Here is a 115,343-nt window from a genome sequence, read left to right on the forward strand (position 1 = left end):
GTCATCAATGGCGTGTTTAATGGCTCACCTCGTACGTTTGTGAGAGAGCTACATCAATACCGTGTCGCGGATAAGGAATGCGACAGGGTATCGAGAACGCTTAGCCGTGCAGTTATCAGCAATCACTGATTTTCCATCTCCCCTGGGGTGCAGGTGTGTGTTGAAGCTCTTCACGCGCAGCCGTCAACCAGTCCGCGCAGATTTCGGGCTAGAAGTTATCAATCGCGTTGCACATTGACACCTTCCCCGCTGGCTGCGGTTGGACCATGGCCCACTGCTTGCCGCCCGCCTCCAATTCAACCAGCTGGAACGAACAGTCCGCCGACATGGTGGCCTGCACCATGTAGTCCACGCCAGGCTGAGGTACGAAGGTCATGGCCTTGGCACACTGCCGGGAATATTGCAGGCGCCCCAGATAATGGAGTGTGATCGGCTTGTTCGCCGGTACCAGCAGCTCTGACGAAACCGAACCTGCCAACGAATAGATCGGTCCGGGAATGCCGAGGTTTTCGCCGTTGTGGTCGGGGAAGCCGGGTTTCGCCGACGCCATCACCCCCGCGCCGGGCACGTTCCAGTCGAGACAGTCACGCCCCGGCACGGCGCGCACCAGGCCGTCGGTGAGCAGGCGGATACGGGCAGTCTCGCCGCCCTGCGGGGGCACATAGCCGGTGGACAGCGAACGCACGTTCGCCACTTGGCCGCAGCCGCCGAGCGTTAGCAGCACGGCGGGGATTACAAGCAACAGTCTCATCAGGTATCGACTCGCAGGGGGAAGTTAAGGCTGGCGGCAGTTCTGGTTGACCGACAGGTGTGGCGCCGGCTCATAGCTCACGCGCTGCAAACCATCGGCGTCCTGGAACAGGAAGTACTTGACGCGACAGTCCTTGAACATCGCTGAGTAACCCTCCGCCCGGAAGCCTTGGCCGTCGACCTGTTTGGTCACGGTATTGTTGCGGCTGACCACCGCGAGCACCTTCTGATAGCTGTCGCCCATGTCTACCCCAGGCTCGCCGGTGATCGCGGCCGAGGAGGCACAACCGCCCAGCGCTGTTACCGCCAGAGCCAATGCGGCGCCATACAGTCCATTGCGTAGATTGTTCATTCCGTGTGTCCTTTGGGTGATGGGTTAACGGCGGCCGTCGCACACCGGCGATTCGCCAATGCGGCCGAGCTTGCACATGTCGAGGTTATCTTTGCGCTTGAAGCCTGCGTCTTTCATGCAATAGAAATTCATTAACCTCACATCGATTGGCGACCTGTCTCCTGCGCCATCAACATTGGTATATCCGCACGCACGCATCGCAGCAATGATCCCGGTCTGGGATACGCCCTCCTTGTACCATTTTGTGTAATCCGGAGCCGGCGGTTGAAAGCCCCTTCCCGTGCAGCCAACCAGTAACACAGCGCAAAAACTCAGTAACAGGCTCTTCGTGAGCATGGCGTTCCTCCTCATGGTTTTCATCGCCAGACAGCTCAACTCCCTGGTAGCGCAGGCAGCATACAGGGAACTTTCGTTCTGCAAATGCCTCTACACAGTCCTTCTTCAGGCTATTCAGGGATCGAATGAAAACTTCTTTGGCGTTTCCATTAGCAATCACTTTCGCTCTGGTCTTGACCGGCTGCAGCAGCCGCCAGGCGGGTGATCTTACTTCAGGACCGGTTGTTCCACTGGCCATGAATGACCATCAAGCCAGCGTGACTTTCCGGACTATAGGCGGCGAGGGTGATCGTCCTGTCAGTTACATGTACGGCGATGCCACTACTGGATTAGTGAGCGCGGGTGAGCGGGTTTATGACTCTGCTTACTTCAAGCGCGTACCGGCTTACCTGAAGAAAATCGCCGGTGGTACTGACAGCATCAGTAAGCTGGTCGAAGCGGATAAACCGGTATCCGTGAAAGGGGAGGTCAAGGACAAACCGTTTACCTTTAACGGTATTCCCATGCCTACGCCGTTCGACAAGGAGCAGCCTGCTGCGCAGCAATTCACGCCGCACGCCAAGAAGAATTACCTGGTTGAAACCGTGATCGCCGACACGTGGGTCATGAACGTGTACGAAGTCTCGGCAACGGGTGAACGCAAAACCATTGGCGCTCCCAAAAAGGATGCCGGCACAAACTGACTGCGCAGGCATCCTGTAGAGGCAAAGGCTTATTTATAGGGTTTAGACCGTTTAACCGGTTTGTTTTAAATAAGGCGGTCAACATTTTCGGGTATTGACCGCCTTTTTTGTGGGCTGTAACACGTTGCAATTGTCCTGAATAATTGGATCCATGTTTACACTTCAGGCGCTCTTTAGGTCATAGAGACTTCTGTTTCATTTTCTCGATTTAAGCACATTTTCGGCGCCAATTATTTGAACTCCCTAGTTGCTCAAAAAGCAATTGGGCTTAGTTCGATTGATTCATACGGGCTATTAAATTGTCAGCCATAAGTAATACAGCGACCCACTAAAACAAGTAGTTAGGAGCGCTATTATCTGTGCTGTCAAAATACTGACAATCGCAGCCAGTTGCATTCTTCCTATAAGTCGGTGATTCATCATGATCAAGATCATGGCCTTCTTGTTAATAGGAGTTGTTACTGCAGGATGCAATGGATTCGTGAAGCCCGACTTGTCGGGGCCTGTTAATGACTCGTACTTTGCGGTCTTTTCAGGCTTTCCCATGCCGTTTATGTACATGGCCTCGGCCGTGCAATGGAATGAGGATTACGCCGTCACGACAGCGCACACTCCGTTTATCCCCAATGTTGCCTACCGTTGTAGCACCCATTGCGATTTGGTCTTTATCAAGCACAAAGCAAGCGGCCACTATCCATCCTGGCGGGCACCGCGTGTGGGTGAACGTATCACCGCGGTGGGGTTGAGCCCTTATCTGGTGACCACCACGGGCCAAGGCAAGGTGTATCAAACGCCCTTCCGCAATACCGAAGAACATAGCGGTGATCTTTATGCCATCCACGATGCCCCGCTGGTCAAGGGGATGTCGGGCGGGCCGGTTATCGGCAGTGACGGCAATATTGTCGGGATTAATGCCGGTTTTTACTCGACCACATTGAACGATGTGATCACTCAGTCCGGTTTGAAAGGGGCTGAGCGGGTCAGCATTTTTATCCCTTATTCGATCATTCGGCGCGAGTGGCTGATGCTGCAGGCGCAACTGGATGGCCCGCGTGGTTCGAAGTATGCAGCGAAGTGATTGTTGGCAAGATCAAGAGCCCCTCTCCCGGAGGGAAGGGGGACTGAAGGCAAAAAAAGATCTGTGCAGCGCCACAAACCGGCGCCCTCTCCCTCTGTGAGAGGGCTGGGGTGAGGGTGCTTTTGACTCTAGCGCCTCGCCACATCCGAAAAGTAAAACTTGTCCAGGGTATGCCGCGACTCGGTGTACTCGAACTGGCGCCCATCCTGTAAAAATGTCTGGTTACTCACCACGATCACATGGCTCTGACCGTCCAGGTCCAGATGCTGTTGATCATCCTTGCTGCGCGGCACCGCTTCAATGGTGCGCTGGGCATAGCTGATCTGCAGGTTCAGGGTTTGCTCGATGTAGGCATAAATCGAGTGCTGGGCAATCTCTTGATTCAGCCCCGGAATCAGATCGCTCACAAAATGGTTGATGTCCAGAATCACCCGTTTGCCATCTATGCGGCGTACCCGTTTGATTCGGGTGATGAGGCTGCCTGCTTGCACATCGAACTTCTCGCACAACGCGCCCTCAAGGGCAAATTGCGTGAATTCCACCACGTCCGTGCTGACGTTATCGCCCAGCCGCGGGTAGGTTTCCTGGAAACTGACAATGCCACCCAACTGAAACTCGATCGGGCTGGATGACAGCACGAAAGTGCCTTTGCCATGGATCTTTTGCGCAAAGCCGCGCTCCTGAAGCTGTTCGATGGCCTTGCGCACGGTGCCACGGCTGGCCTCATAACTGGCCATCAACTCGGCTTCGGACGGCAGGCGGGCGCCTCGGGCCAGGCGTTCAGTGGTGATGCTGGCAAGCAGATCGGTGTAGATCTGATTGTATTTAGTCATGGCGAGGGCTCTATGCCGTTGGGGCTCAGGGCCCGAACCTTAAGGGCAGGGGATAGGCAGTGCAAGTACTGGCGCCAGGGCGACAGGTAAAAAAACTCAAACTCGTCTGTACCAGTTGTTGCTTTAACTCGTACAGACGAGTATTTTTCGTTTCTGCGTGCTGCCACAACGACGCTCCATAATAAAAATTCAAGCGGAAGACAACGCATGAGCCACGACTATTCCAAGATCGCCAGCGAACTGCTGCACAGCCTCGGTGGCGCTGACAACGTTGAGCAGGCCGCCCATTGCGTGACTCGCTTGCGTCTGGCGCTCAAGGACCCAAGCCGGGTCGACAGCGCAACCCTCAACCAGATCGATCTGGTGAAAGGCTCCTTCTTCACCGGCGGGCTGTATCAAGTCGTGATCGGCCCCGGCGAAGTTGAAAAGGTCTATGCCGCCTTGCGCGAGCAGACCGGCCTGGCCGCTGCCACCATTGCCGACGTCAAGCAAAAGGGCGCCGACAAGGCCAACGCCATGCAGCGTCTGGTGCGAGTGTTCTCCGATGTGTTTATGCCCATCCTGCCCGCGCTGATCATTGCCGGCCTGTTGATGGGTGTTAACAACCTGCTCGGCGCCAAAGGCATGTTCATAGCCGATAAAACCCTGCTCGATGCCTATCCGTCCCTGGACGGCGTGTGGAGCTTGATCAACCTGATGGCCAATACGTCTTTTGTGTTCCTGCCTGCTTTGGTGGGCTGGTCGGCGGCCAAGCGTTTTGGTGGCAGCGAAATTCTCGGCATCGTACTGGGCCTGATGCTGGTACACCCCGACCTGCTCAATGCCTGGAACTACGGCAAGGCCGTGGCCGGGCTTGACGGGCAAAGCCTGCCTTACTTCGACATCCTGGGCGTGTTCCAGATCGAGAAGGTGGGTTACCAGGGGCAAATCCTGCCGATCCTGATGGCCGCTTATGTCATGAGCGTGATCGAGAAATGGCTGCGGGCGCGGGTGCCCAATGCCATTCAATTGCTGGTTGTGCCCATCACCACCATCGTCATCACGGGTGTGCTGGCGCTGGCAATCATTGGCCCGGTGACGCGCCACCTCGGGATTCTGATTACCGAAGGCGTGGTCATGCTGTTTGACCTGGCGCCCGTGCTCGGCGGGATGATTTTCGGCCTGCTGTACGCACCGCTGGTGATCACCGGCATGCACCACATGTTCCTGGCCGTTGACCTGCAACTGATCGCCACCCAGGGCGGAACGTTTATCTGGCCGATGATCGTGATGTCCAATCTGGCCCAGGGCAGCGCCGCGCTCGGAGTGTTTTACATGAGCCGTAATGTGCGTGAACGCAGCATGGCCTCCACCTCTGCTGTTTCTGCGTATTTCGGGATCACTGAGCCCGCCATGTTCGGGATCAACCTGCGCTACAAATTTCCGTTCTACGCGGCCCTGATCGGCTCGGCGCTGGGCAGTATTTTCCTGTCGCTGAACAAGGTCCAGGCTTCGGCAATTGGCGTCGGCGGCTTGCCGGGCTTTATCTCGATCATCCCGCAGTACATCCCGATGTTTGTGATCGGCATGCTGGTGGCCATTGTCGTGCCGTTTGTCCTGACCTGCGCCCTGAGCCTGAAAATCATTCGTCCCGGTTATCGCGTCGCCTGATCGATCACCCACCGTTTTTAAGGAACCCCCCATGCAAGACTGGCAGCGTTCGGTGATCTATCAGATCTACCCAAAAAGCTTTTACAGCCACGCGGGCAACGCGACCGGCGACTTGCTGGGGGTGGTCGACAAACTCGACTACCTCCAATGGTTGGGTGTTGACTACCTGTGGCTGACGCCTTTTCTGCGCTCGCCCCAGCGTGACAACGGCTATGACATCAGCGACTACTACGCCATCGATCCGAGCTACGGCACCATGGCTGATTGCGAGTTACTGATCAGCGAGGCCAGCGCCCGGGGCATCAAGCTGATGCTCGATATCGTGGTCAATCACACCTCCATCGAGCACGAGTGGTTTCAGCAGGCGCGCAGCAGCCTCGACAACCCGTACCGCGACTTTTACATCTGGCGTGATCAACCCAATAACTGGGAGTCCAAGTTCGGTGGTTCGGCCTGGGAATACGAGGCGCAAACCGGCCAGTACTTCCTGCATCTGTTTGACCATACCCAGGCTGACCTCAATTGGGATAACCCCAAGGTGCGAGCTGAAGTGTACAAACTGATGGGCTTTTGGCGGGACAAGGGCGTGGGCGGCTTTCGTCTGGACGTGATCAACCTGATCTCCAAACCGGCGCATTTCCCGGAAGACAGCAGCGACGGGCGCCGCTTCTACACCGACGGCCCCAGCGTGCACGAGTACCTGCAGGAGATGCACCGCGAAGTGTTCGAGGGTCACGATCTGGTCAGCGTCGGCGAGATGTCGTCCACCAGCCTTGAGCACTGCATCCGCTATTCACGCCCGGACAGCAAAGAACTGTCGATGACCTTCAACTTTCATCACCTGAAAGTCGATTACCCGAACATGCAGAAGTGGGTACGGGCTGATTTCGATTTTCAACAGCTCAAGGGCATCCTCTCGGACTGGCAAGTCGGCATGCAGGCGGGCGGGGGGTGGAATGCCTTGTTCTGGTGTAACCATGACCAGCCCCGTGTGGTCTCGCGTTTTGGCGATGACGGTGAGCACCGCGTGGTCTCGGCCAAGATGCTCGCCACTGCGCTGCACTTTCTTCAAGGCACGCCGTATGTGTATCAGGGCGAAGAGATTGGCATGACCAACCCGGGGTTCGAACATATTGAGCAGTACGGTGATGTCGAAACCCTGAACATCTACCGCCTCAAGCGTGAAGCAGGCGCGTCCCATGATGAATGCATGGCCGCGATCAAGCAGAAGTCGCGGGACAACAGCCGCACACCGATGCAATGGGATCACCAGGCGAATGCCGGTTTCAGCAGTGCCGAGCCGTGGATCGGTATCCCCGGCAACGCTCAACTCATCAACGTTGAAGATCAGCTCAATGATCCGGCCTCGGTGCTGCATCACTATCGGCACTTGATCGCCTTGCGCCGCGATGAGCCGCTGATTCAACACGGTGAGTATCGCCAGTTGTTGCCAGAGCACTCCCGGGTGTGGGCGTATTTGCGCCAGGGGGACGGTGAAAGCTTGCTGGTGATCAACAACTTCTACGGCGCCCCGTGTGACATCGAACTGCCAGAAGGGGTAATCGATACAGGCATGACGCAACGCCTGCTGATCAGTAACTACGACGATTGTCCGGTGCGTACGCACACTGTGCATGTGCGCCCGTACGAGTCCTTTGTCCTGCACCTGAAGTAACCCTCTGTGGGAGCGAGCCTGCTCGCGAACAAGGCTACCTGGCCTTCGCGAGCAGGCTCGCTCCCACAGAAGTCACTAGCGTTTTACCCATAACAATAAAAAGGTCGTTCCATGAAATCTTCACTCAACCACAGCATTTGCATCGCCAGCCTGTGCCTGCTGGCACCGCTTTCAGCCAGTGCCCTGGAATTTGCCGGATACCTGCGAAGTGGTGTGGGCAACTCACTCAATGGCGGCAAGCAATCGTGCTTCAAACTGCCCGGTGCCGAGGCCAAATACCGGCTGGGCAACGAATGTGAGCAGTACGCCGAGCTTGAACTGCGCCAGGACGTGTACAGCTTCGACGACGGCTCGGTGCTGAGCGTCGATGGCATGGCTTCGTTGTACAACCAATACGACCGACAACTGACCTTTCAAGGCGACAACGGATCGGCTCGCCTGCCGCAGTTGTACGCGCAGTGGTCCAACCTGCCGAGCCTCAACGGTGGCTCGCTGTGGGCCGGGCGACGCTACTACAAGCGTAACGACATCCATATTTCCGACTTCTACTACTGGAACCAGAGCGCCACGGGTGCCGGGATCGAGGACGTGTTGATCGGGGGCCTCAGATACAGCTACGCCCTGTCGCGCAAAGACAACCTCTACCAGGAAAACTACGTGACCCGTCACGACTTCAACGTGGCCGGTTTCAATACCAATCCGGGCGGCGAACTGGAGTTTGGTCTCAGTTACCTGGACAAGCCCGAGCGTACTGATGCCCATAGCGGCTGGGCCATTACTGCGCAGCATGTGCAAAGTGAATTCCTGGGCGGCAAGAACAAACTTGCCGTGCAATATGGCGAAGGCTCCGGCACCGGGCTGGGTTACACCGGTGACTATCGTCTCGATAACAGCAGCAAGCGATACCGGATTGTCGAGTTTTTCGACTGGCAACTGACGCCGCGTTTCGGTGGACAGATCGAGGCGGTGTACCAGAAGGATTTTCGCCCTGACGGTGGCAATCAGGAGTGGCTATCCCTGGGCGTGCGCCCGGCCTACGCGATCACCGAACAGTTCAAATTGGTAACCGAACTGGGGCACGATCAAGTCAAGGCAGCGGACGGCACGCGCAAGCTGAGCAAGTTCACCTTCGCACCCACCTGGTCACCTAAGGGGCCGGGCTTTTGGACACGTCCTGAAGTGCGTTTGTACTACACCTATGCAAGCTGGAACGCTGCCGCACAACGCGCAGCCAATGAGTTGGACGCCGGTTCAGCCTTGTCCGATACCGGTTCATTCGGCACGGCACGGCATGGCTCAAACGCAGGCTTGCAAGTCGAGTACTGGTGGAAATAAGCGGGCTGTCGGAGCTCGTGCTCCATCGGCATTTAACCGAATCAACTGCAGGTGAAGTCATGGTCACATCCCAACAACTGGAATTGCTGGCGCCCCTGTCGGGTGTGCTGATGGCGCTGGAGAACGTGCCCGATCCGGTGTTTGCCAGCCGCCTGATTGGCGACGGTCTGTGTATCGATCCAACGTCGCAGGTGCTCTGCGCGCCGCTGGCCGGGGTGATCAGCAACCTGCAGCACACCGGGCACGCTGTGAGCATCACGGGCGACAACGGCGTTCAGGTATTGCTGCACATCGGGCTCGATACGGTGAGCCTGGGCGGTAAAGGTTTCACCCCGTTGGTTGAGGAGGGCCAGCAGGTGACGGCGGGGCAGGCGCTGATTGAGTTCGACGCGGACTTTATCGCGCTGCATGCCCGCAGCCTGTTGACCCTGATGCTGGTGGTGAGCGGCGAAAGCATTGCCCCGAGGGGCTTGGTGAGCGAGCTGGTTGAAAGCGGGGAGCCGGTGTTGTGCGTGCAGATGGCTCAGGCTGAGGCAGTGACAGAAGATCTGGCCACGGCTGCACAACGTTCAGCGCCACAAGACTTGCCGAATGCCAACGGCCTGCATGCTCGCCCGGCAGCGGTCTTCGCCCAGGCCGCGAAAGGCTTTGCGTCAAGCATCCATCTGCATAAGCAGGACGAGAGCGCCAATGCCAAGTCGCTGATCGCGATCATGGCCTTGCAGACGGTTCATGGTGACAGTGTGTATCTTAGCGCTGCGGGTGCTGATGCCGATCAAGCCCTTAAGGTGTTGTCCGAACTGCTGGCGTCCGGTTGCGGCGAAACGGTTAGGGCCGTCACCGTCGAGCCATCGCCCGTTGTTACATCTGAACCGGTTGCAACCGATGTGTTGCGCGGGGTGTGCGCATCACCGGGTTCGGCCTTCGGTCATGTGGTTCAGCTCAACGAACGCGCGCTGCACATCACGGAGTTTGCGTCCCATGCTCAGACCGAGAGCGACCATTTAAAGCAGGGCCTGGCCGATGCCAACGCTGCGCTGCAAATGCTGTGTGACAACGCTGCGGGCAAGGCTCAGGCCGAGATTTTCAAGGCCCATCAAGAGTTGCTTCAGGACCCGGGCTTGCTGGAGCAGGCCTATGCGCTGATCGAGCAGGGCAAGAGCGCAGCATTCGCCTGGCAAAGCGCCACGCAGGCCACCTCGACACTGTTCAAAAGTCTGGGCAGTCACTTGCTGGCCGAGCGTGCGCTGGATCTGGAGGACGTCGGCCAGCGGGTTCTCAAGTTGATGCTGGGCGTGCAGGACAGCGCGCTGGAGTTACCCAACCACGCCATTCTGATTGCCGAACAACTGACCCCATCACAGACTGCCTCGCTGGATACCCGCAAAGTGGCGGGTTTTGCCACCGTCGGTGGAGGCGCCACCAGCCATGTTGCGATTTTGGCCCGGGCACTGGGCTTGCCGGCGATGTGCGCAATGTCGCACCCGGTGCTGGCGCTGGCCAATGGTACGCCCGTCGTGCTCGATGCTGATCGGGCAGAGCTGCTCCTGAACCCGGCCCCTGAACGCATCCAGCAACTCACTCTTCAGCGTGCCCGGCAGCACGAGCGCCAGCAGCGGGACCTGCAGCAGGCGGCTTTGGCGGCCTGCACCCTGGACGGGCGGCATGTTGAAGTCAGTGCCAATATCGCGTCCCTGGCTGAAGCCGAGCAAGCAGTGGTCCTCGGCGCGCAAGGCGTGGGCTTGTTGCGCTCCGAATTTTTGTATCTGGAGCGCAACAGCGCTCCAAGCCACGAGGAGCAGGTGTCCACCTACAGTGCTATCGCGCGTATCGTGGGGGCTGAGCACAACCTGGTGGTACGCACGCTGGATGTGGGGGGCGACAAACCTCTGGCTTACGTACCGATGGAGCACGAAGCCAATCCGTTCTTGGGCATGCGCGGGATTCGCCTGTGCCTGGAACGTCCTCAATTGCTGCGTGAGCAGTTCAGCGCGATTCTGGCCAGTGCCGACCTGACCCGCTTGCACATCATGCTGCCCATGGTTACCCAATTGTCTGAGTTGCGCCTGGCCCGCCAATTACTGGAAGAACAGGCCCAGGCGTTGGGGATCACCACACTGCCCAAGCTTGGGATCATGATCGAAGTGCCGGCGGCTGCCCTGATGGCGGATTTATTTGCGCCGCTGGTCGACTTTTTCTCCATCGGCACCAACGACCTGACCCAGTACACCTTGGCGATGGATCGTGATCATCCGCGTCTGGCCAGCCAGGCGGACAGCTTGCACCCGGCGGTATTGCGTCTGATCGCCACCACGGTCAAGGCCGCCCATGCTCATGGCAAATGGGTTGGCGTGTGCGGTGCGCTGGCCTCCGAGACGCTGGCGGTGCCGGTGTTGCTGGGGCTGGGGGTTGATGAATTGTCAGTAAGCGTGCCGTTGATACCGACGATCAAGGCCCGGGTCCGCGAGCTTGATTTTTCGGCGTGCCAGACCCTGGCGCAGCACGTGCTGGGGCTCGAAAGTGCCGAGCAGGTGCGAGCCTCATTGCAGCCGCTGGTGCAGCCCATGACCGAGTTGGAGTACTGAACATGTTCGATAAATGGCATCAGGCATTCTGGAAGGCACTGACCCCGGACCTTGTGGCGGATGAGCCCGCCAGAGCGGCAACGACACTGGACGACCCTGTATTGGCGGCCCTGGGGGGCGCCAGCAACGTCAAGTCCGAGCAGCGCGTGGCGTTGACCCGTATCCGCGTCGAGCTTGAGGATGTCACCCGCATGGACCCGCAGGCGCTACGCAAGGCGGGTGTGCCGGGCGTCATGACTCTGTCGGGTGGTGTGGTGCATTTGGTGGTGGGGTTGTAAACCCGGGGCCCGCTCCCACAGGGTGTGTGTTTGCCTGCCAACTGTGACCCTTCGCCACCCCGCCCTTACTGTTTCGCAATTGCAGGTGTATCGTATTCGCCTTTTGCGGGCGTCACGTCCGCGCTGGCTACGAGAGGTAGTTGAATCCATGTCCTTTACCCGTCGACAAATACTCGGTGGTTTGGCCGGCCTGGTAGTGGTGGGTGTTGGCGCAGGAGGCGCTTCGCGTTACTGGCTGGGCAAGGTGGCCGCAGAAAATGCAGGTCACGATTACGAGCTGATTTCCGCTCCACTGGATGTCGAACTGGTGCCGGGTCATCAGACCCAGGCCTGGGCCTTTGGCCCTTCGGCGCCCGGTACCGAGCTGCGTGTGCGTCAGGGGGAGTGGCTGCGGGTGCGCTTTATCAACCACCTGCCGGTCGCGACCACCATTCATTGGCATGGCATCCGCCTGCCGCTGGAAATGGACGGCGTACCCTATGTCTCGCAATTGCCGGTACTGCCCGGTGAATATTTCGATTACAAATTCCGCGTGCCGGATGCGGGCAGCTTTTGGTATCACCCGCACGTCAACAGCAGTGAAGAGCTGGGGCGTGGCCTGGTCGGGCCGCTGATCGTTGAAGAGCGCGAGCCTACCGGTTTCAAGCACGAACGTACCCTGAGCATCAAAAACTGGCATGTGGATGAAGAGGGTGGCTTCTTGCCGTTCAGCATCACCCGCGAAGCGGCGCGTGGCGGTACAGCCGGTCGACTGTCGACGATCAACGGCAGCCATGTGCCGACCATTGAGTTGCCAGCCGGGCAGATCACCCGGGTGCGGATCCTCAATCTCGACAACACGCTGACCTATCGCCTGAATATCCCCGGCGTGGAAGCCAGGATCTACGCGCTGGACGGCAACCCCATCGAGCCGAGGCCGTTGGGCAAGGATTACTGGCTGGGGCCGGGCATGCGCATTTGCCTGGCGATCAAGGCTCCGGCTGTGGGGGAGGAGCTGTCCTTGCGTGACGGTCCGGTACGCTTGGGCACCTTGCGCTCGGTAGCCGGCAATGATGCGCCGAGCGAATGGCCGCCTGCATTGCCTGCCAACCCGATTGCCGAGCCCGACGTTGCCAGCGCCGAGAAGATCAACTTCAACTTTGAGTGGGTCGGTTCGGTGTCCGAGGATCTTGGCCCTGATCAGCCGCCAAGCTTGTGGCAGATCAATGGCATTGCCTGGGACATCAAGGACAAGACCTGCGCTGACCGCCCCATTGCCAAGCTCAAATTGGGCCAGAGCTACATTTTTGAGCTCAAGAACATGACCCAGTACCAGCACCCGATCCATTTGCACGGCATGAGCTTCAAGGTGCTGGCGTCCAACCGCAAAAAGATCATTCCGTACTTCACCGACACTTACCTGTTGGGCAAAAACGAGCGTGCCCGGGTGGCGCTGGTGGCGGATAATCCCGGCGTGTGGATGTTCCACTGCCATGTGATTGACCACATGGAAACCGGCCTGATGGCCGCTATTGAGGTTTCCTGATGCGACAAGGGCGTCAACCCCAGATCATCGACCGCAGCCGCGATCAAGACTTTATGCGCGAAGCGCTGGCCCTGGCGGCTCAGGGTGCAGCGCTGGGTGAAGTGCCGGTGGGCGCGGTTGTGGTGCAGAACGGTGAGATCATCGGTCGCGGCTTCAATTGCCCGATCAGCGGCAGCGACCCCAGCGCCCATGCCGAGATGGTTGCCATCCGCGCGGCGGCGACAGCAGTCAGCAACTATCGGTTACCGGGCAGCACGCTCTACGTCACGTTGGAACCGTGCAGCATGTGCGCAGGGCTGATCGTTCATTCCAGGGTGGCGCGGGTGGTTTACGGCGCGCTGGAGCCCAAGGCCGGGATTGTGCAAAGTCAGGGTCAGTTTTTCACCCAGGGCTTTCTCAATCACCGTGTCCTGTTCGAAGGCGGGGTGCTGGCTGAAGAGTGCGGGGCGGTTCTGAGCGAGTTCTTCAAGGCCAGACGAGCCAAACCGACGTTGTAGCCGCTGCCGGGCAGCTACTTCAACTTCACCCGCAGAACTCGAGCCTTGCAGGGATTATTGTGGGAGCGAGCCTGCTCGCGATGCAGACGACGCGGTTTATCCGAATGATCGCGGTGATCCCTTCGCGAGCGGGCTCGCTCCCACTTCAACTTTGGCGCCCTGAAGAGTCGAACTTGCAGGGATTATTGTGGGAGCGAGCCTGCTCGCGATGCAGGCAACGCGGTTTATCCGAACGATCGCGGTGATGCCTTCCCACAGGGGAGGGGGGAGGTACCGGTATTGCTTACTTCCTCGCGACTATCACCGCCCGCATCGGTGCCGGCAGGCCTTCGATGGTTTTGCTGTGGTCGTTGGGGTCAAGGTAGTCGCTCAGTGACTGGAATTTCATCCACTCGGTTGCGCGCTGTTCTTCGACCGTGGTGACGCTGACGTCCACACAGCGCACGTCGCTGAAACCCGCGCGGCGCAACCAGCGTTCAAGTGCCGGGATCGAAGGCAGAAACCACACGTTGCGCATCTGTGCGTAGCGGTCTTCCGGCACCAGCACCTGATTCACATCACCTTCAATCACCAGGGTTTCCAGCACCAGTTCGCCGCCTTTGACCAGGCAGTCTTTCAAGGCCAGCAAATGCTCGATGGGTGAGCGACGGTGGTAGAACACACCCATGGAAAACACGGTGTCGAAGCCTTCCAGGTTGGCCGGCAGGTCTTCGAACGGGAAGGGCAGGTGCCACGCGGCTTCTTGCTGCAAGAACCGTTGCACGGCCTGGAACTGGCAGAAGAACAGCCAGTTGGGGTCCACCCCGATCACGCTATGAGCACCGGCGCCAAGCATGCGCCACATGTAGTAACCATTGCCGCAGCCCACATCGAGGATGCGCTTGTGCTTAAGGTCGATGTGCGGTGCCACTCGTGACCATTTCCAGTCCGAGTGCCATTCGGTATCAACGTGCACCCCAAACAGGTCGAACGGGCCTTTGCGCCACGGCGACAGGCCCATGAGTGCCTTGCGCATCTGCACACGGGTTTCGTCGTCGCACTCGGTGTCCAGGGTCAGGCCATTGAGCAGATCGATTGTGCTCGGTTTGACGTTGGGCAACGCATCCAGCGCGCTTTGCCAGCGCTCCAGATCGCCGTGGCCTTTCTCCATTTTGACGTCGAGCTGGGCCTGCAGGGTGTTGGCCCATTCAGCCAGTGGAGTGCCGGCCAGACGCCGGGCTAGTGGGGACAGATCAATCATGGCAAGGCAATCAACGAGGCAAAGTTAAGACACTGGAACCACGGCACGACTTTCGAGAACCCGGCGGCCAGCAGGCGTTCGCGGTGTTCTTCGAGGCTGTCGGGCTTCATGACGTTTTCGATGGCGCTGCGCTTTTGCGCAATCTCCAGATCGCTGTAGCCATTGGCGCGTTTGAAGGCAACGTGCAGGTCGGTCAGCAGCGCGTGCTCTTGGGGATCACTGAAGCGCAGTTTTTCCGAGAGGATCAAGGCGCCGCCGGGCAGCAACGACTGTCGAATCCGCCCAAGCAGTGCCAGACGCTCATCCGGGGCTATAAATTGCAGGGTGAAGTTCAGCGCAACCACTGACGCGGGCTCAAACTCCAGGGCCAGTATGTCGCCCTCGATCACGTCAACCGGCAACAACTCCTGGAACATCGAGTTCTGCCCGTTGAGGTATTCGCGACAGCGCTCGACCATCGCCGCCGAGTTGTCTACTGCAATGACCTTGCACCCTTCAGTACGCACATGTCGGCGCAGCGCCTGGGTCACTGCACCCAGCGAGCTGCCCAAGTCGTACAGGACGCTGTTGGGCTGGGCAAACTGTGCCGCGAGTACGCCGAGGTTTTCGACAATGGTCGGGTAGCCGGGCACCGAGCGCTTGATCATGTCCGGGAACACCCGCACCACGTCTTCGTTGAAGGCGAAGTCCGGCACCTGGGCCAGGGGCTGGGCGAAAATACGGTCGGGTTCTTTGCTCACGGCGGTTCCGGCGATGGGAAATTTTAAAGGGGCGGCATTTTAGCCAAGTTAGCGCCGGGATGCGCGCTCTGTCTGATAAACCGTTCAGCGTCTGCTCTGAGAAAACACCGAGGCGCCAATACCCCACTGGCCGAGCCAGTAAGTGAGAATGATCAGGTAGGGCGCTGCGCTGAAAGGATGCACGAAACGGTCGATTCCGATCAGGCTGTCCGAGACCACGAACGCCACCGCGCCTGCGGCTGCCAGCCAGGCCGAACGCGTGGGTACGCAGGTGCCAAGGCGGGCGAGGGCACGCCACAACATGGCGCTGATGGCCAGGGCGTAGACGCTCACCGGGATCAGCAAGTCGCCAAGGCCGCTTGAGGCCATCACGCTCAATAAACTGCCGCCGGCAAGCAGCGACAGCCCCAAAGGCAGCCAGGCCGGGCGACGGCAATCCACCAGGTAGGCCTTGAGGTAGGCCAGATGGGCGAGCAGAAATGCGCCAAGGCCAAATACAAAAAGGTCTTTAGGCCATGCCAGCAGAATGTCACCCAACAGGGAAAACAGCAGGCCGATACTGATCCAGCGACGAAAGGGGCTGGCCGGGGCATCCTGGAGCCAGCCGAGGAGCATCAGCACGGGCACCGGTTTGCTCAGCAAGCACAGTAGCGTGGCCTGCGTGCTCAAACCGAAGAGGTAAGTGCCCGCGGCGATCACCGCCAGAATCAGCCACCCCATATCAATTCACCGTGATTGCGCAATCGAATACCTGTGCGGGCTCGGCTTCGGGTTCCCAAGGTTGCTGCGAGGTCAGGCGCAGACGCCCGCTGCCTGGGGCAAACACCTGGAAGCGCCAGGTCGATAGCCCGCCGCTGCCCAGTAACTGGCCATTGTCACTGCTGGTATAGACCTCCGGGCCCAGGCTACGCAGTACGCCGCCCGCGGAGTCCTGAATGGCCCAGCGGTAACCGGTGGTGGGATTGCTGGGTAGCGAGACAATCAGATGCTGCCCTACGTGCAGTTGCTGGGGGCAGTCACTTTGTTCTTCGACGGTTACGTTGTGTGCAGGCTGTTGAGCGCAGGCCGCCAGCAGGCTGAGGCCAAGCACAGGGATAAGGCGTGCATAAAGCATTGAAGGCTCCGGTCAGACAAACACAGTGGCTCAGCATAACCCATGATAGGGGCTGCGCCATTTGTCGGCTGCCGATCAGAGACTGGCGTGGGGCGGGCTGATGGTGAAATCGCCACACATTTCGAGGCTGTTGCCGTTGTGGTCCAGGCCTTCCATTGTGAACAGCCGTGCGCTGTAGCAACTCTCGACCACACTCAGGTGCAAGGACCCTACGTCAGCCTGGTTCAAGTGATAAACAGGGTGCCCATCGACCTCAATGCATTCGATGTAGGTCATCGATTTGATGGGGCCGTGCTCGTCTCTTTTGAACAGATAAATGCCTGACTGGATATTGATGTCCAGGGTCAGGGTAACAGCGCGATAGCGGGTTGAACCGAAGTCATCGAACTCACCCGTGATGACAATTTTCTTTTGGCTGCTGGCAAATGTCATTTCCTGGGCAGTAAAAGCCGGGCGGTCGAGCAGCTCAGCCTTGAGCTCACCTCGGGTTCTAGGATTGAAAACCTTTTGCCCTGGTTCTTTCAGCCTGAGGACATCCGGGTTCTCATACACGGGATGATGAAGTGGCATAGTCGATACCAGCATTATTTTTGTGAGATTGGGCTCTATTAACGATGGAAAATGTACAGGTGTCTACTGTCAGAAGTGACAGTAGACGTGTCTAGAATAGATCTCACCGACCTGTTGCAGGCCAAAAAATGTGGGAGCGGGCTTGCTCGCGATGGTCATAGCCCGGTTTGCCTGACAAACCGTGCTGCCTGCATCGCGAGCAAGCCCGCTCCCACCCAAGTCAGTCAGCTACAAAAACAGTCTTTAAAACAACACTTTGGCGACATCGGTAAAGCGTTTGGCGAAGTGCACGGTAATCCCTTCTTTCAAGTAATCAGGCAGTTCTTCGAAGTGACCGCGGTTCGGTTCGGGCAGGATCAGTTCGTTGATTTTTTGTCTGCGCGCCGCAATTACTTTTTCACGTACACCGCCGATCGGCAAAACATGCCCGGTCAGGGTCAACTCGCCGGTCATGGCGATGCCTTTTTTCGGTGGCTGATTGCGCGCCAGTGACAGCAGGGCGCTGGCCATGGTTACACCTGCACTTGGGCCGTCTTTTGGCGTGGCGCCTTCAGGCACGTGCAAATGCACAAATGCCTCATCGAAAAACTTGGGGTCTCCGCCAAACTGTTTCAGGTTGGAGCTGATATAGCTGTAGGCGATTTCGGCAGACTCTTTCATTACCTCGCCCAGTTGCCCGGTCAGCTTGAAGCCGCGATTGAGGGTGTGTATGCGTGTTGCCTCAATGGGCAATGTCGCGCCACCCATGCTGGTCCAGGCCAGGCCTGTGATCACGCCGGTTCCGCTGATCACTTGCTCGTTACGGAACACCGGCATGCCCAGTGATGCTTCGAGGTCCTTGGGACCGATCTTGATCACTGCGTTCGGATCTTCCAGCAACTTGACCACGGCCTTGCGCACCAGTTTGCCCAGTTGTTTTTCAAGCTGGCGCACCCCGGCTTCGCGGGCATAACCGTCGATCACTGCGCGCAGGGCGCTGTCGCTGATGCTCAGGCTGTTTTTGGACACGCCTGCCTTCTCCAGCTGTTTTGGCCACAGGTGACGCTTGGCGATCGCGACCTTTTCTTCAGTGATGTAACCCGAGAGGCGAATGACTTCCATGCGGTCGAGCAAGGGGCCAGGGATCGAGTCCAGGGTGTTGGCAGTACAGACAAACAGCACTTTGGACAGGTCCAGACGCAGATCCAGGTAATGATCGAGGAAATCGACGTTCTGTTCAGGGTCCAGGGTTTCGAGCAAGGCAGACGCCGGGTCGCCCTGGAAGCTCTGCCCCATCTTGTCGATCTCGTCGAGCATGATGACCGGGTTCATTACCTCCACATCCTTGAGCGCCTGCACCAGCTTGCCCGGCTGGGCGCCAATGTAGGTGCGGCGATGGCCCTTGATCTCGGCCTCATCACGCATGCCGCCGACGCTGAAGCGGTAGAACGGTCGGCCCAGGGATTCTGCAATCGACTTGCCGACACTGGTTTTACCCACGCCCGGCGGGCCCACCAGCAACACAATCGAGCCGCTCACCGAGCCTTTGTAAGCGCCTACCGCGAGGAATTCGAGAATCCGGTTTTTAATGTCATCCAGGCCGGCATGGTGGGCATCAAGCACTTTGCGTGCGTGCTTGAGGTCGAGCTTGTCCTGGCCGAACACGCCCCACGGTACTGACGATGCCCAGTCCAGGTAGTTGCGGGTGACAGCGTATTCCGGCGACCCGGTTTCCAGGATCGACAGCTTGTTGAGTTCTTCATCGATGCGTTTTTGCGCCTGGGCTGGCAGTGTCTTGCCTTCAAGTCGCTGTTTGAATTGCTCGATATCGGCGCTGCGATCATCTTTGGTCAGCCCCAACTCCTGCTGGATCACCTTGAGCTGTTCTTTAAGGAAGAATTCGCGCTGATGTTCGCCGATCTTGAGGTTAACTTCGGCAGAAATCTCTTTTTGCAGCCGCGCGACTTCGACTTCCTTGCGCAGCATGGGCAGTACTTTCTCCATGCGTTTGAGCATGGGCACGCAATCGAGTACTTGCTGCAGCTCGTTGCCCGTGGCGGAGGTCAGTGCCGCCGCGAAGTCGGTGAGCGGCGACGGATCGTTGGGGCTGAAGCGGTTGAGGTAGTTTTTCAGCTCTTCGCTGTACAGCGGGTTGAGGGGCAACAGTTCTTTGATCGCATTGATCAGTGCCATGCCGTAAGCCTTGACCTCGTCGGAGGGGACTTTGGGCTGTTGCGGGTATTCGACCTCCACCAGATACGGCGGACGGTGATGTTTGAGCCATGTACTGATGCGCACGCGGGTCAGGCCCTGGGCCACGAATTGCAACTTGCCGTTTTCGCGGCTGGCGTGATGAACCTTCACCAGCGTCCCGTATTCCGGAAGGCTTTTGGTGTCGAAATGTCGAGGATCCTCAGGCGGCGTATCGACGAAAAACAGCGCCAGAGAATGATGAGGCGACTTGCTGACCAATTCGAGGGTTTCGGCCCAAGGCTCTTCATTAACGATGACCGGCAGAACTTGTGCCGGGAAGAACGGGCGATTGTGGATCGGGATGATGTACACCTTGTCCGGCAGGTTTTGCTCAGGCAACGCCAGCTCAGTCCCGCCAGAGTGGGGTTGGTGTTCGGATTCGGAGTGTTCTACATCGGTGTACTCAGTGGTGTTATCCGGAAATTCTTGCTGGTCGCTCATGGGGCACCTGCGCAATTGGGTATGGGTGTTAGATGGGGCGCGGTGCAAGTGGTTTCAATGGTGAACAGATTTTCATGGTCAATTGGCTTGTAGCCGCTGAGGAGCGAAGCGAGGCTGCGACGGGTTGCGTAGCGACCCTGTTTGAAGGTCCTTCGGCCCTTATCGCAGCCTGCGGCAGCGGTTACACGTTTTACTCAGGCCTTGGACATCAGTCATTTCGTACGACGCTTCGCCTTCATTTTCGTGAAGCATCCAAGAAACTCTCGATCCGTTTTAGGGAGTCAGCGTGATCTATGATTAGCCCTTCGTTCGCTCGGGTTGAAGGCGCTGAGCCCCCGTACCCCAGCGGCCAGCAGCAGGCAGATGGCGGCTAGATAAAGTGGGTTTTGAACATTTAGCAAACTGACAGTCACTCCTGCGAAGGCAGCTACCAACTGATGTATGAAGCCGCACAGCGCCATTGAATACGGTCCGCTGACAGGGGAGTGATCACTGGCTTGAGACAAGCTGATGGGGTAGCTGATGGCTTGGCAGAAAACGATTAAACAGTACGGCAACCAGAGTAGTGCTGCACACGTTGGGCTGGTAATCACGGCCAGTAACATCACGAGACTGGCAACAACCATAAGGCCGGTAGCGATGGCACTTAACTGCGATTGCCCGCGGATTAATACATGGCGATTGACGGTCAATGACCCCAGCAAGTAAGCCAGGCTCATGGCCCAACCCAATACGCCGTAATCGCTGGCCGACCACCTGTAAGTAGTTTGGAAAATGGATGGGGCAGCAGTGTTGAAACCAATGATGATTGCGTAACCCAGCCCTCCAATCAATGCGCAGCGCAGGAAGGGCGCATGACGAACGATTGTCAGGTAATGTCCCCAGCAAACGGCTGCGTAAGGTGTCTGTCGAACATTCGATAACCCACAATGAACAAGTCCAGCGAGAAGGGTGGCTGCAAGGGTCAGGCACCAGAAAATAACGGGCCAGCCAAAAGTGCTCATTAATATCGCCCCTGCGTATTGCCCAATCCCCAGTGAGACAACAAACGCTATGGATAACCAGGAAAGTACTTTGGCGAGTTGATCTCCCTTGAAGTGTTGCGCCACCAGGGAACGAGCCATTACCGACATCCCGCTGGCACCGAGCCCTTGCACGAAACGCAGGGACATAAACGTCTCGATCTGTTCACACACGGCCAGCAGGGCGCTACCCAAGCTGAACATCAATAACGACCCTATCAAGACCGGTTTGATCCCCCATGTGGCCCCCCACTTGCCCCATAGCAGCATCGGAACGGCCATGCCCCCCAGATACACAGGCAACGACAAAGACGTCAGGCTTTGAGTGGCGCTCAGTGATTGGGCAATAGACGGGAGCGCGGGCAAGTACATCATCATGCCCAGTTGCGCCAGGAACACCGCCATGCAGGCTATTACGGTTAATAAGCGCATGTGTGAATGAGGCATCAGTATCACTCGTAATGAAGTCGATGGCGGCTGAAGGTGTTGAAGAGTGGTGAACTCTAGTGTGGGTGGGTTAAATCGGACCAGGCAAGGTGTTGGCTTGCCAGTATCCCTGTATTAAGTTGCAAAATTTTATTATCAATTCAGCGTTCATATCTGCACGCAATGTTATTCGTATAGCAGACTGATGTTTGGCTACAACCGGGAAAAATACGGCAGCCGTAAAAAATCCATGATCAGCAAGATAGGAGGCTGCTTGAGTCGCTACTTCGGCCTCGCCACAGTGAATAAGTCGAATGGCTGTGAAGCTTCCTTGTTGTTTTGTTTTAATCAGGCTGTCGAACAGTTGTATGTTCGTGTGTAATTTGTTCTGCAGGAGGTTCAATTCATCAGTTTGGTGCAGCAGAATTGATGCTCGACCAGCTCCAATGGCCGCACTGTTTAAACTTTGTGACCAATTACTGGGACCGCCGTAGCGTAGGGTTTTTTGTTTGTGTTCAATATTTCCGAATATCACGACACCCCCGCTGGCACCAAAAGACTTTGCGAGGGATGCAACAATTATTGATTGGTCGTCCAATGTAGTCAGGTTGGATCTTACATGGCCTACACCGAGTCTACCTGTCGTCGATAACGAGTGAGAGTCATCCATGTAAATGAACATGCCGTACCGGTCTTTCAGGTATTGTATTTCTTCAATATTTGCGACGCCGCCCATGCTGTAGACACCATCGGCAATGTAGGCGACGAGTCGGTTTTTTTTGCACACGTCCTCTAAATAATTCATGTCGTTATGTGGGCAAGTCAGAATTTCTGTTTCATCTGCGCATGCTGCTTTTAAATGGTTCATTGAGTAGTGAGCGCTTTTGTCAAAGCACATGAGCGGAGCAGTATTGTTGGTGAACGTGCCAGATGCCAGCAAGGGGAGCACGCCTGCGCTTGCTGCGCTGCAAGAAAGTGTTGTCAGACAGTGTGCGGAAAAGAGAGCTGAAAGCTCCTGCTCATACAGTTCAAGAATATTGAGCTTGCAGCGGTTTTTAGAGTTCGGAATGCGCAAGGATCCGGTGCTTGTCAACGCGTCGATAGCACCTTTCAATAATGCGGGGTGGTAGTCAAGCCCAAGGTAAGAAGTGGTACAGAAATGATGGAAAAGTCGGTTGTGTTGATCTTTTAAATAGTTGGTGCTTTCTATTGTAACGTCAAGGTTTGAGATTTTCTCCAGTTCAGCAATTTTCCAGTGTGCATCTGCAGTGGATATCATTTTTTTGTAGTTGCTGAATTTGTTTTTTTGAACGTGTTCGTTGAGCATTTTCTTACTCCTTGGGTTATAGATGCTTTATCCAAGGGGCTATTTTTACTTTTGGTAATCAGTGTGTCTGTGGGAGGGAGGAACTTTTATTGTAAGAGGTTGCTGTTCATTATGGAGAAGCAGCCTACGAGGTTAAACTTTGCATAAGGTTGTTGGTGGGTGGTTTATTTTTGTTCTGAGAGAATGTTTTAAATCACAGGCATCATGTCTGTCCGGCATGCAGGGTATAAATCTACCCACAAAAAAAGGCGGCTATCTCTCGATAGCCGCCTTTCTCAAAACCCGCTGAAAAACTTACTCAGCCAGTTTAAACGCCATGACATAGTCACCTTTCTTGGTGCCCAGGCCGCCATGACCGCCCGCCATGACCAGCACGTATTGGGTGCCGTCCTTGCCGGTGTAGGTCATTGGTGTGGTCTGGCCGCCAGCAGGCAGGCGACCTTCCCACAGTAGCTTGCCGTTGCTTACATCGTAAGCACGCAGGTACTGGTCAAGGGTACCGCTCAGGAAGGCCACGCCACCCGCGGTGGTGAATGTGCCACCCAGGCTTGGAACGCCCATCGACAGCGGGATCGGAACCGGCGAGCTGTCACGCACGGTGCCGTTCTTGTGTTTCCAGATCAGGTTGTTGTTGGTCAGGTCGACCGCAGCAACATAACCCCACGCCGGTGCCTGGCAAGGCAGGCCGAGTGGCGACAGCAGGGGCTCCAGGATCACGCCGTAAGGCGAACCTTTGTTCGGTTGAACGCCGGAAGTTTCGCCTTTGCGCGGGCCCATTGCAGCCACGTCGGCCTGCGGTACCAGCTTGGAGGTGAACGCCATGTAGCTCGGGTTCAGGAATGCGATCTGGCGAACCGGGTCAACCGAGATGCCGCCCCAGTCGAACACGCCGAAGTTGCCTGGATAAACAATCGAACCTTGCAGCGATGGCGGGGTGTACATGCCGTCGTAACGCAGGGATTTGAACTGGATCCGGCACAGCATCTGGTCAAACGGGGTCACACCCCACATGTCACGCTCGGTCAGGACCGGCGGGATCATGTTCAGGTCCGAACGAGGCTGAGTCGGTGCAGTGTGGTCGCCTTCTACAGCGCCGCCCGGGGCAGGGATTTCGTTGATCGGCACAATGGCTTCGCCAGTGCGACGGTCAAGAACGTAGATGCTGCCTTGCTTGGTGGAAGCCAGCAGAGCCGGTTTCACGCCATCAGCGGTTTTAAGGTCCATCAGAGTCGGTTGACCACCCACGTCCATGTCCCACAGGTCATGGTGAGTGAGCGGACGATACCAGCGGACTTTACCGGTGTTGATGTCCAGGGCAGTTATGCCAGCAGCATAGCGCTCGGAATCTTCGGTGCGGTCGCCGCCGTATTGGTCTGGCGTCTGGTTGCCCATCGGCAGGTACAGCATGCCGAGGTCTTCGTCGACAGCGAACATCGACCACATGTTAGGCGAGTTGCGGGTGTAGGTTTCGCCTTCAGCAATCGGTGTGGTTTTTTCCGGGTTGCCGCTGTCCCAGTTCCAGACCAGCTTGCCGGTACGTACGTCGTACGCACGGATTACGCCAGATGGCTCGTCAGTGGAGATGTTGTCGGTCACGTGGCCGCCAATCACAACCAGATCTTTGGTCACGGCAGGTGGCGAAGTGGAGTAGTAGCCACCGGGTGCAAAATTACCGATGTTGTGACGCAGATCGACCGAACCGTTCACACCGAAGTCTTCACACACTTTACCGGTGTCGGCATTCAGTGCGATCAGGCGGGTGTCCGCAGTCGGCAGGAACAGGCGACGTGGGCACGAGTTGCTCGAAGTAGCAGCAGCAGGCTCGGCAGGGCTTTGCTCAGTGCTGACTTTGGCGTAGGCGTTTTCGTCGTGATAAGTCACGCCGCGGCAGGTCATGTGTGCCCAGCCTTTGAAGTTTTCAGCGTTCTGAGTGCTGATCTTCGGGTCGTAGCGCCAGATTTCCTTGCCGGTGTCCGGATCAAGGGCAATCACCTGGCTGTGCGGAGTACACACATACAGCATGCCGTTGACTTTCAGCGGGGTGTTCTCGGCAGTTGTTTCACCGGGATCGCCTTCACCTGGAATGTCACCGGTGCGGAATGTCCAGGCTGGAACCAGCTTGTGGGCATTTTGCGGGGTGATTTCTTTCAGCGGCGAGTAACGGTCACCATAGGCGGTACGACCGTAAGACTGCCAGTCACCATCCGGCATGGCCGGTGCAGTGTTGGTCATGCCTGGAACGGCTTCACGGTCCAGTTGACCTTTGACTTCACCGGGACTGGTGAACTGGCTGGCCAGTGCAGCCAGGCCTGCCAATACCACTGCAACGCTCAGCGCGCCGGTAGCAACAGGTGCGGACTGGCCGCGCAGTACCGGACGACGGAACCATGGCAGCAGCAGCACGATACCGATGGCGAACCATACGGCCAGACGTGGGACCAATTGCCACCAGTCCAGGCCGACTTCCATCAGTGCCCATACGGTGCTGGCGAACAATACCAGCGCGTACAGGGTCAGTGCCGCACGGCGCCCGGCAATCAGCAGCGCGCCCGACAAGCCAAAACCGATACCGGCCAGCAGGTAGTACCACGACCCGCCCAGCGTGACCAGTTTGATACCCCCGGCCAACATGGCCAGGCCCATTAGCAGCAGCAAGATACCGAGAAGGCTCGGTAGCAGGCGGCTTCGACTGAAAGCACCATCAGTGCTCATAGTGTGGTTCTCCGTTACGTTAGAGGTGTTCCAGCGAGGGCGTGTCTTCAAGGGACGAACCGACGCGGGAGTGAATCAGCTAAATAGGTTGTTGATCGCAACCTTCAAGGTTGCCGTTGCAGTCCGCTCGTCAGAACGAACTTTGAATTTTCAGACCGCCAATCAGCGCGTCATCCAGCTGGCTGACGCCACCCGGGTGGCGGATGTATTGCAGGTTCGGTCGAATGGTCAGCCAATGAGTTACGTGCACGCCGTAGTACAGTTCGGCGCTGTATTCAGTGTCCTGAGGCGGCAGGTAATCGGGATTGTCGAAATCGTAGATGGCGCGGGCCTGATTGGTGGCCTGGGCGTTCTTGCGATAAGCCGGGTTGACGTGAACCCGTGCCATGGCAAAGCCGATGTCATCCTTGGGCCGCGCATCGAATACGCCTTTGTAGACGACGCCCGCCTGAACATAGTTGTCCACGGCGTTGGTTTTCTTGTCGTGCAGGGTGGCATTGGCGAACACACTCAAGCCCCTCGACTGATCGCTGGCGCGGGTAGTGAGCTGCTGTTGCACACCCAGCCACATCCCATGTTTGCTCGAACTGCTGCGATACGCTTCACCCGTCAAGGCGGCAGGCTGGCCGTTGGAATCTTTGTAAGCATCTGTTGCTTTGGCATTACTGTAGTAGTAACCCGCTCGATATTCCCCTGGCAGGCCATTAATTTTTGGCGTCCACACCAGTTCAATCGGCAGCACTGCGCCTTGAGTACCACTCCCGCTGAGTTTGAATCCGTTGCCGCGATCCAGGTTCGACGGGTTTTGCTCATAGGCGCCGACCTGTGCGTACAGCTCCGGCGTCAGGTGATATTTGACCCGCAGTGCCCACTGGCTGACGGGCCAGTTGTACCAAATGCTGCCAGCCCAGTTACCCACCTGCGAGCCGCAGAACGCCAGGTTCTGGAAGTCGCACGGGAAGCTGTTGAAGTCTTCGCCCTGACCAAAGCGGCCGACCTTGATGTCGAGCTTCTGATCAAAGAACTTCTGCTGGTACCACATCTGCGTCAGGCGAGTGGTTTGACCGCGACCCCAGACTTCCTGGGCCGAGGTGAAACCGCCCACGCGTGGATCGTTGATGCGATCGTTGCTGATGTTGTTACCGCTGCGATGGGTAATCGTCAGTTGAAACTCGGCGTCGTCCCAGCCCAGGATCTTCTGCAGGTCCAGGTGTGTGCCCAGGCCGAACTGGTCGCTGTAACGCGCCGTGCGGTCATGATCGTAGCCGCCATGCAGGTTCGAGCCCACTTCGCCCACGTAGTCGAGAGAGAAGGCATAGCCCTGTTTTTCCAGTTCGCTGCGGGTGCCGCCCCAATCGCCGAGCATCCACTTGGAGTCGGAGTCAAAGGCGGGTGCTGCCTGCACGCAAGTAGCCAGGCCCAGAGCGGTGATACCGCCGATCAATGCCAGGGCTTTTTGCCCGGCAACAGGAAGCAGCGCGCTGTGTTTGCGCATATTCAGGAGTGTGGACATAAGTCGAGATGCGAGTCTTTATAGGTATGGCTGTGGCTGTGGGTAGCGCTGTCTTCAGAGGCAGGGCTTGCACTTCAGATTTAAGGGAGAATGAATCGTTTCAGCCCTTTATGTGGAAATGATAAGGCCCTGATACGTTTTGAAACAGCACTTTAAGTGACATGGATCATTTCGGATTTGGTAACAGTGTGCTGCGACGGTTCGTCTCAGAGGCTTTTTGCCTCACGTTCGGTGCTGTTGGCAGGTAATCCCGACCTGGGAGGGTGTTGAATAAATAGTGCCAGATTGCGGTTTTAACCTGGCCTCACAGGTCGTGCAGTGACTGCAAACGCCGGGAGGGGAGGGCGAGAGCTGTGGGAGCGAGCCTGCTCGCGAAGACCATTCGCGAGCAGGCTCGCTCCCACAGTGGAAGTCGCTTTGCAGTCGCGACGAGGGCCCCCCGCACTCTTCACCCAGCACCTCGCCTGCGAACAGGACACGGTGATTGAGAACGCCCCGGGTAAAAAACTGCCCCTGACTGTGCACAATCCCGGTCTTGGGCTCATGCGGCGAAGCAGTAAGCAATGTTGGCAAGGCCAGTTTTTTTGGGGCGGGTTGTAGGAGCCCCTTGCTTAGAACGTGGTGCGCAGGCCGACCTCGATACCGCGCCCGGGGGCGGGTGCGATATCACGCAAAATCGAGCTGGCATAACGCACGGTCTGGTTGGTCAAGTTGTCGCCCTTGACGAATGCCAGCCACTGACTGCTGCCTACATCGAAGTGATACCCGGCGCTGGCGCCCAAGGTGGTGTAGCCGTCCGTGCCCGATTCATTGTCCGGTACGCGGCCCTGATTGCTGGCGTGCTCAATGTCGACTCGTGCTTGCCAGCGATCCAGCTCCCATAGCAGACCACTGCTCAACCGTAACGGGGCAATGCGGGGTAACGCTTCGCCGGTGTCGAGGTTGGTGGCCCGTGTGTAGTCACCTGACAGCTCAAGGGCAAATTTGCCGTAAGCGCTTTCTCCAAGCTTCCAGTGATCCTTGGCTTCGAAGCCAGTGAATCGTGCCCGCACCCCGGAATAGGTGTACTCCGGAATCCCGTCGGCGTCGGGTTCGCCTTCGTCGTTCAGTGTACGACCTGTGCCCAACAGGCCTATGTAATTGGAGAAGTGGCTGTAGAACACGCCAACGCTGCCTTTGTGGGTGCCATTGTCAAAACGCAGCGCCAGATCACTGGACACGGCTTTTTCTTTCGACAGGTTGGCGTTGCCCACTTCATAGGTGCCGGTGGCGACGTGAGCGCCATTGGCGTAAAGCTCGTAGAACGTGGGGGCGCGTTCGGTGTAGCCCAGGGTGGCGGCCAGCGACCAGATCGGAGTAAGGGTGAACACTGCGCCTGAAGACAGGCTGCCTGCGGTAAAACTTTTGGAGCTGTCGGCCGCAGAAAAGCGCTCATTACCCTTGGCATCCGGGTCGACCACGGTACGCTCCAGGCGCCCGCCGAGGCTGAGTTTCAGTCGCTCGGTAGCTTGCAGCTCTTCGAGAATAAACAGCGCGCCGCTGTTGGTATCGGTCTGCGGCACGAAGGCTTCTTCGCCCAGGGCCGAGAACTCGTTGCGATTGACCTGTGCGCCGACCACCCCTTCCAGCGGGCCGATCGGCACATGGCGGGCTTCGACGCGGGCTTCGTAGCCCTTGTTCTTGAACGTGGTACCGACTTCGCCGCCTTCGATTTCGCGGTGTTCGTAATCGGTGTAGCCGGCATCCAGTTTCAGCGAGCTGAAAGGGCCCTGCAGGTTGCGTATCTCGGAGGCGAACGCGTAGTGATCCTGTTTCATGCGGATGCGTACGTCTTGTTCGGCCGGTGAGCCGTAATTGGCGTCATACGTGCTGTAGGACAGGCCTGCGTAACCGTCGTCCCACGTGTAGGAACCGCCCACTGCACCGCCGTCCTGGCGTCCATTGCTGTTGCCTAAACGGCCTTTCTTTTCGACACCGTCTTCGCTTTCAGGGGCGTGACGGCTACGGGCATAGCCCGGGATTTTCAGGTCATTGAATTCGCGGGCGTTGGCATCCAGGTGCAGGGCGAAGGTGCCATCACCCGCTTCCAGTTTGCCGGCACTGCTGCGGGTAGTGGCTGCGCCGCCGTAGCGCAGTTCGCCGGCGCCGTGAATGCCTTCGATGGCTTCGGTAGGGATGCGGTTATCGAAGGTGTTGACCACGCCGCCGATGGCATTGCCGCCGTACAACAAGGCCGCCGGGCCGCGCACGATTTCGATGCGCTCAACGTTGACCGGGTCCAGCGGCACCGCGTGATCGTAAGACAGTGACGAGGCATCCAGGGCACCGACGCCGTTGCGCAGGATGCGGATACGGTCGCCATCCAGCCCGCGAATGATCGGACGGCTGGCGCCCGGGCCGAAGTAGGAAGAAGACACGCCGGGCTGTTTATTGAGGGTTTCGCCCAAGCTACCTTGCTGTTGCAGGGTCAGGTCATCGCCTTCAAGCACCGTTGTGGGTGAGGCCAGTTGGCTGTTACCCAGCGGGTTGCCAGTAATGACTTGCGGTTGCAGTTCGAGGGCATAGGCCGGGGAGGCGAGCAGCAATGCGGTCGCGAGCGGTGTCAGGTGAAGGCGTCGCAGTTGACGCGGGAAGGCAGGGGAGGGCATTGCAAGTTCCTTGGCAAGGTGACGAAAGAAAGCGGCGCTGAGCGCTCTTTGAACTGAACGTTATAGTTACAATATAACATCACTTTAATGGTGTCCAAGCGGAACTTTCATTTGGGTGCCGGGTCACGGCTAGACTTGCTCCGTACCGAATGCACTTCCCCCTGAGCAGGTGCTCGGCTAAGGTGCGCGGCTTTCTCTCAATTGCTTTAAAGGCCCGGCATGACTGAATCCAACAACAACCCTTTGCACGGCGTGACGCTGGAACAGATCCTCACTGCGCTCGTGGCGCATTACGAGTGGGAAGGGCTGGCCGAGCGTATTGATATTCGTTGCTTCAAGAGCGACCCGAGCATCAAGTCGAGCCTGACGTTCTTGCGTAAAACACCGTGGGCGCGGGAAAAGGTCGAGAAGCTGTATGTGAAATATGCTCGTACCAAGCGCGAAATTTGATCGGCGCATGAGTGACGGGTCACGCAAGCTTTGCACCGTGATGGCAATCCTGGGCTGGAGCGGTCTGGCCATTCAGCTAGAGCTGGTGCTGTTCGCCCGCTGGATGAGCGGAGCGAACGTAGTGGGCGGGCTGGTGAGCTACTTCAGCTTTTTTACCATTTTGACCAACACCCTGGCCGCCTGCGTGTTGACCTGTGCAGCAGGCACTCGCACCTCAAAGGGCAGGACGTTTTTTTTGCAGCCGTGGGTCAGTAGCGGCATCGCGGTCAGCATTATCGTGGTGGGGGCGGCCTACAGCCTGTTGCTGCGCCAGCTCTGGCAGCCCGAAGGCTTGCAATGGCTGGCCAATGAAATATTGCATGACGTGATGCCGGTACTGTTTGCGTTGTACTGGTGGTTTTGCGTGCCGAAGGGAGGGTTGCGGGTCAGTCATATCGGGGTCTGGATGCTGTATCCGGTGCTGTACTTCACCTACATCCTGTTACGCGGACACCTGCTGGGTGTGTACCCGTATCCGTTTATCGATGTCGAGAAATTGGGCTACGGGCAAGCGTTTATCAATGCAGGCGGGATTCTGGCAGGATTTGTTGCGGTCGCGCTGGCGGTGGTGGCAGTGGACCGTTACAGGGGGCAACGGGCCTGATCCCGTCCTGGAATTTGTGGGAGCGGGCTTGCTCGCGATAGCATCAAGGCGCGTCAGACAAACCCCATTGCTAGCATCGCGAGCAAGCCCGCTCCCACCGGGTTTTGCCATGAGTCTTACTCTTCAGCACTACCTTCCAGGCGCCAATACCCCACGGCCTTGACGAACTCTTCATTCAAACCGTGGGTGTCGAGGAGTACCCGGCGAACCTTGCGCGACAGTGCGCTTTCGGTCGCAACCCAGGTGTAGAGCTCACCAGCAGGAATCCTTAGACCGGCCACCGTCTTGAGCAAATCGTGCTCTGGCGCATCGCGATGTACCCACATCACTTCAATCGATGCCGCACTTTGCAAAGACTGTTGCTCAAGGGCGTTTTCCACCTCGACCACCACTAACGCGCGGCGATTGGCCGGCAGTTCTTCCAGTCGACGGGCGATGGCCGGCAGTGCGGTTTCGTCACCGATCAGCAGGTAGCTGTCGAAAATGTCCGGCACTATCATCGAGCCTCTTGGGCCGCCGATGTGCAGGTGCTGTCCTGGCTCGGCTTGAGCCGCCCAGGTGGCAGCAGGGCCGTCACCATGCAGCACAAAGTCGATGTCCAGCTCAAAAGTCTTCACGTCATAGCGACGCGGAGTGTAGTCCCGCATCGCAGGCATGGCGCTGCCTTTCAGGCCGGCACTCAACTCCATATTTTCCAGCATCGCCCGTTCTTCGGCGGTTTGCGGGAAAAAAAGCTTTACGTGATCGTCGCTGCCCAGACTGATGAACCCCGCCAATTCAGGACCGCCCAGGGTAATGCGGCGCATGCGCGGGGTCAGGTCGACGACCCGCAACACTTCAAGTTTGCGACGTTTGATTTCATGCATGACCCGGTGAATGGTCTGGGGATTCTCGGCATTCATTCAGCGTTCTCCTGCGCAGGCTGGGCAGTAACAGGGCCATCGACGATGGCTTTGGCGGTGTTGTTGAGTAAATCGCGTACCCGCAGGATTTCTTCCGGGCTCCAGCGACCATGGTGCATCTGCAAGGCATGGCGCAGGTTGTGCACGGCCTCATGAATTTCAGCGGGACGATCATGGCCGCGCAAGGAGCGCTTGCTGACATCGATGCGCATGCGCACGCCATCCAGGGCAATGGCTTGGTCGCTCAGTGACTGGCGACCAAGGTCGGTCACGCAGTAGCGTTTTTTCCCGCCCTCAGCGTCGCCCTGAATCATTTCGCTTTCTTCCAGGAACGTCAGGGTGGGGTAAATCACGCCCGGGCTTGGGCTGTACGCACCGTCGAATAAGCCTTCGATCTGGCGGATAAGGTCGTAGCCGTGGCAAGGCTGTTCAGCGATCAGTGCCAGCAGCAGTAATTTCAAATCGCCTGGGGCGAATACACGGGGGCCGCGTCCGCCGCGCTCGCGGCCGGTACGCTTCTCAAAACCGTCTTGACCCGCGCCATGTTCGCGGTGGTGGGGATGATGTTCGCTCATTTTCTCTTCGTCCTCTCGTTAAGTTAGATACAACTTAAGATATATCTTAAGAAATGTAAAAACTCAGACGACGAACGGTAATGATTCTCAATGGATGGCGCGGATCCTTGTAGCAGCTGCCTCGTTCCTTCGGCAGCTGCTACAGGTCAGTTTTCGCGATTTGTGCTGGCCCCGGCGCCAGGCACAAGGTGTGGGTACCCGGTTGCAGGTAGGGCGTGAGGATCGGTGCCATGCCTTTGAGCACTTGTACCGGCAGTGCGGAGGTGAATTTGAAGGCTTCGGCCGAGCGACCCGGAACGAACGCGGTCAGGGTGCCGAAGTGATGCTCCCCGATATAAAACACGAACGTGGCGGTGCGGTTGATCGATTTGGAACTGAGAATTCGTCCACCCGCGCCCATGCTTTCGATGCGGTTATCGCCCGTGCCGGTCTTGCCGCCCATGGCCAGTGGTGAGCCATCGTCGAGTTTGAAACTACCCGAGACCCGGCGCGCAGTCCCGGCATCCACCACTTGCGACAGGGCTTCGCGCAGGGCCGTGGCCACTTCGCTGGGCATCACCCGTACACCTTTGTCGGGGTCGTTGACCAGGCGGGTTTCGTAGGGGGTATCTGCGGCGAAATTCAGGGTATCGATACGCAACACCGGTAAACGGACGCCATCGTTAAGGATGATGCCCATGAGCTCGGAGAGCGCTGCCGGCCGATCACCGGAGCTGCCCAGTGCGGTGGCGAGCGAAGGCACCAGATGGTCGAACGGGTAGCCGACTTTTTGCCAGCGTTGATGGATGTCCAGAAACGCTTCGATTTCCAGCATGGTGCGGATGCGGCTGTCACGGGCGCTCTTGTGTCGGCTTTTAAACAGCCAACTGTAAACTTCCTGACGCTCATGTTCGCTGGCGCCTACTGCCTGCTGGAACGTGGCCTGCGGATTATTCAGCAAATACCCCAGCAACCACAGATCCAACGGATGGACTTTAGCTATGTAGCCTTGATCGGGCAGGTTGTAGGCCCCGGGGCCGTAGCTTTCATACAGCTTGGTCAGCCGCTCATCAGTGATTTTGTCGCTGCTCAAATGCGAGCGCACAAAGCGGTTAAAGGTGGTCTGGTCTGAGTTCGGGAACAGATAACGGTGCACTGCCGACATTCGGATGGCAGTGGGATGCATGCTGTCCAGGAAGGTGTCGAGGCGGGCCTTGGAGTCTTTGCCCCGGTATTTTTTCCAGAACTTGAGCATAAAAGTCGTGCCTTCCCGATCGGCGAAGCGGCTCAGATACTCCTGGCGAAGCGGGTTGCGGTCGTCCCGGAGCAGTTCGACGTTATTGCTGGGGGACTGAAAGCTGGTGTAGCGCACCACGTCGCGCATCAGGCGAACAAAAGGCAGGTTGATCGACTCACGTATTGAATCGCGCAGCGTTGCCGTGCGGTTGTTGTCCTGGCTGCGGAAGTTGTGGAAGCGATGCATGCCACCGCCGGTGAAGAAACCTTCGCCCGGGTTGGCGGAGTATTGCCGGTTGAGCGCGGCATCGAGCATGGGCGCCAGCGTTGCGCCGGGATTCTCGATCAGGTAACCCAGCGCCCAGCGGGTCAGTGGATCTTGATCGGTTAGCGGGATTTTTTTCAGCGTGGCACTGGGCTGGCTGGCGTAGCGATCATGTAGCTCGGCGATGATTTGCAGGTAGGTGGTCAGGACCCGCAGTTTGGCCGTTGAACCCAGCTCCAGCTTGCTCCCTTCATTGATGTCGAAGGGCTGGTCGGTGCTGTCGGTTTGCACCCGTGCCCGGGCACCGTCCGGTGTGAGTTCGAACAAGGTAAAGCTGTAGCGCACTTGCGCGGTACTGGTGGGGGTTAGCAGGTAGGGCCCCAGCAGGCCGATTTTTCCGGCAAAGGCGGGGTCTGCCAGTTGGCGCAGATACTCACTGACCTGGCGCTGCAAGTCGCCTTGCAGCGTACTGGTGGCAGACAGGTCAAGACGGTCCAGGTCATACAGTGGGCGCTTGAGCAGCACTGAAAGGCGGCTGCGGGCCACGCTGATGCCCTTGTTGGTTTCGTTCGGTTGCATCGTCGGCGCCAGGGCCCAATCCCGGTAGGTCACTTGACTGGCCAGCGCGGCGGCAGTGAGTGCCGGATCAATCACATTGTTTTGTGCCAGCAGGCGAAGATGGCTGTCGGTCAGTTGCGCCAGCTCGTCACGGCCTCGAGCCAGATAGTGCGAAGGTCTGCGCTGGGCGATCATCAAAGACAGCACTTCGCGCAATGCCAACCCTTTCTGCGCCAGGCTTTTCGGGTCAGTGGCGGTACTGGCCAGTATCTGGTTGACCTGATTGAAGTCTGCGCCGTACCACACCCGCAAACCTTCGGCCATGCCGTGGACTTCGCCGTGCCCGGGCACGGCCGACAGTGGCACGCTGTTGAGGTAGTCGCGCACCACCTTTTGCCGGGCCGGCAGCGTCTGCGGACCGTCCTGATAGGCTCGCACGCTGGCCGAGACCATCTGACGCAGTTTCTCGCTGCCCGACAACGTCAGTCCATCGGGTGAATGGCGATATTTTTCAAGCTGGGTGGCCAGGGTGCTGCCACCTGCGGACTGCCCCGGCAGATGGAGCATTTTGGCCACTTGCGAATAAGCGGCCATGGCAAATCGCGGCCAGTCCACGGCAGGGTTCGCTTGCGGCTGCGCAGGATCAAGCAGGTCGCGGTTTTCGATAAACAGCAAACTGTGAACCACCAGCGGGGGAATGCTCGCAAAGCTTGAGTACAACTGCTGCGGGTAGTTGTACTGATACAGGGCGCTACCCGCACAATCGGTGATCGAGAGTCCTGTCTGAATTTTTTCCGGATAGGGTACGAAAAATCCTTTCTCGCTGTAGCCCAGTAACTCTGGCGAAAAGCGGCTTTGTTGAGTGATTACGTAGTCACGTTTTAGCAGGCGTGGAAGGAAGTCGCCTAATGCGCTGTAGCCTAAACGCTTGTCGAAAGGCCCATCCCCAGGATATTGAATCGCGTCGGACGGCCCCGCATGCATCGAATAGCTCAATGAGGCGGCAAAGCGGCTGAATTCACGGGCTTGCAGCTTGGAACTGCGCACCTCCTGTGCAATGGCAAATCCCAGTACAACCAGTCCTGCCAACACCACTAGGCCGAACACGAGCCATCCATAGCGCTTGGGTTCAGGCGAGGGTGGCGGGGGTGCAGCATTGTCCATTGCTGCTGATGGCACCGCCGTTTTTCTGGAGCTTGAGTTCCACAGTACGCCCATAGTCGACAGTTCCAGGTACGCATATTGGTTGCGCTTGGTTGAAGCGTAGACGCTGACGGATACGGGTGAAAAATTTGTAGGGTTAATCTGATAATCCTGTCGCCTAAGAGGAGAAGACTCGTGGTGAAACAAGCGTCCCACGTGACGCAAAGCGAAGGAATAGAGCCCTTGCTAGTGCTAAATACGTTCTGTGTAGGGGAATGACTGTGCACCAACCCTGTGCAATACTCGCCGCCGATCTCAGTAGGGCATTTCCCTTCTGGTCTAACGGCCTACAAAGCCCGGGCTGATCAGGAGGTTGGACAGGTGACCCGCCCGTCTTTTCGAGCGCTCTATTGATGCATATCCAATAACAATATGAGGTTGTATTTTTATGCCAGTCGGCAACCACCCGCCCCACGGTGAAACCGTTCAAGGCGGCCCCCTCAAACGCGAACTGGGCGAGCGCCACATTCGCTTGATGGCGCTTGGCGCCTGTATCGGCGTAGGCCTGTTTCTGGGCTCGGCCAAAGCCATTGAAATGGCCGGTCCGGCCATCATGCTGTCCTACATCATCGGTGGCCTGGCCATTCTGGTGATCATGCGTGCACTCGGCGAAATGGCCGTACACAACCCTGTGGCCGGCTCGTTCAGCCGCTACGCCCAAGACTACCTGGGCCCACTGGCCGGCTTTCTGACCGGCTGGAACTACTGGTTCCTGTGGCTGGTGACCTGTGTCGCTGAAATCACTGCCGTGGCGGTGTACATGGGCGTCTGGTTCCCCGATGTACCACGCTGGATCTGGGCCCTGGCGGCGCTGATCAGCATGGGCTCGATCAACCTGATCGCGGTGAAGGCGTTCGGTGAATTCGAGTTCTGGTTTGCCCTGATCAAGATCGTCACCATCATCGCGATGGTCTTCGGTGGTATTGGCATCATCGCGTTCGGCTTTGGCAACAACGGCGTTGCGCTGGGTATTTCGAACCTCTGGACCCACGGCGGCTTTTTGCCCAATGGCATCCAGGGTGTGTTGATGTCCCTGCAAATGGTGATGTTCGCTTACCTGGGCGTCGAGATGATCGGCCTGACTGCCGGTGAAGCCAAGAACCCGCAAAAAACCATCCCGAGTGCGATTGGCTCGGTGTTCTGGCGCATCCTGCTGTTCTACGTCGGTGCATTGTTCGTGATTCTGTCGATCTACCCGTGGAACGAAATCGGTACCTCGGGCAGCCCGTTTGTGATGACCTTTGAACGTTTGGGCATCAAGACGGCGGCAGGCATCATCAACTTCGTGGTGATTACCGCAGCACTGTCGTCATGCAACGGCGGCATTTTCAGTACCGGTCGCATGCTCTATAGCCTGGCGCAAAATGGTCAGGCGCCTGCCAACTTTGCCACCACCGCGAAAAACGGTGTGCCGCGTCAGGCATTGCTGCTGTCGATTGCCGTCCTGCTGCTAGGTGTAGGCCTTAACTACATGGCTCCCGAGAAAGTGTTTGTCTGGGTGACAGCCATTGCGACCTTTGGCGCGATCTGGACCTGGTTGATGATCCTGCTGGCGCAACTGCGCTTTCGCAAGAACTTGAGCCCGCAAGAAGCCGCTGCCCTGAAGTACCGCATGTGGCTCTACCCTTACAGCTCGTACGCGGCGTTGGCGTTCTTGCTGATGGTGGTCGGCCTGATGGCCTTTTTTGAAGAAACCCGAATCGCCTTGTTTGTAGGCCCGGGATTCCTGATCCTGCTGACTGTGCTGTTCTATGTGTTCAAGTTGCAGCCAACGCAGAGCTCACCGGCCAAGCTCAACTAAACGCCTGTGGGAGCGGGCTTGCTCGCGATGAGGACGCCGAGGTCTGTCAGACTGATTTCGGGATCCCATCGCAAGCAAGCCCGCTCCCACATCAGCAGTGACTATTTGCGCGACAGGCGCTTGTTCCAGTCCAGCCAGGCCGCCAGTACGGCCATCATCCCCACGCCCATCAGGGCGCTAAACACCTGCATCACAACCCCATCACCGCCCAGTGCATTGAGCATGTCGGCCAGCGGTGCCAGGACCACCCCCAGACAGAACACCTCCAGCGAATAACGGCCCATGCGGCAGGTCTGACGGGTAAACCAGTTGTTTAGCCAGGCGCCTTGGGGAACCACTTTGGCCGCCACGTAAGCCAGGGCCAAAAAATGCAGTAAGCGCACCGGTGAAAGGTTGGTCTTGCTGATCGGATAGAGATGCTCGCCCAGCCAGAGCGGCATGAGCGCGTCGTGAAACTGCGGCCACTTCCACGACAGCGCCAGCAAACCGGTGATCAACAGGTAGGCCACCGCCCCTAAAAACACAGGCTGACGGGATAAGGGCCGTGTTTCTGGCGCTTTGTCGCGCTGCCCGTGAGTTGCCGCCGCACCCCCCAAAATAAACAGGAACTGCCAGGCCATCGGGTTGAAAAACCATACCCCGCCTTCCTGGGCCGCCAGGTTCCACACAGGAGCTAGCAGGTACAGCGCCAGAGACACGGCCACTACATAAACGGCTTTGCGCAGCAGCATCGGCAGCACCAGCGGCAATCCGAGCAGCAGCACGATATAGAGAGGAAGCGGGTCCATCAGGTTGGGTTTGAAACGCAGCAACAACTCGTCGGTCAGGGCCTGTTGCGGGTTACTCAAGAAGTACTGCAAACCCATCTCCTGCACCAGATCGCGGGTTTCGACGTGGTTGTTGGCATAAAACACAATGCCCATCAGCACCGCCAGCAGGAAGATATGAACCACGTACAGCACCCAGGCACGGCGCAGGATTTTCACGCTGGCGATCAGGAATCCATCGCGTTGAGCAATTTTTCCGTAGGCCAGCACGGCGGCATAACCGGCCAGAAATACAAAAATCTCAGCCGCATCACTAAGGCCGAAATTTCGCACCGTCAATTCAGCCAGCGGGTTATGCGGGATGTGATCCCAGAAGATAAAAATCAGCGCCAGCCCGCGAAAGAAGTCGATGCGGTGGTCGCGTCCGTTAAGTATCACGGCGAGTACTCAGAAAAAAATGAATAAAAATGGGCGCAGTTCAGATTGCACGCCACCTGTTGGCGGCGCGCAGGGTGACGCTAATAGCGCTTAAATGCAAAGGCTGCGCATAGCCGCAATGTGTGTGACCAGGGAGCTGATATTACTCCTTGCAAATGGTCTATCGAGTTTTTGTATCAAGGATGTTCTGGGTAATGCGTTCCAGGGTTTTCTTCTTGTGCCGGTCGATGTTTTCAAGTTCGGCGTAATAGTCTGCTTCTGGCATGGGGGCACCCGTGAAAACCCGGGTTTGATCGATGTTCAGGCGGTGCGCCAGTTGTTGAAGTTCCTGTTGCAACAACAACCGTGCGTCAGTGTCATCACTGCCCACGGTGTCCACCCACCGCTGCTGTTTCTCCTGAAGGGTTTCCAGATCCACGTAACGTTGCTCAAAAACAAGGTTGCCGGCTTTTATGTCCGCGCTGTATGCCGACTGGATGTGGTCACGCCAGATACCTTCCTCCAGCAGCTTTTTAGCCATGTATCCGTGTACGGTCTCCTTGTTGAGCACAATGTGATAAGCCTCCTCGATCTGCGCCGGGGATATTTTTGCAAGCGCCCTGAACTGCATGTGCGACGGTTGCCATGGCAACTCAAGGCGCTGCGCCAGGTCCACTTGATAGATCAGCTTTACTTCCAGCTCGTCAGGTTCAAGCCTTGATATTTGCTCGGGTGACAACACGTGCTCGCTCACGGCTGACCGGTAAGCATGGTGTTGCAGGGCGACTTGAGTTTGGGCGATATCGTCCAGTTCAAGTAAACGCACTCGACCCTTCATGAGCGCGAGCAATCTGGTTTCTTTGTCACTGCCTTCGGCCAGTAATGCTTCGCGCAGCAAAAACTTGAACCCGAAGCGGCTGAAAATGGTCGAGGTACGATCAACGCATGTTTCGTTCTCAAGGGAGCTTGCGAACACTTCTTCTCGATACCCGGCGTCTTCTGCGGCGCATTCCAATACTTTCCAGACTTTCTCGGTCAACTGTTGGCGGTCGTGTTGAAAGTCAGCAGAAACCACGAGATCGCGAATGACCCTGAAGAAGTTTTCGGCGTTGGGCTCAGCTTCCAATGCCGTCCAGATAGCCGTTTTCAGGACCCGTTCGGACTCCGTCAGAGAGGGGTCGAGCCAGAGATTGACATGGTGGGTGGGTACGGGCGCGTGCACGCGTCGCTCCAGGGCCAGCCCCTGGCGGGTCCGGTGTGCGTTGATTGCATCCCAGGTCGAGTTATCAAAAGGATTATCGTGCAAGAAGGTGTTTCTTAGCCTTTGCACGGGTGTCTGGAAATAACCTTGGGGCAGTGCCGTCAGGCTATTGTTGCGCAGATCCAGGTGCGTCAGAAACGGCAGGTGCTCAATGCCCTCCGGCCACTGTGTGAGCCCGGTGGCTCTCAAGTCCAGACGTGCCAGCTCGCTCATCTGCGTGAAATCAGGAAGGTGGTCGAGCGGGTTGCTGCTCAGGTTGAGCACCCTGAGTTTTTTCAGGGCTGCCAATTTTTCTGCCGCTTCAGGCGTCAGCGTAATCCGGTTTTTCGACAGGTGAAGCTGTTTCAACTCCTGCAAGTTGAACAGTGATGCCGGGAGGGCCTCAAGGTGGGCCGATTCAAATTTCAGCTCCTGCAGATTCGGGAATTGGGCCAGGAACGGGTCAATGCTTTCGTGCAGATACATGTCGCTCATTTGCAGCGAAGTGACGTGACTGAAGTCGGCATTGAGGGCCGGTAACCTGGCCAGATTCAGGTTGGTAATATTGAGTCTGGCGCCTGGGAACTCGGTGCCCATGCCGGAGCTGCGCTGCCAGCATCTGATGATTTTGTTGGCGGCACGGGTCTTGTCGCTGATATGTACGGGACGGAGGTGGGACTCGTTGACCTGAACCATTTCCAGAGGTCCGTTTATCCACTCGGAAAGGGACTCTTTAAGCGCCTTGTACTCTTTGTTCAGGGCCTCCAGCCGGGCCAGCCCTGCACGGCTGTAGAGGCTTTCAAGTTCCAGAAAGCGTTCTACAACCTCATTGGTATGCATGGGGAACATCTTGGACTTCAGGTGCCTGACCCTTCTTGGACTGGCCCTGAAGCAGGGGAAAGGTGCACGGCCACAGCGAATGGCTTCTGGATCAATTGCGGGGTACCGGATACGTCCTTTGGCCAGCTGCAAGGGCGACTCCGTTTTAAGCGTCGTGGGTTTGAACCCCAGCACTTTACTCAGTGCCTGTCGATCCAACCCGGGGCGTTCGACCAGCGCCTCTTTCAGCGCCTGGCCTTGTCCTGTGTGGGGAAAGCCAAGCGCTGCGCGCTCTTGATCGGGCAGGGCGTGCAAGACCGAGGCGTAGATATCGTCCAGTCCATGCAACATGTGCTCGCTGGCGTTGTAGGTCAGGTAACGACTGCCGACTTTGACAAGGACTTTGCGAAGCGGCGCATCCCGAGGCCCAACCTCATCGAGCAAGGCACCTGACAAGGTTTTGTCACGGACTTCGAGCCTGACCTCAGGCGACCAGCCAGGCATTTTTTCGAGGCTGTGCAGAATCAACTTTTGCGTATCGGGGTTGTTGTCGTAATCAAAGTAAAAGTCGTCACAGGCGTGGGCCAGCCGCACCTCTTCGACATACAGCCTGGCCTCTTCGGCCACGGGCAAAGGAATGCGTACGCCGTCTTCCAGCGCCCACCGCTCGGCAGAGGTGGCGGCGTCAACCAGCTCGGTAGCCACAGGCACGGGCAGCCCTGGCCAGGTGGTTATCAGTTTCATGACCAGAGGGTCTGTAGAGCGGTTCGATCGGGCATACAGTGATCGAAACAGGTCATCGCTCAGTTGCTCGGCCCGGTCAGCAATTTTTGTACTCAGTCGTTGGACCTTTTCTTCAATGCTGGCGGCAAGGCCATTACCTGTGAGGGCCCGCACCTCGTTGTCATCCAGTGACAGCAGTACGCTTTTCAACAGTTCACCACGGCGTATCTGACTGTCGAGTATTTGAATGACAGGCACTTTAGCGGGGCTCCCATTGCCATACTCAATGATGGTTTTGCCCTCGCTGTCCAGGCAACGCAAGGCTTTGGAGCGTGGCCATAAATCGACGTCAACCAGCACTTGAAGTTGCAGGAGCGGGTCGGCGGTGGTGTCGTGAGTCCGCATTTTCTGGATGAACTGCTCAAGGTGCTGTTTGAGTTTGAACCGTGTAATCCCGTCTTCAAGCAGGGCAGGCGGTGGCGCGAGGTCACGATAGGCCTGACGCAAAAGGGCGCTGTCGGTCTGGCTGGCGTGCATCAGGTACCGGGCCTGCTCGTCGCTCAGGTCGCTTAACGACGGATCAAGGCGGCGCACCAGCGTTGATTCGCTCCATTGAGAAAGCTCTTCTGCTTCATGGATCCAGGCCCCGTGACCGTTAGGGTCGATAGGCGGCGCATAGTGCTCGGGATCGGTGGGGTGTTGCAGACGCCAGGTGCCTTCGGCAGTTTTTTGCACCCGGTAGTTTTTGCCTTCCAGCGCCAGGTAAGATTTGCCCTCGTGGGTGTACAGCCCCTGGTTGTCGGGGCCTTCTGATGCACCTGGATCAATGTCGTGTTCAAAGGGGGTGAGGTCGGGCTTCCATAATTTTGTCTTGCCGCCAGGAAGCTCTATGACATCCAGTTCTTCCACGAATGGAGACACTCGCACCGCAGCCGGCCTGGTAATTTCGGAGGCTACTTTTCCGGCGACGGCCACAAAGGCCAGATTCATCAGTACGTCTTTTGTATAGGACCAGGCGTGTTCTTTTTCATCCTGCTCCCAGGCTTCAATACCGTGATAGACCTCGGTCATCATTTGCGCGGCAAAAACCACCATCATCACTTCCCCAAGCCCCGGAACAAAAAGCGCTTCGACATTCAGAATATTCAGGGCGACGTCCAAGTAATGTTCGAGACGGTCAATCAACGTCAGGCGGTTTTTTTCGGCGGTGGGTACGGCCAAAAAACGGGCATCGTTAAACAGCTGCCCGGTTTTTTTTTGATAAAGATGCCGGAACAGATTGGGCAGTATCGGTTGATGCTGCATGTAAAGCGGATCGCGAGTTGAGTGCTGGAACCGGGCAGTCAGTCGTTTACTCAACTTCAACTTCTGGGATTGACTGGCCAGATGGACAAAGAATTGACGATAACTTTCAATTCCCATCTTTGACATCAGATCACTGTGCGCACTTCTGAGGTTGGGGTATTCCTTCAGGCCACTGACGGGGTCACCCGGTATATAGATGACACACCGGGAGTCCTGTTCAAGTGAGGGCGCGTGAAAAACAATAAGCGAGTGAAAGGCAATGTCATCGAGGCTCATTGACCCCACCGTGAGGGGGTTGCCATTGAACTGCACGCTGTCATGGCCCTTGCAGTAATCGATGAGTGTCCGGTGCGTGGTCGCAAGGATGTCTTTTTTCATGAGCGCAATATCAGCGTGAAGCATGAGTGTGTTGCGCTCGTGTTCGATAAAGCGTTGCTCCAGCAGATTTTTTTCAACGTTGCCTGGAGGGTTAAAAATACGCTGCAGATGCTGTTGGTAGCGGCCGCCGATATCAAGGTCGCGGCACAGTTTCGCAAAGGCTGTTGGTTCGATGGGAATGGAGTGTGGAGCCGGATCGCTGGAGTGTGTCGACTTGTAGTCCCATAGGTGGGAGCCCCAGGGAATACCGTGTGCTCTGGCCTGATTCCCCTCGAAGTTGTGCAAGGCTGCCTGCAACAGAGTATGTGTGTCGGTGCGTTCAATCTCATCGGTAAAACTATTGAGTGTGGTGAGGCTGATGACGTTTTTATTGACATCACAGGCCGTCCCAAACGCCTTGAGCAAGGCCTGTTCCAGAAGCGGCACTGCGAACCTATCGACCGTGCTGATCTGGTCCAGTGTGGAGTGCAGTGCTTGGAGTGATTGATGGTTAAGTACCTGGGTGGCCTTGAGTGCCATGCGTTGTGAAAGGGGGGCGCCGGTGTACCACGTGGGCACGTCGAACGAGTGTTCATTCAGGCGTTTGATAAGGCGCTCGGGCAATAGCCCTAACGTATCGCTCGCTACGTTTTTTATAAAGTCGTGATGAATACCCAGCTCTTTTAAATCAAGAACCGGTGTGAAAGTGGTGGGGGGCGTTAAGTGGGAGGTGGGCATTAACTGACATCCTTGTAGTGACGAATAGACGGAGTCTAAGAAGGATGCAGGGCAGTAAAAAGTTTAAAGAATTGATGGCAGGGCGCCAAGTTAAGCGATTAATCAGGATCAAGTATTAATTATGTAGTGCTGTTGTTTGCCGGGTAAGTTATATGGCCCGGCCCTGTAAGTTATCAGCGACTGAAACCCACAGGGCGTGCTCAAGGTCGCGTTATCTAAAATTCATGCATCATTAAAAACGTGCAGGCTTTTGATTGATGAGCGTTGATCAATGGCACCAGCCGGCGGAAATGCTCACTTTGGCAATGGGCATCCAGAGCGGCCTGATCCGGCCATTGTTCGATAAAGACGAAATGGCCGGGGTCCTTGTGGTCCACGTACAGGTCATATGCGATGCACAGAGGTTCCTGACGGGTCTTCTCTACCAGTTCGGCGTACCACGGGCGAACGGTCTCCAGATGTTCAGGCTTGATGAAGTCTTCAGCGATCACTTTCAACATGGTGCTCTGTCCTTGTGGGCGTCAGGCCGCAGCGATGTCGTTTGGCTCGAAGCTATCGGCCCGTGCCATTTGCCACATGCGCGAATAGAACTCGCCATTAACCTCTCCTGTCAGCAGTTCGCCGGGCTTGAGGAACACATGCAGTTGCGAGAACAGCTTGATCTCGGTGGCTGACATGCGCCGCACCAAGTGCTTGGCATTGAGCTGGGCGGGGTGTTCCAGACCTGCTGCCGCGAGCATTTCGGCCAGGGCCTTGAGCGTGTTGCGGTGGAATTGAAAAACCCGCTGAGCCTTGTCCGGTACTACCAGGGCACGTTGGCGCAAGGTGTCCTGGGTCGCCACGCCAGTGGGGCACTTGTTGGTATGGCAGCTCTGCGACTGAATGCAGCCTACGGCGAACATGAAGCCTCGGGCCGAGTTTGCCCAGTCGGCACCAATGGCCAGCACGCTGGCGATATCGAAGGCGCTGACAATTTTGCCGCTGGCACCCAGTTTGATCTTGTCCCGCAGATTCAGGCCCACCAGCGTGTTGTGGACGAACAGCAAGCCTTCGCGCAGCGGAGCACCAATGTGGTCGGTGAACTCTACGGGGGCGGCGCCCGTACCGCCTTCCTTGCCATCGATAACGATAAAGTCCGGCAGGATTCCGGTTTCGAGCATGGCCTTGGCGATCCCCATGAACTCCCAGGGATGGCCCAGGCAAAACTTGAAGCCTACGGGTTTGCCGCCGGACAGCTCACGCAACTGCGCGATAAATTGCATCAGTTCGATCGGGGTCGAAAACGCGCTGTGGCGCGAAGGTGAGATGCAGTCTTCGCCCATGGGTACACCGCGTGTGTCGGCAATTTCCTGGGTCACTTTGTGTTTGGGCAAAATACCGCCATGGCCCGGTTTGGCGCCCTGGCTCATTTTGATTTCGATCATCCGAACTTGGGGGGTGCAGGCTTGGGCAGCAAAACGCTCAGGATCGAAACGCCCATCTGAGGTGCGACAGCCAAAGTATCCGCTGCCAAGTTCCCACGTCAGGTCACCACCGTTCTCACGGTGATATGCGCTGATGCTGCCTTCCCCCGTATCGTGGGCAAAGTTACCGAGCTTGGCACCCTGGTTCAGGGCGCGAATGGCGTTGGCACTCAGCGAGCCAAAGCTCATGGCCGAAATATTGAAGATCGACGCCGAGTACGGCTGGCTGCATTGCGGGCCGCCCACCACGATTCGAAAGCTGCCTGGATCGGTCAGCGGGGCCGGACGCATGGAGTGGCCGATAAACTCAAAGCCCGGCTGGTACACGTCAACCAATGTGCCGAAGGGTTTGTCGGCACTTTCATTTTTGGCGCGCGAATACACAAGCGAGCGTTGAGCACGTGAGAAGGGCAACGCGTCGCTGTCAGATTCCAGCAGGTATTGGCGAATTTCCGGGCGGATGGCTTCCACCAAATAGCGAATATTGCCCAAGATCGGGTAGTTGCGGCGTACGGCGTGGGGGCTTTGCAGCAGGTCGAAAATCCCCAGCAGGCTCAACACCAGAGTGATGGCAGTAAAGGGCCATAACCACTCATGGTGCATAAACGGCAGACTGGCGAGGGTGAACAAAACGCAACATGCAAAAAACGCATAACGGCTTAGCAGTGACAGGCTCATACGGTTTCCTGTTTCAGGCTGATCTGTTCCGTCAGGCAGTCAGGCCTGAAGAGGTCGAGAACAGAAAAAGGACAATAGAACCCTCTCTTTGAGTTGGGGGTTTGCAGGGAGTGTTGGTCATGTAACACGCAAATGCCATCTCCTTGTCTGAATATTCATTGAACGGGATTTCCTTTGCGACAGCATCCCGACCAAAGTCGGGCGCTTCATACAGACGGCTCGGGTAAAAGTGCCATCTGTATATTTTCAGGCTCGCCGAGCCGTGTGATCCTGCGCGCACTTTTAGTCTTGCTGGCCGATAACCGTGACCTTTCCAGAACATTCCATCGCCGTAACGCCCAACATCATCCGTATAGCCGCTGCGATTTTGATCGGCCCCGATGGCCGAACCCTGCTGGTGCGTAAACGCGGCACCCAGGCCTTTATGCAGCCTGGGGGCAAAATCGAATCCGGTGAGCAACCGGTCAGTGCCCTGGCCCGAGAGCTGGAAGAAGAGCTGGCGTTGGTGATTGATCCGGCGAGCGCTACCTGGCTGGGGCATTTCGCAGCGCCTGCGGTCAATGAGCCAGGCTTTGAGGTGCAGGCCGAGTTGTTTCTGCTGCACATCAGTGGGCCCGTCACACCGGCCGCTGAAATTGAAGAAGTACAGTGGATTGACCCCGACGGGGATGGCGGCCTGGTGCTGGCGCCCTTGACCCGGGATCTGGTCTTGCCATTTTATCGCCGTGCATTGCTGACAAGGACTGCCCCTTGATACCTGTTAATGATGTGCTGATTTTTGCGGCGGCCTGTCTGCTGATGGTCTTGACGCCGGGGCCGAACATGATCTATTTGATTTCCCGTTCGATCTGTCAGGGTCGAAAAGCCGGGGTCACGTCTTTGCTCGGCGTGGTGGCGGGCTTCTTTGTGCACATGTTTGCCGCCGCCGTGGGCCTTACTGCAGTGTTTTTGGCGGTGCCCATGGCCTATGAGACGCTTAAGTGGGCCGGTGCCCTGTACCTGTTATGGATGGCCTGGCAAGCGGTCAAACCCGGTGCCAGGTCTGCGTTTGAAGCGCAGGAGCTGGTGCCGGACTCATCGTCAAAACTGGTGTTGATGGGGTTTATGACCAGCGTCCTGAACCCAAAGGTGGCGATGTTTTATCTGTCGGTATTTCCGCAATTTATCAGCCCTGAACATGGCTCGATGTTTACCCAGAGCCTTGTGCTGGGCTTGACTCAAATCAGCGTCAGCTTCACGGTCAACCTGCTGATTGCGCTGTTTGCCAGCGGTATTGCCGTATGGTTTGTGCGCAACCCAATGTGGCTGGCGGTGCAGCGTTATGTCATGGGCTGTGTGCTGGCTGCACTCGCGGTGAGGCTGATGCTGGAACAACGTAAAACCGTATGACCTGGATCTGTGATGGCTATAGAACTGCTTGAACCTTCAAACGCCAAGGCGTATCGCCAATTGATGCTTGAAGCTTATGCGCTGCACCCGCAGGCGTTTGTGTCTACCATTGCCCGCCGTGAGAAATTGCCGCTGAGCTGGTGGGAATCACAACTTGATGATGACTTGAACGCTCTGTTTGGTGCCTTTGTCGATTCCAGACTGGTGGGGATCGCAGGTCTGGCTTTCGAGCCTTGGGACGATGCCCGGCACAAGGCCACGTTATTTGGACTGTATGTTTCCCAGGCCTTTCGCGCACAAGGGCTGGGCGAAGACCTGGTACAGGCAGTGCTGTCATTGGCCGGGCAAGAGCCTGAAATCAAAGTGATTGAACTGACCGTTAGCGCCGACAGCACTGCTGCGCTGGCGTTGTACAAACGCTGCGGATTTGAGCAGTCAGGGTTGGAAGAGTATGGGATTCGAGTGGGTGAGGCGTATTACGACCGGGTGCATATGCGCCGGTTGGTGAACGTCGAAGCCATCTGATTTGGTTTTTTTGGACGCGGCGGTGCGACTTGCTCGCGATAAAACCGCCGCGCTCTGGCCGGGTTAACGCACCGCGCTCACACCATCCAGCGTCGAGAACGATGTGTCCTTGGCCGTCAGCAAAAAGTCGCGCATGTACGGTGCATCCAGCATGTCGGCGCGGATCGCGGCGTACAACGTCGCAAACAACCCTTTCTCGCCCAGGCGTTTGGCCTTCACATACCCCCGAGAGCTGTATTCATGCAGCGCCCAGTGCGGCATACCACAGACACCTCGTCCACTGGCTACCAGCTGCATCATCATGACGGTCAGCTCCGAGGTGCGAACCTGTGCTGGTTCAACATCGGCCGGTTCCAGAAAGCGGGTAAAGATGTCGAGCCGATCGCGCTCCACCGGGTAGGTGATCAAAATTTCGCTGCTCAGATCGTCCGGCACGATAAACGGCTTGCTGGCCAGGGGGTGCTGGTTGGCCACGGCCAACATGGCTTCGTAGGTAAACAGCGGGACATAGGTCAGGCCGGCGATTTCTTGTGGGTCAGAAGTCACTACCAAATCCAGATCACCCCGGGCCAGTGCTGGCAACGGGGCAAAGGCAAAGCCGGATGCCAGATCCAGTTCGACCTCGGGCCACGCATCACGGAACTGATCGATAGTGGGCATCAGCCATTGAAAGCAGCTATGGCATTCAATCGCCATGTGCAGGCGCCCGGCTGTACCGCCGACCAAACGGGCGATATCACGCTCTGCGCCGCGCAGTAGCGGCAGCATGGCATCGGCCAGCTGCAGCAAGCGCAAGCCACCGCTGGTGAAACGAACCGGTTTGGTTTTGCGCACAAACAGGGGCATACCCATGCGCTCTTCAAGCTCTTTGAACTGGTGAGATAAAGCGGACTGAGTCAGGTGCAGGCGTTCTGCCGCTTCGACCAGGCTGTCTGACTCGCGTAACGCGTGCAGGGTTTTGAGGTGACGAATTTCCAGCACAATGGCTCCATGAGTAAATTTGATGATCAACACGAAAACGTTTAGTTTGTCTCATGTTGGGGCGGGTGTCGATAATAGTGCCATTACTTACACGAAGGAATGTCGTCATGGCCCTGGCCCACACTCTTGGTTTCCCCCGCATTGGCGCAGACCGCGAGCTGAAAAAAGCACTCGAAGCCTACTGGAAAGGCGATATCGATCAGGCCGCACTGCAAAGCGTTGGTCGCCAATTGCGAGCTGATCACTGGCAACTGCAAAAGGATGCAGGCATCGATTTGCTGCCTGTGGGTGACTTCGCCTGGTACGACCAGGTCCTGACCCATTCGCTGACCTTCGGTGTCATCCCGCAGCGTTTTGCCAGCACCCTGGACGAGCAGCACCGCCCGACGCTGGATACTCTGTTTGGCATGGCTCGCGGTGCTAGCCAGAGCTGCTGCGGCGGTGAGCACACTAAAGGCCAGTACGCTCAGGAACTGACTAAATGGTTTGATACCAACTATCACTACCTGGTGCCGGAATTCAGTCAGGACCAGCGCTTTGAGCTGAGCTGGAACCAACTGTTTGAAGAGACCGCCGAAGCACTGGCCCTGGGGCATACGGTCAAGCCCGTCATTATCGGCCCGCTGACCTACCTGTGGCTGGGCAAAGCCAAGGGCAACGAGTTCAACAAGCTCGACCTGCTGGAAAACCTGCTGCCGGTGTACGCGCAAATTCTTTCCAGCCTGGCCGAGCAGGGCGTGGAGTGGGTGCAGATCGACGAGCCGATCTTGTCCATCGACCTGCCGCAGGAATGGAAAAATGCCTTTGAACGGGCTTATCACATTCTTCAGTACTCGCCACTGAAGAAGCTGGTCGCCACCTATTTCAGCGGCCTAGAAGACAACCTAGGATTGGCCGTTAGCCTGCCGGTAGAAGGGTTGCACGTGGATCTGGTGCGCGCTCCCGACCAGTTGCATGCCATCCTGGATCGCTTGCCGACCTACAAAGTGCTGTCCCTGGGCCTGGTCAACGGTCGCAACGTTTGGCGCTGTGACCTGGAGAACGCCCTGGCCCAATTGCAAGAAGCTGAAGAGCGTTTTGGTGACAACCTGTGGGTGGCCGGTTCTTGCTCGCTGCTGCATAGCCCGGTAGATCTGGATCGCGAAACCAAACTGGATGCAGAGCTCAAGAGCTGGCTGGCCTTTGCCAAGCAAAAGTGCGCCGAAATCGCCGTGCTGCGCGATGCCCTGAATATCCCGCAAGACCCGAAGGTGCAAGAAGCCCTGGCCCAGAGCCGGCGCGTGCAACAAAGCCGGGCTAACTCGCCACGGATTCACAAGGCGGCGGTACAGGCTCGCATCGACGCGATTACCGATGCTGACAGTCAGCGTCAGTCGCCCTTCGCCACCCGTATTGAAGTGCAGCGCGCGCGGTTGAATTTACCTGCTTTTCCGACCACTACCATTGGCTCGTTCCCACAGACTGCTTCTATTCGTCTGGCGCGTCAGTCTTATAAGCAGGGCAAGCTGTCGATCAGTGAATACACCGACGCCATGCACAGCGAAATTCGCAACGCCGTGCAAACCCAGGAGAGTTTGGGGCTGGACGTGTTGGTGCATGGTGAAGCCGAGCGTAACGACATGGTGGAATACTTCGCCGAGCAGTTGGACGGTTACGTGTTCACCCAATACGGCTGGGTACAGAGCTATGGTTCACGCTGCGTCAAACCGGCAATTATCTTCGGTGATCTGAGCCGCCCGAAAGCCATGACCGTTGAGTGGATCACCTACGCTCAGGGCCTGACCCACAAGGTAATGAAGGGCATGCTGACTGGCCCGGTGACCATGTTGATGTGGTCATTCCCCCGCGAAGACGTGTCGCGCAAAGTCCAGGCGCAGCAGTTGGCACTGGCGATTCGCGATGAAGTGGTCGACCTGGAAAAATCCGGAATCAAGATCGTACAAATTGACGAGGCCGCATTCCGCGAAGGCTTGCCGTTACGCCGCGCACAATGGCAGGAGTACCTGGACTGGGCAGTCGAAGCGTTCCGTCTGTGCGCCTCAGGCGTGGGTGATGAAACCCAGATCCACACCCATATGTGCTACAGCGAATTCAATGACGTGATCAAGTCGATCGCCGAGATGGACGCCGACGTGATCACCATTGAAACCTCCCGTTCGGACATGCAATTGCTGGATGCCTTTGAAGCGTTCGACTACCCGAACGACATCGGCCCGGGTGTGTATGACATTCACTCGCCACGGGTGCCGGACACGGCTGAAATGGTCAAGTTGTTGAGCAAGGCAGCCCAGCGTATTCCAGCCGAGCGACTGTGGGTCAACCCGGATTGTGGTCTTAAGACCCGCGCCTGGGCCGAAACAGAAGCTGCACTGATCAACATGGTTGCAGCAGCACGGCAGTTGAGAGCGAGCGCGGTTCCAAGCTAAAAGAGCGAAAGCTACAAGAGCTACAAGCCACACGCGGTAAGACTTGGTCTTGCAGCGTGTGGCTTTTTTACTTTTAGCGTCTCAGGTCATCCCAAGAAGCATCGTCTTAGTGGCTAGGTAGTTTCTGATCAGTGGGCGTTGTCTCTGTCATTTCTTACAGTAGGCAACCCCCCCATCCAAGCGCGTAATCACTCTCAAGGGAGTCAGTCACTGACTCAAAGTCCTCGGTTTTCTGGCCACTGCCGTGGTGGATGTCTGGGGGTATTTCCTGTCAATGCGGGTGTAAACAGCTTGAGGTTATGGTCATGGCGAGCAAAGAAACTTCCGGACAATCTGAAACCACGCAAGCCACTGCCAGTTCGAGCGATGACCTGACGTCCTCTCTCACCGAAGAAGGCGAGCCGCCGATTGAAGTGATACCTGTAGGTGATGATCCGCCCATTGACGATAAGCCAGTGATCGGCGACGAACCACCGGTGGACCAAGAGTCCGAAGGGTATACCGCTGAGCGCGAAGCCTTGCGCGTACTTCACGAACGGATCACCGAGTTAGGTTTTGATTCCGTGTTCGAGCTGATGCGCGAGGGTCCCGCGCTGGTGCGGGCAAAAATCCTTAGCCGAACGCCGCAAGTCATGGACCCAGTGCAGGTGGATGAGCTGTTTGACCAGGCTCAAGCCCGCGCCGCCGGACTGACTCGGCTCTATGCCCAGTTGTGCGCGCGAAGCAACCCGGCGTTGCAGGCACTCACCAAACTGGAGCCGCCCGAAGACCCCAACGGGATACATCGCTCGATCGGCGGTAGCGGCAATTATGAGGCCTGGTTCAAGCAAACCAGCGCCACCGGGTTCGCCCATCCGGACTCGGTGGGTTCGTTGTTTTCCCCGGCCAGCTATCTGACGGATCTGTATCGCGCGGCCAAGCCCTTGCATCCGTCTACTAGCGGTCTGCAATTGAACCTGCGGCGCCCTGATCTGGCCCCGCTGCTGCTGAGCGACGCCAACCTGAACGAAGAAATCAGCACGCTGGCATTGACCCTGGAGGTGCTGGAAGCCGGGGTTACCGGAAATGTTGACGAGTTGCTGCGTACCTCGGTTTACCCAATGAACCTGCCTTATAACCATGCCAGCGAACAGATCCTGCAGGGGATGGCCGCCCGCAAAAGTAGCCCGGCTGAACTCTGGTCGGTGCTGGGGGATTTCGAAGGCCAGGCACTGAAACACGAGACCAATCTGCTCGCCTGGAGCAGCAGGATGCCGGTGAACCATGCGCGTGATGCGCTGGGGATGTCGCCCGAGCTGGCAACCATCTTGACTCAAGCTCAAAACACCAGCGAGGCCGGTGTTATGCGCTATTTTGGGTTAACAAGACTGAACGAAATGGAATATGCCTCGGGCCTGCAGGCAGCGCTTCAGGTTCCAGTGGACGTGATTGTTTCGGCACTCGGTAGTGGGCCTTTCTTCAGTCTCTCGGCTCCCGAAATAGTCTTGCCCCAGACCTACGCCGCCCGCTACATCAATGGCTGGACAGACGGCACGCCGTCCCCGGCCAAGCCCTTGTACTGGTATGTAGGTGCCGCGGTCGGTCATCCGGTACCTGCGCCGACCAATAGCCCTCCGAGCAGTGGCTTTTACAACCGCAACGGTCGGGCCATTGAACGCCTGAACCGCATCTTTCGCTTGCATCGCCATGTGAAGCAACTGTCTTTCGAAGAACTGGACTGGCTGGTTTGCCAGGCCAGTGACACTATTTCCGTTCACCCCCTGACACAGCCTCTGCAAGCGCTTGCGGTATACCTGCCGCTGCGTCAACGCTATGCCATGGCGGTCGACAGTTTTGCCGCGTGCCTGGGCTTGCTCAACACCTTCCATGGCGCCGGCCAGTCTTCGTTCTTTACTTCCTTGTTTGGCGATGAAGACCTGATCGACCTTGCCAATATCGACTTTCAGCAAGCCACCCAGAACCCGCCTTCCCTGAGCGCACGGGCCCGACTGTGCCAAGGGCTGAAGATCGACGATGCCACGTTGATCGTGCTGGCCCAGTTTCTACCGACCATGGACACTAACAAGGTGCTGCCGGTGCTGGGGCTGGAGCAGATTTCGGCGCTTTACCGGCTGGTGGCGATACCTCGGGTATTTGGCCTGAGCGTGGTTGAGGCTTTGCACTTCTGGGATGAGTTGGCCGACCCCGATGCCATTGTCCGGGCACTGGCCCAGCCACAACCCAACCAGGTCGCCCTCGGCGTGCTGATACGCACCGGCTATCTGGTGGACTGGATGCGCAACGCCAAGCTCGAGCCCCAGCAGCTCATGGCTCTGACCAGCCGTCGCTATCCGGTGCAGGCCACCCCCGAGCTACAGGTCTTTATCGAAAATATCTACAGCACCCTGAGCGGACGGGCAGTGGTCGAAGCCGCCTTGCAGGCGACAGAAGACGCGGTGCTGCGCACCCAACTGGCGCGTCATATCGGTGCCGAGTTCAACCTTAAGCCCAACATTGCCACGGCCGCCCTGGTCTGGGTCGACGCTGTGGCCGAAGAAATGACATCGACCCTGCAAGGCTACAACCTGCTGAGTTTCTGGGCTGACATCGAGCGTGTCGGCCTGGGGGTGGCCACGCTGGATGAACTGCCCCAAGCCGTGCAATACGCCTACCTGATGCGCCAGTTCGCCCAGGCCTGCCATTGGGCCCAGCTGGGCGAGCAGGACCTGGACGTGCTGCTGCCTGCAGGCGTGGGCAAACCTTCAGCGCTGACGGGCGAATTGAATGCCCCAGCCTTGACCCTGGAGCTGTTGCTGCTGTTGTCACGCTATCGTAAATGGCAACAGGTGTTGGTCGTCGAGGTGGCCGAGGCTCGAACATTCCTTCTGCGCGCGGCAGCGCAGGATCCAGCGCTGACACTGGAAGTGGCCGCGCAACAGCTCAGCGACCTGCACGGCTGGGACCTGACGCAAACCCTTGTGTTGATGAACGCCAGCGTGCCACGCAGTTTTGCGGCACTGCTGCCCCTGCTGCACACCATGCAATTAAGCCAGCGCCTTGGCGTGTCCCCGACGGACATGTCGTGGGTCGCCAAGTTGACTGGAACCGCCGTTGTTGATCAGGCCACGCTCACCGTGATCGCCGCCAAAATCATTGGCGCCGCACACGCCTAACCGGGAGAACCGCTATGAACGAGAAATTATTGGCCGGTCTTAACGAATCCCGGCGTGATGCTTTGGTGCCTTATTACCTTAAGCATGTAATCCCCCTTCGAGGTCTGGGCGCACTGGCGGCCAAGATCACGACTGCCGAGGATCTTTATGAATACCTGCTGCTCGATCCGAATGTGTCCGGGCAGATCAAAACCAGCCGCATTGCCGAAGCCGTGGCCAGTGCCCAGTTGTACTTGCACCGCTGCCGCGAACAGCTGGAACCGAATCTGGATCTGCCCGCGATGCAACAAGCCTCCAACGAGACCGGTTTTTTCAGTCGCTGGAACGCCTATAACAAACGTTATGCCTCCTGGGCTGGCTTGCAACGGCTGATGTATTACCCGGCCAGTTATATCGACCCTGAGTTGCGGTACAGCAAGACTCAATTATTTGAAGAACTGGAAACCGCCATCAACCAGGGGCGAATCACCGACGAGCGCGTGGAGCAGGCCTTCACCCAGTATGTGAGTGGCCTGCGCAAAGTGCTGGATATTCGTTATGACAGTGGTTATCAGGTCGAACCCGCAAGCAGTAAGGGGGAGGCGTATTTCCTGGGCAGTATTCCCGGTACACCCGGTGAATATTATTGGCGCCGTGTGGACAAGACCGATCATGGCACCAATGCCAAAGTGCGCAATATTGCGTCGTGGAGCCAATGGCTCAAGATTGATGCGCCGCTGCAGCCGATGCCTAACACCGTGCCGTCGATTGTGTACTTCGCCAATCGCTTGCATGTCGTGTGCGTGCATGAATATTCCGCCGGCGGCACGGCAACTGATAACGACGGGGTCACTGAAGCTCACGCAACGATGGTGCAGGAACTGCAGATTGCTACCCTCAAGCCCTCCGGGCAATGGAGCCTGCGCGCCTGGCCTTTAACCAATAATCCCTCTAAGGTTTTTGCGGCTGAATTACGGCGTGCTGCCCCTACGACGATTGAGCCGGAGTTGGGTGTGTTTGTTGAAACCCCTACGGGGATTAGTTTGTATCGCTTCAGCAAACTTTTACAGATGATCGACTCACCCGGGGGGGGTGTAACATTAAACTTTACATACAAGAATTTAAGCTTTGGAAGTTATATTGATATTCTTGTGCGTCAGCCCTTGCTCTTTACATCTGCCATTCCAGCCAATCAGTTTTCGGCGACTAGTTCGTTTGTATTCTCCTACTCAAATACTTATGGGTTTGCCTATTATGGGGATGTCGTGTTTGTCAATGTGGGGGGGAATCTAAGAATTTCAATAAATTCAAAAGCCAGTAATAACACGACTGGGTGGTTCGCCATTAAGGTTTTGCATGGGGGTGAGGTGCACTTTTCCCAGGATTGTAATACGACGCCTAGCTTGAAAACTTTTATTATGAATACGTCTGTATCGTTTGCTGATTTTGTACGGGATCATTCTTATGTTGTAGAGTTTTATAACTATGTATATAGAGCCAATATGGTTGTAGCGAGGAGCGCTCATGACACACCGGCCGTAATAACCAACTATGACACCTTAGCCAACTTGTGGATTCCTACCGCCTTCAACAGCGCTGGCCGCACCCAAATGCTCTACACGAAGCCTGGTAACCATAAGGAATACGTGCTCACCACACTGGCCGGACCTTTGCTGGAACAAAAAATGCTAGTGGGGGTAGATGCCCTGCTGTCGTGGGATGTGCAGCAGATGTTTATCGATCCGGCTGGGTACGAAGGCGCAACAATCAATCGCAAAATCAGTTTCGAGAGTGGGGTGGGTCTGTACACCTGGGAGCTGTTCTTCCACGCACCCTTCTTGATTGCCAATCGTCTACTGGCTGAACAGCGCTTCGATGAGGCCGATCGCTGGTTCAGGCGCCTGTTCGATCCGGCGGGTTATCGAAACGCTGCTGGCGTACTGCAAATGATCAGCGGTAAGCCGCGCTACTGCAATGTACGGCCGCTGCAAGAGGATTTGACGTGGGGCCCTTCTTCTCCGGTCGATACTGATGACCCGGACGTGATCGCCACTGCCGACCCCATGAATTACAAGCTGGCTGTGTTTTTGCGCGAGCTGGAGCTGTTGGCGGCACGTGGGGACCAGTTGTATCGCCAGCAAACCCGCGACAGTTTGAGCGAGGCCAAAATGTGGTACGTGCAGGCCCTGCAATTGCTGGGTAAGCGTCCGGAACTGCCCTTGGCGCTGGCGTGGAATGCGCCGACGCTTGAGGCTGCCAGTAGCGCATCCAACCTGCGGCTACTGGAGCTGGAACAATGGGTGGAGGAGGAATCAGCGCTGCTGCCACCCGCTTCAACACGGCAGATCATGGTGGCTAATGGGCCGTTCCGGCCGCCGGTGGACAGTGCGGTGCTGGCTTACTGGGATCGTTTTGAGGGGCGGCTTTATAACCTGCGTCGTCATCTGTCCATCGACGGTCAGCCGTTGGCGTTGGAGTTGTTCGAGACCCCCGTGGATCCCAAAGCGCTGCAGCTGGCTCGTTTGGCTGGCGATGGCGCGGGTGGCATGCAGGCCGGGGGCGCCCCGGTTCTGTGGCCGCAACGCTTTATGGTGTTGCTGGAGCGTGCGCGCAATGCTGTGCAGCAGGTGATCCAGTTCGGCGCCAATCTGCAAGGCGTGCTGGAGCGACGCGATGCGGATGCATTAAACGTGTTGCAACAAACCCAGCAAGGCGGCTTGCTGGCCCTGATGGGCGAAGCCCATGGGGCCAATTTGGCCGCGTTGCGACACACACTGTCGGGCCTGCAAGGCACCCAGGCCGCGACCCTGGCGCGCCAGCAACATTACGACGTGCTGTTTTCGGAGAATATTTCCGCCAGTGAGCAGCGTGCGATGGACCTGCGCAGTGAGGCGGTGTTTCTTGAAACCACCTCTGGGGTGCTACGCCTCACCGCAGGTGGGCTTAATCTGCTGCCCAATGTCGCGGGCATGGCAGTCGGATGGGGTGAGGTCGGTGGCCTGGTCGATGCCTTCAGTGATGTGTTACGCCTGACGTCAAATGCGAAGCAGGGCGAAGCCGTCAAGCTGGACAGCTCCGAGCAGTACCGTCGCCGGCTTCAAGAGTGGGACTTGCAGCGTGATCAGGCACGGCGTGAGGGCGAGTTGATCACGACCCAGATCGCGGCGCTCAACGAACAAATCGCGATGGCTGAAAAACAACGCCAACAAACTGAAATGGAACAGGCCTACAACGATGCGGTGCTCGAAGTGCTGAACACCCGCTTCACCGGTCAGGCACTGTTCAATTGGCAGGCTGCGCGTATGTCCACTTTGTACTATCAACTCTACGATACGGTGTCTTCGCTGTGTACACAGGCCCAGACCAGCTTGCGCTGGGAAACCCAGGACACTCGAAACTACCTGCGCCCAGGCAACTGGAGTGATCTGTATCAGGGGCTGCTGGCCGGCGAAAGCCAGTTGTTGAGCTTGCAGCAAATGGAGGCGGCTTACTTGAGTTGGGATCAGCGTGCTTTGCAGGTGCGCAAAACAGCTTCGTTGCGCACCCTTGACCCGCAACTGATCGACACCATTCGCCAACTGGTGACGCCCGATAGCCTGGCTGTCGTGGATCGCATAAAAACCGAACTGCCCGTCGAGGCCGTTGTGGACAGCGACAACAATCTGGTCGTGACCTTCAAGCTGCAGAGCCTGAGTATTCTGGACGACTATCCAGCGAGCCTTAACCTTGGGAGCCGCCGTTTGATCAAGAGCCTGAGCATTTCGTTGCCGGCGCTGTTGGGGCCTTACGAAAACGTGCAGGCGGTGTTGCGCTACAACAGCGCGCATCAGTTGGCCAGTGGCTGCAGCGCAGTGGCGTTGTCCCATGGTCTGGATGACAGCGGGCAGTTCATGCTGGACTTCAACGATGGTCAGTACCTGCCCTTTGAAGGGTTGCCAGTCGACCAAGGAGAGTTTTCACTGGTGTTCCCACATGCCCGAGGCGGCCAGCAGGCAATGTTGCTCAGTTTGAACGACATTATTCTGCATGTGAGTTACACGATCCGTTGAGCGTACGCAGTGTGGAGCAGTGTAGAGACTCTGTGTGGGAGCGAGCAGGCTCGTTCCCACATGGGGCAGTCAGTGCAAGCGCACCCATACACTGACCAGTACCGTGGCGGCCATCAGCCAGGCCACTGCGGCCAGTGCCAATGAGGCCTCAAGCCGCATGCGGTCCACCAGCACATAGAGGGTTGCCAGGTAGACGAAGTAAGGAATGATCGACCACATGCCAAAGACAATGGTGGTTTTAAGGTCGTCCACCGAGCGGCCTTTACCGACGATGTAATGCGCAATCAGGGCAAAGGTCGGGAACAACGGGACCAAACCCGCGATGTAGTAATTTTTGGTCTTGGCCAGCATCGCGAGAATGATCACGACGCCAGCGCCCAAAGCCGCTTTGAGAATCAAATCCATCAGTGAGCGATCCCGTATTTTTTGACTTTGTCGAACAGGGTGGTCTTGGCCATGCCCAGCTCCAGGCTGGCTTGGGTCAGGTTGCCGCCGCTGCGTTGCAACGCGTCATTGAGCAGGTTGCGCTCGAACGCCTCAACCGCCTCGGAAAACCCCAGCCCCTGTGCCGCGCTGCCTCCGGACTTTTTAAAGGCCGGCAGGCCCAGGGCGAAACGCTCGGCCACGTTGCGCAGTTCACGCACGTTGCCCGGCCAGTCATGGCTCATCAGGCTGGACACGGTCTGGTTGTCCAGTTCAGGGGCGGCTCGGTCGAAACGCAGGGACGATTGCTGCAAGAAGTACTCGAACAACTGCAGGATATCTTCGCGGCGCTCGCGCAGGGGCGGCAGTTCAAGGGTGACGACGTTCAGGCGGTAATACAGGTCGCTACGGAACTGGCTGGCTTTGCTCAGTTGATCGAGGTCGGACTTGGTGGCCGCGATTACACGGCAATCCACGTCGATGCTCTGGTTGGAACCCAGGCGCTCCAGGGTGCGTTCCTGCAATACCCGCAGCAGCTTGATTTGCAGGTTGATCGGCATGCTCTCGACTTCGTCGAGAAACAGTGTGCCGCCATCGGCGTGTTCGATTTTGCCAATGCGGCGTTTGCCTGCACCGGTGAAGGCGTTGGCTTCGTGGCCGAAAATCTCGCTTTCAAACAGGTTTTCCGGCAAACCGCCGCAGTTAAGTGCCACAAACTGCTGGGGATGGCGTCGGCTGAAGTCGTGCAGACATCGGGCGACCAACTCTTTGCCTGTGCCCGTTTCGCCTTCAATCAATACGTTCGCTGAGGTATCGGCGACGTTGGCAATCAATTCACGCAACTGCTGCATGGCAGGCGAGCGCCCGATGATCCGCCCTTCGAGGGAGTCGCGTTCGGCCAGCTGGCGACGCAGCGACCAGACTTCCCGGGCCAGGCTACGTTGTTCCAGCGCACGGCGGGCCACATCCACCAGCCGCTCCGGGGAAAAGGGTTTTTCCATAAAGTCATAGGCGCCGTCGCGCATGGCGCCCACCGCCATGGAAATATCGCCATGGCCTGTGATGAGTACCACCGGCAGGCTGCGGTCGCGGGCCTTGAGACGCTTGAGCAATTCCAGGCCATCGATCCCGGGCAAGCGAATGTCACTGATGACGATGCCGGGGAAGTTGTCGCCTACCAACGCCAGCGCCTGCTCGGCACTGCTGACGCCTTCGCTGCGAATGTCCTCGAGTGCCAGTGCCTGTTGGCATCCGAGCAGGACGTGGGGATCGTCTTCAACGATCAGGACGGTCAGGTCGTTATTCATATCGGCTCGGCCTTGGCGGATTGCACCAGCGGTAAAAGAAGGACAAATGCGACACCACCACTGACCGGGAACTCGACGCTGAGGTTGCCGCCAGCGGCTGCGGCCAGGCTGGCTGACAGGGTCAAGCCCAGGCCCAGGCCCTGTTCGCCGGGTTTGGTGGTGAAGAACGGTTCGAAGAGATGTTTGCGGGCTTCGGGGTCGATCCCGGGGCCGTTATCGCGGACTCGAAGGCGATATTTGCTGTCATTGAACTCGCCCTCTAGCCAAAGCTGTGGCGATGCTGTGTGACCCTGCATGGCGTCCAGTGCGTTACCGATCAGGTTGACCAGAATTTGTTCCAGTCGGGTCTGGTCAATCTTCAGTGCCACATCATTGAGCTCTCGATGAAGCTGCACGCCGGATTCTTCCATGCGGCTGGCGAGCAGCTGCAGGGCCGCGTCGACAGCCTTGCCCAGGCTGGCCTGGCCCTGGTCATCGCCACGGCGTGCAAACGAACGCAGGTTGGCGGTGATGCGGCCCATGCGATCGACCAGGTTGTTGATGGTGCTCAAATTGTCGGCGGCGACCTTGAGGTCTCCGCGCTCAAGAAAGCGCACGGTATTGCCTGACAGTGTGCGCAATGCTGCAAGGGGCTGATTCAGTTCATGGGCAATGCTGGTGGACATCTGCCCGATGGCCGCCAGTTTACCTGCCTGTACCAGTTCATCCTGGGCCCGACGCAAGGTGTCTTCAGCCTGGCGTCGTTCTCGGATCTGGCCTTTGAGCCGTTCGTTGCTGGCCCGCAAGTGGGTGGTGCGCTCGGTAATCTTGCGTTCCAGCTGGTTGTTGGCTTCTTGCAGGGCTTCGCGAGCCGCCAGCCGGGTGGCTATCACTTTGCGCCGTTCATTCCAGGCAATCAGTAGAAACGCCAGCAAGGCAAAGGCAACAGCAACCAACGTCCCCTGATTCGCGGCTTCACGGCGCAGATCTTGTAATGGCGAAAGCAGGGTGATGTCCCAGGGCGTGTCATTAAGCTTGCGGGTTTGCGCCAGATAGCTGACTTCCTGTTGGTCGGTAACGACCTGATTGTTATTGGCAAAGGTGACTTTTTCTACCCCGGTCGCCAGGTTTTCGCGCTCCAGAGGTTCCAGTTCATTAAGCGGCCACCAGTAGTATTGAAGGCTGCGTGCCAGTCGCTCCTTGGTTTCGGGGCTGAGTGGGCGGATTGATTTAAGGCGTCTGGTGGGATCGCTGGACAGAATGATGATGCCGTTCTCGTCGCTCACATAGGCTTCGAGGCGAGCGCGTTGCCAGCGTTCTTCAAGGGCTTCGAGGCGGACCTTGATCACAGCGACGCCAATGATCTTGCCTTGTTCTTCGAGGCCGTGAGCCAGGTAGTAGCCGGGTTCACCCGAGGTGCTGCCAATCCCGTAGAAACGCCCCGGCTGGCCGCGCACAGCGTCCTGGAAGTAGGCGCGAAATGACAGGTCTTCACCCAGATAGCTGTCGGTATCACGCCAGTTACTGGTAGCCATCACGCGGCCAGTAGTGTCGAGCACATAGATCGCCCGGCTGCGGCTGCGGCGGTTAAGGCCTTCAAGGTACTGATTGACGGCGACCCGGTTCTGCACGCTCGGATCAGCCAGCAAGCGGGAAACACTGGATTCCAGTTCCAGCAGGCTGGGCAGGTAGGTGTATTTGCCCAGTTCGCTTTCAACGGTACGGGCGTGGAGCTCAAGCTGGCGTTCGCCGGTTTCGCTCAGCGTGCGAATACCGAAGTGTTCACTGATGCGATAGCCCGCGTAACCCAGGCCGATCGTCATCAGGATGATCAGCAACGGCAGCAGGAAATGGCGGAGTAGACGAGGTTTCACGGCAAGTGAGGGCGGAGCACCGCGATAAAGAGTGGGGTCGCATTTCATCACAGATGCCTTGGGTCAACCACTGCGCAAAGGGGGTTGCGAGACCCGTAGTCGCTGCCGCAGGCTGCGAAGAATACCCTGTGGTATCCAGAAAACGGGGGCTGTGGCCCCCTTCGCAGCCTTCGGCAGCGACTACAGGTATTTGGTTTGCACCAAATTTAGTGCTGCAGGATCTTGGCGAGGAAGTGCTGGGCACGCTCGGAGCGGGCAGATACATCGCCGAAGAACTCTTCTTTTTCGCAGTCTTCGACGATTTTGCCTTGGTCCATAAAGATCACACGGTCGGCTACCTTGCGTGCAAAACCCATTTCGTGGGTTACACACATCATGGTCATGCCTTCGTTGGCCAGTTGCACCATCACGTCGAGTACTTCGTTAACCATTTCCGGGTCGAGCGCCGAGGTCGGTTCGTCAAACAGCATGACGATCGGATCCATGGCCAAGGCTCGGGCAATGGCCACACGCTGTTGCTGACCACCGGACAACTGGCCTGGGTGTTTATGGGCATGGGCCGACAGACCGACCCGCTCCAGCAGTTCGAGGCCTTTTTTAGTGGCTTCGGCCTTGCTGCGACCCAGCACCTTGACCTGAGCAATGGTCAGGTTTTCGGTGATGGTCATGTGCGGGAACAGTTCGAAATGCTGGAACACCATGCCAACCCGCGAACGCAGTTTTGGCAGGTTGGTCTTCGGGTCGGCAATGGATGTGCCGTCAACGCTAATGTCGCCTTTCTGGAACGGTTCAAGGGCATTGACGCATTTGATCAGGGTCGACTTGCCCGAGCCGGACGGGCCGCATACCACGACCACTTCGCCCTTTTTGACTTCGGTACTGCAATCGGTCAGTACCTGGAAGTCCCCGTACCACTTGTTGATGTTCTTGATCGAGATCATACGGCAAACCTTTTTTGCAGACGCTTGACCAGCAGCGAGGCGGAAAAGCTGATGATGAAATACACCAGACCGGCGAAGATCAGGAACTCATTGGAGCGGCCGATAATGTCGCCACTGGAGCGCGAGGCATTGAGGAAGTCCACCAGGCCGACGGTATAGACCAGTGAGGTGTCCTGGAACAGGATAATGCTCTGTTGCAGCAGCAATGGAGTCATTTTGCGAAAGGCCTGTGGCAGGATGATCAGGCGCATGGCCTGGCCGTAACTCATGCCCAGTGCTTTGGCTGCACCCATCTGGCCTTTGGGAATGGCCTGTACGCCAGCTCGCACGATTTCGCAAAAGTAGGCAGCTTCGAACATGACGAAGGCCACCAGGCACGACTCAAAAGCGCCGATCGGGGTGTCTTTGCCAGTGATCCAGCGCAGCACGAAAGGCACGGCCAGATAGAACCAGGTGATCACCAGCAGTAGCGGGATCGAGCGGAAGTAGTTCACGTAAGCGCCGGCCAGGTTGGCCATCCACTTGCTTGACGACAAACGCATCAATGCCAGTACTGTGCCCAGGGCCACACCACCGACGACGCCCATGACCATGAGCTTCAAGGTCATGATCATGCCGTTCCACAGGCCTGGCAGGGCAGGGACGATGCCGCTGAAATCGAAGAAGTCCATTATTTACCCCCCAGAGACATCAGGCCGGGCACCGCTACTTTCTTCTCGATCATGCGCATCAGCAACATCAGGCTCATGTTCAGGGTGAAGTAGATCAAGGTTGCCAGGGTGAAGGCTTCAAACAGGTTGGCGGAAAATTCGGCGGTCTGTTTGGTTTGTGCCAGCAGTTCCATCAAGCCGATCAACGAGGCCACGGAGGAGTTCTTGAACACGTTCAGGAACTCGGAGGTGAGCGGTGGAATGATGATCCGGTAGGCTTGCGGCAGCAGCACGTTCCAGTAGATTTGCGACATGCTGAAGCCCATGGCCCGAGCGGCAGCTTCCTGGCCTCGGGGCAGCGCCTCGATACCGGTACGCACCTGCTCGCAAACCCGTGCGGCGGTAAACAGGCCCAGGCACACGACAACGCTCAGGTAGGCCGAGGTAGTCGGGTTGAGGTCTTGTTTGTACCACTCCTGCAAATCAGGTGGCAGCAGATCGGGTACCAGGAAGTACCAGATAAACAGTTGCACCAGCAGTGGAACGTTGCGGAAGATTTCCACGTAAACGGTGGCGATGCCCGCGATGAAACGGTTCGGCAGTGTGCGCATGACGCCCAGCAGCGAACCCAGGATCAAGGCGACAATCCAGGCGACGACAGCGATTGCGATGGTCCAGCCCAATCCGGAAATAAACCAGTCGAGATACGTCTCGCTGCCTACGCCGGTGGACTTGAAGAATACGGTCCAGTCCCAGTTGTAATTCATGCAGGGTCTCCCCTCAGATGGGTCTATAAACAAGCACTTGCTTCAGGGAATCCGTTCTCACCCGACAGTGTCGTCGGGCACACAAAACCCGCTCGATAACTAGCGGTTCGAGTGTTCTCTAATGCAATAAGAAGCTTAGTACAAAGGTGCTCGGCAACTCCCGAGCGTGACGAGTCACGCCCGGGAGTATCAACGTCCAGAAATCAGGATTTCTTTTCTTCTGCTGGTTTGTCGTCTGCCGCTTTGTCGGTCGGATTGGCGATCAGCGCCTTGAGCTCATCGCTCATCGGGAACATCAGGTTCAGGCCTTTTGGAGGAATAGGCGACTGGAACCAGGTGTTGTAGGTGTCGTTGATCTTGCCCGACTTGTAGTAGGCGACGATGGCGTCATCCACTGCTTTCTTGAATTCTGGATCGCCTTTACGAACCATGCAGCCGTAGATTTCGTACGACTGTGGAGTACCGGTAACGGCCCAGTCGGTTGGCTTCTTGGCCTTGGCCATTTCACCGGCCAGCAGGGCGTCGTCCATCATGAAAGCAACAGCGCGGCCCGACTCAAGCATGTTGAACGCTTCGCCGTGGTCTTTTGCCGAGATCACGTTCATGCCCATCTGCTTGTCGGCGTTCATCGCCTTGAGGATGCGCTCTGAGGTGGTGCCCGCGGTGGTTACGACGTTCTTGCCTTTCAGGTCAGCGAAGTCCTTGTAAGGCGAGTCCTTTTTGGACAGCAGGCGGGTGCCGATCTCGAAGATGCCGACCGAGAAGTCGACTTGCTGCTGGCGCTCCACGTTGTTGGTAGTGGAACCGCATTCAACGTCAACGGTGCCGTTCTGTACCAGCGGGATACGGGTCTGGGAGGTGACCAGGTTGTACTTGATCTTGAGGTTCGGCATGTCGAGCTGTTTTTTCAGCCCATCTACGATTGCCAGCTGTACATCGTGGGAGTAGCCAACCGGCTTGCCGGAAGCGTCCGCGATGTAGGAGAACGGAATGGAGGAGTCACGATGCCCAAGGGTGATGGTGCCGGATTCTTTGATTTTCTTCAGTGTGCCGGTCAATTCGGCTGCAAAAACTGGAGTGCTAATCAGAGCTGCAGCAATTGCTGCGCCCAAAAGTTGCGGAACGATGCGCATCGGTGTTTCCTCGACATTGTTTTTTTTATTGAGCCCGTTTGTGGGCCCTTTTGTACTTCGAATGTCTCAACAGACTAAACGCTCTGTTAAAGCATTCGGTCCAGAGTGTAGAGCATGAGTCGTGCCAGACATTGAATTTATGACTAACACACTGATTTATATGGATTTAAATCGTTTTGAAGAAGGGCCTTAAATGCAGGTGTGCCCGGAAAGCCGAATCATGCAGGGGCAGGTGTTCGGAAAACCGAATGAAAGACGGGCTGGTCACTCGTGATACGTGGCTCGGGATTTGTAGCAGGTCGAGCCGAATGCACTGCTGGCAACTTGAATTGTAGAGCCGCCGCTCCCTCAGGAAATGTGAAACCTGCGGGAGCGGGAGAGGGGCTTAAGCTGCTTCTACCTTGCGGTGTTTCAGGTTAAGGGTGGCCATGTACTGGGCCAGATGTGCCTGTTCTTCAGCAGTGGTGAACAGGCCCAGTTTGGTCCGGCGCCACAGAATGTCCTGTGCATCCAGTGCCCATTCCTGATTGCACAGGTAATCGACTTCACGGCTGTAGAGACCGCTGCCGATATGCTCGCCCATGTCGCTCAGGCCTTGTACGCCATCCAGCAAGCGCCATGAACGGTTGCCATAGGTGATTGCCCAACGCTTGGCAATCGCTGCATCCAGCCAGCTGTGCTTGCTGATGAGGGCTGCGCTGAGGGCATTGGGGGTGGTCATGTCTTCACCGCCCGGTAATGTCGCGCTGGCGGTCCAGCTCGGTTTGATCTGGGTGAAATACGGGGTCAGTTGGGCCATGGCCGATTCGGCCAACTTGCGGTAAGTGGTCAGCTTGCCCCCGAACACGGACAGCAGCGGGGCCTCGCCCGGTACGCCGGACAACGCCAGGGTGTAATCCCGTGTCACGGCCGAAGGGTTGTCTGACTCGTCGTTACACAGCGGACGCACGCCTGAATAAGTGCGCAGGATGTCGCTGCGGCTTACTTGCTGTTTGAAGTGGGCGTTGACCACATTCAGCAGGTAGTCGGTTTCTTCTTCGGTGATGCTCACTTTGGCCGGATCACCTGTGTATTCACGGTCGGTCGTACCGATGATGGTGAACTGATCCATGTACGGGATGGTGAACACAATCCGTTGGTCTTCGTTTTGCAGGATGAACGCATTAGGCGCGTCGTAAAGCTTGGGCACTATGAGGTGGCTGCCCTGGATCAGGCGAATGCCGTAAGGCGAGTCCAGCTTCAAGTCATCCTTGATGAATTTGGCGACCCAAGGGCCTGCAGCATTGACCATGGCTTTGCTGCGAATGGAAAACAGGCTGCCATCAGCGCGTTCCAGATTCAGTTCCCACAGCCCTTTATTACGACGCGCGCCGACACAACGAGTCTGAGTGTGAACATGTGCGCCTTTTTCCCGCGCAGCCATAGCGTTAAGTACGACCAGGCGAGCGTCATCGACCCAGCAGTCGGAGTATTCAAAACCTTTGGTGATTTCTGCTTTCAGTGGGCTGTCCGCACCAAACTTGAGACTGGTGGAGCCTGCAAGTTTTTCGCGCTTGCCCAAGTGGTCATACAGGAACAACCCGGCACGGATCATCCACGCCGGGCGCAGGTGCGGGCGGTGGGGCAATACAAAACGCATCGGTTTGACGATGTGCGGAGCTTTGGACAACAACACTTCGCGCTCAGCCAGAGCTTCTCGTACCAGACGGAACTCGTAATGTTCGAGGTAGCGCAAACCGCCGTGGATCAGCTTGCTGCTGGCTGACGAGGTGTGGCTGGCCAGATCGTCTTTTTCGCAAAGAAACACAGATAAGCCGCGACCGGCTGCGTCTGCCGCAATCCCGACGCCATTGATTCCGCCGCCAATCACAGCAACGTCGTAAACCTCAGCGAGGGGGGTGGCAGGCAAGGTGGTCAGGGACATAAATGGGCCTCGCGTTCTTTACGCATATTTGAATGTGAACATTAATGTTCATTTTCGAAAATATTAGCGGATAAAGACGTACGAGGCCAGCGCCTTTCGATTGAAAAAACTCATCGAAGGGGGTCTAAAAGAAAAATATCGAACATTTAGAGTCGGGAGTTGAACCTGTGGGCTGGTTACACGACTTCCAGGCGAATCTTGTTTTGAGCAAGGAGTTGCGCGAGTTCGGGCACAGGTGGCTGATCGGTGACCAGGCAATCAATCAGGGTTATCGGGCCCAGGCGTACCATCGCATTTCGGCCGAACTTGCTGGAGTCGGCAGCCAGGATGGTTTGCCTGGCGTTGGCAATAATTGCCTGAGATACGCGCACTTCCTGATAGTCGAAGTCAAGCAGGCTGCCGTCTGAGTCGATGCCGCTAATGCCTACCAGTGCAAAGTCGAACTTGAACTGGTTGATGAAGTCGACACTGGCCTGGCCCACGATACCGCCATCACGGCGTACGTTGCCGCCTGCGATCAGGACTTCAAAGTCATCCTTGGCGCTCAGGATCGAAGCCACGTGCAGGTTATTGGTGATGATTTTGAGGTGGTTGTGATTGAGTAGCGCCCGTGCAATCGACTCGGTTGTGGTGCCGATGTTGATGAAAATCGAGGCGTGATCAGGGATCTGGGCAGCGATGGCTTCGCCAATACGGCGCTTTTCGTCGCGCATCTGATCTGCGCGCATGGCGTAGGCAGTGTTTTCAACGCTGGAGTCATAGGCGGCTCCACCGTGGTAACGGCGTAGCAGATCGGCTTCTGCCAGTTGATTGATGTCACGGCGAATGGTCTGCGGTGTGACGACGAACAACTGAGCCATTTCCTCGATGCTGACATAACCGCGCTCGCGTACGAGTTCGAGGATCTGCTGCTGGCGTGGAGGCAGATTCATGGAGTTTCCTTTGGGCGGCGAAGCAAATTCGCCCATGATGCCGCAGGAAAGCGCCGCCTGCTACTCGCAGGTGTCATCAAGTCTTGAAGCAACTGCGGGCGCCAGTGGCGCCCGCAGTTTTTATTGCCTTGGAGGATTAGTTGCTTTCTTCGTGGGGTTCCCAGTCGCGAGTACGGCTCACGGCTTTTTTCCAGCCGGCATAGAGCTTCTCTTTGCTGGCTTCGTCCAGCGCAGGTTCGAATTCGCGCTCGATCACGGCCTTGCCGCGCAACTCATCCAGGCTGCCCCAGAAGCCGCAGGCCAGACCGGCCAGGTAGGCCGCGCCCAATGCGGTGGTTTCGCGCATTTGCGGGCGTTCAACCTGAGTGCCGAGAATGTCTGCCTGAAATTGCATCAGGAAGTTGTTGGCTACGGCACCACCGTCTACGCGCAGGGCCTTGAGGCGTTCGCCGGAGTCCTGCTGCATGGCGTCCAGCACGTCGCGTGTCTGGTAGGCAATCGACTCAAGCGCTGCACGAATGATGTGGTCAACGCGAACGCCGCGAGTCAGGCCGAACAGAGCTCCACGGGCATACGGGTCCCAGTAAGGGGCGCCGAGGCCGGTGAACGCCGGTACCAGGTACACACCGTTGCTGTCTTTGACCTTGCCGGCGAAATATTCGGTGTCATGGGCGTCGTTAATGATCTTCAGCTCATCGCGCAGCCATTGAACCGTGGAGCCACCGTTGAACACGGCGCCTTCGAGTGCGTAGGCAACTTCGCCCCGAGGGCCGCATGCAATGGTGGTCAACATGCCGTGGGTCGATTTGACGGCTTTGGACCCGGTGTTCATTAGCAGGAAGCAACCAGTGCCATAGGTGTTCTTGGCCTGGCCGGGTTCGACACACATTTGACCAAACAGCGCTGCTTGCTGGTCGCCTGCAATGCCGCCAATGGCGATACCGCTTTTGGTGCGGCCGTAGATTTCTGAAGACGACTTCACTTCAGGCAGCATTTCGCGCGGGATATCCAGCACTTCCAGCATCTTGGCATCCCACTCCAGGGTGTGGATGTTGAAGAGCATGGTGCGTGAGGCATTGGTGTAGTCGGTGACGTGGGTTTTGCCGCCGGTAAATTTCCAGATCAGCCAGCTGTCGACGGTGCCGAACAGTAGTTCGCCATTGCGTGCACGCTCACGGCTGCCTTCAACGTTATCCAGGATCCATTTCAGTTTGGTGCCCGAGAAGTACGGGTCGGTCACCAGGCCTGTGGTGTCGCTGATGTACTGCTCGTGACCTTCGCGCTTGAGCTGCTCGCAGATTTCAGTGCTGCGGCGGCACTGCCAGACGATGGCGTTGTAGATAGGGCGACCGCTGACTTTGTCCCATACAACGGTGGTTTCACGCTGGTTGGTGATGCCGATGGCGGCTACCTGGTCGTGATGCAAGCCGGCTTGGGCCAAGGCTTCGACCATCACGGCGCTTTGGGTGGCGAAAATTTCCATTGGGTCATGTTCAACCCAGCCCGGTTGCGGGTAGTGCTGTTGAAACTCACGTTGCGCGGTGCACACCACGTTGGCGTCACGATCGAAGATGATCGCTCGCGAACTGGTTGTGCCTTGGTCTAGCGCAATGATGTAGTTCTTATTCTGGATGTCGGTCATTTGAAATTGCCTTGCAGAATGAGGGAGGTTGGGGGCGCGAGACAGGTAACGGGCAGTTGGTCTCGTGCGCCCCGTTTCATAAGTCGATATCAGGAAGCTTGGGTTTTCACTTGCGCAGCAGTCTGGGTATCGGCGGCTACAGGGGCAGCGTCAGGCAGATGGCGAGCAATTAACCCGCGATAAATGGCCGCGCCCAGGCAAGCGCCCACGATCGGTGCAAATATTGGAATCAGGAAATAAGGGATGTCGCGTCCGCCAGTGAACGAAATTTCACCCCAGCCTGCAAAGAAAGTCATCAGTTTAGGCCCGAAATCACGCGCGGGGTTCATCGCAAAACCGGTCAGCGGCCCCATCGAGCTTCCGATGACGGCAATCAGCAGGCCGATCAGCAGGGGAGCCAATGCACCGCGTGGCAAGCCGTTCTTGTCGTCGGTCAGGGCCATGATCACGCCCATCAGGATGGCAGTAATCACCATTTCAACGAGAAAGGCTTGCAGAATTGTGAGCGAAGGGTGCGGGTAGGTTGAGAAGACCGATGCAAGCTCAAGGCTGGCCTGGCTGCCACGAACCATTTGATGCGCTTGTTCGTAATCGAAAAACAGGTTGCTGTAGAGCGTGTAAACCAACGCTGCAGCGCAAAAGGCTCCTGCGACTTGGGCAAGGATATAAAAGGGCAGTTTGCGTTTTTCGAAATCGGTGAACAGGCACAGCGCGATGCTGACGGCCGGGTTCAGGTGCGCGCCGGAAACGCCTGCTGTCAGGTAAATCGCCATGCTGACGCCGATGCCCCAGATGATGCTGATTTCCCATAAGCCAAAACTGGCGCCCGCGACCTTGAGAGCCGCAACACAACCGGTACCGAAGAAGATGAGTAGTGCGGTGCCGAGAAACTCGGCCAAGCACTGACCTGAAAGTGTGGGGTGCTGAGATGCAGTCGACATGTGAAACCTCATTATTGTTGTTTTTTGACGTCGTCAATCAGGGTGGCAGTGCGCCTGAGCCTGGACCGGAAAAATACGTATTTCAGATTTGTGCGGTCAGGCAAAGTCGTATGAGTATATTCAGATTCGAAAAAATATAGACAAGAAACACTGCTGTCAAAGGTCGAAAGTGAACGGGTATTCATATTCTGACTTTAGAGGAGGGGTTTGGTATTGGTTTTTCTGTAAGAAAACACTACAAATTGGTAGGTGGAAGTGTAACGTTTCAGCTAAAAATTCAACGCAAAGCCCCGTGTCAGCGCCTTTTTAAGGGCCAATAGCCTAAAATCTGCCATCGGATTTCACTGCCTCATTCAAGACTGGAGCTGTCATGACGCCTGCGCTGGATCTGCTGAAAAAAGTTCGTGCCGAACATAGGGTGCATAGCTATGAGCATGACCCCAAAGCGGCCTCCTACGGGTTAGAGGCCGCAGAAAAGCTTGGCCTGGAGCCTGCTCAAGTGTTCAAGACGTTGTTGGCCAGCAGTGAAAAAGGCGAGTTATTGGTCGCCGTTGTACCGGTCGTCGGAAGCCTTGATTTAAAAGCGCTTGCGCACGCTGCTGGGGTGAAGAAAGTCGAAATGGCGGACCCTGCGGCGGCTCAGCGGTCAACAGGATATCTGTTGGGAGGGATCAGCCCGTTGGGGCAGAAGAAGCGACTACGCACCTTTATCGATAAAAGTGCTGAAGGATTTGCGACTGTATTTGTCAGTGCCGGACGACGCGGACTTGAAGTGGAGCTGGCGCCTGGGGTGCTGGCAGAGCATACGCAGGCGCAGTTTGCAGAGGTAGGGCGGGTTTAAACGAATTCTCGCACCGCCCCTCCTGCAAGGGATTACTGGGCGGAACTGTAGCGCCTTACACCTGATTCGGAAGGCGGGATTTGTGCAGCGATGCTGCCGCTGGTTTGGAACATCACCAGGTGTTCCGCGGCAACCCGAATGCCCACTTGAGCACCTGGCAGGTGGTCGGCGTGGCTCGGAAAAATCGACTCCAGCTGGCTGCCAGTAGGCAGTTGCAGGCGGTACAGGGTCGAGGCACCAAGGAAAGTCTTGCCGATAATCCGGGCTTTCAAATCGCTGTCCGGTGCATAGACGATATCGTCAGGACGCAGTAATACATCAACTGCGCCGCCCGTTGGCCACGTGTAAGCACGGTTGCCGCGCAAAACGCCCAGTTCGGTTTGTACCGATTCCGGGCTGAGTAACTGGCCCCGAATGAAGTAGCCCTGACCGATAAAGCTCGCCACAAACGGTGTCTGTGGCTCGTGATAGAGGTTGTAGGGCGTATCCCACTGTTCAAGGCGCCCTTCCTTGAAGACCCCGACATGGTCGCTCACAGCGAAAGCTTCTTCCTGGTCGTGTGTCACCAAAATCGCACTGGTGCCACGGGCTTTCAGGATGTCTCTCACTTCATGGCTGAGCTTGCGTCGCAACTCGCCGTCGAGGTTGGAAAACGGCTCATCCAGCAAGAGTAATTGCGGCTCGGGCGCCAGTGCGCGTGCAAGTGCGACACGTTGCTGCTGACCGCCGGAAAGCTCGTGAGGGAAGCGCTTGCCGAGATTCTTGAGATTGACCAGTTCAAGTAGCTCTTCGGTCACGCGCTCTTTGTTTGGATGCTTGCGAATCCCGAACGCTATGTTGTCGGCCACGCTCAGGTGCGGAAAGAGAGCGTAGTCCTGAAATACCATACCGATACGACGTTTCTCTGGGGCCAAGGTAAATCCGGCACTGGAGATGACTTCACCCGCCAGCCGGATTTCACCTTGATGTACCGGCTCAAAACCGGCAATCGCGCGCAGAGTGGTGGTTTTGCCACAGCCCGAGGAGCCCAGCAAGCAGCCAATATCGCCGGCATTGAGGTGCAGGTTGAGGTTTTGTACGACGCTCTGGCCCTGATAGCCACAGGCCAGATCGCTAAGGTTGAGCAATAACGGCTGACTCATGCGGGTTGATACGCCGGTTGGACAAGGAATTCGAGCAGCGCCTTTTGCGCATGCAGGCGGTTTTCAGCTTGATCCCACGCCACGGAGCGCGGGTCATCCAGCAAATCGAGGCTGATTTCTTCGCCGCGGTGGGCTGGAAGACAGTGCATGAACAGCACGTCGTCGGCAGCGAGGTCGAGCAGGGCACGATTGACCTGGTACGGGGCAAACAACTGCAGACGCTTGGCGGTTTCTTCTTCCTGGCCCATGGAGGTCCACACATCAGTGCTGACTAAGTGGGCGCCAATTACGGCATCACGCGGGTCGCGAACGATCGTGACGCGATCACCGGCTTGAGCCACAAACTGAGGATTGGGCTCATAGCCTTCAGGGCAGGCAACGCGTAGCTGGAAGTCAAACTGGATAGCCGCTTCTATATAGCTGTTGCACATGTTGTTGCCGTCTCCGATCCAGGCCACGGTTTTACCCTTGATCGATCCGCGATGTTCCTGGAAGGTTTGCATGTCAGCCAGCAACTGGCACGGGTGCAGATCGTCTGACAGACCGTTGATGACCGGTACGCGGGAATTGGCCGAAAACTCGGTAAGGGTACTGTGGGCGAAGGTACGAATCATGACGGCGTCTAGCATGCGCGACATCACGATGGCGCAGTCGCCAATCGGCTCGCCACGACCCAATTGGGTATCACGTGGCGACAGAAAAATGGCCTGACCACCCAGCTGGATCATGCCGGCTTCAAATGACAGGCGGGTACGGGTCGATGATTTCTCGAAAATCATGCCCAGAACGCGACCTTTCAGAGGTTCGAAGAGAACGCCGCGTTGACGCAGGTCCTTCAGCTCGATACCGCGACGAATCACGCTGACTAGCTCTTCGGGCGTGCAATCCATCAGGGAGAGAAAGTGCCTTGCGCTCATCATTAACTACCTTTTTTGCAACGACCGCAGATGCTCAAAGCCGGGGTTTTCGGAAAAACGGGCGAGACCTGCGGCGAAAGCCGCACGGGGCGACGAAATAGGGGAAGGCGCGATCTTATAAGGAAATGTCGCGTCTTGCCAATAAGGGTCACGTGTATAGAGGTTTGAGCGAGTCTTGCGCTGCATGAGCCGCTCAGGTGGTTTGCCTCACCTCAGCTGCCCATTTGTACACTGCCGTGGCGTCGCTTGGCAATTGCACGGTCTTTTGGTGTGTTACGGTCGCCGTATTTGTACTCGCTGTCGAGGCGCTGATACAGTGATGGCGCGGGCAATCCAGATGGGTTTCATGTGTTCGCAGCCTTCGTTGCCGGCAGCGGCTACGGGGCCTGCGAAGGGAAGGGGGGCGACTATTGTCTGTCGGGGAGACCGAGCGTGACGCTCGGCTTTCCGTTACAATGCGCCACCGTGCCGACATCTGAGTCGGAAAGTTCAGCCGAGGTGCTCCATGGATATCATCGAAACTATTAAAGACCAGATTGCTAACAACACCATTCTGCTCTACATGAAAGGCTCCCCGAATGCCCCACAGTGTGGCTTTTCGGCCAAAGCTGCTCAGGCAGTCATGGGCTGTGGCGAGAAGTTCGCTTACGTGGACATCCTTCAGAACCCGGAAATCCGCGCCAATCTGCCGAAGTACGCTAACTGGCCAACTTTCCCGCAACTGTGGGTCGGTGGTGAGTTGGTAGGCGGTAGCGACATCATGGCTGAAATGGCCGCTGATGGTTCTTTGCAGGCTTTGATTAAAGAAGCTGTCGAGAAAGCTGCTGCAAACAAGACTGAAGCTTGATGTCAGTCGCGTAGTTACAGTTGTTAAGTAACGCGCATAAAAAAGCCCCGCCCCGTGATAAACAGGGCGGGGCTTTTTAGTGGGCGTTAGTTACTCGCCCATTTGCGATTGCAGGTAATTCTCAATACCGATTTTATCGATCAGGCCCAACTGAGTTTCCAGCCAGTCGATATGCTCTTCTTCAGATTCCAGAATATCTTCCAGCATTTCGCGGCTGCCAAAGTCACCCACAACTTCGCAGTGGGCGATAGCGGCTTTGAGATCGGCGTGGCCGGTCTTCTCAATACGCAGGTCACACTCAAGCATTTCCTTGGTGTGCTCGCCGATATGCAGCTTGCCCAGGTCCTGAACGTTTGGCAGGCCTTCAAGGAACAGAATGCGCTTGATCAGCTTGTCCGCGTGTTTCATCTCGTCGATGGACTCGTGGTACTCATGCGCACCCAACTTTTCCAGGCCCCAATCCTGATACATGCGTGCGTGCAGGAAGTATTGATTGATTGCGACCAGTTCGTTGCCGAGAATTTTGTTGAGGTGCTGAATGACTGAAATGTCGCCTTTCATGGCTGGGGCCTGCCTTAATTAACTGTATATAAGGCAGAGTTTGATCCGCACGTTGCAGGCTGTCAAACCTAAGTATTTGAATAATAAATGAAAATTAATCGGAATAAGAATGTTTGTGTTCCGCGTCTTGGGGCTAACCACTTGAATTCTGGACATAAAAAAACCGGACACTAAGCCCGGTTCTTTGAAATATGTTAATTAAGCGGCTGAAAATTCTGCCGGAAAACTCATAACGGCCTGACTGGTTTGCAGCGAAGCCAGGGTTTCGCGAACCACTTGCTTGGCTAAGCATGCACATTTACCGCATTGGCTAGCGACGCCTGTTGCTTCGCGCACTTCACGGTAGCTGCAGCAACCGTCGTAGATTGCGTCGCGAATTTTTCCATCGGTGACGCCAGTGCAAAGGCAAACGTACATAAATAAGAACCATCGCTGGTTGGGATTCAATGACAGGGATCTTAATGTTAACGAGAATGATTGTCAAAGTGCCTTGAGTCTCAATTGAGGTCTGCCTGCGTTGTGCTGACGAACGGTCTCTATGGTTCTGTGTTTGGCGCCTGAAAAAGGGTTAAGGCCCGCCCTGACGAGCGGTGTATGATGACCGGTCATTTTCACGCAGGAACTGGTCAGCTGAATGCCATCAACCAATGGCAGCCCCGACCGGATCCTGTTCTTCACGCAGCACACCAGGAGATATCCAATGAGCGTACTCGTAGGCAAACAAGCCCCTGACTTCACCGTCGCAGCCGTACTTGGCAATGGCGAAATCGTTGACAGCTTCACGCTGTCCTCCGCCATCAAAGGCAAATATGGCCTGGTGTTCTTCTACCCGCTGGACTTCACTTTCGTTTGCCCGTCCGAGCTGATTGCTCTGGACCACCGCATCCCTGACTTCCAGGCGCGTAACGTTGAAGTGGTTGCCGTGTCGATCGACTCCCATTTCACCCACAACGCATGGCGCAACACCCCAGTGAACAATGGCGGTATCGGCCAGGTGAAATACACCATGGCTGCCGACATCAATCATGCAATCTGCAAAGCTTACGACGTTGAAACCGAAGGCGGCGTAGCGCTGCGCGGCGCGTTCCTGATCGACGACAAGGGCGTTGTTCGCTCCCAGATCGTTAACGACCTGCCACTGGGCCGTAACATGGAGGAGCTGCTTCGTCTGGTAGACGCTCTGCAATTCCACGAAGAGCACGGCGAAGTTTGCCCTGCCAACTGGAAAAAAGGCGACAAAGGCATGACAGCATCGACTGCTGGTGTCGCTGCGTACCTGACCGAGAATGCTGACCAGCTGTAAGCGTCAGATTCAGGCATAAAAAAACCGGACCCAGTGTCCGGTTTTTTTATGCTGCGATGAAAGCCTGAACGACAGGATCAGTCGTTGAAGTCTTTCCAGCCGCCCATTTGTTTCCAGCGGTTGACGATGCCACAGAACAGCTCAGCGGTTTTCTCGGTGTCATAACGAGCCGAGTGTGCTTCACGCCCATCAAAATCGATGTCGGCGGTCTGACAGGCTTTGGCCAGTACCGTCTGGCCATAAGCCAGACCTGCCAGGGTCGCTGTGTCAAAGCTTGAGAAGGGGTGAAACGGATTGCGTTTCATGTCCAGGCGCGCTACTGCGGCGTTGAGGAAGCCCAAATCAAAGCTACTGTTATGTCCCACCAAGATGGCACGCTTGCAGCCGTTGGCTTTCAGGGCCTTTCGCACACCACGGAAGATGTCGGTCAGGGCCGTTTCTTCACTGACCGCCATGCGCAGTGGGTGATCGAGCTTGATGCCTGTGAACTCCAGCGCTGCAGCTTCGATGTTGGCGCCTTCAAACGGTTCCACACGGTGGAAATAGGTGTGCTCCGGGAACACAAAGCCTCTTTCATCCATGCCGATCGTGACTGCTGCGATTTCCAGCAAGGCATCAGTAGCGCTATTAAAGCCACCGGTTTCAACATCGATTACGACCGGCAGATAGCCGCGAAAACGCTCGGCCATCGGGTGGCGCGATCCGCCGCCATGGCCGCCTTCGTGTTCGTCATCATAATGGTCGTCACTCACAGCTGTTCCTCCAGCAGGCGCCAGCGCAGTGTTTCACCGGCGCGCAGCGGAATTACGGTCAACTCGCCGAAAGGCAGGCTGGTTGGGGCGGTCCACTCCTGGCGAACCAGGGTGATGTGTTCGGTGCTGGCAGGCAGACCGTAGAATCGAGGGCCGTTCAGGCTGGCAAAGGCTTCCAGCTTGTCCAGCGCATTACGCTGCTCGAAGGCTTCGGCGTACATCTCGATGGCTGCATACGCGGTATAGCAACCGGCACAACCGCAGGCAGCTTCTTTGGCGTGCTGGGCATGGGGAGCAGAGTCAGTGCCCAGGAAGAACTTCTCGCTGCCACTGGTGGCCGCATCCAGCAGGGCTTCCTGATGGGTGTTGCGCTTGAGGATCGGCAGGCAATAGAAGTGCGGGCGAATACCGCCAACCAGCATGTGATTGCGGTTGTACAGCAGGTGATGCGCCGTAATTGTCGCGCCGACGTTGGCCGAAGCCTCGTTGACGAACTGCACCGCCTCAGCTGTGGTGATGTGCTCAAACACGACTTTTAGCGTCGGGAAGCGATCTACAACGCGGCGCATATGCTCGTCGATGAAGATTTTTTCGCGGTCAAAGACGTCCACGCCAGCGCGGGTGACTTCACCGTGAATCAGTAAAGGCATGCCAACTTCAGCCATGACTTCAAGGACCGGGAAGATCGCATCGATACTGGTGACACCAGAGTCGGAGTTGGTCGTTGCCCCAGCCGGATACAGCTTGGCTGCATGGACGAATCCGCTGGCCTTGGCCGTACGAATGTCTTCTGGCTGGGTTCGGTCAGTGAGGTACAGCACCATCAGCGGCTCGAAACGGCTTCCGGCCGGGCGAGCAGCCAAAATGCGCTGGCGATAGGCATCGGCTTCGGCGGCATTACGCACCGGAGGTACCAGGTTGGGCATGATGATGGCGCGGCCAAAAGTGCGCGCAACATCCGCGACAGTGTGAGGCAACACAGCACCATCGCGAAGATGTATATGCCAGTCGTCGGGACGCAGCAGGGTCAGGCGGTCAGACATTGGGAATTCCAGGCGGGTCAAACTGATGTGAATGCTACCGGAAAAGACACTCACAGGCACTCGCTATCAAGTTTTGTGATTGCTGACCGATATCTCATGGGTATGCCGTAAATCTGTGGCCTGTTATTTTGCAGTACAAGCCTGTGGAGCCTCCCGTGCGCCAGTGTTATCTCATCCTGCTCTGCATGTTTGCCAGCCTGCCTGCCATGGCTCTGACTTTTCAGACTCGGCTGGAGAATATCGAGTGGAAAGTAGAAGGTGACAAGTTCGAGTGCCGGCTGATCCAGCCCATTACTGATTTCGGCTCCGGGGCCTTTGTACGTCGGGCAGGAGAGCAGGCAGTCTTTCGTCTCAATGCCTACAACTCAATGCTGGGCGAAGGCTCTGCAACACTGCTTGCCGCCGCTGCGCCATGGCAGCCGGGCAGGGGGGACATTGATCTGGGGTCAGTGCGCATTGGTCGTGGCCAGGTGCTTTTCAACAGTTCTCAAGCCCAGGCCGGACGCCTGTTTCGCGGTCTGCTGGAAGGGCGCAGCCCGCTGGTCAGGCACTTTTCCCGTGAGGGTAATGTCTCTGAAGTGCGTTTGCTACCGGTCAGGTTTCGTCAGGCATACGGTGACTACGAGGCTTGCACCGCAAAGTTGTTACCGAAAAACTTTGATCAGGTCAGACAAAGCCGCATTGGTTTTCCTGGTGGCGGTACCGAACTGGACGCGACCGCACGGGTCAACTTGCACGTCATGGTGGAGTACTTGAAGGCGGATCCAACCGTCAATCACGTCATCCTGGACGGCTACTCCGATAACATGGGTAACAGATTGACCAATCGTGAGTTATCACGGCGCCGGGCATTAGCCGTCATGGATTACTTCAAGGAAAGCGGACTTCAGGAGTCGCAGATCACGGTACGTTTTCATGGTGAGCAATACCCGTTGGTGCCGAACACGAACCACGCTAATCGTGCGAAAAATCGTCGGGTTAGTGTCCGTTTGGAGCGGTATCCGGAGTCAGAAAAAGCTGCTCCTTCAGTTGGAGTCTCCAATCCCGCTGCAATTTCTTGAAGTGCCCCTCTCGTCGCCCCTTTGACATAATCTGTCGCTTTGTCGTCTTAAGCTGTCGCGCCTCTGTAAATTAATAGATATGGGCGGTAGACTGTTCGGCTTTTCGAACAACCCGTGGAGTGATGGCATGGCGGACGTAAACAAGGTCGTTCTGGCTTATTCGGGCGGCCTGGACACTTCGGTGATCCTGAAGTGGCTGCAGGATACTTATAACTGTGAAGTCGTAACCTTCACCGCTGACCTGGGTCAGGGCGAAGAAGTCGAACCGGCACGTGCCAAGGCGCAAGCCATGGGCGTTAAGGAAATCTACATTGATGACCTGCGTGAAGAGTTTGTTCGAGACTTCGTTTTCCCGATGTTCCGCGCCAACACTGTTTACGAAGGCGAGTACCTGCTGGGTACTTCCATTGCTCGTCCGCTGATCGCCAAGCGCCTGATTGAAATTGCCAACGAAACAGGCGCAGACGCCATTTCCCACGGCGCAACGGGTAAAGGTAACGATCAGGTTCGTTTCGAACTGGGTGCCTATGCCCTGAAGCCAGGAGTGAAAGTGATTGCTCCTTGGCGTGAGTGGGACTTGCTCTCCCGTGAAAAGCTGATGGATTACGCTGAAAAGCACAATATTCCGATCGAGCGTCATGGCAAGAAGAAGTCTCCGTACTCGATGGATGCCAACTTGCTGCACATCTCTTACGAGGGCGGTGTGCTGGAAGATACCTGGACCGAGCACGAAGAAGACATGTGGCGTTGGACCAAGTCGCCAGAAGATGCGCCTAACACGCCGACCTTTCTGGAACTGACTTACCGCAATGGCGATATCGTTGCCCTGGACGGCGTCGAAATGACCCCGGCCACCGTGTTGGCAACCCTTAACCGTATCGGCGGCGAGAACGGCATCGGTCGTCTCGATATCGTTGAGAACCGTTATGTAGGGATGAAGTCCCGTGGCTGCTACGAAACACCGGGCGGCACTATCATGCTGCGGGCTCACCGTGCCATTGAGTCGATCACTCTGGACCGTGAAGTCGCTCACCTGAAAGACGAGTTGATGCCCAAGTACGCCAGCCTGATCTACACCGGCTACTGGTGGAGCCCTGAGCGTTTGATGCTGCAACAAATGATTGATGCATCTCAGGCTCACGTGAACGGTGTGGTTCGCCTGAAACTGTACAAAGGCAACGTGATCGTTACCGGTCGCAAGTCTGACGATTCATTGTTTGATGCCAACATTGCCACTTTTGAAGAAGATGGCGGTGCTTACAACCAGGAAGACGCTGCAGGGTTTATCAAGTTGAATGCATTGCGCATGCGCATTGCTGCAAACAAAGGCCGTAAGTTGTTCTGATGCGTGCCCTATAAAAAAGCCCCGGCCATTTGGTCGGGGCTTTTTTTTGTCTCTGGGCTGCAGGTCACGTGTCATCAGGGAGAAACGAATATGTCGAGCTTGCGTGTGTCGATGGTGTAGGTGATCAAGGTTGTATGATCGGTGGGTGTAGCGTTGTGAGTACTGAAGATGGTGTGCATTAATTCGCCTGGCGTGATGCCAGGCGGCGTGTTTTTCAGTAATAAAAATACGTCATTCTTGTGGGTGTTACTTTTGCACTTGCGTGGGGATTTGCAGTAGCGGTGGCGTCTGTCTTTCGGGATGTTTTTAAATGAGCGTAGGGACGGCGAATGATTCAGATCAATAAGGTGGAAGCTTTTTAACTTTGTACCTTCAAAAAGTACAAGTTTGTCGGTAGAGAACAGGGTGGGTGCGTTATTCGGTCCTGAGGGTTTTGCGGAGGCGGAATCGTATGTTCTGTGGCCTTGAGGCAAAAAAGTAAAGTAGTGAGGCGTGAACGAACTGAACTTTATGCCCAGTTGATAAGCTGGCTTGGAAAGTAGTGTGTCTGTGCTGAAGTCAGTGTAGGTGCGAGGGGTATAAGCAGCCGTTGTTAAAGGCAAGGCGGCCTTGGATAAGTTTGCTGGGGTGTAGAGTGTTTTGTTGTTGAAGTTAAGTGTCAGGAAGAATAGTGTCACCAAAAGTACAGGGAATATTATTAAAAACCAAACGTACTCTTTCTGGTGTTCACTGTCGATGTAAGGCAGTGATACCGCCGCGGAAGCTTCTGTCAGCATTGAGAAAACTGCAATGATAGTAAGTGGGTTATTGATTTTTAGATGGTTTTTTATCATGGGGTAACCTTTTTACGGGTGGTTCGGCAATGGCCGGGCGCACCGTGTTGGGGGTGTCAGCACTCTGGGAGCCGGTGCGTTTTCATTTTATGGACGGGTTACTATGAATTTAGACGTGGGATATTGAAGCTGCAAACTCAATACGGGTTTTGAGGTGGCACCTTGAATGGGGATCTTTCGGTTTTTTTGCAGGTTTCGATTGTTCGTAGGAATACTGCCGCTATCTATGTTGAATTTCATAGGGGCTAATAACTAATTGATGTAATGGTGCGTAAGTTTTTGTCTTTAGTTTGGGTAAGTTATGGTGCGCAAGCATGGAATGCTATTTGTTGGCGGGTTTCTATCAGTTTTTCTGTACTCTGATTTGATGGTAAACAGGGCGGGTTGGGAATTCTTTTGATATGGATTTATGTTTGGGGGTTTTCTGAATGATCTGTAGTCCTATTCTGTAAGTACAAATTTCTAATTTTTTTCATTAAAAAAATAGTAGATTCCACTGGATGTGTATAAATCGGTGAGTCTGCAGTGTCTTGTGGTTTTCTAATGTGTATGTGCTTTTTTTGAGTAGAAGGAAGGGTGCGTAAGATACTGTAGCGGAATCGTTTGTAAATTTTAAGTTTGCTTTGGGGTGTGTGCTGTAGTGGAGTGCCGATTCTGGTTCGGCATGAGGTGTGTTGCATGTAGGGAGTTGTTCTGATGGCAAGCGGGGATATATCTTAAATAAGAGGATGGTCGTTCTAGATGATGTATTTGAATGTTGGTGTGCTGAGGTGGTAAGTAAGAATTCTTTGATGTTGGCAGGCTATTTCTGTAGGTCAAATCTTCAATATTTGTAGGAAATGTCTTTGGTTGTGGATGCGTGAGGGGGCGCTATGCCCAGTTTGTTATGACTAGGCTATGGTGCTGGTTCTAAAAATTCGAACAGCGATAAATTGGAATTGCCCATGAATAAAGTGCTGATCGTGGATGATCATCCTGTCATTCGTCTTGCTGTGCGTATGCTCATGGAACGACATGGCTATGAAGTCATCGCAGAGACGGATAATGGTGTGGATGCTTTGCAACTTGCGCGTGAACATGCGCCTGATATTGTGATTCTGGATATAGGAATACCGAAACTTGATGGGCTGGAAGTTATTGCGCGGCTGTCCACTCCGGCGGTGCTAATTAAGGTGCTGGTGCTGACCTCGCAAGCTCCTGGCCATTTTTCAATGCGTTGCATGCAGGCAGGAGCCGCAGGTTATGTTTGTAAACAGCAGGATTTAACCGAGTTGTTAAGTGCAATCAAGGCTGTGCTGTCGGGTTACAGCTATTTCCCTAATCAGGCGCTGCACTCAGTGCGTTCAAGTCTGGGGAATGCGAGTGAAGCTGATATGGTCAATCGCCTTTCAGGGCGAGAAATGATGGTGCTGCAGCAGTTGGCGCGGGGAAGAAGCAATAAGGAGATAGCCGATGGCATGTTCCTTAGCAACAAAACGGTGAGTACCTACAAAACCCGCCTGCTCTTGAAACTCAATGCTCGGTCGCTCGTAGACCTGATCGAGCTGGCCCAACGTAATGGCTTGGTGTGAGGAGGAGGAAATAGGGACGTGACTCAAAAGCCCCTCCAGGAAAAGCCTCCGCTAAAGGAGGCTTTTAAGATTGGGTGACGGAAATTAAAGATCGTATCCATAATCTTCGAGCTCTTTTCTGAGCCTTTTTTCTTCCAGGAGCGCGTCAATGGTACGGCGTTTGGCCAAATTGGTTTTAGCTACCTCAACAACAGGCTCCACCACATCGTCTGGATCGACGACTGCAAAATCTTCTTCTACTTCCAGTTCTTCTTTGCCAGTGCTCATTCAGTTCACTCCAGGCCAAGACAGTCAATGGCGCCCCTTATAGCGATAATCGCCGCTCGGGTAAAAAAGATTTTCTTAATCGATCAGTCCATAAAATCTCTATTACTCAATCATCAGAGGTTTTTTGCTTGAATTCGCACAGGTCTTCAATGCGACAGCTTCCACACCGCGGCTTGCGCGCCTGGCACACATAACGTCCATGCAGGATGAGCCAATGGTGGGCGTCCAGCAGATACGGCTTGGGCACGTGCTTCATTAAATTCTTTTCGACCTCGACCACGTTTTTGCCTGGTGCAATTCCGGTTCGATTACTGACCCTGAAAATATGGGTGTCTACGGCCATGGTCAGTTGTCTGAAGGCGGTGTTGAGCACAACATTTGCAGTTTTTCGACCTACTCCGGGTAGCGCCTCAAGCTCTTCTCGCGTCTGCGGAACCTGGCTGCCATGGCGCTCAATCAATAGACGACAGGTTTCAATCACGTTTTTGGCCTTGCTGTTATACAGGCCAATGGTCTTGATGTACTGCGACAGACCTTCTACTCCGAGAGCGTAGATGGCTTCTGGTGTATTGGCGACCGGAAACAATTTGGCCATCGCCTTGTTCACGCTCACATCAGTGGCCTGAGCGGACAGGATCACGGCAATCAACAGTTCGAAAGCAGATGAATAGGCCAGTTCGGTTTTTGGCTCAGGATTGTCTTCGTGAAACCGGCGGAATATTTCAAGGCGCTTTGCGGCGTTCATGGGTAAAACACTTCCTGGATGGCTGTCCGTTAAGTGAAGAGGCGCTTGTTTGGGATGCGAGAATTTGTCAGGCCTGGGTTGGGTCTAGCGCGTTGAGTGTTACCTCTGCTTGAGTGACAGCATCGGTTAAAAGGTTCAACTGCGTGTCGGATTGCTCCTGGGTTATGGCCTTTTTAAGCTCTGCGCGACGCATGGCCAGCTGGATTTTTGCGCGTTTGAGTTCTGCGGTGTTCGCAGTAGGTGCAGAAACAGAAACCTCGCTGGCAGGCTCCAGTTGAGCCAGTGCGTGTTCGGCTGATTCAAACTGCTGTTGCAGGGCCAGAAGTTGGGATTGCTGCTGCGCCGTTGGAGGATGGCCGAATGCCCTGAGTGATTTGTTCAGTTGAGCGCGCGCCATGGCGAGTGTGACTTTGGCTTTTTTAAGCGCTGCGTCATTAAGGCTGGACAGTTCTGCTCCCAGGCTAACCGGTCGAGCGCCACTGTCAGCTATTGCAGGCGCGCGTTGGGCGCGCGCGGAGCGTTCTGCCTGCCTGTGTTCCTCTTCAAGGCGCAGGCGCTCGTCACGTACTTCATAGCGTCTGCGTGCATGATCACGCTTTTGGTTGCGGGCGATGTACTGCTCCGCATCGTGAGCGAGACCGCCGACAATGGGGGTTCCATTTACGGGCAGGGGGCGCATTTCTATGCAATCGACCGGGCAAGGTGCAACACAAAGGTCGCAGCCGGTGCATTCGTCGACAATGACGGTGTGCATGAGCTTGGCTGCGCCGAGAATGGCATCAACTGGGCAGGCCTGAATGCATTTGGTACAGCCAATGCATTCGGCTTCCCGAATAAAGGCCACTTGTGACGGCGCAGTACCACGCTTTAGGTCCAGCTCCAGGACTGGAATGCTGAGCAGGTCGGCAAGTGCGGCAATGGTTTCGGTTCCCCCGGGAGGGCACTTATTGATCGCCTCGCCTTGTGCGATGCCTTTCGCATAGGGTTTGCAGCCTGGGTGGCCGCACTTTCCGCATTGAGTTTGCGGTAATAAAGCATCAATACGTTGAATCAGGCTCATGGTGTGAAGTCCAGCTACAGCGGGTCGCATCTGGGCGACACTCAACATGCGCAGAGATAAATAAGGGCGTGGGTCAAGCGTGCGCGCATGATCGGTCGGCCCAAGGGAATGCGGCTGATTATCCGACATGACGGGGAGTGCGGCTACTGATGAACAGCGTCTGGCGGCTTGCTGGCCGCCAGACGTTGCAAAGGGGCGGTGTTACTTGATGCGTTGACCTGGCTTGGCGCCGCTATCCGGGCTCAACAGGTAAATTTCTTCACCGCCAGGGCCAGCAGCCATCACCATGCCTTCGGACATGCCGAAGCGCATTTTGCGTGGTTTCAGGTTGGCAATCATCATGGTCAGGCGACCTTCGAGCTCAGCCGGATTCGGGTAGGCACTTTTGATCCCCGAGAACACGTTGCGTTGCTCGTCACCAATATCCAGTGTCAAGCGCAGCAGCTTGTCGGCACCTTCAACGGCTTCTGCCTTGAGGATCAGCGCAACGCGCAAGTCCACTGCGGCGAAGGTATCGAATTCGATTTCTGCTGCCAGCGGTTCCTTGACCAGTTCACCGTTGCCCTGTGGGGCAGCGGTGCCGGTGTCGGTCTGGCTTGCGATCAAGTCTTCTTTCGAGGCGTCTGTCATGGCTTGAACCTTGACCGGGTCGATACGGGTCATCAGTGGCTTGAATGCGTTTAGCTGATGATTGGCCAGCAACACGTTGTGATCGCTCCAGATCAAGGGCTCGACATTGAGGAACGCCTCAGCATCGGCTGCAAGCACGGGCAGTACCGGCTTGAGGAAGATGACCAGTTGACGGAACAGATTGATGCCCAGTGCGCAGACGGCCTGTACTTCATCCTGCTTGCCTTCAACCTTGGCCATAGCCCAAGGTGCCTTGTCGGCGATCCAGGCGTTGGCGCGGTCTGCAAGACCCATGATTTCACGCATTGCGCGCGCAAAGTCACGGGCTTCATAAGCCTCAGCAATGCTTGGGGCTGCAGCCAGGAAGGCTTCTGTCAGCTCGGGGGCTGCGTTGCCCTCGACCATGACTCCCGCGTTGCCCTTGTGGATGAAGCCTGCACAGCGGCTGGCAATGTTGACAACTTTGCCGACCAGGTCCGAGTTGACCTTCTGTACGAAGTCTTCCAGGTTCAGGTCCAGGTCATCGACGCCGCGGCCCAGTTTGGAGGCGTAGTAGTAGCGCAGGTATTCCGGTGCCAGATGGTCCAGATAGGTGCGGGCCTTGATAAAGGTGCCGCGCGACTTGGACATTTTCTGGCCGTTGACGGTCAGGTAGCCGTGAACATTGATGGCGGTAGGTTTTCGATAACCTGCGCCTTCGAGCATTGCTGGCCAGAACAGGGCGTGGAAGTTGACGATGTCCTTGCCGATAAAGTGATACAGCTCGGCGGTGGAGTCCTTTGCCCAGTACGCATCGAAGTCCAGTTCCGGACGGCGTGCGCAGAGGTTCTTGAAGCTGGCCATGTAGCCGATTGGGGCATCCAGCCATACATAGAAGTATTTGCCGGGTGCGTCCGGGATCTCGAAGCCGAAGTACGGCGCATCGCGGGAGATGTCCCACTGTTGCAGGCCGGCATCCAGCCACTCGGCGATCTTGTTGGCCACGGCATCTTGCAATGCACCACTACGGGTCCAGCTTTTGAGCATGGCGTCGAAGTCGGGCAGCTTGAAGAAAAAGTGTTCGGAGTCTTTCAGTACCGGAGTGGCGCCAGAGATTGCCGATTTCGGGTTTTTCAGGTCAGTGGGGGCGTAGGTTGCGCCGCACTTTTCACAGTTGTCGCCGTACTGATCATCTGTGCCGCATTTAGGGCAGGTGCCCTTGATGAAGCGATCGGCCAGGAACATTTTCTTTTCCGGGTCGAAGTACTGGGTGATCGAGCGGGTAGCGATATGCCCGGCTTCGCGCAACTTGAGGTAGATCGCACTCGACAGCTCACGGTTTTCTTCGGCGTGGGTCGAATGGAAGTTGTCGAAGTCGACGAGGAATTCGGCAAAGTCGGCGCTGTGTTCAGCCTGGACGTTGGCGATCAGTTGCTCGGGTGTGATGCCTTCTTTCTCGGCGCGCAACATGATGGCCGAGCCGTGGGCGTCGTCTGCGCAGACATAAGTGCATTGATTGCCGCGAAGTTTCTGGAAGCGCACCCACATATCGGTCTGGATGTACTCAAGCATATGGCCAAGGTGAATTGAACCATTGGCATAGGGCAGGGCGCTGGTGACGAGGATCTTGCGTGGCTCGGACATGGGGCTCGGCTACTTGATGAGACGGTGGTCGGCCACTATAAAGCGCCGAGCAATATATTTCACCCCGTGACGGTGTATCTGATCGTTTACGCTGATTTTGACTGTTTCGAAAGCCTGCTTGCGCAGGTCTATTACAGGTACGATAGCGACCTGTTTTACTCAGTCTTTACGGGAGTTGCTCATGAGCGCAGTCAATCGCGCAGCGGTGGAGGCCGTCCTTCGCCAATACACCGACCCTTATTTGAATCAGGACCCGGTCAGTGCCGGATGCGTTCGCAATATCGAGATTCAGGGCGAACGCGTCAGTGTTCAGCTTGAGTTGGGTTATGCCGCGGGCCTGTTCAAGAGCGGTTGGGCGCAAGTGTTGCAAACGGCTATCGAGAACATGGATGGCGTGAGCTCGGCCAAGGTCGAGATCAGTTGTGTGATTGCGTCGCATAAGGCGCAGGCACAAATACCGGGCCTGGCCAATGTGAAAAACATTGTGGCCGTTGCTTCTGGAAAGGGTGGGGTTGGTAAATCCACTACCGCAGCCAACCTGGCGTTGGCGCTGGCTCGTGAAGGTGCGCGGGTCGGGATTCTGGATGCGGACATTTACGGCCCGAGCCAGGGCGTGATGTTCGGCATTGCGGAAGGGACGCGGCCAAAGATTCGCGATCAGAAATGGTTTGTACCCATTGAGGCTCACGGTGTTGAAGTCATGTCGATGGCGTTTCTTACCGACGACAACACGCCAATGGTCTGGCGCGGCCCGATGGTGTCGGGAGCCCTGTTGCAGTTGGTAACGCAGACCGCTTGGAATGACCTGGATTACCTGGTCATCGATATGCCGCCGGGTACCGGGGATATCCAGCTGACCCTGGCGCAAAAAGTCCCTGTGACCGGTTCTGTGATAGTGACAACCCCGCAAGATCTGGCTTTGCTGGACGCGCGCAAGGGTGTCGAGATGTTCCGCAAGGTGAACATTCCGGTGCTGGGCGTGGTGGAAAACATGGCGGTACACATTTGCTCGAACTGTGGTCACGCTGAGCATTTGTTCGGTGAGGGTGGTGGCGAGAAGCTGGCGACGCAATACGGTGTTGAAGTGTTGGCTTCATTACCGCTGTCGATGGAAATCCGCGAGCAGGCCGATAACGGCAAGCCAACCGCGGTTGCTGATCCCAATAGCCCGATTGCATTGATCTACCAGGAACTGGCACGTCAGGTGGGTGCGCGTATTGTCCTGCACGAAGCGGCTTCGCAGGCCATGCCGACCATTACTACCAGCGACGATTGATTCTTGAGAGTCAATTTAAGCAAGGCCTCGTAGCAGCTGACGAGCTCTGCGAGGCTGCGTCCGGCTGCGAAGCAGTCGTAAACCCGGTGTGCGCAATCTCGCAGAAACATCGAAGCTGAATGGTTCTGCGAGCGCTTCGCACTCGGACGTAGCCTCGTACTGCTCGTCAACTGCTACAAATGTTCAGGCATAAAAAAACCCCGCTTTTAAGGGCGGGGTTTTTTACTGGATCAGCACAAGTTAGATAACTTGAACTTCCTCAGCTTGCATGCCTTTCTGACCGCGGGTAGCGATGAAAGAAACCTGTTGGCCTTCTTTCAGGCTTTTGAAGCCGTCGGATTGGATTGCTTTGAAGTGAACAAACAGGTCGTCACCGGATTGTGGAGTGATGAAGCCGAAGCCTTTTTCATCGTTGAACCACTTAACGGTACCAGTTTGGCGATTAGACATGGTGTAACTCCTTGAACAAAGATAACTGCGACGCAGGAAAAGCCCTGGCCGAGACTGAGTGCAAAGAGCAGGAAAAATTCTTGGAGATGGTTGGATCGAAATTCAACATATCGTGTAGAGATTCTCAGTGACACAAGCAGCACAGTGGCGCCACCTTAACGCTTTTTTCCGAACGTGCAAAGGGTCTTTGCGAAGGTTTCTCTAAAAACGTGACTGACGGTTGCCCTCACAGCCTGTATTCACGGCATCTACAGCTATTTTCGATATTTTTGCCCCAGACTTTTGAACCGGGCCCTAGGGGGCGGTAAGATGCCCGACAGAATTTTCTACCTCGCTATTCAGGACACCCGCCATGAGCATCAAACCAGACAAGTGGATTCGCCGCATGGCGCAAGAGCACGGCATGATCGAACCTTTCGTCGAGCGTCAGGTGCGTGAAGAAGGCGAGAACCGTCTGATTTCGTACGGTGTATCGAGCTACGGCTACGACGTTCGTTGCGCAAACGAGTTCAAGGTGTTCACCAACATCAACTCGGCGACCGTTGATCCGAAGAACTTCGACGCGGGCAGCTTTGTTGATGTCACCAGCGACGTTTGCATCATTCCGCCCAACTCCTTCGCTCTGGCGCGCACTGTTGAATACTTCCGTATCCCGCGAAATGTGCTGACCATCTGCCTGGGTAAAAGCACCTACGCGCGATGCGGCATCATCGTTAACGTGACGCCGCTCGAGCCTGAGTGGGAAGGCCATGTAACGCTGGAGTTCTCTAACACCACCACATTGCCTGCCAAGATCTACGCCAACGAAGGCGTGGCACAAATGCTGTTCTTCGAATCCGACGAAGAGTGCGAAGTGTCGTACAAGGACCGTGGCGGCAAGTATCAGGGGCAGCGCGGCGTGACTTTGCCACGTACCTGACGAACAGAGGGAATTCTTGAGCGATAAAGCACTCTATTGAGTGTATTTCCGGTTACGCATCCAGCGAGCCGGATCATCGCTCAGGAGTGCCTCATGAAGATTGATCCGACTATCCGCGCCCAACTGGCAAGCCTTGAGCCCAATCAGGTCGGGGTGCTGGCGTGGTCTCTGCTTGCCTTTCCCCAGTTACATGCAGGTGGCATCCCCGGCCAGCCTGACCCTGACTCCCCGCAACCGATCGAGCCCGAGCCGGGCGTGCCTACGTTGCCCGACGAGCCTCCGCCTGCCCCGATTGCCTGAATATTGAGCTGCCTTAAGCCGATTGGCTCAAGGTGAAAGCAAATAGCCGCTGCGATAAGCATCGCGGCCTGCCACGTGGGCAATGACCATGCCCGCCGTGGCCATTCGCCGAAGAGACCGTGCGTAGAGCAAACCCGGGTGGGTGCAGTAGACCGGTGTAAGCCGGTCGCTGATCGGATCAATGATTTCGGCAATCAACTGTCCAGCGCTCAGGCAGTCGCCAGGTTTGGCAATGAATACCAGCAAGCCGCCCACAGGCGTCGTTACGGGCTCCACACCGCCCAAGGGCGTCGCGGGATAGAGCAGGGGCGGTAAAGGTCCAGGCTCGCCTTCTATCGCGCCGAAATCGATCATGTAATCAATCAGCGCCTGGCAGTCGTGCTCGGCATGCTGGTGGCTGACGTCACCCAGGCCACGCAACTCAAGGGTGACGGAAATGCTGCCCTGAGGGATGGGGAAGCAATGTTCGAAACGCTTTTGTAACTGCCACCACAGCAGGGTGAAGCACTCATCGAACGACAACCCGCCGGAGTCTGTTGCCAGCAAGCTGGCTTGAGCGCCGAGATAACGCGCCAGCGGCTCCACCTGCAGCCAGGCCTCAGGTGTGGTGTACAGATGGGGGACTGCCTCGTAGTCACAGTGCAGATCCAGCACTACATCAGCATCGCAGGCCAGCGTTTGCAGAATCAGGCGTTGCGAGTGCAACTGCGTTGATGGCACTTGCGCTGCCAGCACTTTGCGCACGTGACGACGAATCAGTTGCAGGTTAAATGCGGGATCGTTGCTCAACTGACCTTCAAGCTCGTCACCGATTTGCTCACTGAGATCGAGGAAGTTTCGGTTGAAGTTTTGCCCGCTTTGCAACTCGTAACGACCCAGCGGGATATCCATCAGTACCTGGTCCAGACCGGCCGGATTGGCCACCGGTACCAGCACGATCTCACTGCGCAATCGTCCTGCTGCTTCCAGTTCGGCCAAGCGCTGCTTCAGGTGCCAGGCAACCAGCATGCCCGGCAATTCATCTGCATGCAGTGAGGCCTGAATATAGATCTTGCCCCGGGGCTGGGAGGGGCCGTAATGAAAACTGTGGATATGCCGTTCTGTCCCTGGAACTGGCGCCAGCAATGAGTGAATTTGATGTCGCTGCATGGTGACGTCCTTGTAAGCCGGGTTGAGAAGGCCCGCAGTAGCGTTGTGCCCAATCAGAACAATGCAAGCACATTAACGGTGGCATACACATTTTATTTGCGAAGGTGCCATCAGCCACCAGCCCTCTCCAGATGTGTGCGGGAGAGGGCTGTTGACGACTTTTTCAGTACGGGCCAGTTATTTGCCCGGAACCAGGGTAAGGCGGGTTTTACCGTAGGTTTTGTCGAAGTTTTGCGGTTGCATGGGGAAGCCGATGTACTGGCCCTTGAGCCACGGGTCTATGCCGTCCGTGTAGTGCGCACTGTCCGGGTTGCTGGATTGGCCCGTGCTGTTTTGCCCCATCATCGGTTCAGCTTGCCCGAAATCGACGATCATGCGCATTGCAGGGATCAGCGTCACGTCGAAGTTTGATCCGGCGACGTTGTAAGCCGCAGTGTTGAGCGTGGTGTGATCGCCCCCGGCCATGATCGGACCGCGTACCGTCTGGCCGTTGGCATTGCGCCACAGATATTGATGCAGCTTGCCCCACTGCCAGGCCTTGTGGTCGTTGCCCATCAGGCGGTCACCGGTGCTGATGGCGCCCGCCAGACTCCGGGCCAGAATGGCTGGTTTGTCTTCTTTTTGCGGGGTACGAATATCGTCCCAGAAGGGGCTGTCCTCACGGCCCAGCAAGTGGTCTGCCACCGCCGAGTAAGACAGGTTGCTGTTACCAATAAATGCCTTCCAGCCAGCACTGCCCTCCGGGCCCAACTCATCAAGGAAGAGCTGTCGGGTGCTTTCCTGCAAAAACAGCTCATACAGCGCCGCATCGGACGAGGTCGGGCTGAGTTTTGCGTCAAAAGCCATCAGTCGGGCGAGGGCTTCACGGGCCTTGGCTTGATCCGCCACGGGCAACCCTGCGATCGCCTGCTTGAGTGGCTGCGCCATGCCGGGGGCGACCAGCATGGTTTTCAGTTTGGCCGCGAACAGCGTGGTTTGGTCGTACTGCATCGCGATCATACTGCGAGCATCCTGCTTGCCGCTGCCTGCCAGTTGCGCAAGGCGCTCACTGCGCTCAGGTGAGAGCCACGAATTGGACAGTTGCATGCCGTAGCCATAGGCGGCTGTTCGCTGGTTCGCCGTCCCCAGCCAGCCCTGAGCCGGGTCCTGGTCGTAGGGGTGCAGCATCGGGTCGGCGTAGCCCTCCCAGTCGTAACGGCTATCCCAGCCCGGTGACGGAAAGAGGCCCAGGCCCTCCCTGCGGTTGGGGTAGAGGCCGGTCACTTGCCAGCCAATATGACTGGCATCGGCATACAGCAAATTCAGCGCCACAGCGCGGATCTCGCGGCTGGCATCCGACGCTTTTTCGCTATTTTGGGCACGGGACAGGTCGAAAAACGCGTCCAGGGTCTTGTCACCCTTCAGGTCCGGGGTTTGGAGGGCAAGGCCAAGGCTGCTGTTCAGCGCCGTTGGGGTGCCTACGGCGCTGTTTAACAGCGGCCCGTGTCGTGTTTCGTAAATGACCTCACGCACCGGGCGTTGACCTTTGACGAAAAACGTTTCGTTGCGCACGGTCGCCGGCAGCCATTTGCCGTCGGCCAGGTAGTACAGGCTGTTACCTTGGCGTTTGAGCTTCTCCAGGAACACGTCCTGGTTATCGCCCATTGCCGTGCTCATGCCCCATGCCACTTTGCCATTGAACCCGGCAAACAGCGTCGGCAAGCCCGCGATGGTTGCACCTGCAGCCTGATATTTAGGTGCACGGATCTGCACGTAGCTCCACGCCGAAGGGACGCCGATGGGCTGGTGAATATCGTTGGCCAGCAGGCTTTTGCCGCTGCGACTGCGCTGTGGGCCAATCGCCCAGTCACTCGAGGCCGTAACCCCGGGCAGGCTCAGTTGCGTGACCTGCTCCAAAGCCTGGGTCAAGCCGCTCAAGCCTTGCAACTGGCTACCAAGGGCAAGGCCTTTGAGCTTGTCTGCTTCGCTGGTGGGCAGGGCTTCGTTGGGGTAGGTTGGCGTCAGCCACGGGAGCTTGTCCGTGCCGACTTTTTGCGCCAGTACCAGGGAGTTGAGTTCTTCTTGTAGATTGACCGACATCCCGAAGTTCAGCAGGCTGAAAATCAGCGCCGAGTCTTCAGGCTTCCAGTATTCGACTTTATAGCTGGCTTGCGCCAGATCGGCCGGGAGCTTGTCGCGATAGCGGAACAAATAGGCGTTGACCCCGCGGGCATATACCTCGAAGAACTTCTTAAGGCGCGGAGAGGCGCTTTTATAGAGTTCGTCAGCATTCTTTTTCAGATTAACGGTGCGCATCAATCGGTCGGTTTCCAGCGCATCTGAGCCGTTCAGTTCGGCCAGGCGACCTTGTGCCAGCAAGCGCAAGCGCACCATCTGACTGATACGGTCACCGGCGTGCACATAACCCAGGGTGAACAGGGCGTCATGAAAGCTGCTGCTTTCGATCAGCGGCATGCCCTGACTATTGCGACGCACCGATACATTCTGCGCAAGCCCCTTGAGGGGGTGCATGCCAGAGGTTGGCACCAGGCTTTCAGTGGTCTGATTGTTTATCTGGCAACCGGTCAAGCCCAGCAGGCTGACCACTGCCGCGGCAACGCCGAACCGGGGAAGAAAATGAGTAAGGGCTGGCGAGGCCATGGCGAAGCTCCTGCGGGGGGTATGTCATCGAAAGGCGCTACGTTAGTGAGGCCGATGACACCGCGCAAGCGCTATCTTGGGGTGTTGTGGCGCCTCGCACTGCGCAACAACTGCAGGCGCCGGGGAAGGCTGCGATCAGGTCCTAAGGCCCTTTAGATTCATGGCGCCGCTGCGCGGCCCGTTGCAGCCTGCGGCAGCGGCTCCACAAAGTCTGATTGGATTACTTCTGCGGGTTGATCTTATCCACCAGCGCGTAAGCCCGCTCAGTGGCCGGGCGGGCCTTGACGCGCTGGAACCACACCTTCAGGGCCGGGAAATCGTCAAGGTTCTGGCCTTGCCATTCATGGGGCACGATCCACGGGTAAATCGCCATGTCGGCAATGCTGTATTCGGCCCCGGCCACAAAGTCCCGGCCCTCCAGTTGTTTGTTCAATACACGGTACAGACGGGCCGTTTCATCGGTGTAACGTTTTATCGCATAGGGGATTTTTTCAGGTGCGAAGCGATTGAAGTGATGATTTTGCCCGGCCATGGGGCCCAGACCGCCCATTTGCCAGAACAGCCATTGCAGGGCCATCTGCCGACCGCGCAGATCTTTGGGCAGGAATTGCCCGGTTTTTTCCGCGAGGTACAACAAAATGGCGCCGGACTCGAACAGCGAAAGCGGTTCGCCACCGTCTGCCGGGGTCTGATCGACAATCGCCGGGATGCGATTGTTCGGGGCTATCTTCAGGAAGTCCGGAGCAAACTGTTCGTTTTTGCCGATGTTGATCGGATGAACCTTGTAGGGCAGGCCAGCTTCTTCAAGAAACAACGAGACTTTGTGGCCGTTGGGAGTGGTCCAGTAATAAAGATCGATCATGAAGGGCTCCAGAAGGGAATATTCACGCAGCAACAGACGACCATCGGTGGTAGTCGTTGGCTGTGGACTGTCAGTTTTACTCTCTAAACCTCGTAGCATGAAAGCGTGTGGTGGCTTCTTGAGTTGATTTTTCATAAAGCAAAAACACAAACGCCGCACATGCCCAAGGCAGGTGCGGCGTTTGCAGAGCGTCCCGAGGGATCAGGCGCCGTGGCACTTCTTGAATTTTTTGCTGCTGCCGCACGGGCAAGGGTCGTTGCGGCCAACGTCTTTCAGTTCGTTGCGCACAGGCTCTTGAGGGGCATGGCCGCAATGCGGGCCATGGACATGACCATTGTCGTGATCATGGGTGTGGCCATGATCATGATCGTGGTTGCAGTCGGGGCCATGAACGTGGGGTTGCTGGGTCATTGCTCAATCACTCTGGAATAAAATCACCGGGGATTATCTCGCCTTTACGCGTCACGTGCACGTCGTAACCGTAGAACAGGCCGGTTTCGAGTGTGCCCTCAAACCGGTAGGGGATGGGCTGATCGGGTGTTTCGAGCAATTTGACCAGTGGCCGCACTTGTGGCCAGAGGTTGGTGCGAACAGGGATCACGAAATCTGCCTGGCTGTTGGGCTCCACGCTGAACCAGTGTTCACGTTCACCTTCAGTGAGCTTTATGGTGCCCAGATAGACGGTATAGCTCAGGCCCCGCACGGTGAGTGTGGATTCATTCGGGTTATCGACGATGAAGTGCAGCTTGAAGCGTTGCTCCAGCAATTTGGCCTGAACCAGTTCAACCCTTACAAGACGTATGTCCGGGTCCTTGTCTCCCGAATCAAACCAGGAGACGCACCCCGACAGCATCAGGACCATCGCCAGGGCCGTTGCTTTTATTATTTGAGCCCGAGCATCCATTCCTTACCCCTCAGAGCGCCGCATCAGCTCAGCCTATTGACTGAAAAAGCCGGCACAGCATTTTTTGAATTTAAGGCCGCTGGTGCATGGGCATGCATCGTTGCGCCCAACCTTTAGCGGTACCGTGGGGTCGATGAAATACCAACGGCCTGAGCTTTGCACAAATGACGAGCGCTCGCGGTGGCTGTGTTCACCGTTGGCGTCATGCCAGCGTGCAGTAAAGGTCACAAATGCGTGCTCTGGCTGACCGCCGAACACCTCGCTGCCTTCAATCGTCAGGCCCAGCCAGGTACTTTGCGCGCTCCAGTCGGCAATGGACAGGCGGTCGAGCCCGGCCTGCTGTACGGGCAAGGTGGTCGCCACCAGATAATCGATCAGTCCCAGCACATAGGCGCTGTAGCGCGAGCGCATCAAGGTTTCGGCGCTTGGGGCCGGGTGCCCTTCGTGATAGTGCCCGCAGCAGGCGTCCAGAAGATTGCCGCTGCCACAGGGGCAAATGGATGTACTCATCGGATTACCACCAATACTTGCCAAAATTTTCCGGGTTCGCCCAAAACCTGGCATTGAGCCAGTCGGGTACTTGTTTGTACTCGCGCAAATCGTAAGTGAATAGGGTCAATACCTGTTCGTCACGCTGAAAACGCTCATTACTTTGTAGTGCAAGCGCGAAAAAGTCGGTTTCTTTCCAGTCGCAGGCCGCCAGGTCCGCCAGCACCGCAATACGGCTGGCATTGAGGTTGCGAATCCCGCCCAGCAGCTCCAGGCCCGTGCGTTTGGGCAGGTGCTCCAGGCAATCGATCACCAGGGCGAGGTCAAAACGTTGCGCGGCAAGCTCCTGCGCCAATGGGCCAGGAGCCGCGTGAGCGACCAGCGCCTCGGGGTGCGCAGCCTGGAAAGCGGCCAGCGCCGGGAAGCTGCTGGCACCGACCACCAGCAAGCGTTGTGGCGCATAACGATCAAGCAGTGCTGCCAGCGCTTGCTGGGGCGTGCGTGTTGAAATACCGAGCGTCATCAAAAGTCCTCACTTAGAGCGTCCAAGACTAGCCTGCGCAAGCCTCGCGGCCTAGTGGGCAGTGTCGCGTGCTATCACCTTGCTGGCGCATACCCCAACCGAGGTCTTTACTTTCCGATGCATCGGCCAGACGCCGACCCTCAGGAGTGATCCCCTTATGAGCATCATCAGAACAGCATTACCTCTGGTTGTTCTTACAAGTGTTTTAACGGGCTGTGCCGGATTGCAGAAAACGGATTGGCCTACCTGTGCCGCAGTCGGCGGTGTGGGCGGGGCGGCGTTGGGCGCGATAAAAAGTTCGGCCTGGGCTGGGGGTGGCGCCGTGTTCGGTGCGGGCATGGCTGCCGCGTATTGTTGGGTCCATGGCGATGGCGATGCGGATGGCGATGGAGTGCTCGATAGCCTCGACAAATGCCCCGACACACCCATGGGCGTGAAAGTCGATGCAGTGGGTTGTCCAATAGTGGCCGTCGTTGTGGTGCAAGAAGTGGTCGTGGTTCAGGAAGAAGCCATTGTGGTGCGTGATGTGAATTTCGAATTCAACTCCGCCAAATTGACTGCGTCTGACAAGGACAAGCTCAATGTCATTGCCGCGCGCCTGAAAAAAGACGCGGCCAATGCGCAGCTCAAGGTCACCGGTTACACCGACAGCGTGGGCAACGAAGCCTATAACCTGAAACTGTCCAAACAGCGTGCGCAGTCAGTGGTCGAGTACCTGATCGAAAGCGGCGTTCCGCGCAGTCAGTTCGTTTCTGTGGCAGGTGCCGGTGAATCGAACCCGGTCGCCAGTAATCAGACCCCTGAGGGTCGGGCCCAAAATAGACGTACCGAAATTCTAATCGTCCGCTGAGCAGGCGCCGGGCATTGAGGTTCGCCGCAGATTTGATCCCGGGGTCAAATCTGCGGCGAAACTTTTTGTAAAGGTCTCTGGCGCCGTGCTCCTGCAAGCCGTTAATGTGCGTCCAAAGAAAAAACTGAAGGCGGATGTATGAAGGTGCTTTGGGGGCTGGGTAAGGCATTGATGCTGGTGTTTTGGGGCGTGGTACTGATCAATCTGTCCGCCCCCTTGATCTACCCGTTCGATAGGTTGATGAACGTCGCAGGCAGTCTGTTGCTGCTGACGCACGTGCTTGAAGTACTGCTGTTCAATGGTCGCCTGCAAGACCGCCCGCACCCCTGGCGTGATCGCCTGCTGATTCTTGTGCTTGGAATTTTCCACGCCTACACCCTTGTACCTTCTGAGCGAGAGCCCCGTCATGCGTAAGTTATGTTTGCTGGCTGTCCTGTGCAGCCCTTTTGCCCATGCTGATGTGGTGCTGGTAGAAGCCAACTCGCTGATGCGCTTGCCCGCCAATGCCAGTGTGTTGCACCTGGAAAAACTCGACGTTGCTGATTACGGCACGCTATTGATTCCGGCCGGTGTGACTCAGGTCAACATCGATCAACTGCAATTGGGCCGTGAGGCGCGTATCACCATCGTGCCGGCCGAACGCGGTATCGAGATGCGGGTTGCCCATGCCGAACTGAGCGAAGGTAGCCAGATCAATGCCCGTGGCGCTCCGGGCACCTTTGAAAAACCAGCCCGGCCAGCCCGGGACCTGAGCTTGCGCATTGAGTCACTGCAAGCGCCACAACTGTCCATCGATGCTCGTGGCGGAACTGGCGCCCCGGGTTTTGTCGGGCTTGATGGCGGCAATGGTGAGGAACCTGGCTGCACCTGGGGCGCGGCAGGCGCCGGGTCCAATGGCGATAACGGTGGCGATGGCCAGCCGGGTGCAGCAGGGGGGCAGGTACGAATCGAGCTGCCTCGCGACTACCCTGGCGAGCAGGTCAATGTGCGGGTTGACGGTGGTGCGGGTGGCAAACCCGGTGAGGCCGGACGTCCGGGCTCAGGCGGGAAATCCAAGGGCTGCATCGTTTACCGCACCGATGGTGGCAAATCGGGCCGTCCCGGCCTGGCCGGGCAGCCGGGTGAAGTGGGTACATCGGGCGCGGTGACCATTCAGCGGTTGTAATCCGGGCAATTGCGGGAGTGGGCTTGATCGCGATGGCCTCAGCGCTGTGTGGCTGATACAGCGCGTCGATTGCAATCGCGAGCAAGCCCGTTCCCGCAAAAAACGAAGGTAACAACCCTGCTCAGAAAGTCGGCCGGGCCGCCGCAATGGCGACCAGCACCAGGCCAACAATCAAGTTGCAGCCCACCAACCGACGGATCCGGCCCATCACTGCTGCACCTTCAGCCCACGCCTGAGCCTCTACGGCCTTGCGCAGCTCGGGCAATTGCAGCGACTGAATCCGGATAAACAGCGCCACCATCACGATGTACAGCCCCATCATGATCTGCACGTAGCGCGGCGCCGTTTCAAAACCGTTGAAGCGCATCTGCAGCAGGCCGACACCGCTTATCGGCAAAATGACCACAGCGATCCACACCCAGACAAAAAAACGTTGAAACACTTCAACCCACAGCTTTAACCGCGCCGGGCCTTCAAGGGCTGCGATAGCCGCCGGGCGCAGAATCATCCAGGCGAAAAACATGCCGCCCACCCAGATCAGGGCGGCCACTACATGCAGGCTGTAAGCGAGGGCAAAGGCGGTCATTGGGGTACTCCGTTCGGCGCGGGATGAATTAGCGGGGTATGATAGCGGCCATTCGAACCACTGAAAATTTATCCAGCGTTTCTTGCGCCCGAAGAATCATGATTAGTACCGAACTCAAAACCCAGATCCAGGGCGCATATTCGCGTTTTCTCGAATCCAAAAGTCTTAAGCCCCGTTACGGTCAGCGTTTGATGATCGCTGAAGTGGCCAAGGTGCTGGGCGATATCGACACCGACGAAGAAAACCACCGCAGTGGCGCCCCGGCTGTGGTCGCCGTTGAGGCAGGTACTGGCACCGGTAAAACCGTAGCTTATTGCCTGGCGGCCATTCCAGTGGCCAAGGCGGCAGGCAAGCGGCTGGTAGTCGCCACGGCAACCGTCGCGCTGCAAGAGCAGATCGTCTACAAGGACCTTCCGGACCTGATGCGCAACAGCGGCCTGAACTTCACCTTCGCGCTGGCCAAGGGGCGTGGGCGCTATATGTGTCTGTCCAAACTCGACATGCTGCTGCAAGAGGGCCACGCGCAAACCGCGACGGCGCAGCTGTTTGAGGAAGAAGGCTTCAAGATCGAAGTCGATGAGGCCAGCCAGAAGCTGTTCACCAGCATGATCGAAAAATTGGCCGGCAATAAATGGGACGGCGATCGCGACAGTTGGCCCCAGGCACTTGAAGACCAGGATTGGGCGCGCCTGACGACCGATCACAGCCAGTGCACCAACCGTCATTGCCCCAACTTCGGCCAGTGCGCCTTTTACAAGGCCCGCGAAGGCATGAGCAAGGTGGACGTCATTGTCACTAACCACGACATGGTGCTGGCAGACCTCGCGCTGGGTGGCGGAGCGGTATTGCCGGACCCGCGTGACACGGTCTACGTGTTCGATGAAGGCCATCACCTGCCAGACAAGGCTATCGGCCATTTCGCCCATTACACCCGTTTGCGTTCGACGGCGGACTGGCTGGAGCAAACCTCCAAAAACTTGACCAAACTGCTTGCCCAGCACCCGTTGCCGGGCGACTTGGGGCGTCTGCTGGAACAAGTGCCGGAATTGGCCAAAGAGATCAAGGCCCAGCAACAGTTCATGTTCGCAGCGTGTGAGCAAATTGCAGACTTTAAAGTCGGTGATGAGCCAGAAGGTCGTGAGCGACCGCGCCATCGCTTCATCGGCGGCCTGATCCCCGATCACATGCGTGAAATGGGTATCGAACTGAAAAAAGGCTTCTCGCGTCTGACGGACCTGTTCACCCGCCTGACCGAAATTCTCAAGGACGGCATGGACGGTGAGGTCAATATCGGCATCACCAGCAACCAGGCTGAAGAGTGGTACCCGCTGTTTGGCAGTTTGCTGTCCCGTGCTCAAGGCAACTGGGAACTGTGGACTGCATTTACCGTAGAAGACCCTGAGGACAACCCGCCAATGGCGCGCTGGCTGACCCTGGCTGAAAGCGGTTCGCTGTTTGATATCGAGGTCAACGCAAGCCCTATCCTTGCTGCCGAGATGTTGCGCCGCAACCTGTGGAACGTGGCGTATGGCGTGCTTGTGACATCGGCCACCCTGACTGCGCTGGGTACGTTCGATCGTTTCCGCATGCGTGCAGGTCTGCCGAAAACAGCCGTCACGGCAGTGGTGCCAAGCCCTTTCCATCACGCTGATGCGGGCGTGTTGCGGGTGCCGGACCTCAAGGCTGATCCGCGCGACGCTACGGCCCACACGGCGGCGATCATTCGTGAGTTGCCTGCACTGGTCGAAGGCTCGCGGGGCACCTTGGTGCTGTTTTCATCGCGCAAGCAAATGCAGGACGTGTTCGACGGTCTGGAGCGCGATTGGCGCAAGCAAGTGTTTATCCAGGGCAACCTGTCCAAGCAGGAAACCCTCAATAAACACAAGGCCCGGGTTGATGGCGGAGACTCCAGCGTGCTGTTCGGCCTGGCCAGTTTTGCCGAAGGTGTCGACTTGCCTGGCGCTTACTGTGAACACGTAGTGATCGCCAAAATCCCGTTCTCGGTGCCCGATGATCCGGTCGAGGCTGCGCTGGCGGAGTGGATCGAAGCCCGGGGCGGTAATCCCTTCATGGAGATCTCCGTTCCCGACGCTTCGCTCAAGCTGGTGCAGGCTTGCGGGCGGCTGCTGCGTACCGAACAGGATCGCGGCACCATCACGTTGCTGGATCGGCGCCTGGTTACCCAGCGCTACGGCAAAGCGATTCTTAATGCATTGCCGCCTTTCAGGCGCGAAATTTCTTAAGCGCGAGTCGGCGTTATCGCCGACTTTGCTGTCTATGCTTTGACTTTCACCACCTCACAGGTCCGTTTTCGGCCGTTTGGGAGAACCAGATCCATATGATTCGCCGTTCGCTGTCTGCTGTTTTTGCGTTGCTGGTCACGACCCCGCTGTTGGCGGCGCCTGCTGGTCAACAAACCTTGTTCAATTTCGTTCGCCCGGCCGATGTGGTGCAGGTGGCGACCACGGATGCGAGCTTGCCGCAATACAATGCGGAGCAAACGGCTGAAGGCGAAGTGCTGCGCCGTGTGGTCTTTAACCCTGGCGCAGCGCCCAGCCTGCGTTTAACACCGCAAACCGGGGTTTGGGACTGGTCGCAGTCGGGGATGATGACCCTGCGCATCCAGAACGCAATGAATTGGGCGCTGACCCTGGACGTGACCGTTCAAAGCAATAATGGCCAAACCCTGACCAGCCGTATTGATCTGCCAGCAGGTCCTGCGCAGACCCTGTTGTTGCCGTTAAAAGCCAACTCGCCCCGCAGCCAGGGCATGCGAGCCGGTCCGCCGATGCCGATGACAGTCGATGGCCAGCGAATCCTGCTGGCCGGCAGTCAGGGTGAAATCGATTTGAGCCAAGTGGTCTCGGTGAGCCTGTCGATTCCGCAACCGACCGCAGCGCAGAGCATTCTGCTGGAGCGCTTCGGGGTGCAGGACGGCGAGGGCGTGATCAAGGCCGTCTATGGTTCGATTGTCGATGGCTACGGCCAGTCGACCCGCGCCAAATGGCCGGAACGAGTCACTAACGACGAGCAGCTCAAGGCGGCAGCGGCCAAGGAACAGCAACAACTCAAGGGCTGGCTGGCCGGTCGTACTGACCAGGACAAATATGGCGGTTGGCTCAAGGGCACAGGGTTTGAGGCGACCGGTTTTTTCCGTACCGAGAAACGCAATGGCCGCTGGAACCTGATCACTCCTGAAGGTCACCCGTTTTATTCCCTTGGCCTCAACGCCGTGACCGCCAACGACAGCCAGACCTACGTCGCAGGTCGCGAGTGGATGTTCACCGACTTGCCCAAGGACGGTGCTCCCCTGGCCAACTATTACGGTGTTGGGGACAACAACAGCGGCAATGCGTCTACGCAGGGCCGGGGTTTCAATGCTGGCCGCTGGTACAACTTCTATGGCGCCAACCTGCAGCGCCTCTACGCCCAGCCGTGCGCAGTGGAAAAAACAGAACCGGGCAGCGATCCTGTCATCCCGTGTGCGCCGCAAACCTTCGATGCCAAGCGCTGGCAAACCCATACTCTTGATCGACTCCAAGCCTGGGGCTTCAACACCATCGGCAACTGGAGTGACCCCGAGCTGGGCCTCAACGATCGCGTGCCTTACACCTTGCCGCTGTCGATTGTCGGCGACTACACCAGTATCAGCACTGGCACCGACTGGTGGGGCGGCATGCCCGACCCGTTTGACCCGCGTTTTGCCATGGCCACCGAGCGCGCCGTGGCCATTGCTGCCCGTGACCACCGTGACGACCCGTGGTTGATCGGCTACTTCGCCGACAACGAACTGGCGTGGGCAGGCCCGGGTGATGATCCGAAATCCCGTTATGCATTGGCCCTCGGCACGCTGCGCATGACCACCGACGTACCGGCCAAACGCGCATTCCTCAAGCAGTTGCGGGACAAATACCGCAATCAGCAGGGCCTGTCCAAGGCCTGGGGTATCGACATTCCAGCGTGGGAATTAATGGAAGACCCGGGCTTCGAGGCGCCTTTGCCCAACGCCGAGCACCCGGAAATCGAAGCTGATTACCAGTACTTCCAGAAGGTCTTCGCCGACACCTACTTCAAGACTATTGCGGACTCGCTTAAATGGCATGCCCCCAATCACTTGTTGCTGGGCGGGCGCTTCGCCGTCAGTACGCCTGAGGCCGTGGCCTCCTGCGCCAAGTACTGCGATGTGTTGAGTTTCAACCTCTACACCCTGCAACCGCAGGACGGTTACGACTTTGCCAAACTGCGGGAACTGGACAAGCCGGTGATGATTACCGAGTTCAACTTTGGCTCCCGTGACCGTGGCCCGTTCTGGGGCGGTGTAACCGAAGTGGCCAACGAGGAAGCCCGTGGCCCGGCTTACAGCAAATTCCTCAAGCAGGCCGTGGCGGAGCCCTCGATTGTCGGGGTGCATTGGTTCCAGTACCTGGACCAGCCTGTAACCGGTCGCCTGCTGGATGGTGAAAACGGCCACTTCGGCATGATTGGCATCACTGACTTGCCGTTTACCGGTTTTGTCGACAGCGTACGCAAGTCAAACCTGCAGGCCCTCGACCAGTTGGGTCAAGAGGCTGCCAAAGCCCGGGCTGAAGAAGAAAAAGCAGCCAAAGCGCCTGTGCATGCAAGTGATGACGGCAGCGGCGGGCACTCGGGCGCAGGTCATGCGGGCGGTCACTCGGGTAAAGGCCACTGATTTTCAACCTGATTGCATGTTTGCGTGGGGAGCTGGCTTGCCAGCTCTCGCAGGTTTCAGGCAAATGTATGTGGCTCTGTTTTCACAAAAAAACGACTCCAGTGCTGATACTTTGCGCACCGCCTCATCAGCGCACAAAAATTGTGCGCTCAGAGCGCCTTGCTCTGTTTCAAAATCTTACTGGTGCTGGAACAATGCACGCCTTGTAGAGCCATGCTGATCCAGGAGGTACGGGTGCAGATTCAGGGTTTTCACGACCTTAAGTTCGAAGCAGTACGCGAGGCGTTTGCTGATCTTTTCAATGATCCGCAAGAGCGCGGTGCGGCACTGTGCATCCAGATTGGTGGCGAAACGGTACTCGACGTGTGGGCCGGTACGGCTGACAAGGACGCAGAGCAACCGTGGCACACAGACACCATTGCTAACCTGTTTTCTTGCACCAAAACCTTTACGGCGGTCACCGCCCTGCAACTGGTGGAAGAGGGCAAGTTGGAACTCGATGTTCCTGTTGCCCGTTACTGGCCTGAGTTTGCAGCAGCGGGCAAAGAGTCCATCACGTTGCGCCAGTTGCTGAGCCATCGTGCCGGTTTGCCGGCGTTGCGTGAGTTGATGCCGCCAACCGCCTTGTACGAATGGCAAACCATGGTCGATGCGCTGGCCGCTGAAGCACCCTGGTGGACGCCAGGCGAAGGCCATGGCTATGCGGCGATCACCTATGGCTGGCTGGTTGGCGAATTGATTCGCCGCGCCGACGGTCGCAGTGCGGGCCAGTCCATCATGGCGCGTACGGCCAGGCCGCTTGGGCTGGACTTTCATGTCGGGCTGGCCGATGAAGAGTTTTACCGGGTGGCCCATATCGCTCGCAGCAAGGGCGCGATGGGGGATGCGGCAGCGCAGCGTCTGTTGAAGGCGATGATGAACGAGCCGACATCCATGAGCACGCGTGCATTCACCAATCCGCCGTCGATCATGACCAGCACCAACAAGCCGGAATGGCGTCGGATGGAACAGCCAGCGGCCAATGGGCACGGTAATGCCCGTAGCCTGGCGGGGTTCTACAGCGGTTTGCTCGATGGCAGCCTGCTTGAAGCCGAAATGTTTGAACAGCTGACCCGCGAGCACAGTCTGGGTGAGGATAAAACCTTGCGCACGCAGACCCGTCTCGGGCTGGGTTGTATGCTGGATCAGCCGACCGTGCCTAACGCGACCTTCGGTTTAGGCCCCAAAGCCTTTGGCCATCCAGGTGCTGGCGGGTCGATTGGCTTTGCCGACCCAGAGTGTGAAGTGGCCTTTGGTTTTGTGACTAACACACTGGGGCCGTATGTATTGATGGACCCAAGGGCTCAAAAGTTGGTCAAAGTCCTGGCAACGTGTATCTAACAGGGTATTTGTAAGCCGTAGGTCGGAACCCTGTAGCTTTTATGTGTGCAACGTTTTTTTATGTAGGCTTAGTGCCTATTTATTCTTAATTCATTGTGTGGATATTCAATGTCATCTAATAAGACCCTCGCTTTGGCTCTCTGCCTGGCCATTACTGGTTGCGCACAAACTCCACATAATGACGCTGAAGGCGGCCACAAATGGTGGCAGTTGGGCTCGTCCGATCAGGCGTCGACTCCTGCTGATAAAAACGCCAGTGCCGCGGCCAAACCGGTAGATGCCAAAGTAACGCCGCCCGTGGCCAAGACTGCAGCGTCAGATGCCAAAGCGCCGGCACCGGCTGCCAAAACCCCAGCTCCAGCCCCGGTAGTTGCCAAAGAAAGTGGCTCCAGCTGGTGGCCATTCGGTTCTGACTCAGCCAAGAAAGATGCCCCGGTAGAAAAAGAAAAAGTTGCCGCCGTAGTTGCTCCCGCTGGCGCGGCAACCTCTACCAAGAATTGGTGGTGGCCTTTTGGTGGCGATGACAAAGCCTCTAAAACTTCTCCAGTTGGCGTGATTCCGATGCCAGACCCGAAAATCACTCAAGCCTGGCTGGATGAGTACGAACCGCGCCTGCGTGTGGCCATCAAGGACACCAACCTGAAACTGGAACGTCGCGAAAACCTGCTGATCATCGTGGCTTCGGCTGACAGTTCGTTCAAGGCAACCCGTCCTGACTTGCTGATGCCGTCGATGCTTGGTCCGTTCACCCGCGTGGCCAAAGTCGTTGAAGGCGATCCAAAAACTGCCGTGCTGGTGCTGGGTCATGCCGACTCTACAGGCGCCATGGCTGCCAATACTCGCCTGAGCCTGGATCGCGCCAAGTCGGTAGCCGCGATCTTCCGCATGAGCGGTTTGCAAGGTAACCGCCTCACCTTGCGTGGCATGGGTTCTGTGATGCCTCGCGCAGCCAACGACAGCAACGAAGGTCGTGCGTTGAACCGTCGTGTAGAAATCCTGATGACTCCGCAAGCCACCATGGTTGCGTTGGTCAGCAAGTACAGCCAGCCGGCGTTGTCGCCAGCTGAACTGGTGGCTGTGCAGCCTGCAGTTCCACCTTCTGTCGCTAAGAAGAATGCAGCGGCCCCGGCCAAGAAAGGCGTTGTCGCCAAAAAGGCAGCCCCGGCCAAAAAAGCAGCGAAGCCTGCGCCTGCAAAGAAGCCCGTCGTGGCTAAAGCCAAAGCTGCTGCTGACAAGAAAGTTGCCGCCAACGATCAGACCAAGAACTGATTGATTCAGGGAAGGATTGCGGCATGACTCAAGCATTGGCAGATATGCGACGTGATTACACCCGTGACGGGCTGACCGAGGCTCAAGCCCCGGCCGAGCCTTTCGCGCTGTTTCATCAGTGGTTCAACGACGCGGTCAAGACCGAACAGCCACCGGTGGAGGCGAACGCCATGACCCTGGCTACGGTCGATGCCGAGGGGCGTCCGCACTGTCGCGTGCTTTTGCTCAAAGGTCTGGATGAACAGGGTTTTACCTTTTTCACCAATTACACCAGCGCCAAAGGCCAGCAACTGACCGAGCGCCCGTTCGCGGCCATGACTTTTTTCTGGCCAACCCTGGAACGTCAGGTGCGCATCGAAGGGCAAGTGGTCAAGGTCACGCCGCAAGAGTCCGATGCCTATTATCAGGTTCGTCCTTTAGGCAGCCGGATCGGTGCCTGGGCCTCTCCGCAAAGCCAGGTGATCGCTGATCGTGACGAATTGCTAGGGTTGCTCAAGGCTACCGAAGCGCGCTTCAGCGACACTCAGCCCCATTGCCCCGAGCACTGGGGCGGCTACCGGTTATTGCCCCAGCGCATTGAGTTTTGGCAGGGGCGGCCAAGCCGTCTGCACGATCGCCTGAACTATCGGCGTGAAGGGGGGGAGTGGACTCGAGAGCGCCTGGCGCCTTGAAGAGGTTCCATGCGAGGGTGGCGCGCAGTGCAAAAAGATTATTTCGCGCTACTCTTTGCTGAAGTTTTAAATGGCAAAGCAGTTCTGTTTTTACTGTACAGACGCTGAATAAAGCCTTTTTATCCGCGCTGTACCGTGACAGGTCACCGGCAGCGGAGTTTAATGAATCCCTGATCTTTTGGAGTTGATCCTATGCGTAAGTCTGTTCTGTTGGTTGCCGCTTTTTCTACCATGACTGTCCTGTTGGGCGGCTGCACCTCCAACCTGACCGGCGATAGCTACTCGCGTGACGAAGCTCGACGCGTACAGACCGTTCGTATGGGCACCATCGTTGCCTTGCGCCCTGTACAAATCGAGGGCACCAAGACTCCGATCGGCGCTGCGACCGGCGCTATCGTGGGTGGTGTCGGCGGTAGCGCCATCGGCGGTGGCCGTGGCAGCATCGTGACAGCCGTCATCGGCGCAGTAGCCGGTGGCCTGCTGGGTTCTGCGGCCGAATCGGGCCTGACCAAAACTCAGGGTGTAGAAATCACCGTACGTGAAGACGACGGCAGCACCCGTGCCTACGTGCAGCAGGTTGAGCCGAACCAGGTGTTCCGCACCGGCGAGCGCGTGCGCATCATGACGGTTGATGGCACCAGCCGCGTTACCCAGTAAATCTGGCAATAGCGCTAAAACAAAACCCCGACCAGTGCGAACTGGGCGGGGTTTTTTTATGTCGGCCAATACTGCTCAGGACGAGTGCCTGAACGCCTGGTCGGCGCCTGACAGCGTTATGGCTATGTGATCCAGCAAGCGCTCTGCCGTGTACTTGGGCATCGAGTTGAACACCAGCACCACTGCCAGGCCCATCACCAGCGCAGGCCGAGGTATTTTGCCCAGGGTGTTTTTCTTCAGGCTGAACAGAAACACACAGGCGGCAACCGAGCCTATCAGGGCGCCTGCGATAGCTTCCGGCAATGGGTGAATGGTATGGGCGACATAGTGGATAGCGAACCACCAGGTGGCCACTAACCCTGCTCCCAACACTGGCCAGCGCAAGCGATGATCGAGCTGCTGGCACAGCAGATTCAGCATCACGGTGAAGACCAGGCAGGCATTCATGGCGTGTCCGCTGAAGACCGCAATGCCCAGGTCGTGAAGGCCAATGCCCCAGCCCTTGAACAGGATTTTGCTCGCGCCCACGACGAGGTAGGCAGACACCAGCACGGCCACCCATACAAAAGCGATTCTCTTAGACGCGCCCACCCATAGCCAGGCAGCAATGACCAACGCTGCCGGGAACATGACGGTGATGCCCGCGTACTGCACAATTTGAAATTTGTCTTCCACGCTTCCCTCTCTGGCGGTTCACACATGACAAGGGCAACGCAGATGACCTGCGTTGCCCTTGTCATGAGCCAGCCCGCTCCCGCATTAAGGCAGGGTCACGCCATAGGTTGTTTACGGCTAAAGAACAGTGTGACGGCATAGCCGATCAGCGCAGCCAGGATAGAGCCGGTCAGGATACCCATGCGGTCCATGCCCACGTATTCGCTGCTGCCTGCCACGAACGCCAGTGAACCCACGAACAGGCTCATGGTGAAGCCGATGCCGCACAGAATGGCGACGCCAAACACCTGGCCCCAGTTTGCGCCTGCCGGCAGTGCGGCCATGCCGGTCTTGATGGCGATCCAGGTCAAGCCGAAGACTCCCACGGTTTTACCGATCAGCAAGCCCGCAGCAATGCCCATTGGCACGTGGCTGACAAAACTGTGCATGCTGACACCCGCCAGCGATACGCCCGCATTGGCAAATGCAAACAATGGCAGGATCGCGTAAGCCACCCACGGATGCAGCGCATGCTCGATGGTCATCAAGGGCGACGGTTCGGAGTTTTTGGTCCGCAGCGGGATACAGAACGCCAGCGTTACGCCCGCCAACGTGGCATGCACACCGCTTTTGAGTACGCACACCCAGAGGATCAGGCCGATGATCATGTAAGGCGCAACCTTGATCACCCCCATGCGGTTCATCGCAATCAGGACGACCAGGCACGCGGCCGCCAGCATCAGCGATACGCCGGACAGTTCGCTGGAGTAGAACACCGCGATCACAATGATCGCCCCCAGGTCATCGATGATCGCCAGGGTCATCAGGAACAGCTTGAGAGACACGGGAACACGCTTGCCAAGCAACGCCAGCACGCCGAGGGCGAAGGCAATGTCAGTGGCCATGGGGATCGCCCAGCCGTCGAGCGCGTCGGGGTAGTCCTTGTTGATGTACCAGTAAATCAGCGCCGGCACGACCATCCCGCCGATGGCGGCGGCACCGGGCAGCACCACTTGCGAGGGCTTGGACAGCTGGCCTTCGAGCAGTTCGCGCTTGACCTCAAGGCCGATCAACAGGAAGAACAGGGCCATCAGGCCATCGTTGATCCACAGTAGTGAAGGCTTGGCAATTTGCAGGGCGCCGATTTGTACCGCTACCGGCACGTCCAGAAAGGCCGTGTAGTAATGGGAAAGCGGTGAGTTATTGATGATCAAAGCCAGAGCGGCCGCGGCAATCAACAGCAGACCGCTGGCAGCTTCCAACTGAAAGAAACGAGTGAAAGTGCTACGCAGAGGCAAGGTCGCTCTCCATCGATTAAGTAAAAGGTGCGACACCCTAACCTGTGGGGTTAGGGGTTAAAACAAAAACTATATTCTTTTTTGTTATAAGCAGCGGTTTGATCTCTCATCGCCAAAGAGCCTAGCAGTTGTGTGTCAAATTGAGTCTGTTCTGTGCCTGTGGTGGCTTTGCAAAATGGCTTAGGATTAGGTGTTATAGACCGCACGCCATGCTGTGCTTTCCCTTCTTGCTACCAAGAGCCACCCCCCCATGAACCAAGACCGCCAGTGGGCCCGCGAAGCCATTCGCACGATTGAGGCAGACTTTCAGCGCTGCGCTGACACCCATCTGATTCCGGTGTCGCTGCCGGGGTTGCCGGGTGTCGAGTTGTACTTCAAGGACGAATCAAGTCATCCCACGGGGAGCCTCAAGCATCGTCTGGCGCGTTCGCTGTTTTTGTATGCCTTGTGCAATGGCTGGCTAAAGTCCGGCTCACCGGTGATCGAAGCGTCCAGCGGTTCGACGGCTGTGTCCGAAGCCTATTTCGCCCGATTGCTGGGTCTACCTTTTATTGCCGTAATGCCTGCCAGCACTTCACCCGCCAAGATCGAGCAAATAGCCTTTTATGGCGGCCAAAGTCATTTGGTCCAAGACCCCACCCAGATCCACGCCGAATCCGAGCGCCTGGCCCGTGAAACCGGTGGCCATTTCATGGACCAGTTCACCTATGCCGAACGGGCTACGGACTGGCGGGCGAACAACAACATCGCCGAGTCGATCTTCCAGCAATTGCGTTTTGAGCGTCACCCGGAACCGAGCTGGCTGATTTCAAGTCCTGGCACGGGCGGTACAACCGCAACTTTGGGGCGTTATGTTCGCTATCGCCAGCACAACACCCGTGTGCTGTGTGCAGATGCCGAGCAATCGGTGTTCTTTGATTTTTACCTGAGTGGTGACGCCAGTTTGCGACTGGACTGCGGCTCGCGCATTGAAGGTATCGGCAGGCCCCGGGTAGAGGCCTCATTTTTGCCGAAGGTGATCGACGCAATGGTCAAGGTACCGGACGCCCTGTCGCTGGCGGCCATGCATTACCTGGCGCAGAGCATGGGGCGGCGGGTCGGTGGGTCCAGCGGGACTAACCTGATCGGCGCATTGATTGCGGCGCAACACATGGTTGCCAATGGCGAGTCGGGTTCGATCGTGGCGATTTTGTGTGATGGCGGAGAGCGGTATGCCACGACCTACTACGATGCGCAGTGGCTCAAGGCTCAGGGGTATGAGCTGGAGGGCTTGATTGCAGCGGTCAAGGCCTGCGTGGAGCAGGGCGTGGCATTGCCCGAAGGGGTGTTGCGGGAGGGGATTTAAAGCGCCAGCAAGCTGGCGCCCACAGGTCGATCCCTGTGGGCGCCAGCCGTCACGGATTTACGCGTCGATACCCAGAATGTCGCGGGCAACGGCTTCGGCAATCCGAATCCCGTCAACACCGGCCGACAGGATACCGCCAGCGTAACCTGCGCCTTCGCCAGCCGGGAACAAGCCCTTGACGTTGAGGCTCTGCATCGACGCATCACGGGTCATGCGCAGAGGCGACGAGGTGCGGGTTTCGATACCGGTCAGGATCGCGTCATGCATCGAGAAGCCTTTGATCTGCTTCTCGAATGCCGGCAAGGCTTCACGGATGGCTTCAATGGCGTAGTCCGGCAAGGCCAGCGCCAAATCACCCAGGGACACGCCCGGCTTGTAGGACGGTTCAACGCTGCCCAGTTCGGTGGACGGTTTGCCCGCAATAAAGTCGCCAACCAGCTGCGCCGGTGCCTCGTAATTGCTGCCACCCAACACGTAGGCGTGGGCTTCCAGGCGCTCTTGCAGCTCGATACCGGCCAATGGCCCACCCGGGTAGTCTTCAGGGGTGATGCCGACCACGATGCCCGAGTTGGCATTGCGTTCGTTTCGCGAGTACTGGCTCATGCCGTTGGTCACGACACGCCCTGGTTCGCTGGTCGCGGCAACCACGGTGCCGCCCGGGCACATGCAGAAGCTGTAGACCGAACGGCCGTTTTTGGCGTGGTGCACCAGTTTGTAATCGGCGGCGCCCAGTTTAGGGTGGCCGGCGTACTTGCCCAGCCGCGCACTGTCGATCAACGATTGCGGGTGTTCGATCCGGAAACCTACCGAGAACGGTTTGGCTTCCATGTAGACGCCGCGACCGTGGAGCATACGGAACGTGTCACGGGCGCTGTGGCCCAGGGCCAGGATCACGTGGCGCGAGTTTAGTTGCTCGCCGTTGGCCAGTACCACGCCGGTCAATTGACCATCGTCGATCAGCACGTCAGTCACGCGCTCTTGAAAACGCACTTCGCCGCCCAGCGCGATGATCTGCTGGCGCATGTTTTCGACCACGCCGGTCAGACGGAACGTACCGATATGCGGCTTGCTGACGTAGAGGATTTCGTCCGGCGCACCGGCTTTGACAAACTCGTGCAGCACTTTACGGCCGTGGTGCTTGGGATCCTTGATCTGGCTGTAAAGCTTGCCGTCCGAGAACGTGCCTGCGCCGCCTTCGCCAAACTGTACGTTGGACTCGGGGTTGAGTACGTTTTTACGCCACAGACCCCAGGTGTCCTTGGTGCGCTGGCGAACTTCGGTGCCGCGCTCAAGAATGATCGGCTTGAAGCCCATTTGTGCCAGCAGCAGGCCGGCGAAAATACCGCACGGACCAAAGCCCACCACAATCGGGCGCTGGCTTAAATCTTGTGGGGCCTGGCCGACGACTTTGTAGCTGACGTCTGGTGCTGGATTGACGTTACGGTCGTCCGCGAACTTGACCAGCAGCGGCGCTTCATCGCGCACGCTCAGGTCGATGGTGTAGATAAAGCACAATTCGGACGATTTTTTACGCGCATCGTAGCTGCGCTTGAACAAGGTGAAATCGAGCAGGTCATCACTTTCGATGCCCAGGCGCTGCAGGATGGCAGGGCGCAGGTCTTCTTCGGGATGATCGATCGGCAGCTTGAGTTCGGTAATTCGTAACATGACAGTGTCCAGTATCGGGGGGCCAGGTAAACCCTGGCAGAACCGCCAATTGTAAGCTGCTTCGGGGCAATATGCGGCAACAGTTGTCGGTTAGTCGTTGCGTGCGCCACCAAAATAGCCGCAGCCGCGCTGGACCTGGCCGTTGATACGCAGCTCGGCGCCCAGGTGTTGCACGCTGCCGTCAACACTGTCGGTGCAACGCTGTGGGGCAACCCATAGCTCTATGCGTTGATTGTTGGCTTCAGTGGACAGGGAAAAACGGCCATCACCGATCTGTTCTTCAACATAAGGCAGAGCCAGATCTGGCTGGCCTTCGCGTTTAAGTACCATGCCCTTGCCCCCGGCTTGTACCTCCCATGCCGGGCCATTGCCGTTGGCGTGTACGGTCAGTTGCTTGAAGTTTGGGTCCTGGCAGGCGCTGCTGCTGCGTTCAAGACGATAGAGCTGTTGCACCTGGACTTCACCGTCCGCACCGGGGGTTTTGCTGGCGACAAAACTGCCGCGAATATCGGCGAACAACTTGCCCGGTTTATTGGGCATATAAGAAGCGTCCTGCACCAGAGTGGTGTCGGCGCTGTCGCGCACCTCATAGCGCTGCTGGCCGACGCACGGTTGGAACACCAGATGATCACCGGATGAAACCAGCTCACCTTGCAGGCGGGTCAGGCCAGCGGTGGTGTCAGCTGGCTTGCTGTTGAGCAGTTGGCAGCCCGCAAACAGGGGCAGCAGGGCAAACAAAACCAAGGGACGAACAGCACGCATCATTGGGACTCCTGACTAGAGCCGCCACGTTACTCAGGCTGGCGGTGCATCACAAGAGGTTCACCTTCTGTAGTCGCTGCCGCAGGCTGCGATTGGAGCTGTGGGTTCTTCAAGAAAACGGCTTGCTTCGCAACCCTTCGCAGCCTGCGGCAGCGACTACAGAGCTCGGCTCAACCCACTATGTAGGTTTGCCCGGTTTGCAGGCCTTCGACACTTTTTGCGTAGGCCAATGCCACATCCGCGCCTGCTACAGGTTTGAAACCACGGAAGTACGGCGCGTACTTGCCCATCGCCTCTTCCAGTACCGTAGGGCTCACCGAGTTGACCCGCAGCCCGCGCGACAGCTCAATGGCCGCTGCTTTTACAAAGCCGTCGAGTGCTGCGTTGACCAGTGCCGCCGAACTGCCCGTGCGAATCGGCTCGCGATTGATGACACCGCTGGTGAAGGTGAACGAGGCGCCATCGTTGGCAAACTCGCGACCAATCAGCAGCAGGTTGACTTGCCCCATCAACTTGTCCTGCAGGCCCAGGGCGAAGTCGCTTTCGCTCATGTCTTCCAGTGCGGCGAACTTAACGTTGCCAGCGGCACAGACCAGCGCGTCGAAGCGTCCGGTCTGTTCGAACAGCTTGCGAATCGAGGTGCTGTCGCTGATATCGACCTGAAAATCGCCACTTTTGCGGCCAATACGTACGATCTCGTGGCGCGATGACAGCTCGCGATCAATGGCTGAACCGATGGTGCCGTTAGCGCCGATCAACAGGATTTTCATACTGTGTTCCTTCATGGATGAGGTGAGTGCTTAGTCTAGTGCTGGTTTTTTAGCGGGATAAGCGCACTAATTGGCAACCTTTGGTTTTCATATGGAAACAATCCATGAGCGAAATGGATGACTTAGCGGCATTCGCGGTGTTGATCGACGCGGGCAGTTTTACCTTGGCCGCCCAGCAATTGGGCTGCAGCAAGGGGCAACTGTCCAAGCGCATCAGCCAGCTGGAGGCACAGTTTTCGGTGGTGTTACTGCACCGCACCACCCGGCGTTTGAGTCTGACGGCTGCAGGTGCTGCGTTACTGCCCCAAGCCCAGGCACTGGTCGTGCAAGTGGAGCGGGCGCGTCAGGCATTGGCCCGCCTCAAGGACGATATGGCGGGCCCGGTGCGTATGACCGTGCCCGTATCCTTGGGCGAAACCTTTTTTGATTCACTGCTGCTGGAATTCTCCCGCGAATACCCCCAGGTGCAGATCGAACTGGAGCTCAACAACAGTTATCGAGATATGGCGCGGGAGGGGTTTGACCTGGCGATCCGCTCGCAGGTCGCCAGCAACGAGCGGCTGGTCGCAAAGCTTGTACTCAACTGGCACGAGATCACCTGCGCCAGCCCGGGCTACCTTGAGCAACACGGCGAACCAGCCACGCCGCAGCAACTGGTCGAGCATAGCTGCCTGTTGAACAGTCACTACAGCGGTCGTGAAGAGTGGCAGTACCACCTACAGCATGAACTGCACCGTGTTCGGGTCTCGGGGCCATTTGCCAGCAATCATTACAGTCTGCTGAAAAAAGCCGCGGTGATCGGTGCAGGTATCGCACGTTTGCCGTCGTAC

97 protein-coding genes (1 of these 97 running past the window's edge) are annotated in these 115,343 nt (G+C 57.0%); 38 read left to right on the top strand and 59 right to left on the bottom strand.

Annotation, left to right across the window (positions count from 1 at the left end):
* Nucleotides 1-208: 208 nt before the first annotated feature.
* Genes RGV06_RS19105 through RGV06_RS19115 form a run of 3 tightly spaced genes read right to left on the bottom strand, consistent with a single transcriptional unit; the run spans nt 209 to nt 1,438 of the window.
* Nucleotides 209-751 (bottom strand): hypothetical protein, encoded by a 543-nt coding sequence (locus RGV06_RS19105; protein ID WP_322150889.1) that lies wholly within the window; start codon nt 749-751, stop codon nt 209-211.
* A 24-nt stretch (nt 752-775) separates the two neighbouring features.
* Entirely contained in the window at nt 776-1,102 is a 327-nt protein-coding gene (locus tag RGV06_RS19110) for a hypothetical protein (protein WP_046810682.1), read from the bottom strand.
* 24 nt (nt 1,103-1,126) lie between these two features.
* Nucleotides 1,127-1,438 carry a hypothetical protein gene (locus tag RGV06_RS19115; protein ID WP_046810681.1) on the bottom strand — a complete coding sequence of 104 codons (312 nt, stop codon included), beginning with the start codon at nt 1,436-1,438 and terminating at the stop codon, nt 1,127-1,129.
* A gap of 125 nt (nt 1,439-1,563) precedes the next feature.
* On the opposite strand from RGV06_RS19115, the gene RGV06_RS19120 reads away from it, so the two are divergent.
* Complete coding sequence (locus tag RGV06_RS19120; protein WP_198820834.1) at nt 1,564-2,121, top strand: hypothetical protein; 558 nt, start codon at nt 1,564-1,566, stop codon at nt 2,119-2,121.
* A gap of 421 nt (nt 2,122-2,542) precedes the next feature.
* Nucleotides 2,543-3,199 (top strand): trypsin-like peptidase domain-containing protein, encoded by a 657-nt coding sequence (locus tag RGV06_RS19125; RefSeq protein ID WP_037031930.1) that lies wholly within the window; start codon nt 2,543-2,545, stop codon nt 3,197-3,199.
* A 128-nt stretch (nt 3,200-3,327) separates the two neighbouring features.
* On the opposite strand, the gene treR is transcribed toward RGV06_RS19125, so the two are convergent.
* Nucleotides 3,328-4,032, bottom strand: a complete 705-nt coding sequence (treR, locus tag RGV06_RS19130; RefSeq protein WP_019823622.1) for a trehalose operon repressor — start codon at nt 4,030-4,032, stop codon at nt 3,328-3,330.
* Between the two features lie 207 nt (nt 4,033-4,239).
* Between treR and treP the strand changes: the two genes are divergently transcribed.
* The 7 genes from treP to tadA all read left to right on the top strand — a co-directional run bounded on the left by treP (nt 4,240) and on the right by tadA (nt 13,577).
* A complete protein-coding gene (gene treP / locus RGV06_RS19135) occupies nt 4,240-5,682 on the top strand; it encodes a PTS system trehalose-specific EIIBC component (RefSeq protein ID WP_019823621.1) in 1,443 nt (480 codons plus the stop codon).
* A gap of 31 nt (nt 5,683-5,713) precedes the next feature.
* Nucleotides 5,714-7,357, top strand: a complete 1,644-nt coding sequence (gene treC, locus RGV06_RS19140; protein WP_322150892.1) for an alpha,alpha-phosphotrehalase — start codon at nt 5,714-5,716, stop codon at nt 7,355-7,357.
* A 111-nt stretch (nt 7,358-7,468) separates the two neighbouring features.
* Entirely contained in the window at nt 7,469-8,692 is a 1,224-nt protein-coding gene (locus tag RGV06_RS19145; protein WP_019823619.1) for a maltoporin, read from the top strand.
* A gap of 59 nt (nt 8,693-8,751) precedes the next feature.
* Nucleotides 8,752-11,277 carry a phosphoenolpyruvate--protein phosphotransferase gene (gene ptsP / locus RGV06_RS19150; RefSeq protein WP_322150895.1) on the top strand — a complete coding sequence of 842 codons (2,526 nt, stop codon included), beginning with the start codon at nt 8,752-8,754 and terminating at the stop codon, nt 11,275-11,277.
* Between the two features lie 2 nt (nt 11,278-11,279).
* Nucleotides 11,280-11,555 (top strand): PTS transporter subunit EIIB, encoded by a 276-nt coding sequence (locus tag RGV06_RS19155; protein WP_019823617.1) that lies wholly within the window; start codon nt 11,280-11,282, stop codon nt 11,553-11,555.
* Between the two features lie 148 nt (nt 11,556-11,703).
* Complete coding sequence (locus RGV06_RS19160) at nt 11,704-13,080, top strand: multicopper oxidase family protein (RefSeq protein ID WP_322150897.1); 1,377 nt, start codon at nt 11,704-11,706, stop codon at nt 13,078-13,080.
* Nucleotides 13,080-13,577 (top strand): tRNA adenosine(34) deaminase TadA, encoded by a 498-nt coding sequence (gene tadA / locus RGV06_RS19165; protein ID WP_019823615.1) that lies wholly within the window; start codon nt 13,080-13,082, stop codon nt 13,575-13,577. The genes RGV06_RS19160 and tadA overlap by 1 nt, the downstream gene beginning before the upstream one ends.
* A gap of 283 nt (nt 13,578-13,860) precedes the next feature.
* On the opposite strand, the gene cmoB is transcribed toward tadA, so the two are convergent.
* The 11 genes from cmoB to RGV06_RS19225 all read right to left on the bottom strand — a co-directional run bounded on the left by cmoB (nt 13,861) and on the right by RGV06_RS19225 (nt 29,562).
* A complete protein-coding gene (cmoB, locus tag RGV06_RS19170) occupies nt 13,861-14,817 on the bottom strand; it encodes a tRNA 5-methoxyuridine(34)/uridine 5-oxyacetic acid(34) synthase CmoB (protein WP_322150900.1) in 957 nt (318 codons plus the stop codon).
* On the bottom strand, nt 14,814-15,557 hold the full coding sequence (gene cmoA, locus RGV06_RS19175) for a carboxy-S-adenosyl-L-methionine synthase CmoA (RefSeq protein WP_019823612.1): 744 nt from the start codon (nt 15,555-15,557) through the stop codon (nt 14,814-14,816). Before cmoA ends, cmoB begins: the two co-directional genes overlap by 4 nt.
* A gap of 84 nt (nt 15,558-15,641) precedes the next feature.
* Complete coding sequence (locus tag RGV06_RS19180; RefSeq protein ID WP_198820838.1) at nt 15,642-16,277, bottom strand: lysoplasmalogenase; 636 nt, start codon at nt 16,275-16,277, stop codon at nt 15,642-15,644.
* A 1-nt stretch (nt 16,278) separates the two neighbouring features.
* Nucleotides 16,279-16,671, bottom strand: a complete 393-nt coding sequence (locus RGV06_RS19185; protein ID WP_019823610.1) for a protease inhibitor I42 family protein — start codon at nt 16,669-16,671, stop codon at nt 16,279-16,281.
* Between the two features lie 75 nt (nt 16,672-16,746).
* Nucleotides 16,747-17,241, bottom strand: coding sequence for a hypothetical protein (locus RGV06_RS19190; RefSeq protein ID WP_322150903.1), 495 nt, complete (start codon nt 17,239-17,241; stop codon nt 16,747-16,749).
* A gap of 243 nt (nt 17,242-17,484) precedes the next feature.
* The gene (gene lon, locus RGV06_RS19195; protein WP_019823608.1) at nt 17,485-19,914 is read right to left on the bottom strand and encodes an endopeptidase La; all 2,430 of its coding nucleotides are present in this window, start codon (nt 19,912-19,914) and stop codon (nt 17,485-17,487) included.
* 281 nt (nt 19,915-20,195) lie between these two features.
* Nucleotides 20,196-21,383: an MFS transporter gene (locus RGV06_RS19200; protein ID WP_322150904.1), complete on the bottom strand. Its 1,188-nt coding sequence runs from the start codon at nt 21,381-21,383 to the stop codon at nt 20,196-20,198.
* 70 nt (nt 21,384-21,453) lie between these two features.
* Nucleotides 21,454-22,689, bottom strand: coding sequence for an aminotransferase class I/II-fold pyridoxal phosphate-dependent enzyme (locus RGV06_RS19205; RefSeq protein WP_019823605.1), 1,236 nt, complete (start codon nt 22,687-22,689; stop codon nt 21,454-21,456).
* 294 nt (nt 22,690-22,983) lie between these two features.
* Complete coding sequence (locus RGV06_RS19210; protein WP_322150907.1) at nt 22,984-25,401, bottom strand: glucose/quinate/shikimate family membrane-bound PQQ-dependent dehydrogenase; 2,418 nt, start codon at nt 25,399-25,401, stop codon at nt 22,984-22,986.
* A gap of 130 nt (nt 25,402-25,531) precedes the next feature.
* Nucleotides 25,532-26,896 carry a carbohydrate porin gene (locus RGV06_RS19215; RefSeq protein WP_322151927.1) on the bottom strand — a complete coding sequence of 455 codons (1,365 nt, stop codon included), beginning with the start codon at nt 26,894-26,896 and terminating at the stop codon, nt 25,532-25,534.
* Nucleotides 26,897-27,525: 629 nt separating this feature from the next.
* Nucleotides 27,526-29,562 carry a TonB-dependent receptor gene (locus RGV06_RS19225; protein WP_322150909.1) on the bottom strand — a complete coding sequence of 679 codons (2,037 nt, stop codon included), beginning with the start codon at nt 29,560-29,562 and terminating at the stop codon, nt 27,526-27,528.
* 219 nt (nt 29,563-29,781) lie between these two features.
* Between RGV06_RS19225 and RGV06_RS19230 the strand changes: the two genes are divergently transcribed.
* Both RGV06_RS19230 and RGV06_RS19235 read left to right on the top strand, forming a co-directional pair.
* Complete coding sequence (locus RGV06_RS19230; RefSeq protein ID WP_019823597.1) at nt 29,782-30,012, top strand: VF530 family DNA-binding protein; 231 nt, start codon at nt 29,782-29,784, stop codon at nt 30,010-30,012.
* Between the two features lie 7 nt (nt 30,013-30,019).
* Nucleotides 30,020-30,655, top strand: a complete 636-nt coding sequence (locus tag RGV06_RS19235; RefSeq protein WP_233099225.1) for a Pr6Pr family membrane protein — start codon at nt 30,020-30,022, stop codon at nt 30,653-30,655.
* A gap of 116 nt (nt 30,656-30,771) precedes the next feature.
* Here the strand turns inward: RGV06_RS19235 and RGV06_RS19240 are convergent, their stop codons facing one another.
* From RGV06_RS19240 to RGV06_RS19250, 3 genes are all read right to left on the bottom strand, one after another.
* Nucleotides 30,772-31,557: a siderophore-interacting protein gene (locus RGV06_RS19240; protein WP_322150912.1), complete on the bottom strand. Its 786-nt coding sequence runs from the start codon at nt 31,555-31,557 to the stop codon at nt 30,772-30,774.
* Nucleotides 31,554-32,132 carry a PadR family transcriptional regulator gene (locus RGV06_RS19245; protein WP_019823592.1) on the bottom strand — a complete coding sequence of 193 codons (579 nt, stop codon included), beginning with the start codon at nt 32,130-32,132 and terminating at the stop codon, nt 31,554-31,556. Before RGV06_RS19245 ends, RGV06_RS19240 begins: the two co-directional genes overlap by 4 nt.
* A 139-nt stretch (nt 32,133-32,271) precedes the next feature.
* Nucleotides 32,272-35,388, bottom strand: a complete 3,117-nt coding sequence (locus tag RGV06_RS19250) for a transglycosylase domain-containing protein (RefSeq protein WP_037031924.1) — start codon at nt 35,386-35,388, stop codon at nt 32,272-32,274.
* 373 nt (nt 35,389-35,761) lie between these two features.
* Here RGV06_RS19250 and RGV06_RS19255 point away from each other — a divergent pair, with 373 nt between their 5' ends.
* A complete protein-coding gene (locus RGV06_RS19255) occupies nt 35,762-37,174 on the top strand; it encodes an amino acid permease (protein ID WP_019823590.1) in 1,413 nt (470 codons plus the stop codon).
* Between the two features lie 101 nt (nt 37,175-37,275).
* On the opposite strand, the gene RGV06_RS19260 is transcribed toward RGV06_RS19255, so the two are convergent.
* The 4 genes from RGV06_RS19260 to RGV06_RS19275 all read right to left on the bottom strand — a co-directional run bounded on the left by RGV06_RS19260 (nt 37,276) and on the right by RGV06_RS19275 (nt 45,681).
* Entirely contained in the window at nt 37,276-38,376 is a 1,101-nt protein-coding gene (locus tag RGV06_RS19260) for an OpgC family protein (RefSeq protein WP_201356173.1), read from the bottom strand.
* A gap of 163 nt (nt 38,377-38,539) precedes the next feature.
* The gene (locus RGV06_RS19265) at nt 38,540-43,540 is read right to left on the bottom strand and encodes a dermonecrotic toxin domain-containing protein (protein WP_322150915.1); all 5,001 of its coding nucleotides are present in this window, start codon (nt 43,538-43,540) and stop codon (nt 38,540-38,542) included.
* A 215-nt stretch (nt 43,541-43,755) separates the two neighbouring features.
* The gene (locus RGV06_RS19270) at nt 43,756-44,040 is read right to left on the bottom strand and encodes a putative quinol monooxygenase (protein ID WP_019823587.1); all 285 of its coding nucleotides are present in this window, start codon (nt 44,038-44,040) and stop codon (nt 43,756-43,758) included.
* A gap of 21 nt (nt 44,041-44,061) precedes the next feature.
* Entirely contained in the window at nt 44,062-45,681 is a 1,620-nt protein-coding gene (locus RGV06_RS19275) for an FMN-binding glutamate synthase family protein (protein WP_019823586.1), read from the bottom strand.
* 304 nt (nt 45,682-45,985) lie between these two features.
* On the opposite strand from RGV06_RS19275, the gene RGV06_RS19280 reads away from it, so the two are divergent.
* Genes RGV06_RS19280 through RGV06_RS19290 form a run of 3 tightly spaced genes read left to right on the top strand, consistent with a single transcriptional unit; the run spans nt 45,986 to nt 47,595 of the window.
* The gene (locus RGV06_RS19280; RefSeq protein WP_046808779.1) at nt 45,986-46,435 is read left to right on the top strand and encodes an NUDIX hydrolase; all 450 of its coding nucleotides are present in this window, start codon (nt 45,986-45,988) and stop codon (nt 46,433-46,435) included.
* On the top strand, nt 46,432-47,070 hold the full coding sequence (locus tag RGV06_RS19285; protein WP_322150918.1) for a LysE family translocator: 639 nt from the start codon (nt 46,432-46,434) through the stop codon (nt 47,068-47,070). The genes RGV06_RS19280 and RGV06_RS19285 overlap by 4 nt, the downstream gene beginning before the upstream one ends.
* Nucleotides 47,071-47,082: 12 nt before the next feature.
* Complete coding sequence (locus RGV06_RS19290; protein WP_322150920.1) at nt 47,083-47,595, top strand: GNAT family N-acetyltransferase; 513 nt, start codon at nt 47,083-47,085, stop codon at nt 47,593-47,595.
* Nucleotides 47,596-47,658: 63 nt separating this feature from the next.
* On the opposite strand, the gene metR is transcribed toward RGV06_RS19290, so the two are convergent.
* Nucleotides 47,659-48,576, bottom strand: a complete 918-nt coding sequence (metR, locus tag RGV06_RS19295; protein WP_019823578.1) for a transcriptional regulator MetR — start codon at nt 48,574-48,576, stop codon at nt 47,659-47,661.
* Between the two features lie 107 nt (nt 48,577-48,683).
* Here metR and metE point away from each other — a divergent pair, with 107 nt between their 5' ends.
* The 3 genes from metE (at nt 48,684) to RGV06_RS19310 (ending at nt 58,182) form a co-directional block, all read left to right on the top strand.
* Nucleotides 48,684-51,002 carry a 5-methyltetrahydropteroyltriglutamate--homocysteine S-methyltransferase gene (gene metE / locus RGV06_RS19300; RefSeq protein WP_019823576.1) on the top strand — a complete coding sequence of 773 codons (2,319 nt, stop codon included), beginning with the start codon at nt 48,684-48,686 and terminating at the stop codon, nt 51,000-51,002.
* 305 nt (nt 51,003-51,307) lie between these two features.
* Nucleotides 51,308-54,154 carry a Tc toxin subunit A gene (locus tag RGV06_RS19305; RefSeq protein ID WP_322150922.1) on the top strand — a complete coding sequence of 949 codons (2,847 nt, stop codon included), beginning with the start codon at nt 51,308-51,310 and terminating at the stop codon, nt 54,152-54,154.
* 14 nt (nt 54,155-54,168) lie between these two features.
* Nucleotides 54,169-58,182 carry a neuraminidase-like domain-containing protein gene (locus tag RGV06_RS19310; RefSeq protein WP_322150924.1) on the top strand — a complete coding sequence of 1,338 codons (4,014 nt, stop codon included), beginning with the start codon at nt 54,169-54,171 and terminating at the stop codon, nt 58,180-58,182.
* Nucleotides 58,183-58,251: 69 nt separating this feature from the next.
* On the opposite strand, the gene RGV06_RS19315 is transcribed toward RGV06_RS19310, so the two are convergent.
* The 11 genes from RGV06_RS19315 to RGV06_RS19365 all read right to left on the bottom strand — a co-directional run bounded on the left by RGV06_RS19315 (nt 58,252) and on the right by RGV06_RS19365 (nt 70,695).
* Nucleotides 58,252-58,578, bottom strand: coding sequence for a GlpM family protein (locus tag RGV06_RS19315; protein WP_173667420.1), 327 nt, complete (start codon nt 58,576-58,578; stop codon nt 58,252-58,254).
* An 8-nt stretch (nt 58,579-58,586) separates the two neighbouring features.
* Nucleotides 58,587-59,912 (bottom strand): sigma-54-dependent transcriptional regulator, encoded by a 1,326-nt coding sequence (locus RGV06_RS19320; RefSeq protein WP_019823570.1) that lies wholly within the window; start codon nt 59,910-59,912, stop codon nt 58,587-58,589.
* Nucleotides 59,909-61,813 carry a sensor histidine kinase gene (locus RGV06_RS19325; RefSeq protein WP_322150926.1) on the bottom strand — a complete coding sequence of 635 codons (1,905 nt, stop codon included), beginning with the start codon at nt 61,811-61,813 and terminating at the stop codon, nt 59,909-59,911. The genes RGV06_RS19320 and RGV06_RS19325 overlap by 4 nt, the downstream gene beginning before the upstream one ends.
* 158 nt (nt 61,814-61,971) lie before the next feature.
* A complete protein-coding gene (locus RGV06_RS19330) occupies nt 61,972-62,706 on the bottom strand; it encodes an amino acid ABC transporter ATP-binding protein (protein WP_048351096.1) in 735 nt (244 codons plus the stop codon).
* Complete coding sequence (locus RGV06_RS19335) at nt 62,703-63,377, bottom strand: amino acid ABC transporter permease (RefSeq protein ID WP_019823564.1); 675 nt, start codon at nt 63,375-63,377, stop codon at nt 62,703-62,705. The genes RGV06_RS19330 and RGV06_RS19335 overlap by 4 nt, the downstream gene beginning before the upstream one ends.
* Nucleotides 63,377-64,123, bottom strand: coding sequence for an amino acid ABC transporter permease (locus RGV06_RS19340; protein WP_019823562.1), 747 nt, complete (start codon nt 64,121-64,123; stop codon nt 63,377-63,379). The genes RGV06_RS19335 and RGV06_RS19340 overlap by 1 nt, the downstream gene beginning before the upstream one ends.
* A gap of 203 nt (nt 64,124-64,326) precedes the next feature.
* Nucleotides 64,327-65,256 (bottom strand): glutamate/aspartate ABC transporter substrate-binding protein, encoded by a 930-nt coding sequence (locus tag RGV06_RS19345; protein WP_322150930.1) that lies wholly within the window; start codon nt 65,254-65,256, stop codon nt 64,327-64,329.
* Nucleotides 65,257-65,641: 385 nt separating this feature from the next.
* The gene (gene glpD / locus RGV06_RS19350) at nt 65,642-67,180 is read right to left on the bottom strand and encodes a glycerol-3-phosphate dehydrogenase (protein WP_322150932.1); all 1,539 of its coding nucleotides are present in this window, start codon (nt 67,178-67,180) and stop codon (nt 65,642-65,644) included.
* 176 nt (nt 67,181-67,356) lie between these two features.
* Entirely contained in the window at nt 67,357-68,112 is a 756-nt protein-coding gene (locus RGV06_RS19355) for a DeoR family transcriptional regulator (protein ID WP_019823558.1), read from the bottom strand.
* 136 nt (nt 68,113-68,248) lie between these two features.
* A complete protein-coding gene (gene glpK, locus RGV06_RS19360) occupies nt 68,249-69,754 on the bottom strand; it encodes a glycerol kinase GlpK (protein ID WP_019823557.1) in 1,506 nt (501 codons plus the stop codon).
* Nucleotides 69,755-69,843: 89 nt separating this feature from the next.
* Nucleotides 69,844-70,695, bottom strand: coding sequence for an MIP/aquaporin family protein (locus RGV06_RS19365; protein WP_322150935.1), 852 nt, complete (start codon nt 70,693-70,695; stop codon nt 69,844-69,846).
* 370 nt (nt 70,696-71,065) lie between these two features.
* Here RGV06_RS19365 and ybaK point away from each other — a divergent pair, with 370 nt between their 5' ends.
* Complete coding sequence (ybaK, locus tag RGV06_RS19370) at nt 71,066-71,536, top strand: Cys-tRNA(Pro) deacylase (RefSeq protein ID WP_198820858.1); 471 nt, start codon at nt 71,066-71,068, stop codon at nt 71,534-71,536.
* A 32-nt stretch (nt 71,537-71,568) separates the two neighbouring features.
* Here ybaK and RGV06_RS19375 read toward each other — a convergent pair whose 3' ends face one another.
* Both RGV06_RS19375 and argF read right to left on the bottom strand, forming a co-directional pair.
* Entirely contained in the window at nt 71,569-72,678 is a 1,110-nt protein-coding gene (locus RGV06_RS19375; RefSeq protein WP_048351093.1) for an ABC transporter ATP-binding protein, read from the bottom strand.
* A complete protein-coding gene (argF, locus tag RGV06_RS19380; protein ID WP_019823550.1) occupies nt 72,675-73,595 on the bottom strand; it encodes an ornithine carbamoyltransferase in 921 nt (306 codons plus the stop codon). Before argF ends, RGV06_RS19375 begins: the two co-directional genes overlap by 4 nt.
* A gap of 505 nt (nt 73,596-74,100) precedes the next feature.
* Here argF and grxD point away from each other — a divergent pair.
* The gene (grxD, locus tag RGV06_RS19385; RefSeq protein ID WP_016779691.1) at nt 74,101-74,442 is read left to right on the top strand and encodes a Grx4 family monothiol glutaredoxin; all 342 of its coding nucleotides are present in this window, start codon (nt 74,101-74,103) and stop codon (nt 74,440-74,442) included.
* Nucleotides 74,443-74,532: 90 nt separating this feature from the next.
* Here grxD and bfr read toward each other — a convergent pair whose 3' ends face one another.
* Both bfr and RGV06_RS19395 read right to left on the bottom strand, forming a co-directional pair.
* Nucleotides 74,533-75,003 carry a bacterioferritin gene (bfr, locus tag RGV06_RS19390; protein WP_019823548.1) on the bottom strand — a complete coding sequence of 157 codons (471 nt, stop codon included), beginning with the start codon at nt 75,001-75,003 and terminating at the stop codon, nt 74,533-74,535.
* A gap of 198 nt (nt 75,004-75,201) precedes the next feature.
* Nucleotides 75,202-75,420, bottom strand: coding sequence for a bacterioferritin-associated ferredoxin (locus tag RGV06_RS19395; protein WP_019823547.1), 219 nt, complete (start codon nt 75,418-75,420; stop codon nt 75,202-75,204).
* A 283-nt stretch (nt 75,421-75,703) separates the two neighbouring features.
* Here RGV06_RS19395 and RGV06_RS19400 point away from each other — a divergent pair, with 283 nt between their 5' ends.
* Complete coding sequence (locus RGV06_RS19400) at nt 75,704-76,306, top strand: peroxiredoxin (protein WP_019823544.1); 603 nt, start codon at nt 75,704-75,706, stop codon at nt 76,304-76,306.
* 77 nt (nt 76,307-76,383) lie between these two features.
* On the opposite strand, the gene rnt is transcribed toward RGV06_RS19400, so the two are convergent.
* Together rnt and pyrC are read right to left on the bottom strand one after the other, a co-directional pair.
* Nucleotides 76,384-77,058 (bottom strand): ribonuclease T, encoded by a 675-nt coding sequence (gene rnt / locus RGV06_RS19405; protein ID WP_019823542.1) that lies wholly within the window; start codon nt 77,056-77,058, stop codon nt 76,384-76,386.
* The gene (gene pyrC / locus RGV06_RS19410; RefSeq protein ID WP_019823540.1) at nt 77,055-78,101 is read right to left on the bottom strand and encodes a dihydroorotase; all 1,047 of its coding nucleotides are present in this window, start codon (nt 78,099-78,101) and stop codon (nt 77,055-77,057) included. The genes rnt and pyrC overlap by 4 nt, the downstream gene beginning before the upstream one ends.
* A 155-nt stretch (nt 78,102-78,256) precedes the next feature.
* Here pyrC and RGV06_RS19415 point away from each other — a divergent pair, with 155 nt between their 5' ends.
* Both RGV06_RS19415 and RGV06_RS19420 read left to right on the top strand, forming a co-directional pair.
* The gene (locus tag RGV06_RS19415) at nt 78,257-79,162 is read left to right on the top strand and encodes a flagellar protein MotY (protein WP_019823539.1); all 906 of its coding nucleotides are present in this window, start codon (nt 78,257-78,259) and stop codon (nt 79,160-79,162) included.
* Between the two features lie 127 nt (nt 79,163-79,289).
* The gene (locus tag RGV06_RS19420; protein ID WP_019823538.1) at nt 79,290-80,507 is read left to right on the top strand and encodes an argininosuccinate synthase; all 1,218 of its coding nucleotides are present in this window, start codon (nt 79,290-79,292) and stop codon (nt 80,505-80,507) included.
* 74 nt (nt 80,508-80,581) lie between these two features.
* Here the strand turns inward: RGV06_RS19420 and RGV06_RS19425 are convergent, their stop codons facing one another.
* A complete protein-coding gene (locus RGV06_RS19425; RefSeq protein ID WP_322150940.1) occupies nt 80,582-81,340 on the bottom strand; it encodes a hypothetical protein in 759 nt (252 codons plus the stop codon).
* Between the two features lie 944 nt (nt 81,341-82,284).
* On the opposite strand from RGV06_RS19425, the gene RGV06_RS19430 reads away from it, so the two are divergent.
* Nucleotides 82,285-82,911: a response regulator transcription factor gene (locus RGV06_RS19430; protein ID WP_019823536.1), complete on the top strand. Its 627-nt coding sequence runs from the start codon at nt 82,285-82,287 to the stop codon at nt 82,909-82,911.
* Between the two features lie 84 nt (nt 82,912-82,995).
* On the opposite strand, the gene RGV06_RS19435 is transcribed toward RGV06_RS19430, so the two are convergent.
* The 4 genes from RGV06_RS19435 to metG form a co-directional block, all read right to left on the bottom strand.
* The gene (locus RGV06_RS19435; protein WP_019823535.1) at nt 82,996-83,178 is read right to left on the bottom strand and encodes a PA3496 family putative envelope integrity protein; all 183 of its coding nucleotides are present in this window, start codon (nt 83,176-83,178) and stop codon (nt 82,996-82,998) included.
* A gap of 106 nt (nt 83,179-83,284) precedes the next feature.
* Entirely contained in the window at nt 83,285-83,923 is a 639-nt protein-coding gene (gene nth / locus RGV06_RS19440) for an endonuclease III (protein ID WP_019823533.1), read from the bottom strand.
* Nucleotides 83,924-83,990: 67 nt separating this feature from the next.
* Complete coding sequence (gene rsxB / locus RGV06_RS19445; RefSeq protein WP_322150943.1) at nt 83,991-84,983, bottom strand: electron transport complex subunit RsxB; 993 nt, start codon at nt 84,981-84,983, stop codon at nt 83,991-83,993.
* A 201-nt stretch (nt 84,984-85,184) separates the two neighbouring features.
* Nucleotides 85,185-87,236: a methionine--tRNA ligase gene (gene metG, locus RGV06_RS19450; RefSeq protein ID WP_019823529.1), complete on the bottom strand. Its 2,052-nt coding sequence runs from the start codon at nt 87,234-87,236 to the stop codon at nt 85,185-85,187.
* Nucleotides 87,237-87,417: 181 nt separating this feature from the next.
* Here metG and apbC point away from each other — a divergent pair, with 181 nt between their 5' ends.
* Entirely contained in the window at nt 87,418-88,512 is a 1,095-nt protein-coding gene (apbC, locus tag RGV06_RS19455; RefSeq protein WP_046809586.1) for an iron-sulfur cluster carrier protein ApbC, read from the top strand.
* Between the two features lie 240 nt (nt 88,513-88,752).
* Here the strand turns inward: apbC and RGV06_RS19460 are convergent, their stop codons facing one another.
* Nucleotides 88,753-88,962 (bottom strand): cold-shock protein, encoded by a 210-nt coding sequence (locus RGV06_RS19460; RefSeq protein ID WP_002554837.1) that lies wholly within the window; start codon nt 88,960-88,962, stop codon nt 88,753-88,755.
* A gap of 352 nt (nt 88,963-89,314) precedes the next feature.
* On the opposite strand from RGV06_RS19460, the gene dcd reads away from it, so the two are divergent.
* Both dcd and RGV06_RS19470 read left to right on the top strand, forming a co-directional pair.
* Nucleotides 89,315-89,881, top strand: coding sequence for a dCTP deaminase (gene dcd, locus RGV06_RS19465; RefSeq protein ID WP_016779707.1), 567 nt, complete (start codon nt 89,315-89,317; stop codon nt 89,879-89,881).
* A 93-nt stretch (nt 89,882-89,974) separates the two neighbouring features.
* A complete protein-coding gene (locus RGV06_RS19470; protein WP_019823521.1) occupies nt 89,975-90,181 on the top strand; it encodes a hypothetical protein in 207 nt (68 codons plus the stop codon).
* Nucleotides 90,182-90,208: 27 nt separating this feature from the next.
* Here RGV06_RS19470 and RGV06_RS19475 read toward each other — a convergent pair whose 3' ends face one another.
* From RGV06_RS19475 to RGV06_RS19505, 7 genes are all read right to left on the bottom strand, one after another.
* Nucleotides 90,209-91,330 (bottom strand): succinylglutamate desuccinylase/aspartoacylase family protein, encoded by a 1,122-nt coding sequence (locus tag RGV06_RS19475; protein WP_322150947.1) that lies wholly within the window; start codon nt 91,328-91,330, stop codon nt 90,209-90,211.
* 177 nt (nt 91,331-91,507) lie between these two features.
* The gene (locus RGV06_RS19480; protein ID WP_322150949.1) at nt 91,508-93,970 is read right to left on the bottom strand and encodes a penicillin acylase family protein; all 2,463 of its coding nucleotides are present in this window, start codon (nt 93,968-93,970) and stop codon (nt 91,508-91,510) included.
* 220 nt (nt 93,971-94,190) lie between these two features.
* Nucleotides 94,191-94,832, bottom strand: coding sequence for a glutathione binding-like protein (locus tag RGV06_RS19485; protein ID WP_019823516.1), 642 nt, complete (start codon nt 94,830-94,832; stop codon nt 94,191-94,193).
* Nucleotides 94,833-95,033: 201 nt separating this feature from the next.
* Nucleotides 95,034-95,243, bottom strand: a complete 210-nt coding sequence (locus RGV06_RS19490) for an SEC-C metal-binding domain-containing protein (RefSeq protein WP_019823514.1) — start codon at nt 95,241-95,243, stop codon at nt 95,034-95,036.
* 7 nt (nt 95,244-95,250) lie between these two features.
* Nucleotides 95,251-95,736: an LEA type 2 family protein gene (locus tag RGV06_RS19495; RefSeq protein ID WP_037031919.1), complete on the bottom strand. Its 486-nt coding sequence runs from the start codon at nt 95,734-95,736 to the stop codon at nt 95,251-95,253.
* Nucleotides 95,737-95,769: 33 nt separating this feature from the next.
* Nucleotides 95,770-96,246 (bottom strand): YchJ family protein, encoded by a 477-nt coding sequence (locus RGV06_RS19500; RefSeq protein WP_019823510.1) that lies wholly within the window; start codon nt 96,244-96,246, stop codon nt 95,770-95,772.
* A gap of 4 nt (nt 96,247-96,250) precedes the next feature.
* Nucleotides 96,251-96,748: a DUF6231 family protein gene (locus RGV06_RS19505; protein WP_019823508.1), complete on the bottom strand. Its 498-nt coding sequence runs from the start codon at nt 96,746-96,748 to the stop codon at nt 96,251-96,253.
* 157 nt (nt 96,749-96,905) lie between these two features.
* On the opposite strand from RGV06_RS19505, the gene RGV06_RS19510 reads away from it, so the two are divergent.
* From RGV06_RS19510 to RGV06_RS19520, 3 genes are all read left to right on the top strand, one after another.
* The gene (locus RGV06_RS19510) at nt 96,906-97,598 is read left to right on the top strand and encodes an OmpA family protein (protein WP_019823506.1); all 693 of its coding nucleotides are present in this window, start codon (nt 96,906-96,908) and stop codon (nt 97,596-97,598) included.
* Between the two features lie 138 nt (nt 97,599-97,736).
* Entirely contained in the window at nt 97,737-98,012 is a 276-nt protein-coding gene (locus tag RGV06_RS19515) for a DUF1145 domain-containing protein (protein ID WP_019823504.1), read from the top strand.
* A complete protein-coding gene (locus RGV06_RS19520) occupies nt 98,005-98,763 on the top strand; it encodes a hypothetical protein (protein ID WP_019823502.1) in 759 nt (252 codons plus the stop codon). The genes RGV06_RS19515 and RGV06_RS19520 overlap by 8 nt, the downstream gene beginning before the upstream one ends.
* Before the next feature lie 121 nt (nt 98,764-98,884).
* Here the strand turns inward: RGV06_RS19520 and RGV06_RS19525 are convergent, their stop codons facing one another.
* Nucleotides 98,885-99,349 (bottom strand): CopD family protein, encoded by a 465-nt coding sequence (locus RGV06_RS19525; RefSeq protein WP_019823500.1) that lies wholly within the window; start codon nt 99,347-99,349, stop codon nt 98,885-98,887.
* Nucleotides 99,350-99,447: 98 nt separating this feature from the next.
* Between RGV06_RS19525 and dinG the strand changes: the two genes are divergently transcribed.
* From dinG to RGV06_RS19555, 6 genes are all read left to right on the top strand, one after another.
* Nucleotides 99,448-101,592: an ATP-dependent DNA helicase DinG gene (gene dinG / locus RGV06_RS19530; protein ID WP_019823498.1), complete on the top strand. Its 2,145-nt coding sequence runs from the start codon at nt 99,448-99,450 to the stop codon at nt 101,590-101,592.
* A 95-nt stretch (nt 101,593-101,687) separates the two neighbouring features.
* The gene (locus RGV06_RS19535) at nt 101,688-104,039 is read left to right on the top strand and encodes a beta-galactosidase (protein ID WP_322150956.1); all 2,352 of its coding nucleotides are present in this window, start codon (nt 101,688-101,690) and stop codon (nt 104,037-104,039) included.
* A gap of 234 nt (nt 104,040-104,273) precedes the next feature.
* On the top strand, nt 104,274-105,419 hold the full coding sequence (locus RGV06_RS19540) for a serine hydrolase domain-containing protein (RefSeq protein ID WP_198820955.1): 1,146 nt from the start codon (nt 104,274-104,276) through the stop codon (nt 105,417-105,419).
* Nucleotides 105,420-105,527: 108 nt separating this feature from the next.
* On the top strand, nt 105,528-106,688 hold the full coding sequence (locus RGV06_RS19545; protein WP_322150958.1) for an OmpA family protein: 1,161 nt from the start codon (nt 105,528-105,530) through the stop codon (nt 106,686-106,688).
* Nucleotides 106,689-106,711: 23 nt separating this feature from the next.
* The gene (gene pdxH, locus RGV06_RS19550) at nt 106,712-107,359 is read left to right on the top strand and encodes a pyridoxamine 5'-phosphate oxidase (protein WP_019823490.1); all 648 of its coding nucleotides are present in this window, start codon (nt 106,712-106,714) and stop codon (nt 107,357-107,359) included.
* Between the two features lie 192 nt (nt 107,360-107,551).
* Nucleotides 107,552-108,016: a glycine zipper 2TM domain-containing protein gene (locus RGV06_RS19555; RefSeq protein WP_019823488.1), complete on the top strand. Its 465-nt coding sequence runs from the start codon at nt 107,552-107,554 to the stop codon at nt 108,014-108,016.
* Nucleotides 108,017-108,091: 75 nt separating this feature from the next.
* On the opposite strand, the gene RGV06_RS19560 is transcribed toward RGV06_RS19555, so the two are convergent.
* Both RGV06_RS19560 and nhaA read right to left on the bottom strand, forming a co-directional pair.
* The gene (locus RGV06_RS19560; protein ID WP_082136495.1) at nt 108,092-108,691 is read right to left on the bottom strand and encodes a hypothetical protein; all 600 of its coding nucleotides are present in this window, start codon (nt 108,689-108,691) and stop codon (nt 108,092-108,094) included.
* A gap of 95 nt (nt 108,692-108,786) precedes the next feature.
* Nucleotides 108,787-109,968 (bottom strand): Na+/H+ antiporter NhaA, encoded by a 1,182-nt coding sequence (nhaA, locus tag RGV06_RS19565; RefSeq protein WP_019823484.1) that lies wholly within the window; start codon nt 109,966-109,968, stop codon nt 108,787-108,789.
* 250 nt (nt 109,969-110,218) lie between these two features.
* On the opposite strand from nhaA, the gene RGV06_RS19570 reads away from it, so the two are divergent.
* Nucleotides 110,219-111,313, top strand: coding sequence for a PLP-dependent cysteine synthase family protein (locus tag RGV06_RS19570; RefSeq protein WP_322150962.1), 1,095 nt, complete (start codon nt 110,219-110,221; stop codon nt 111,311-111,313).
* A gap of 57 nt (nt 111,314-111,370) precedes the next feature.
* On the opposite strand, the gene RGV06_RS19575 is transcribed toward RGV06_RS19570, so the two are convergent.
* The 3 genes from RGV06_RS19575 to RGV06_RS19585 all read right to left on the bottom strand — a co-directional run bounded on the left by RGV06_RS19575 (nt 111,371) and on the right by RGV06_RS19585 (nt 114,513).
* On the bottom strand, nt 111,371-112,981 hold the full coding sequence (locus tag RGV06_RS19575; protein WP_019823481.1) for an NAD(P)/FAD-dependent oxidoreductase: 1,611 nt from the start codon (nt 112,979-112,981) through the stop codon (nt 111,371-111,373).
* 90 nt (nt 112,982-113,071) lie between these two features.
* On the bottom strand, nt 113,072-113,743 hold the full coding sequence (locus RGV06_RS19580; protein WP_037032015.1) for a COG3650 family protein: 672 nt from the start codon (nt 113,741-113,743) through the stop codon (nt 113,072-113,074).
* A gap of 170 nt (nt 113,744-113,913) precedes the next feature.
* Nucleotides 113,914-114,513: a short chain dehydrogenase gene (locus RGV06_RS19585; RefSeq protein WP_048351082.1), complete on the bottom strand. Its 600-nt coding sequence runs from the start codon at nt 114,511-114,513 to the stop codon at nt 113,914-113,916.
* Nucleotides 114,514-114,617: 104 nt separating this feature from the next.
* Here RGV06_RS19585 and RGV06_RS19590 point away from each other — a divergent pair, with 104 nt between their 5' ends.
* Nucleotides 114,618-115,343: the 5' portion of a LysR family transcriptional regulator gene (locus RGV06_RS19590; RefSeq protein ID WP_046809843.1), read on the top strand. It continues 183 nt past the right edge of the window; only the first 726 of its 909 coding nucleotides appear in the window; it begins with the start codon at nt 114,618-114,620; its stop codon lies off the right edge, out of view.

The organism is Pseudomonas sp. CCI3.1 (genome assembly GCF_034313985.1).
Classification (GTDB): domain Bacteria; phylum Pseudomonadota; class Gammaproteobacteria; order Pseudomonadales; family Pseudomonadaceae; genus Aquipseudomonas; species Aquipseudomonas psychrophila.

Bases quoted from the DNA above. Each gene is read 5' to 3' on its own strand.
- RGV06_RS19105 (WP_322150889.1), bottom strand. From the start codon at position 751: ATGAGACTGTTGCTTGTAATCCCCGCCGTGCTGCTAACGCTCGGCGGC.
- RGV06_RS19110 (WP_046810682.1), bottom strand. From the start codon at position 1,102: ATGAACAATCTACGCAATGGACTGTATGGCGCCGCATTGGCTCTGGCG.
- RGV06_RS19115 (WP_046810681.1), bottom strand. From the start codon at position 1,438: ATGCTCACGAAGAGCCTGTTACTGAGTTTTTGCGCTGTGTTACTGGTT.
- RGV06_RS19120 (WP_198820834.1), top strand. From the start codon at position 1,564: ATGAAAACTTCTTTGGCGTTTCCATTAGCAATCACTTTCGCTCTGGTC.
- RGV06_RS19125 (WP_037031930.1), top strand. From the start codon at position 2,543: ATGATCAAGATCATGGCCTTCTTGTTAATAGGAGTTGTTACTGCAGGA.
- treR (WP_019823622.1), bottom strand. From the start codon at position 4,032: ATGACTAAATACAATCAGATCTACACCGATCTGCTTGCCAGCATCACC.
- treP (WP_019823621.1), top strand. From the start codon at position 4,240: ATGAGCCACGACTATTCCAAGATCGCCAGCGAACTGCTGCACAGCCTC.
- treC (WP_322150892.1), top strand. From the start codon at position 5,714: ATGCAAGACTGGCAGCGTTCGGTGATCTATCAGATCTACCCAAAAAGC.
- RGV06_RS19145 (WP_019823619.1), top strand. From the start codon at position 7,469: ATGAAATCTTCACTCAACCACAGCATTTGCATCGCCAGCCTGTGCCTG.
- ptsP (WP_322150895.1), top strand. From the start codon at position 8,752: ATGGTCACATCCCAACAACTGGAATTGCTGGCGCCCCTGTCGGGTGTG.
- RGV06_RS19155 (WP_019823617.1), top strand. From the start codon at position 11,280: ATGTTCGATAAATGGCATCAGGCATTCTGGAAGGCACTGACCCCGGAC.
- RGV06_RS19160 (WP_322150897.1), top strand. From the start codon at position 11,704: ATGTCCTTTACCCGTCGACAAATACTCGGTGGTTTGGCCGGCCTGGTA.
- tadA (WP_019823615.1), top strand. From the start codon at position 13,080: ATGCGACAAGGGCGTCAACCCCAGATCATCGACCGCAGCCGCGATCAA.
- cmoB (WP_322150900.1), bottom strand. From the start codon at position 14,817: ATGATTGATCTGTCCCCACTAGCCCGGCGTCTGGCCGGCACTCCACTG.
- RGV06_RS19180 (WP_198820838.1), bottom strand. From the start codon at position 16,277: ATGGGGTGGCTGATTCTGGCGGTGATCGCCGCGGGCACTTACCTCTTC.
- RGV06_RS19185 (WP_019823610.1), bottom strand. From the start codon at position 16,671: ATGCTTTATGCACGCCTTATCCCTGTGCTTGGCCTCAGCCTGCTGGCG.
- RGV06_RS19190 (WP_322150903.1), bottom strand. From the start codon at position 17,241: ATGCCACTTCATCATCCCGTGTATGAGAACCCGGATGTCCTCAGGCTG.
- lon (WP_019823608.1), bottom strand. From the start codon at position 19,914: ATGAGCGACCAGCAAGAATTTCCGGATAACACCACTGAGTACACCGAT.
- RGV06_RS19200 (WP_322150904.1), bottom strand. From the start codon at position 21,383: ATGCCTCATTCACACATGCGCTTATTAACCGTAATAGCCTGCATGGCG.
- RGV06_RS19205 (WP_019823605.1), bottom strand. From the start codon at position 22,689: ATGCTCAACGAACACGTTCAAAAAAACAAATTCAGCAACTACAAAAAA.
- RGV06_RS19210 (WP_322150907.1), bottom strand. From the start codon at position 25,401: ATGAGCACTGATGGTGCTTTCAGTCGAAGCCGCCTGCTACCGAGCCTT.
- RGV06_RS19215 (WP_322151927.1), bottom strand. From the start codon at position 26,896: ATGCGCAAACACAGCGCGCTGCTTCCTGTTGCCGGGCAAAAAGCCCTG.
- RGV06_RS19225 (WP_322150909.1), bottom strand. From the start codon at position 29,562: ATGCCCTCCCCTGCCTTCCCGCGTCAACTGCGACGCCTTCACCTGACA.
- RGV06_RS19230 (WP_019823597.1), top strand. From the start codon at position 29,782: ATGACTGAATCCAACAACAACCCTTTGCACGGCGTGACGCTGGAACAG.
- RGV06_RS19235 (WP_233099225.1), top strand. From the start codon at position 30,020: ATGAGTGACGGGTCACGCAAGCTTTGCACCGTGATGGCAATCCTGGGC.
- RGV06_RS19240 (WP_322150912.1), bottom strand. From the start codon at position 31,557: ATGAATGCCGAGAATCCCCAGACCATTCACCGGGTCATGCATGAAATC.
- RGV06_RS19245 (WP_019823592.1), bottom strand. From the start codon at position 32,132: ATGAGCGAACATCATCCCCACCACCGCGAACATGGCGCGGGTCAAGAC.
- RGV06_RS19250 (WP_037031924.1), bottom strand. From the start codon at position 35,388: ATGGGCGTACTGTGGAACTCAAGCTCCAGAAAAACGGCGGTGCCATCA.
- RGV06_RS19255 (WP_019823590.1), top strand. From the start codon at position 35,762: ATGCCAGTCGGCAACCACCCGCCCCACGGTGAAACCGTTCAAGGCGGC.
- RGV06_RS19265 (WP_322150915.1), bottom strand. From the start codon at position 43,540: ATGCCCACCTCCCACTTAACGCCCCCCACCACTTTCACACCGGTTCTT.
- RGV06_RS19270 (WP_019823587.1), bottom strand. From the start codon at position 44,040: ATGTTGAAAGTGATCGCTGAAGACTTCATCAAGCCTGAACATCTGGAG.
- RGV06_RS19275 (WP_019823586.1), bottom strand. From the start codon at position 45,681: ATGAGCCTGTCACTGCTAAGCCGTTATGCGTTTTTTGCATGTTGCGTT.
- RGV06_RS19290 (WP_322150920.1), top strand. From the start codon at position 47,083: ATGGCTATAGAACTGCTTGAACCTTCAAACGCCAAGGCGTATCGCCAA.
- metE (WP_019823576.1), top strand. From the start codon at position 48,684: ATGGCCCTGGCCCACACTCTTGGTTTCCCCCGCATTGGCGCAGACCGC.
- RGV06_RS19305 (WP_322150922.1), top strand. From the start codon at position 51,308: ATGGCGAGCAAAGAAACTTCCGGACAATCTGAAACCACGCAAGCCACT.
- RGV06_RS19310 (WP_322150924.1), top strand. From the start codon at position 54,169: ATGAACGAGAAATTATTGGCCGGTCTTAACGAATCCCGGCGTGATGCT.
- RGV06_RS19320 (WP_019823570.1), bottom strand. From the start codon at position 59,912: ATGAATAACGACCTGACCGTCCTGATCGTTGAAGACGATCCCCACGTC.
- RGV06_RS19325 (WP_322150926.1), bottom strand. From the start codon at position 61,813: ATGAAATGCGACCCCACTCTTTATCGCGGTGCTCCGCCCTCACTTGCC.
- RGV06_RS19330 (WP_048351096.1), bottom strand. From the start codon at position 62,706: ATGATCTCGATCAAGAACATCAACAAGTGGTACGGGGACTTCCAGGTA.
- RGV06_RS19335 (WP_019823564.1), bottom strand. From the start codon at position 63,377: ATGGACTTCTTCGATTTCAGCGGCATCGTCCCTGCCCTGCCAGGCCTG.
- RGV06_RS19340 (WP_019823562.1), bottom strand. From the start codon at position 64,123: ATGAATTACAACTGGGACTGGACCGTATTCTTCAAGTCCACCGGCGTA.
- RGV06_RS19345 (WP_322150930.1), bottom strand. From the start codon at position 65,256: ATGCGCATCGTTCCGCAACTTTTGGGCGCAGCAATTGCTGCAGCTCTG.
- glpD (WP_322150932.1), bottom strand. From the start codon at position 67,180: ATGTCCCTGACCACCTTGCCTGCCACCCCCCTCGCTGAGGTTTACGAC.
- RGV06_RS19355 (WP_019823558.1), bottom strand. From the start codon at position 68,112: ATGAATCTGCCTCCACGCCAGCAGCAGATCCTCGAACTCGTACGCGAG.
- glpK (WP_019823557.1), bottom strand. From the start codon at position 69,754: ATGACCGACATCCAGAATAAGAACTACATCATTGCGCTAGACCAAGGC.
- RGV06_RS19365 (WP_322150935.1), bottom strand. From the start codon at position 70,695: ATGTCGACTGCATCTCAGCACCCCACACTTTCAGGTCAGTGCTTGGCC.
- ybaK (WP_198820858.1), top strand. From the start codon at position 71,066: ATGACGCCTGCGCTGGATCTGCTGAAAAAAGTTCGTGCCGAACATAGG.
- RGV06_RS19375 (WP_048351093.1), bottom strand. From the start codon at position 72,678: ATGAGTCAGCCGTTATTGCTCAACCTTAGCGATCTGGCCTGTGGCTAT.
- argF (WP_019823550.1), bottom strand. From the start codon at position 73,595: ATGAGCGCAAGGCACTTTCTCTCCCTGATGGATTGCACGCCCGAAGAG.
- grxD (WP_016779691.1), top strand. From the start codon at position 74,101: ATGGATATCATCGAAACTATTAAAGACCAGATTGCTAACAACACCATT.
- bfr (WP_019823548.1), bottom strand. From the start codon at position 75,003: ATGAAAGGCGACATTTCAGTCATTCAGCACCTCAACAAAATTCTCGGC.
- RGV06_RS19395 (WP_019823547.1), bottom strand. From the start codon at position 75,420: ATGTACGTTTGCCTTTGCACTGGCGTCACCGATGGAAAAATTCGCGAC.
- RGV06_RS19400 (WP_019823544.1), top strand. From the start codon at position 75,704: ATGAGCGTACTCGTAGGCAAACAAGCCCCTGACTTCACCGTCGCAGCC.
- pyrC (WP_019823540.1), bottom strand. From the start codon at position 78,101: ATGTCTGACCGCCTGACCCTGCTGCGTCCCGACGACTGGCATATACAT.
- RGV06_RS19420 (WP_019823538.1), top strand. From the start codon at position 79,290: ATGGCGGACGTAAACAAGGTCGTTCTGGCTTATTCGGGCGGCCTGGAC.
- RGV06_RS19425 (WP_322150940.1), bottom strand. From the start codon at position 81,340: ATGATAAAAAACCATCTAAAAATCAATAACCCACTTACTATCATTGCA.
- RGV06_RS19430 (WP_019823536.1), top strand. From the start codon at position 82,285: ATGAATAAAGTGCTGATCGTGGATGATCATCCTGTCATTCGTCTTGCT.
- RGV06_RS19435 (WP_019823535.1), bottom strand. From the start codon at position 83,178: ATGAGCACTGGCAAAGAAGAACTGGAAGTAGAAGAAGATTTTGCAGTC.
- nth (WP_019823533.1), bottom strand. From the start codon at position 83,923: ATGAACGCCGCAAAGCGCCTTGAAATATTCCGCCGGTTTCACGAAGAC.
- rsxB (WP_322150943.1), bottom strand. From the start codon at position 84,983: ATGAGCCTGATTCAACGTATTGATGCTTTATTACCGCAAACTCAATGC.
- metG (WP_019823529.1), bottom strand. From the start codon at position 87,236: ATGTCCGAGCCACGCAAGATCCTCGTCACCAGCGCCCTGCCCTATGCC.
- apbC (WP_046809586.1), top strand. From the start codon at position 87,418: ATGAGCGCAGTCAATCGCGCAGCGGTGGAGGCCGTCCTTCGCCAATAC.
- RGV06_RS19460 (WP_002554837.1), bottom strand. From the start codon at position 88,962: ATGTCTAATCGCCAAACTGGTACCGTTAAGTGGTTCAACGATGAAAAA.
- dcd (WP_016779707.1), top strand. From the start codon at position 89,315: ATGAGCATCAAACCAGACAAGTGGATTCGCCGCATGGCGCAAGAGCAC.
- RGV06_RS19470 (WP_019823521.1), top strand. From the start codon at position 89,975: ATGAAGATTGATCCGACTATCCGCGCCCAACTGGCAAGCCTTGAGCCC.
- RGV06_RS19475 (WP_322150947.1), bottom strand. From the start codon at position 91,330: ATGCAGCGACATCAAATTCACTCATTGCTGGCGCCAGTTCCAGGGACA.
- RGV06_RS19480 (WP_322150949.1), bottom strand. From the start codon at position 93,970: ATGGCCTCGCCAGCCCTTACTCATTTTCTTCCCCGGTTCGGCGTTGCC.
- RGV06_RS19485 (WP_019823516.1), bottom strand. From the start codon at position 94,832: ATGATCGATCTTTATTACTGGACCACTCCCAACGGCCACAAAGTCTCG.
- RGV06_RS19490 (WP_019823514.1), bottom strand. From the start codon at position 95,243: ATGACCCAGCAACCCCACGTTCATGGCCCCGACTGCAACCACGATCAT.
- RGV06_RS19495 (WP_037031919.1), bottom strand. From the start codon at position 95,736: ATGGATGCTCGGGCTCAAATAATAAAAGCAACGGCCCTGGCGATGGTC.
- RGV06_RS19500 (WP_019823510.1), bottom strand. From the start codon at position 96,246: ATGAGTACATCCATTTGCCCCTGTGGCAGCGGCAATCTTCTGGACGCC.
- RGV06_RS19505 (WP_019823508.1), bottom strand. From the start codon at position 96,748: ATGACGCTCGGTATTTCAACACGCACGCCCCAGCAAGCGCTGGCAGCA.
- RGV06_RS19510 (WP_019823506.1), top strand. From the start codon at position 96,906: ATGAGCATCATCAGAACAGCATTACCTCTGGTTGTTCTTACAAGTGTT.
- RGV06_RS19515 (WP_019823504.1), top strand. From the start codon at position 97,737: ATGAAGGTGCTTTGGGGGCTGGGTAAGGCATTGATGCTGGTGTTTTGG.
- RGV06_RS19520 (WP_019823502.1), top strand. From the start codon at position 98,005: ATGCGTAAGTTATGTTTGCTGGCTGTCCTGTGCAGCCCTTTTGCCCAT.
- RGV06_RS19525 (WP_019823500.1), bottom strand. From the start codon at position 99,349: ATGACCGCCTTTGCCCTCGCTTACAGCCTGCATGTAGTGGCCGCCCTG.
- dinG (WP_019823498.1), top strand. From the start codon at position 99,448: ATGATTAGTACCGAACTCAAAACCCAGATCCAGGGCGCATATTCGCGT.
- RGV06_RS19535 (WP_322150956.1), top strand. From the start codon at position 101,688: ATGATTCGCCGTTCGCTGTCTGCTGTTTTTGCGTTGCTGGTCACGACC.
- RGV06_RS19545 (WP_322150958.1), top strand. From the start codon at position 105,528: ATGTCATCTAATAAGACCCTCGCTTTGGCTCTCTGCCTGGCCATTACT.
- pdxH (WP_019823490.1), top strand. From the start codon at position 106,712: ATGACTCAAGCATTGGCAGATATGCGACGTGATTACACCCGTGACGGG.
- RGV06_RS19555 (WP_019823488.1), top strand. From the start codon at position 107,552: ATGCGTAAGTCTGTTCTGTTGGTTGCCGCTTTTTCTACCATGACTGTC.
- RGV06_RS19570 (WP_322150962.1), top strand. From the start codon at position 110,219: ATGAACCAAGACCGCCAGTGGGCCCGCGAAGCCATTCGCACGATTGAG.
- RGV06_RS19575 (WP_019823481.1), bottom strand. From the start codon at position 112,981: ATGTTACGAATTACCGAACTCAAGCTGCCGATCGATCATCCCGAAGAA.
- RGV06_RS19580 (WP_037032015.1), bottom strand. From the start codon at position 113,743: ATGCGTGCTGTTCGTCCCTTGGTTTTGTTTGCCCTGCTGCCCCTGTTT.
- RGV06_RS19585 (WP_048351082.1), bottom strand. From the start codon at position 114,513: ATGAAAATCCTGTTGATCGGCGCTAACGGCACCATCGGTTCAGCCATT.